Source organism: Rhodococcus sp. NPDC080181, from assembly GCF_040702225.1.
GTDB lineage: Bacteria > Actinomycetota > Actinomycetes > Mycobacteriales > Mycobacteriaceae > Rhodococcoides > Rhodococcoides fascians.
In genome coordinates this window covers 1-109,351 of the sequence record NZ_JBFBKN010000015.1, presented here as the reverse complement: position 1 = coordinate 109,351, position 109,351 = coordinate 1, and the positions used below count along the sequence as shown (strand labels likewise).

The following is a 109,351-nucleotide window of genomic DNA, read 5'->3' as shown; positions in this document are numbered from 1 at the left end:
CGCTCCTGAACCGGCTCCGGTCTCTGCTGCTCCTGTACCTGCTGCTGTGCCCGAACCGGCTGCCGCTCCTGAACCGGCTCCGGTCTCTGCTGCTCCTGTACCTGCTGCTGTGCCCGAACCGGCTGCCGCTCCTGAACCGGCTCCGGTCTCTGCTGCTCCTGCACCTGCCGCTGTGCCCGAACCGACCGTCGCTCCTGAACCGGCTTCGGCTGCCGCTCCTGAACTGGCCCCCGCAGCAGCGCCTGAACCGTCCTCCGCTGCACCTCTCCTGGGTGGCACCGACGTTCCGGAGCAAGCAGAGATGGTTCCGGGCGGTGACGAACAGGCTCAGGCAGAAGCGCAGGCCGCTGCCGCCGCCGCTGCGAAGATTTTCGGAATCGAACTCAACAGCGCTTCGTCACAGCTACCTGCTCCGACAGCGGCGGTTCCTGAGCCATCGCCTGCTCCGGTGGCGGCAGAGGCCCCCGCCCCGGCAGAGGCCCCCGCCCCGGCGGCGGTTCCTGAGCCAGCGCCTGCTCCGGTGGCCGCCCCTGAGCCAGCAGAGGCTCCCGCCCCGGTGGCAGCTTCCGATCCTGCTGCTGAGTCCGCGGGCGCAGATGTTGTGGCACCCGGGCCGGCACCCGCTCAAATGCCTGCCCCGGCGCAAGCGTCGTCACCCAGTCCTGCTGCAGCTCCCGCCCCGACTCAGCCAGCCACCCAGATCCCACTGAATACACCGACGACAGACCCGGTACATATCGCCGCCACTGCGCAGCCAAGTGATGTCTCCGAGAATCAGAACAGCACATTGTGGCTCGGTATCTCAGCCCTAGCGGCCATCGGACTGGCTGGGGCCTTCGGGCTGCGCCGGCACCGTCAACAGCACGATCGCCGCAGAGGCGAGACCCTCCCTGAAACCTGGGGCGCTGCAGCAGTTGTGGAAGAACAGATTCATTCTGCAGCGGACAACAACGTCCTCACGCGGCTCGACGAAGCACTGAGGACTATCGCCGAACATGCTCGGACACAGGGCAACGCACTGCCGGCATTGCTCGGCGCATTCATCGGTCCCGATGCGGTGGAGCTAGTAATCCTTGATGACTCCGTACTGCCGGACCCGTGGCTCAGATCAGAGACCGGCGCCTGGACCCTCCCCGCCGACGTCCGGATCGCCCCAGCACCCACCACAATCAGCCCGTACCCCACGCTCGTGACACTCGGTTCCACAGACGACCGAACCCAAGTTCTTCTCAACCTGGAAGAACTCGGCTACCTCGGCATCTCAGCTTCACCAGACCACGCCCGCGGCACTCTCCAGGCCCTGGCCCTCGAACTCGTCGAATCCCCGCTCGCAGACAACCTGCACCTGACGCTGATCGGTTTCGGACAGGAGCTCCCCGAACTGTTCGGCAACGGTCGAATCGAGCACACCGACCAACCAGACGAAGTGCTGGCCAGACTCGCCCGACAAGCCGAACGTGACCAAGACACTCTCGTCGAACAACACATCGACAGCATTGCAGCGGCCCGTTCGATCTACGACACAAGCGAAATGACCGCTCCCGAAGTAGTTCTCATCGCGAGTCAGTTGACGGCCGACCAACAACAATCACTCGATCAGATCCTGGCCGCCACACCGCGCGTAGCGTTCGCTGCCGCCAGCACCGCCAGCGAGAACACCCAGGCCGCGTGGACACTCGACATCGTCGACCGCAACACCGCAAGCCTTGTCAAACGAGACACCGACGGCGGCTTCACATTCCAGCCAGCATTCCTCGAGCCGGACCAATATGAAGGCATTACCGCCTACCTCGCGACCGCCACACAGCCAGCGATCCCCACAGAGTCATCCATTCACGACTCCTGGGCTGCAGCCGAAATCGACGCACACCTCACCGACGCCGAAAGCGCTGAGACCTTCCTCGACGCCATCACCGCGGTCGACCCCACCGACCAGCTGCTGCTGAACGGAACTACCGCATCGGAGACCGCCGCCGACGTCACAGATGTTCCCGCCTACAGCCCGGACGTCGCGCAGTGGACATCCCCAGAAGCGATCGGTTTCGATGACCCGGCCCCAGCCATTGCTCCCGTCGTTGGTGACGTACCTGCCTCGGGACATCTCTGGCTCCATCTTCTCGGGAAACCATCCGTCACCACCCCGACCGCGGAGCCACCCAAGGATGGCCGTGAAGTACTCCTGACCGAGATCGCAGCCCTTCTTTCGATCCACCCGGGAATCAAACACGACTCCATCGACAAAAAGATCTGGCCTGCAGACAATTTCGACAAACTCCCTCTGGAGGATCAGCCGAAGAAGAAGGCCACACGCCGCCAGAACTACCTCTCAAGACTGCGAAATTGGTTGGGAGAAACGGAGAACGGCGAGCAAGCATTCCCGAAGCACGGCGACCGCACCGGCCGCACCGGCTACCGACTACACCCCGATGTCCGATCAGACTGGGACTACTGGCAACAACTGATCGACACCACCCCGGCCGCCGCCACCGATGCGGAATTGCGGACGGCCGCAGAACTGGTAAACGATCAACCGTTCGCCGGGACACGGGCAGACCGTTACGGGTGGGCACGAAACCTGCAGCAGCACATGATCTCGACCCTCGCGGACGCCCTCGAAGAGCTCGCCACCCGACAAATCAAGACCGGAGATCTCGCCGCAGCGCTCACCACAGCAAACCGCGGCGTCACCGTCGAACCGTTCCGAGAAGGCCTCTGGCGACTGGCGATCATTGCCACCCACGGAAGCGACGAGATCAGCAAGACCCAGGAGCTGATCGATCAATTGCTCGCGAACCTCGGCGACATCGACGTCGATCCAGAACCCGAAACCGACGAACTCTTGCGTGCCCTCGCGCAATTCCACAATGGCGGCAACGCCCTATACCGGATCGGAGCAATAGCCAGTTGATAGCAAGCGCGTCAATCGAGGTGTCTGAAGTGTCCGGTGAGCACGTTACGGTCGGCACAGCCGCACCATTATCGTTACCGCAGTACAACGCACAGAACAACGTAGGGGGTCCACGATGATCAGCACACGACGCCGCACCGGTGCGGCAATTCTCGCGGTAGTCGCCGCTGCGAGCATCAGCGTCGCATGCGGGACCGGAGACACCGAAGCGACTCCCGTGACGACCACCACCCAGCCGGTCCTCACTGGCCCCGAGGGTGTCGAAAAGTCACCGGAACAGCAGGCGACCGATAGCGCAATCGCGAAGATCGACGAGTTCTATGCCTCGCGTGGAGCGGTCGAAGCCGATCCCGCGAAGGCGGTCCAGGAATTGGATCGAGTCGCGGGTGGCCCGGTTCTTCCCAAGGTGAGTGACGATATCTCGCTCCGGCGTTCTCAAGGAATTACCAGCACGGGGGCCATTGTGGTTGTCAATTCCTCCGTGACCGACCTGTCGGCACCGAAGGACGCCGACGGCAATCCAATCCCTTCGCCGGACGGAGCATGGGTCAAAACCGAGACTTGCACCGATATCTCCGGGTGGATCACGAAGTTTCCTGATGGCAGTCCAGCAACACTTCCGGATCGAGGGCAGTTTGAGACAGCTCAGATCACCGTTCGAAACGCTGTATGGCCTGATTCTGCAGGTTGGAGGGTGACCAGTTTGAACACCTTGAAGACCGACAGCTGCACCAGCTAGTAGCCCAATTCATCCGTCTGCTTTGCCATTCGAGGGAACCATGCCTAACCGTTTAGAACACCGCGCGGTGATTAGGACACTGATCTACGGAACTGCCGTTGCGGCTGCCATGACGTTTACCGCGCCGTCCGCGGGTGCCCAGCCGGGTGTTGGTGGGGCGGGAGCAGATGTCATTGGGGACGTCGGTGGCGGGCAGGCCGTTGTCGTGCAAGGCAGTTTCACGACCGCGCCTTCACCCCCCGCTGGAGTTGGTCCGAGTTCCGGTGCCGGTACTTCCATCCCTGGAGGACAGTCAGCATCGCTCGGAAGCGGAGGAGGTGGGGGAGGGGCACCCGCACCCAGCGGACCTCAACCTACGGTCTTTCCTCAATCGGACGGCACGCTCGGGGTCGCTACACAGGGGCAGCTCGACGCTTGCGCTGGGCTGGGCCTAGCCAACTGCGTACAGCTCCCGGATACCGGCATTCCCGGCACTCCGCCTGCCGTCGTCGACGTAGCGAATCTTGTGAATGCGGCCGTAACCGCACTTCAGGTTGAGCCGATCGATATCGGGATCGTCCCCGAACCCGCCGACAGCCCAGGAGGCCGCACTGGACTCGTCGGAATGAATTCCTGGATCTGGGTCGCTAATCCGCGAGAAGCTACCGTCGGCCCCATCAACAGGACCGTCACCACCGGCGGTATCACCATCAACATGAACGCCGTCAATACGGGCCTTGTCGTCAACTACGGCGACGGTCTCCCCACGCTCCCGCCCCTGTGCCCGGTGACCTCCGTCCCCTATACCGACGCGGCAATGGCACTGCCGTCACCGACTTGCAACCACTTCCTGCAGAAGGCCTCCACACTAGAGCCCGGCGGTACCTTCAAGGTCTCTGTGACGTCGATGTGGGTCGTCACTTGGACTGCTGTTCTCCCCGGTCAAGTCGTCGGCGGCACAATACCCACTACCGCAACCGCGACCACCGAAGTACGGGTTGGCGAGCTACAGGTTCTAGTCACAGGATGAGTCGGTGGTCTTACGGAGTGCTGCGACTACTCGGATGGCGACTAAGCCGGGATCCTCGGAATCAGTGCAGGGAATTAAAGTCCCCGGTATAAGAGGTAGTGGTTCACAATTTGGCTTTGACTCCCGAATTCGGACGACATTCCACCCCGCTTCTTCGAGTGCTAGTGTCTTTCTTTTGTCCGTGTCAGATTTTGTGAAGTGCCAGTACCAACCGTCGTACTCCACGACGGTAGAATGATCGTGAATTATTAGATCAACAGCCCCCGGCCAGGATGGCAAACGTTGCGGTCCAGTATAAGCAATGCCCAGGATCTTTGTTATGGCCTCGCATACGGCGGCTTCTCGCTTCGAGGACCCATGATCTTTGCATCGAGAGCAGCCCCTGCCTGCAGCGCGACTGCTGATAGTGGCCTGCCATTCGTGAGATTCCGTGCAGCTCCACCAGGCCTTTCGATTGGAACCTGAGGTGACCTGTGAGGGCTCAGTTTTGTTCCTCGTCGCATGCCATTCATTAGCTAGCTCTGGATAAGTCGTGGCTAGATCGTTGAAGCCCACTTTTACGCGTCGCCCCGAACATATCGGGCAGCCATTCCCGGCGGATCGGGCTGATACCTCTGCCTGATATTCATGGCCGTAAGGATTGCAACTCCACCAAAATAACTTTCTGCTGCCCCCAGTAACCCCCGACGGTTGTATTACATTCCTGGTCGCATGCCATTCTTTAGCTAGATCGGGCCTTCGTGTCGACAGGTCATTGAAGCCTGGAAGGGTTTGTTTGCCGACGCAGTAAGGGCATCCCCGTCCTCTGACTCTAGCGGCTACTGTTGCAGGGTATTGATGGTTTTTCGCGCAAATCCAGTTCGCAGTGTAGTTGGATCCGGGCCGAACAAGTTGAGGCTCAAGAGCGTTTTTGCTGTAATCCCACTGGCTAGCGATTTCTGGATAGAGGGTGGAGAGATCGTTGAAACCAGCCAAGGCGCGCTTGCCTGAACAGATGGGGCATCCATATCCACGCGACCTCGTGCTGATGGTGTCTTCCCATTCATGCCTCCCTGTCGTGCAAAGCCACCACACCGAACGAGCGCTTCCCGTCGATAGCAATCCGGGCGTCAGTTGGTTGCGGGTAGGGTGCCATTCGGCGGCGAGGTCTGGTCGAAGCGTAGCGAGGTCGTTTACACCGGACTCGACTCGACGGTTGGAGCAAACTGGGCAGCCAGTTCTTTTCCCTGAGCTGCGGCTCGCGATCTGCGCGCGCCATTCGTGACCGTGCCTGCATTTCCACCAAACCGGCTTGTTAGATCCGATCAGTACCTCGTCAGGGCCTATGCTGTTCTTGTCTGGATGCCAGTCGACGGCAATTTCGGGCACGAGGGTTCCGAGGTCGTTTTCGCCTGCTATAGGTAGACGGCCACCGCAGTACGGACATGCGCATTTTGCAGAAACCCACCGGTCAATTCGTAATTGATATGAATGGCCACGTGGGCGGCATTTCCACCAAGCTTTGTATTCGGAGCCGGGTTTTACAGATTCCGGAGATCGGTCGTTCCGGTCGTGATCCCATTCTTGAGCGGCCTCCGGTAGCAGGGTCAACAGGTCGTTTACTCCGCAGATTGTACGTCGACCTGAGCAGTATGGGCAGCCGTAACCATGTAGGGCGCGTTTGGCGATGCGCATTTGATATTCATGGTTCTTGGTGCATTTCCACCAGATATCGACTGCGGTCGAGCCGGCCGTGAATTGGGATGGATGAAGATCGCCGTTGAAGGTGGGGTGCCATTCGTTCGCGAGGTCCGGCCTGAGGGTGGCTAGGTCCGCTTTGTCTGGGACAGCTCGCGTTGGCATGGATGCAACTGTAGATGTCTGGTCGGACATATTCAGTTATGTTGTGCCCCTCGTTGAGCCTCGCCTTCGGCGTCGACGTGCACTGCTCCTGTTGCAAGGAGGCAAGATCGGCGGAGGCAGGCCCGCGACCAATGGCCACTTGATCGGTGTAACCAAGGCTTACAGTCCCTGGGAAGTCAGGTGGCGGCTCTCGTGGCGGTGTCGACGATTTGGAGTGTGGCACACCCGAGATAGTCGGATAGGCGAATTGCAGGTTGTGGTCACCAACTAGAGCCGTGCACCCCGCTCAGCGTGGGGGACGAAATTCGAGGCAGATATCAGGCTTCATGGTTTGTAGGCTGGTGGAATGCCTGAACGGTTGACCGTCAACGTCACGATTCCACCAGAGTTGGCCGGAGGGCAAGTGCAGGCCTACCTGGAAGAGCTGGGGTTCGAGGTAGGCCACACGTCCGCACCGGACGTGTGGGCGTTGACGGAGCCGGCTAGCGGCATGGACCGGGTGGATTTCATGACAGTCTGCACCCTGTCGAGCTCGGAAGCGGACGTCGATGACGAGCTCGTCGACCTCCCGCAGGACCCTTACGCCTCTCGTTTGGACCATGAGCGAATCGCCGAGGAACGCCTTCGCGCGATCACGCAGATGAGCGCGGGCGCGGTGGGATCGTTCCTGTATGCGTTGCAGTTACCTGTCATCACAGCCCGCGACGGGTCGTTGTCTGCAGCAGTCTGCAGTGCACGTAGCGATTTGGCCGGAATTGTGGACGACGATGACGAGCACCCGTTCGGCCAGCACGCTGTCCACGTTGTTCGCTATGGCAACGCCACGCACCGTCGGATGAGGTTTCCTGGGTTCGTGTTGCGTCTGAATCAGGACCCTGAACTTCTCGAGGACATACGACGCGGGCCGATCGACGTCGACGAGGTCGTTTTCGCGTCGGGCTCGTCGATATTGAGCAGTGTGCTGGTTCCCGCAAGCCATCTCGGTCCGTTGTTGGCTGCACGGTCTCCATGGGTGTGGGCGTTTCAGGCGAACAGGGTGTCGGGTGCGGTGATTTTTACTCTCGGCACAGATATTATCGGGCGGTCTCCTGTTCCGTACGAAGCGCATCAGGTGCTTCCCCGATCTCCAGTGGGTCGTCTTCCTCAGCGGCAGGAGCCGCCGGCACCGGCGGCGTGGGGTGCTGCCGTCGCTTGGTGGGTTGCTCAGATGAACTCGGTTCTCGGGCACCTCCTGAACCCATGTCTGTTCGCGGATGCTGACGGTGACTACCTCCCCTATGCGCAGCAGAACCGGCTGATGGAATTTGCTGATCTCCTGCAACGAGTTACCTCGACGCTGCTATCGCTGCACGACGACTACGCAGCCGGAGTTTTGATGTGGTCGGCAATGGACCTGATCGAGTCGTCCTGGCTTTCATGGGATCTCACGGCACTGTGCAAGCCCTCGGTTGCTGCAAAAGCGCTGCAGCAAGTTCGAGATCGTATGCCTGCTGATGTTCAGTCCGTCCTCCTTCCGTACGCCGCTTACGGTGTGGAGGCGTTGACGGAGGTGGGAGAAGGGTTCTTCATCAAGAACTATCGTGGATCGGAGAAGGTGATTCTGAGGCTCCCCGGTGGAGCGGAGAAAGCCCTGTCGCTCGACGTCGCTGTGAGTCAGCTGATGCGTGCGCGCAGGAACACTACGCACGGGTTCGACAAAGCTGATCCCGTCCGCGACCGACTGTTCGCGCAGCATGACGGCCGGCGGCCAGAGACTCTGATGTACCTGCCGCTGCTGTATTTGATGTACATCATGTCCGATCCTGATGACCTGAGGCGTCGTCTGCTCCGCCGATCCGCTCGAAGGGACAGGACGCAGTGAGAGGTGTTCACGCACGTTGCCGGTGGTGTGCTGAGAGAACGTGCGGTGAGCGGCATGGTGCGCCGGGTGATGGGTGCAGTGTGGCCGGGGAGGTTCGGCGCATGCACCGCAGTCTCGGCCGAACACCGGATGTTCTGGAGTATCTCTGGGACGGTGAGGTATGACATCGAAACGTACCTCCGCCGGTGACAAGCGCGCTCGCAAGGTCCAGCAGCGTCGAAAGCGGCTCGCGCAGCAAGGAGTGTCGCGTGAGCAGCACGCTGCGCTTGTTCTCGAACGCAGCGGCGATCCCTCGTTCGTGCAACGGCGCACTAACGCCGACGGTGGGCGAACCCTGTCGTGGAGTAAAGACACGATTGGGGGTGCGGAACTGAACGACGCTCTCAAGCAGCAACGACAGGCGTTTCAGGTCAAGTTCGGTCGAGACCTCGGGCCCAACGATCCGTTGTTCTTCGACCCAGATGCCGACACTCCGCAGGAGATCAGTGAGGAGACCCTGTTGGCGGACGTGGACTCGCTCATCGACAGGGCCCGCGAGGCAGGAGAGAACCCCGCCTATGTCCAAGCATGGCGCGACACCGGGTTCTTACTCACCGAACACAACATGCACCTGTTCTCTGCCTCGGACATCGACGAATGGAACGCCGCGCTCGAACAGCATTGGGACGAAGCGGCATTCGGGCCGTTCGACGACGCACCTTAGGGCCGACGGCACGATCTGGCGGCTGCAGCAAGTCCGAGATCGGTGGTGTAATTCCCACGCCGCTGACCTCGCGCACTGAAGTCCGAAGATGCGAACTTCAGGTTTTGGTCACCAACTAATAGGTGCTGTGTCGCGCTGAACGGGCAATTGCACCTTCGCGCTATTTGCGCTCTAATTATGTACATGACTACTTTGCCGGTCGCAGATGCACGTGCGCGTCTGTCCAAGATCGTGGACGATGCGGAACAGACCCACGCCCGGTATGAGATCACCCGCAATGGGCACCGGGCTGCGGTGTTGCTCGCTGCCGACGATTTCGATGCGCTGCAGGAGACCATCGCAGTGCTGTCGGATCAGGAACTGCTGACATCTCATCTTCGTGGCGTGGCGGAGCTGCCCGAGGGTGACAGTCTCGATGCGGGGGAGTTGGCCGAGGTCATGCGGGTCGCTGGCCGGTCTGCCCGCGCGTGAGCGAGCCTGAAGCGCCGTATCGGCTTGTGATTGCTCGATCAGCCTCTCGCGCTATCAGTCACACTCTTCCCGAGAAGGTCGCCGCTGCGGTGTACGAGTTCATCACCGGAGCGTTGCTGGAGAATCCGCAGCGGGTCGGGAAGCCCCCGGCCCCGCCGCTTTCGCCTGCCTACAGCGCCCGCAGAGGCACCTACCGGGTTCTCTATCTGATCGACACCGGGCGGCGAACGGTGCAGGTCACCGCGATTTCACACCGGTCGGACGCCTACCGCTGAGAAGATTGCACAGCTACCGGATTATGTTGCGGAGATCAAACCTCGCAGGCGTAAAGCTTCCACCAATGGTGGGTGGGTCGCGGTCGCCATCCAACCCGCTTTCCGGTCTGCCTTGCTGCCGAGTGAGTCGGCTACTGCACTCCGCAGAATTCGGAGAGCATCCTCGATCGCCTCGCGATCGGCGTGATCGCGATCGAACCAACTCATGTCCGCACCGATGACCCGTTGGTACTGCACCAGCGCACCGTCCTTGTTCACTCCCGCTGTCTCCAGCAGCTCGAGTGAACCGATCTTGAAGACCAGAGCCCGAGTGATCGTGGTCGGCATCCCGCGCCGGTTTGCTTGATAGACGGTCGGATCGACAATCCGGCCCATTGCCGGAATCCACAACACCAGGTGCCCGGTCCACTGTGTGTCCGATTCCCATTTCGGTGTGCGGCTCCCAAGCTCCACCCACTGCTCGTCCGACCACGCCACCTGCCCGTACACGACCAGCGGCTCGGCCTCGATCCCGTAGTCACGCAATGCCGGAATCAAGCAGCGCACCGCAGCAATGCAGGTGCCGGAAAAGCCGCCCTCGGTGTAGGCCTGCCAGATTTGGCAATGTCGGTCGATGATCTGCACTTCTGCCGGTGTGCTCACGCCAGGATTCGCAGGGGGGCGGATCCCTGCTACTGGTGGTGTGACGTACCCCGCCCGCTGCGCCCATTCCGGCACTGCAGCGGCTCCCGGACCGCCACGCGATCGCCCTGACCCCTTGCCTGCGCCTTTGCGTTTCTTGCTCACCGGTGACATCTCGACGCTCCCAACTCGACTCGACTCTCTGCCCCGACGCAGGAGTTCCGCTTCGGATCGTATCGGCGAGGTACGACACTTTTCGCACGCAATCCAAGACCCATCATTACTCCCGGTTGACATGGTTGACATGACGGGAACAGCCGGGGATGATCAGGGTATGTCCACTGTGGAGAAGGATTTTGAGGTCATGGCGCATCGATTGGTCGAGGCCAGCGGTGCGCCGGATGAGCGTGATCTGGCATACGCGATAGCGGGCCTGAGTGGCATCGTCAACGGTCTGAAAGCCCGTCGCGCATGGAGCGAGCATGTGGGGGAGATCTTGACCCCGAGTCAGGCCCTCGATGTTGCGGGCTGGACGCGTGCGGCTCTGAGCAAGGCTGTGAAGGAGAACCGCGTTCTACGGTTGACGGGCGGCAACGGAAAATACGGTTACGCCGCAGCCGGGTTCACCGATGCCCAGCCGGCGAAGCCGATTCTCGGTATTCAAGACGTGCTGCGTGTGTGGGCGGGGCAGGATCCGCGTGGATGGTCGACGGTCGCGTGGCTGACTACCGAACAGCCTGAGTTGGATGGCCGTACGCCCCGGCAAGCTCTTCTCGACGGTGATGTGCCTACTGTTGCTCGCGCCGCCCGGGCTGCTGTCAGCCGGCTTGCAGCGTGAGTGCTGATCGCGCCGTCGTTCATCTGTCCGAGCCCAAGCCCGTCAGTGAACTGGCGGAGCGATTTCCGTCGTACGTCTACCCGGCCGGGACCGAGTTCTTTCGGTCGCACCAGGCCAGTCTTGGAACGTGGTGGTACTCGTCGAGCGGAGGTGGACGGTTCGACCTCGAGGAGCCTGACGGGACGTGCTACCTGGCGGAAGACGAGGTGGTCACGCTCCTGGAGATCTTCGGTGGCCAACTCGTCGTGCCGAGGTACGAGGTGGATGCGCGTGCGGCGTCGACGATCACGTTGGGCACCGATGTCAGGCTCGCTGACTTGACTGCGAACGCGGGTGTTGCGTTCGGGGTGACGGCGGAGATCTTCTCGACTGCCGACTATCCGCTGACTCAGCGGTGGGCGGCGGCGCTGAGGGCGGCAGGCTACGAGGGTGTGCGGTACTGGGCGCGCCACGACCTCGAGCATGCTCGTCGATGTGTCGCGTTGTTCGGTGCAGGAGGGGTGGTCGGCGAGGGTCATCGTCATGTCGTGATGGCCACGGCCGCGCTTTCCGAGCGAGCGGATCTGTTGGAACGGTGGCGCGAAGAAACGGGCGTCACGATCTTGGACGTTCCGGACCTGCTGTAGCGCTCGCCGTCGAATCGACCAGCTGGAACGTTGCTAACGAAACTTACAGTAAGTACTGTAAGTCTTATGAAGATCAGCGCGCGCCCTCTGCTCGACAATTCCGTCGACGCCGAATTGTTCGTCGGCCGGCGACGGGAACTGGCCGCGATCTGGGAGGCGTTGAACGCTGAGCTCAACGTTCTGGTGACGGGGGAACGTGGGATAGGCAAAACGTCGCTTCTCCGTCAGCTGCAGCTTGACTGTCGGGAGCAGTTCACAGGTGCCCGGCGCGAAGGCGACTTTCCGATGAGTTTCGTGCGAGTCGAGGGGATCGCGGACGGTCGCGACATGCTCGCCCGCATCGTGGAAGTAGTCACCGGTGAACCAACTGCCGAAGGTGAGGGGCCCGACGTCCTGCTGCGGCGATTGAGCGATTTTCGGCTGCAGTTCGTCGACGACACGCTTCGGCGATGGGCAGCGGAAAGCGACGACGGCACAGCTCCGCTCGGGCCGCGCCTGTATCCGGTGATCATCGTCGACGACGTCACCGCCTCGGCCGGGCATGCGCTGTTCGGGCGGTACCGCGACGAGGTGTGGGCGACGGGATACCTGTGGGCGGTGTCGGTGCGCGAGAGTGACCGTCAAGGTCTCTTGACTCCGCCTGCAGACGCATTCTTCGAGAAGGTCGTTGACGTGGCCCCGCTCTCGACGTCGGAAAGCATCGAGTTCATCAATCGCCGCGGCGGGATCGACATGGAATCGATAGCAGACACGCTTACTGGCGCAGTCGGTGGAAACCCTCGGGATCTGGTGGGTGCTCTGCGTGGTCTCATGCAGGACCCTGGGTCGTTCGAGAACAACGCTCGGGCCATTGGAGCTAGAGACGATGCCATCTTTGTTTTGGGTCGCCCGGCGTCGATGCTGGCGGCCGAAATGAAGGCGCGTGGCCCGGTGAGTGCATCGGACGATGACCTGCTTGCAGCGTTGGGGTGGACACGTCCGCGTGCTGTGCAGGTCTTCAAGCAGCTCTACGAGAAGGGGCTGGTGCGGAGCAGTGAAGTGGCCTCGGGCACTGGGCGGCCGCGGCGTGTGTACGAGTTGACCCCGCCGGCGGAATGGCTGCGGATGGAACAAGCTGATCCGGAGGACCAGAAATGAGTGGCGACCTACTGCGTCAGTTGCGGGAGTCGAAGGCCTTCGACCCGTCGCCGGATCCGGATCGTATGTCGCAGGTCCATGTGCCGTTCGACGTACTCACCGGTCCCGTGGGTGGGGATTACGAGCAGCGTTTCATGGACGCTGTTCGGCGTCGTGAGCGTGTGGCTCTGATCGGTGCCAGTGGTTCGGGAAAGTCCTCGATCACCGAATACGTGATGGGCGTGCTTCAATCTGAATCTGTTGCGGCACTGAGGATCAGGATGGGGATTCAGACCGACTCCCTCGTCTCCGATCCGGCTGAGTTTCCGCGGCTGTTGGTCAACACCATCGCTAGACAGCTCGACGAGAACCGGGCGGTCCAGAAGATTGCTCGGGAAATGCGCGGAGGTTCCGCACGTCGGCCGGTCAAATTCTCGGTTGGCCTCCCGTGGCTGTCCGGCAATCTTGCGATCGAGCTCGGCAGCGTGGTGAACGAGCCATCGCAGGGAGAGGACGTCGTAGATCAAGCCATCAGGGTCCTGGAACTGATTTCGCGCAGCGGCTTGATTCCGACGCTCGTGCTCGATGACACGGACCAGTGGATACGTCGTCCAGGTATCGGCGTCGATCCGGAGCCGCGGATCGCGATGTTCTTCGGCTCGACCTTGAGGATGATCGCCGAGCGCCTCCCGGCAGCATGTGTCGTCGCCGTCCATGACGACTACATCAACAGCCCCCACTACGAGCGAGCCCGCGAGTACCTGAACACTCGAATCACGTTGCCAGCCTTGGCTGGCCCTGACGCACTGGGATCGATCATCGGCATGCGGGCTCGCCGGGCCGTCGAAAATCCGAATCTTCGCGCGATCGACGTCATCGACGATGACGCCCTCCAGCATCTCTTCGACCACTACGTGGCCGGCCGCAGTGTCCGCCGGGAGCTGGTCGTGTTGCAGGATGCGTTGGGACGAGCATGTTCCGTGACAAGCGAGACCATCGAGGCCGCTCACGTCGTCGCGGCGATTGCTGCAGGTTAAGAACACGAACAGCGGCGGAGGCGTCGGCGGTGTGATCGCCCGAGCGTTGTATTCCAGTTCACGATCGGCGGCGGTTTTCAGGGTCAAGTCCCAGGTAGTGGTGTATCGCCTGTGATCCTTCGTAGGGGTTAGGCGCTGAGTTCGAGGACGGGGTCGGTGCTCACCTCCGTCGTCGTGTCGGTCACTGGAGCGAGTCGGCAGCGGGCGAGGACTTCGAGGCCGAGGTAGCGGCGGCCTTCGGCCCATTCGTCGGTCTGTTCGGCCAGCACGGCCCCGACGAGGCGAACGATGGCCTGCCGGTTGGGGAAGATGCCCACGGCGTCGGTGCGGCGCCGGATCTCCTTGTTCAGCCGCTCGGAGGGGTTGTTGGACCAGATCTGGGTCCAGACGTCCTTGGGGAAGGCGGTGAAGGCCAGGATGTCGGCGCGGGCGGCGTCGAGGTGCTCGGCCACCGCCGGCAGCTTGGCGGCCACGTAGTCCAGCAGCCGGTCGAACTGGGCGTGCACCGCGGCGGCGTCGGGCTGGTCGTAGACCGAGTGCAGCATCGCCTTGACCGCCGGCCACATCGACTTCGGGGTCACGCTCATGAGGTTGGCGGCGTAGTGGGTGCGGCAGCGCTGCCAGGTGGCGCCGGGAAGGTTGGCCGCGATGGCCTCGACGAGGCCGGCGTGCGCGTCTGAGGTCACGAGCCGGACCCCAGCCAGGCCGCGGGCCACGAGGTCGGCGAAGAACTCGTTCCACGCCGCCCCGGTCTCGGCCGTGGCCACCCGCATGCCCAGGACCTCGCGGTGCCCGTCACCGTTGACACCGGTCGCGATCAGGACCACGGCGTTGATGACCCGCCCGCCCTCGCGCACCTTCATGGTCAGGGCGTCGGCGGCGACGAACGTGAAGGGTCCGGCCTCGTCGAGGGGCCGGTGGCGGAAGGCCTCGACCTGGGCGTCGAGGTCGGCGGCCATCCGGGACACCTGCGACTTCGACAGGCTGTTGATGCCCAGCTGCTTGACGAGCTTGTCCATCCGGCGGGTGCTCACCCCGGCCAGATAACAGTCCGCCACCACCGTGATCAGCGCCGACTCGGCCCGCTTGCGCCGCTCGAGCAGCCACTCGGGGAAGTACGTCCCGGTGCGCAGCTTGGGGATCGCGACGTCGATCGTGCCGACCCGGGTGTCCAGGTCGCGGTGCCGGTAGCCGTTGCGCTGCGCGGTCCGGTCCGGGCTGCGTTGGCCCCACTCGGCACCGACCACCGCGTCGGCGTCGGCGGACAGCAGCGCGTTGATCACCGTCTGCAGCAGGTTGCGCATGAGGTCCGGGGAGGCTTCCGCCAGGGCCTCGCCAAGCAGGCCGGCAGGGTCGACAATGTGAGGTGCGGTCACCGTGATGCTCCGTTCGAGAGTGCTGTGAAGGGTTCACTCGAAGATCACGCGGTGGCCGCTCCACGTCTACTACGACGAGGCCGGCAACCGCGTTACACCATCATCGGGGACTCAACTCGTTTCCGCCCTGAAGGAGCGCTGCGTGGGCGGGAGACGATGTGATCTACTGCGTTCCTCGCCAACCCAGGCGAAGCCCTCATGCAGTCGGCGCGTGGTTCCGGCGCCTTCATTTACCGTACTCATCGAGATCGGTCAGGCCAGTCACTATGGAAACCGTGGCCCTCGCGGGGAAGTGGGCATCGCTCTAGCGTTACCCGCCAGTCCTCATGAGTTCGCCGTCGCGGAACGGTGCGGACTTGGTCGCCAACGCGCCTGTCGGCGCCATGCAGACGTCGACAGGCGCGGAAAGTCATCTGCCGTGCTCGCGCTGGTCGTACGAGCTTCCCGCGGCTACCGAGTGTCCATCGGTCGTCGAGCCCGGAGCGCACGGTCGCCCGGAGTTCAGGTCAGAACCTTGGCGGGTACCGAAATCGACCTGGGCGCGCCTAGTTTCGCCACGGCCCGGGCGGAGCATGCGCAGGCCGTTGAGGATGATCAGCGCCGCGCTGCCCCCGTTGAGGAGCAGGCCGGTGGTCAGGGACATCCAGCCGGCGAGGGCGGCGACGATCAGGATGGCGACGACGGTCAGGCTCAGGGCGATGTTGATCTTGATGTTGTTCCGAGCGCGGCGCGATAGTCGGATGGCGGCCGGGAGCCGGTCGAGCTCGTCGGCCATGAGGGCGACATCGGCGGTCTCTAGGGCGACGTCGGTGCTGGCGGCACCCATGGCGATGGCGAGGTCGGCGTTGGCCAGGGCGGGGGCGTCGTTGACGCCGTCGCCGACCATCGCGATCACGCCGTGTTTCTCGCGCAGCTCACGGATTGCGGCGGATTTGTCCTCGGGGAGCAACTCGGCGCGGTAGTCGTCTAGCCCCAGGGCCTGCGCGGTGGATCTGGCGACGGTGGCGTTGTCGCCGGTGAGCATCAGGACCCGCTCGACTCCGAGGTCGCGCAGCTCGGTAAGGGTGCTTTCGGCGTCGGGGCGCAGCTGGTCGGCCACCGCCACGACGGCCAAGGGTCGGGTGTCGTCGCGAAGAACCACGGCCGTGCATCCTTCCGCCTCGGCGTGCGCCAGCGCCGGGCCTGCGGTGCCGTCAGTCCGGTCCTCGTCGGTGGGCCGGCCGATGTGCAGGGTGCGACCGTCGAGGGTGGCTTCCATGCCGGCTCCTGGCAGGGCGCGTGCATCCTGGACGGCCGGGATGGTCAACCCGCGGTCGCGGGCACCGGCCACGATCGCGGTCGCGATGGGGTGCTCGCTACCGGTCTCGACCGCCGCCGCAAGGGTCAGAGCCTCGTCCTCGCTGATCCCGTCGAGGGGCGTCACTTGAGCGAGAGTGGGCCGGCCGCGGGTGAGGGTGCCGGTCTTGTCGAAGGCGACGGCCTTGATGTCGGCCAGGCGCTCAAGGTAGATGCCGCCCTTGATGAGGATGCCGTCGCGGGCGCCCCGGGCGATAGCGGTGACCACGCTGACAGGCACCGAGATGATCAGGGCGCAGGAGCAGGAGACGACCAGGACCACGAGGGCTCGGTAGATCGCCTCGCGCCACTCGAAGCCGAGCAGCGGCAGTACTAGTGCCACGGCTATGGCCAGGGCGAACATCGCCGGGGTGTAGACAGCACCGAACTTGTCCGCGAACCGCTCGGCGCCGCTGCGGTTGGCCTGGGCCTCCTCGACCTGCTCGATCACGCGGGCCAGGACCGTGTCGTAGTACTCCTTGGTGACCTCGATCCGCAGCACGCCATTGCCGTTGAGGCTGCCGCCGAAGACCTCGGTGCCCGCGGTGGCCTCGACCGGCACGGACTCCCCGGTCACCGGGCTGGCGTCCACCCACGAGGCGCCATCGATCACAGCGCCGTCGGTGGGTAGGCGCTCACCGGGACGCACCAGGACGACGTCACCGGGGTGGAGTTCCTCCACCGCCACGGTCTTGGTCGCCCCGTCATCGTTGAGTCGGTTGGCGGTGGGGGGTGCGAGCTCCATCAGGGCGCTAATAGACCCGCGGGCCTTGTCGGTGGCGTAGGCCTCCATCGCCTCACCGAGGCTGAAGATGACGACGAGCATCGCCGCCTCCTCGATCACCCCAAGCGCGATGGCTCCGATGGCGGCCACGACCAGCAGCACGGTGATGGTCAGCCGTTTGTGGCGCACCGCCCGGATCGCGCTGCGCAATGGGTAGACGCCGCCGATGAGGATCGCGCCCCAGAATAGGGCCAGGGCCACCGGCTCGGAGTGGATGGTCCACTCCACCACCAGCCCGGCCACCAGCAGCACCGCGGCGACGGCCAGCGTGACCATCTCGGGCTTCTGCCACCAGCGGCGGGCGCGAGGCCGAACCGCGACAGCGGACGTGACGTGTGGTGACGTGCTCGCATTAGCACTCATCGACTATTTCCCTTCCTCCACCGGTGACTTCATGCCCGGACCGGGCGCGCCGGGCCGGCGGCGACCAGGGGCAGCCCGGACTTCTTCGCGGCCGCGACGACGGCGTCATCGCTCACGGTGCCGTCGTGAGTGACCAGCACCAGACCGGAAGCAAGCGCGTCGACCTCCTTGACCCCGGGCAGGGACTCCACGACGGCGAGGTCACCCGCGCAGGTCACGCAGCCGCCTTCGATGGCGCGGTACTTGGAGCGGAGGAACTGGGTAGGGGTGGTCACGGTTGATCTCCTTCTAGCTCGTGGAACATCGGACTTCGATGGACGTCAAAGTCTACGTTCCCGAGTTTGCCGTAGAGTTCGATACATGTCAATATGTACCCATGTCGATGTCTGGTCTGTCCGCCCGTGACGCCGCGTTGGGATACTGCACGCCCCTCGCCCGCGAGCCGATCACCCCGGCGCAGGCCGAAGGTGTCTCCCGCATGCTTAAGGCTCTGGCCGATCCGGTGCGGCTGCGATTGATGTCGATGATCCTGTCCCACGAGGGCGCCCAGGCGTGCGCCATGTGCGACCTGACAGAAGGCTTCGACCTGTCGCAGTCGACCCTCAGCCACCACCTGAAAGTTATGCACGACGCCGGCTTGGTCGACCGCCACAAGCGCGGCGCTTGGGTCTACTACAAGGCCCGCACGGAGGCGATGGACGCCCTGCGCACCCTGTTCAGCGGCGACCTCGCTGCTCCTCAGTTGGCGTGACCGAAACTCTTGTCCTGTCTTCTCGGTACGGCCGCGAACTTGGGTTATCTTCTGGGATGCGAGCACATCTCGGCGGCGCATGCGCCGCCTCAGTAATAGGTGTGGAACTTCTTGGCCCTGTCCATTGCCGAGACCACCGCCTCGTCGAGGCCGTGCGCATCACGTTCGATTTCGTTTGTTCGTCGCTTCATGCATGCTCTGGCGAGCCATGGTGACCACATCAGCCGACTGAGCTGTGCTGCTGACAAGCGCACGCATCGACCCAGCGCGGTGCTGATTCCCCCGGCTTCTTCCTGCCCGTCTTTTTCCTCGACGTCAGCAAGAGAGGCGTCGGTGGGTGTGATGCGCAGAATTCTCATTGTGGTCCGTTCCGGCAGGTGCGCGCTTGTAGTCACGTCCGATCGTAAAGTCACCGTCTCTGTTCAAATGGATCGAGGCAAATCGGGGTGTTCGTCGTGTCCGGGGGGGCGGCGATAGGTTCGGACGATCCGCCTCCGACCGTCTTCGATTGGCCGGCGGATGGTGTGTGTCAAGGGGAAGGGTGAGACGTTATGGGTTCGTCGATCGAAGGTCCGTCGTCTGGTGACGGTTATGGCAGGTCAAAGGTGCAGGTCGAGCGCTCGTTGGATGGCGCGTTTGCGTTCGGTGGCTTTTGGAACCACCGGGCGCACCCGCGCGAAGGGGGCGCAGAAGCAGGCGGGATATTCATGAAAAGCACGAAGATCGAGCTGTTCGCGGTGTCCGGGGCTGACGCTAATGTGCATCGACAGTGACAGCCAACAAGGGGCATCTGCCCTCGTCGGAGGTGAGTGGTCATGCGAGACCAGAGCGGTGGAAATGTGAACGTTGACAGCAGCGGTGACGCCGTGGGACACGTCCTGAACAGGTTCTCTGCGGTGATGACCGAATTCGACATCGAGGATGCAGGCGAGGGTGTGCCGCGGATCGATTCGGTCTGGCAAGGGGAGTTACGAGGATGAAAGGCCGGCAGCTTGTCGTTGTCGACGTCCACACCACGGGGCCGTCTTACGAGGCTCACGAAGTCTTCGAACTCGCCGCGATCGATGTCGCCTCCGGGAGGGTATGGGATCTCGTGCTCCCACTAACCGCGCGCGAGCTAGAGCGTGCGGACCCGACGTTCCTGCAGCTCAGCGGATATCACCGGCGCCAGCTGGCTCGAAAAGCGCATCAGGATCTACCCGCCATCGACACTGAGCTCGCAGCGCTGGGCGATGCATTGGCAGGAAACACTCTCGGCGGTGCGGATCCGGAGATCCATGCGGCATTTTTGAGCAAGGTATTCCACCGGCGCGGCATTCGCGCACGGTGGCACCACCTGCCTGCGGATATAGCAGCGTTGACCGCGGGGGCCCACGGAATTTCGGCAACCAACATTCCTCGCCTGGAAGTGTGTTGCGAACTATGGAACGTGCAGCTCGCGGAATTCCCCTCGGCGATAGAGCGCGCGCAGGCTGTGGCCGACTGTTTCGCTGCGTTCGACCGCAGCAGTGGCCGAGAGTCGATGATGGCAACTCTGGGACGTGACCGGTGACTAGATCGGTGTGAGTCAGGAGTTGGTAGCCCTGAGGGTCGCGGCAGCGTGTGCGTGGACAGCGACGATGATTGCCGCGCATACCAGGTCTAACAGCACCACGTACCCGCCGATGACGCTCACCCGGTCCATCGCATCGAACATGGCGGTGACGTCCCCGAACCACCCTGGGTTCGGCGTGAGATGTACCAATCCCGTCGCCAGCAGAGCCGTCCAGGCCAGGACACCCAGCATCGCTACCGTCGTGACGATGGCAGCGACTGCCTGCGCAGCTGAGGTGATCAATGACGGGCCGACAGGTAAGGGGATGTCGGTACCGATGACATGTCGGGTCGATGCCCACCGCATGACGCGGCTGCGGCCGTTCACGATTGCGCCACCTGTGCTGCGGCGAGGGTCGCGAAGACCTGTGCGCTGCGTAGCAGCGTCTCGCGCTCGGTGGGGCTGTAGGCGAACCGGTCACCGCGCCGCGTTGCTGGGGTCAGTGCCAACCCGGTGACCCGTACTGCGACAGCAGCGGCATTGTCGGCGGTGAAGTGGCGTGGGTCGGTGTCTCGCAGCGCTGCTGCGAGGCTGTCTCGCTGCCGACGACGAGAGCTACCGGCGTTGATGTGGATCATGCTGCTACTCATTTCTGTTGAATGTGTGTCGATAGGTTGTGTGCGAACGTGTTTCAGATGGTTGCGAATGCGGCTGCGACGCCGAGGAAGTGCATGCCTTCGAGTGGGTGTGCTGGCCCGTTCATCGCTTGCCTACGCGCCGACGCCGGCACGTCGACGGGTCGTTGTCGTCGAGGTCTTTCCAGGGGTCTTCGGGAGCGTCTGGTGCCGTCAGATCGGTGATGGCCGCGAGGTAGACGTTGGCTAGGGGTCCGCGGTGAGCGATGGCGGACAGTAGTTGAAGGCTCCGTCTGCAGGTGCGGCGGAGGGTGGTCACCACGTCGTCGAGCGAGTCGATGACGAGGTACGCGGGAGTGAAGTCGCGGGTTGTGGCTTGACCGTTGTCGATCAGAGTTTTGCGTTGAGTGGTGAACCGCCAGACGGAGTCCATGACGTCGACGGGATTGCGGTCGGTATCCGCGGCCCTCGCGAACGCGAGGTCCGTCCGGGGCTTTGCCGTGACCATCCAGACGTGCGGAGTGTGGCCACTGAGGGTGTCTGCGAGTGTGTGCGCGAGGTTCGTCGACGCCGGGGGTGCGGCGTCCAGGAGGAGATGGCCGTCGCGCTGGGGGTGCCAGGTTTTGGTACCCCCAGCGTCGTGTGGCTCGATGCGGACAGCGATGTCGGGGTCGGTGTCGGGGTCGTCCAGCTCTGTCAGCATCGTGGTGGTTCCTTGTGTTCGCGTAGTGAGGTGGGTCGGCTACGAAGCGATCTGTGCAGTGGGGTTGGTGATGCGTGTGCGGAAGAGGTTGGTGAGCTCGTCTGCTCCGGTTCGACCGTTGTCGGCCAGCGGCTTGCTCGCGTAGGAGTTGTGCGAGTCGGTGGCGAGAGAGGTGGCGTAGTTGAGCACCTCGTCGAGGACGCGGCCTGGGGTGAGATCGTCGGCCAGCCGGTTCAAGAGGGGGAACTCGTAGAGGGGGAGGGCGCGGAGGGTTTTGCGGACGGCGTTGTTGACTTGGCCGACGAGTTTGCCGAGATCGGCCGGTAGTGCCACATAGTTCTGAGCGGCTGCGTTGGTGGAGATTCGCGCTGCGGTGGTGCCGATCGCGATGTACTCGTTGATGGGCAGTTTGGAAACCACGGTGCCGATCATCGAACTGAATTGGCTGGCGAAGGTGATGACTTGGGGTGTGAGGGTCGCCAGCAGGCCCGGGACGGCGAACATGTCACCGCGGTGGATCGCATCGGTGAGCTGCGAGACGGTGGTGGCCATCGGGGCGATGTCTGCTCCAGGGATGGTCATTTCTGCCACTTTCGCGCTCAGCGTGGAGACGTTGCCGGCGAGGTCGAGTGCGAGCTGCGGCACGGTGAGCATGTTGCCTGTGGTCACTGCGGTGTTGAGTTTGCCGAGCGTGTCGGTCAGGGGTTGGCCGTCGAGGCCGAGCAGTGTGGTGACGACTCCTGCTACTGAGGAAGCGGGGTCGGAGGCGTCGATTTTCGATCCGAGCTGTCCGACGAACTGTGTGGCGATGGCGTCGTCGGGGGTGTTGCAGTAGGTGTCGTCGGGATCGCACACGCTGGCGGTGACGTTGTTGAGAGTTCCGAATCCTTCGGCGCGCGCACCGACGAATCCGTTTCCGGTTGTCTTGGTTCCGAGTTGAATGCCGGCTGTCGGGCTCTGGCCGGGGTCGGCCATCAGGCCCACGGCGAAGATGCGATCCGCGCTCACTGGGCCCTCGCCGTTCCCGATCTTGCTGGCTAGATCTCCCGCTGCGTCGGCACCTTGGGAGAAGCCTGTTAGCCCGAATTTGGTGCCTGGGCATTCGGCTGCCTTCTCAGAGATATGTTGCGATGCGCGGTCGATCGCTTCTTTCTTGCTGGTTCCGTAGGTCTGGGCTTTGTCGTTCACGATCGTCGCGACGTAGGGAACTGTGTATGTCTGCAGTTCCTGAGATGAGAACTCGGAGTCGAGTGGGTCCACGACGTTGCGGAGCATCCCGACCGGCACATTCGGGTCGGCTTGTTCGTTGGTTTCCGTGGTGCCGGGGATGGCCACCAAGATGTTGTCCGGGCATGCCGGGGCACCGGCTTGTGGGTCGGCAATGGCGGAGGGAATGACGACGATGCTGGCAGCGACGGCGATTCCGATTGCGCAGACAACAATCCTTTTGCGTGTACGAGATGCGGTCATGATGAGCGTCCTTCGTAGGTGAGGTGGTGATGTTGTGGTGGTGGTGAACTTCAGCTCGCCAAGGCGGACTCATGGTGGGATCGGGTGTAGAAAAACGTCCGCTTCCCGGTTGTTGGAGCGCTGCCGGTGCGTGCTGCCACTCCGTCGCGGACGCGCGCGACAGCGCGGCTCAAACGCTGTCGAAGAGCTGCCGGTGAGCAGTCCTCCTCGGCGGCAAGCGCTGCGAGATCGGCACCTTCGGCGACGAGATATGCGCGAATCAGAAGTGAGTGCTCGTCGGCAGTGATGGTCTTGGACTGCACTGCCCATGCGAGAACCGAATGCAATTCCCGTGCTGATATCTCACCCGGATTGTTGGTTGTGCGGCTAGTGGATCCGTCGGCCACTCGCTGTAGCTGGTCGGGTTCGGCGGGGGTTTCCACCGCGGATTCGCAGGTTTTGGTGATCAGACCCAGCGTTCGGAGTGAGAGCGCCCCGGCAATTCCAGTGCCGCCGGGACGGTGCAGGGTGATCACCTCGTAGAAGGCGGCGATGGTGCGTGAGGCGCGTTCTTCGCGGCTGTGATCGGTGCCGTCGAGCCGCGCGTAACGGTGGATTCGGATCAACTTGGGGAGCATCAGCCGGACGAGCACTGTGCCGGCGAGGGCGCTACCGGCACTGTGTTCGGCGAGCAGCAGGGACAGGGTGGCGTCACTGTCCTGACCGGCAAGCTCGGCGATGTCGGCCACGGTGCGAGCGGCAGACCATGTGGGGTGTCGGTCTGCCCACGCGCGGACTTCGCGGCATGCGAGAGCGTCGACACAGAGGGTTGTCCATTCGGCGTTGATCGTCGTAAACAGCGATGTGCTGTATCCGAGTGGTGTGGAGGAAGGCGAGGAAGGCTGCGGCGAGGTCACTGGGGCGCTCCTGAAAGAGGCAACTGAAGTTCGATCGCCTCTGACACAAACAGCGCCTTATATCCGCTGAGCTGCGGATTCTCCCTCGAAACGGCTGTGCTGTTATACCCGTCGGGCCCGGCGGGATCAGAAAAGGGCCGCGTCACTCATTCGACATGTACCTCTGTGACCTGCCGTTTCGCGTCAGCGGTGATAACAGCCCGACGAGTCGAAGCGGGGCGGCGAAAAAAGTTCGAGAAATTTTCGGCCGGCTGTGTCACAGACCTTCACTCGAAGGGATCTACCTGTTCTCAGAAGCCCGCACACGGCGGGCTACCGACAGGAGGACCCCGGATGGACGACCACGATCCGTCGGCCGCACTGCTCTCGGACACCGCTTGCGTGCACTCGGTGTCCGAAGAGATCCGCGGCCTCGCGGCGCAGCTCGGTGACAACCCGCTCAGTGCAGAGATCGCCGGCCGGGTCCGCGAGGTCGTGCTCGGTGCACCGGCCGAGCAGGCGCGAGCAGCGCTCGAACGGATGATGGCGACCCGGGGGCGAGTGTCCCTGCGACTGGTGGACGAATGCTTCACGCCCACCTCGGTCGAGCCCTCTCGGCACGAGGAGATCTCATGAAGATCGGTCTCCGCAAGAAGAGCTCGGATGAGCCGAAAGAATCGGCACCGGCCACGGAGCTTCATCAGTGGGCCGGCAAGCAAGCGACCGCGACCAAGGCAATGAAGTTGGGGCTGTTCGCGGCGATCGGCTCCGGAGTGGTGGCATTGGTTCTCGTGTTGGCCGGCGTCGGGTCCACGGCTCCGATTCAGAGCAAGGCAAGCACTCAGCCCGTCATCGACACAGCCCGTGAGGCAGCAGCGACCGACCTCGCGCAGGACTTCGTGTTGACGTGGTTGCAATCGAAGCGGGGAGACGAGAAGGCCCTCGCGCGCTTCGTCCGCACGGACGGAATGTCGCTTCCGGCTCAGGCGAGCTATACCGCGTCTGAGCCTCGAATCGCGAGCGTGAAAGCAATCGATCCACCGACGCGAAATCAGAGTCCTACGGGATCGACGTCGCAAGGTGGACCGCTACAAGCTGCCGGCCAAAACTACGCGATCGTGGTGTCGGTCTCGGTGGTTCCGGTCGGTGCAGACCCGGCTGCGACGCCGGAACGCCGATACTTCTCGGTCCCTGTCGTGTTCGTGGGAGACGATGCCCGGGCTGCAGCGGTACCCGCTGCTGTGGCAGCCCCGGCGACCGGTGGTGACCTCACGCTCGGCTACCGATTCCGAGTCGGCCTCGACCACTCGCTCAACCAGTCGATCGGCCAGTTTCTCTCGGCGATGGTTGCCGGTGCCGGTGAAATCTCGCGCTACACCTCACCCGGCTCACCGATCCGGGCCGTCACCCCTGCGCCGTACACCAGTGTCCAGATCACCGACCTTGTCTCGGACACCGACTTCTCGGCGGGCGCGTCCGGAGCGCCGGCAGACGGCGCGACGGTACGGGTGCTCGCCACCGCGACCGTCACAGCGACGGATCGAGCGCAGACCTCGACCGTGCAATATCCGCTGACCGCGATCGCACGGGGCGGCCGGTGGGAGGTGTTCGCGCTCGACCCGATGCCGTTGCTCGCGAACTCGACCGGTGCCAGCGCAGCAACCTCAACCATTGCGGGGCCAACCTCGACTGGCACCAGCGCTACCGCCACCGTTCCCGCAGCGCCGGCTCAACCGAACTGACGCTCTGCTTTCTCTATCCGAAAGGTACGAACAATGACCATTACCTCGATCCTGGCCGATCCGTCGTCGACCGTCGTCGCCGTAGGAATCATCGAATGGGCAAACCAGAAAACCACGGAAGTGCAGGACCTCGTACGCGCCGTCGTAGCTGTCGGAGTCGTCGGGTTTGTCGCCGCCATTGCTTTCAAAAGTCAATTCGCCATTGCCAAAACGCTGGTGGCGATCGTGGTCGGCGGGGCATTGATCTGGGTGACGTGGAACATGACCGCCGTCAAAGACAGTGTCGGCGACGAGCTTCCTGGCTCCGCCTCGTCACAGAGCAGCGAGGTCGTCGTGGTGCCCGATCCGATCTCGGCGTTCATCTGACACTGCTCGGCCACCCACGAACACCTCGACTCAACGGACCCGCAGGAGTGTGACCGACCATGACCGAACAGCAGGCCTCCTCGCGAAGCGTGGTCAAGATGTTCACCAAGGCGCGCAATTTTCCGCAGCTGATCGGCAAAGCGCCAGACGGCCGAAAGATCCCCGGCGGCCCCTACACCCTGACCCAATTCGTGGGCGCGGGTATCGCAGGCGGCCTGCTGTGGCTGACCCAATCGCTGTGGGCGCAGGGCAGTGTCATCACCAACGGTGCCATCTTCCTCGGCATCACCGGCGGCACCCTGTGGGTGTTGGGGAGGCTGCCGCAGGGGGCACGGAATCCGATCTCAGTAGTCCGGGGCGTCGGACGCGCGGCTACCGGGGCCATGTCGCCCTCGAAGATTAATGGCGAGCCGATCCGGATCAAACACCCTCACGCGGTACTGGGGTCGGTGATTATCCTCGACACCCCGCCAATCCACGGCGGTGCTATCGGCGAACCAACAGCCGCCAGGGCACCCCGCGAGCGAGCAGAGAATGCCGCGGCACCGGTGGAGCTCGGCAACAACGCAGTACCGGACGCGCCAGCATTCAGACCTCTGACCCAGCCGCGACCGGAGCGAAAGACCGTACCTGCGCCGGCCCGGCCGCGAGCGGACGACGAACGCCAGCGCACGCAGAGTCCAGCCCTGGCGGAAGCGTTCGACCTCGCCAACCTGGCACCGGCGAGCAGCGTTCAGCAGCTGCTTGCCATGGCTGCAGCGGCCCCCACCCCGACCCGAGAGAAGGCGTAATGCAACAACCGAACAGGCTAGTCACCTCGAACTTGCGTTGGACCCGCTCGGGGGTCGTCTGGGCGGACTATGTCCTGACCGGAATCCCATACGGGTACCGACCGATCGAGGACCGACAGACCGCGCGGGCGATGCACAAGATGCTTCTGCGCGCCCTTCCCGGTGAATCCCTCCTGCTCAGTGTCGCGGTCAGTCTGGACCCGATGACCATCGTCGAGCGCATGGAACGAGGTGTCGATCTCGATCTTCATCCCGCGTGGGCGGATGAATGCGACGCCACGATTGACCGCCTGGAAGAGATCCGACCCGGCCAGCGGATCTACTGGCTCTCCATCCCCCTGGCCAACCACGGCTTCGGCGACACCATCAAGTCGGCAACGTCCGCCGCATGGTCCTCGGTGGCCGATCTGATGGGGATGCCGCCCTCGTCGATTCCCGTCGAGGAGAGAGAACGCCGCGCAGCTCAGGCCGCGCAGATCGCGGCGGCCATCCCAGCTTTCTACGACGCGACACCAGCGACCCCCTCCCAGATGGTGTGGCTGCACCAACATGCTCTGCAGCGTGGCCTCGGCCTCGATACCGACATGCCCACCGCCATGGAGCATCCGGCGGGTACTGCCCGAGGATCCTTCACTGCCGCGCGGCTCGACGAAGGGGCTCAAAGCGATCGCCCCGAATCGGGCTGGCGGGCAAAAGCGCCGACCTTGTCGCGCGTTCTCAAAGTCGACCAGCCCTGGGAGGTAACGCCACCGCCGGCCAGCTATCAGTGCTTCCTGGTGCTCGCCGCCACTCCTTCGGGCGGCACGTTGTTTCCAGGCTCGGAGTATCTGACACTCGCGGACAACCTCGGCGGCGTCGATGTCGACTGGGCGATCCGGTTCAAGAATTCCGCTGCCTCGGAGGTACTGAAGAAGAACCGTCGAGCTCTGGTGCAGATGAACGACCAATACACCCAGCGAGAAGACGAATTGAGTACCGGCAGTGTCCTCGACGATGCTGCCGTCGCCCTCGCGGAGTACAACGCGCTCCTGGAGGCGGACGCGATGGAGATGGAAGTGCAATCGACCACCATCTTCTGTGTCGCGGCCGCGGACGAAGAGACGGCCATCGCATATCAGCGGGAGCTGGCGAAGGAGTTCGAGGGTTCGACATACAGGTTGCAGGCACCGATCGGATTTCAGGAGGAGCTGTTCTGGGCGATGACCCCCGGCGTGCCGACGCCGGCGATCTGCAACGAGTTCGCGCAGATCACCACGTCCGAACACTTTGCCGCGTACGTACCGGTCACCCGCAACGATCTCGGCGACGGGGACGGCCCGCTGATCGCACTCAACATCTCCTCTGCCCGCACCGGCGTCGTACACCACGACATCGCCAAAAAAGCGTCACGTGACGTTTCCGGTTCGGTGGGAGTGTGCGGCAACTTGGGATCGGGCAAGTCCGGCTACTTGAAGACAACCGGCAACCAGGTCGTCGACCGCGGCGGCCAGGTCATCGTGGTCGACCGGACCCCACTGGGGGAGTACGCACTGTGGGCCGAAGCGATCACCGACGCGGTAGTCGTCGATACCGCAGCACCGGACGTCACGATGGACCCCCTTCGGCTGTTCTCGCCTGCGCGAGGAGGGGAGGTGGCGGTGTCAATCCTGTTGCCGCTGTTGCAACTTCAGCCAGACGACCGCTTAGGGGTACTGCTGTCTCAAGTGCTCGAGCCGGAATACCGCGCTCGCTTCGGCAATTTCACTACCCCAGGTCTGGTTTCCCACCTCGAAAGCGAATGCACACTCGACGGAGCTCGAGAGCTTGCCGGAAAGCTGAAAGTCTACGCGACCAAATCCTATGCCGCAGCGCTGTTTCGAGCGGATCTGCAACCGTTCAATCCACGTGCCGGAGCCATCGTCTTTCGCACCCACACACTGGAATTGCCCTCGGAGCGAGAAGTGGAGAACGAGCACCTGTTCAAGCAGATGTCGCTCCAGAAGCGGGTAGGGCGAATGATGTACACCCTCATCGCGCAGATCGCGCGCGGTATTTGCTTCGCGGACCCCAACACCCTCGCGGTTTTCCTGCTCGACGAATGCCACCATCTGACGCGGTCGAGCGAAGGCGTCGAGATCATCATCGACTTCATTCGGGACGGCCGCAAACACGACGCCGCGGTGATGCTCGGATCGCACGATCCGGAAGCAGACTTCGGCTCCGAGACGCTGCGAGGGCTCATCCCCACCCGGCTCGTGTTTCGGCAAACGGATCGACGGCTAGCGCAAAAGTCGTTGAAGTGGCTCGGCGTCGGGGAGAACGATCTCGACCTGCTCAAAGAGCTGATGGAGAACACCTCGCCCGTCGAAGGCAAAGACGGCTTCGTCGCGCCGCATCGCCGCGGAGAAGGCTACATGCGCGATCCTGCGGGCAACGTCGGCCGCATCAAGGTTTTGCTTCCGGCATCGGAAGCGAGATACCAAGCGGCGAGTACGACTCCGAAGGAATCGACTACGGAGCGCGCTGCGGAGTTGGCGACATGGTGATGTCGAAACGAGTTGCGCACCGGTCCGGTTCGATTGGCGGCGGCGTCAGGATGGTGCTCGAACTGGTGCTGTGGTCGTGGATCCCGCGGTCATGGTGCGCTGTTCTCGTTCGTTTCCTCGGCCCCGTCTTCAGGTGGGTAGTGGCATCTCGAATCCGCCGCGCGGTCGTCACAGGTGTCGCGGTCTGGCACATGATCGGCTTGCTGGCGATCGCCATGGCGTCTCCCGCTCATGCCGATCCGGGTGAAACCCTGCCCAGCAACAGCACATTCAGCTGGATGGAAGTCCGTGACTCTCACGGAATTCTGGTCTGGGACTACTTCATGTCCATCGACGAAGGCTCGGTCGGGCACCCGATGTACACCGTGTTCTCCACCTTCATCATGCTCGAGTACGAGGTGTACCGCGGTGTGACCGGCTTCGCGATTTGGTTCGTCACCTACGCTCTGCGGTTCGAGTGGCTCGAGCTGTTGACTGCGCCGTTCCGTTCGATCGGCGATGCGATGCAAACGGTCACCGACCAATTCCAGCTCACGGGGCTACTTCTCACTGCTGCCGCCGGCATCGGAGCATGGTGGGTCATTCGCGGACGGTGGTCGACGGGAGTCTACGAGCTCCTGATGGCAGCAGCGATCGCTGCTGCGGCAGTCGGGATCCTCTCCAATCCAGTCGAACGGGTCGCAGGACAAGACGGCCTGATCATGCAGGCCCGCGACGCCGGAGTGCAGCTCGCGGCGGGACTGGCCAACGAAGGAGACACGACGGCGAGTTCTGACGAACTCATCGACCAGATCTCGGAGCAGATGGCCGACACGTTCATCAGGCAGCCCACCCAACTGCTCAACTTCGGCCGCGTCATCGATGGCTCGCCCGACGGAGAACGTTGCACCCAAGCCTGGGACGCCGGCCACGAAAAAGCAGACGGCAACACCCGAGACACCCTCAAAGACAACATCAAAGGCTGCGGCGGTGAGGGCGCAAAACAGATGAAGGACTTCGCCGATCACCCCGGACCGGGACAGGTCGGGTCTGGAATCGCGATGCTGCTGGCCGGTGTCATCCTGCTCGGTTTCGCCACGGTTCTGGCGTTCACCCTCATCCTCGCGGTCCTCACCGCGCTCGCATCGGCGGTCAAGGGAATCGTGGTGACCGTCATCGGAATCCTGCCCGGAGCCGGCCGCGGAGCATTGTGGAAGACCCTCGCCGCGGTGCTGATGTCGATGGTCATCGTCATCTTCGCGGTGGTGTTTCTCGTCGGGTACATGATCGTGATCGGACAGTTGTTCAGAGGAGACGGTGACTCTCCGCTGATGATGAAGTTCATCCTGACCGACATCGTTCTGATCGCGGGCATCATTCTCTACCGCCGCGCAGTGAAAGGCCTACGGAAAGCCTCCGACGCCCTCGCGCGCAAGCTCGGAAGTAGACCAGGAGCGGCACCGACCGCGATATCGACCAAGACCCCCACAAGTCCACTCGCACAAGCTGCCTATGCCGGGCAGGTTGCCCGCCAGGCTTATCAGGGCGGAAAGGGACTGGCCAAGACAGCCAGCCACGCGACGGCTCGAACCGCCAAAGCCAGTAAAGCTCTCGTCGACGGGACAGCAGCCGCTAGCAGTGCAGCGACGCTGGGGACTGCTGCCGTGGTCTACTCGGCCGGAAAAATCGCAACGGCCGGTGTCAAGAAAGTCGTCGGTCGACGGAGCGACGCCAAAGCCGCCGAGGCCGCCAGCGCCAGCACGCCCAAGGCCGCCGAAACCCATCCCCGGCTTCAAAAGCCGGTCAACATCGACCTTCCCCCGACGCAGTCGGTCGTCGGGGCCGGTCAATCCCACACTCCGGCTCCCAGCTCCGCCGCGGACCGATCGGCCCGCAGCTCTGCCGACAGGGCAACGAACGCGCCCGGTATCAAGCGTCCGGTGGCCACCGCGCCCGCGCTGTCGACTCCTGGAAGCCGAGAAGTTCGGGTCAGCCGTGCCACTGTGACCGGACCCGGAGGCGGACGGTTCCGTGAGTACTCCACCGATGAGGGGTCACCGCTACTGCTTCCCGCCCGGTCCTCGCGGCCGGCGAGTGCTCCGCGTCGTGCACGACCGACCGTCGAACCAGGTGCCACTACGAATCCGACGGAGATCCTCCATCGAGCTGCGTCAGGTGCGCGGCGATGACTTTGGTGGCCCCACCTGAGACGGTGGTGTCGCCGGACTCGAAAACGCCACGTCGATGGTGGAAGCTCGCTCTGGCGGCCGGGATCGCCGCTCTCGGTGTAGTTGTTCTCGTTCCGTTGGTGGTCATCGTGATCGTCACGTCGTCGGGTTCGAGCGGCTGCGCTCCCACGGTCTCGTCCGGTGTCGGTGGAGATGACTCGTCGCCGCTGACGCCGTCCGGTCCGATCGGTAAGCCGACCCGCGATGGCACGACCACGATGACGTCCCCCTTCGGGCAGCGGTGGGGGACGATGCACCGAGGTGTCGACTTCGCAGGCCCGATCGGTACCCCGATCTACGCGGCCCTCGACGGCACTGTCGTCAAAGCTGAGCCCGCTCAAGGCTTCGGAATGTGGATCGTTCTCGACTCGATCGTCGACGGAAAACCGGTCTCCACCGTGTACGGGCATATGTACCCCAACGGCGTCCTCGTCAAGGAGGGACAACAGGTCAAGGTCGGCGACCATATCGCCGACATCGGCAATGCCGGCGGTTCCACCGGCCCACATCTGCACTTCGAGTACTGGGAAGGTGGCCGTCTGCAGGGCGGTACGGCTATCGACCCGATGATCAAACTCGGTCAGGCAGGGAGCCCGCAATCGGCCGGTGCCGGCTCGCCGACCGGCGTCGGCACTGCTGTCGATTGTGGCTTCGGGACGGCCGGCGGAGATCTCCGAACCGGGTCCGTGCCGCCGGAGTTCGAGCCGTGGATTCGCAAAGCAGGGGCTGTGTGCCCGGGCGTGAGTGCTCCTCTGATCGCTTCTCAGCTCTCTGCAGAGAACGGGTTCCGCTACGGTCCCAACGCTCCGGTATCGAGCACCGGCGCGATGGGACCGGCACAATTCATGCCCGGTACATGGGCGACGTGGGGCAAAGATTACGACGGAGACGGCCGGGCCGACCCGAACTCAATCGGCGATGCTGTTATCTCGCAAGCCCACTTCATGTGCGCCATCAACGGCGATATCACCGCCGCCATCGCAGCAGGAAAAGTCAAGGGTGACCCGACGGCACTGACCATTGCCGCCTACAACGCGGGCCCTGGCGCAGTGCTCGCCGCCGGCGGAATGCCGTCCGGCGGTGACTACACCACGCAAACACAGCCCTATGTGGCGAAGATTCTGGCCGGACAAGCGCAGTACACATCCGAAGGTTCCATAGGCCGCTTCGTACCGACCGGCGCCGACGGAGACAATGTCGTCGAGGCCGCACGCCAGTACCTCGGAACCCCCTACGTTTGGGGCGGCGGAGATATCAACGGTCCCTCCCGAGGGGGATTCGACTGCTCGGGCCTGACGAGTTTTGCCTACTTTTCGGGCAAGAACATCACGTTGCCGCGCACTTCCGAGGCCCAGTGGGGAGTGGGTTCGGAGATCCCGATCGATCAAGCGATGCCCGGTGATCTCGTGTTCGGATCGTTCGAGGCGAACGGCCCAGGGCACGTCGGCATCTATATCGGTGGCGGTCAGATGATCCATGCCCCCACGACAGGAGACGTCGTCAAGCAGGCTCCGCTGATGGCTGGAATGAAAGCTCGGAGGATCTGATGTCCATTGTCGGCCGACGCCTTATAGCCGCACTCGTCGCCGTTGTAGCCGTGGTGGCCATCGCCTGGTCCTGCAGCTCACCCGACCCCGATGAGCCTGCTTCGATACCGGAGACAACGAGCGGGCCGATCGCGCCTGCGCTACCCGAAATCACCCCACAGCCGTTCGAGACAACTGAGACCCCCGCTCCGATCAGTAGCGATGCCGCCGCCGCGGAGACCGTAATCCGACAAGCATTGACGACCTCGTTCACCTGGTACCCCAGCACCGACACGAGCTCGACCGATGCTTTTCTGCGCGCCCGCCGATGGTTCACCGAAAACCTCGCGGCTCAACTTTCCACCCCTGCAACGACCGAACGCGGCCCAGGTGCCCAGTGGGAACAGTGGAAGGAAGAAGACGCCGAAATCACCGCGACTGTCTCGATCGGCTGCTCCGGATGCCCGGCAGATACCGCCGAGCGAATCTATCGAGTCGCGGAGATAACGCAATCGGCCGTCACCTCGGACGCCACGGTCCCCGTCGACTCCACCACGACCGTGTGGGTCTCGGCAGTGCCGACCGCAGCCGGGTGGAGTGTGGACACGCTCGACTTCTGACGTCTCGCTGGTCCCGACACTACGAATGGCCGCCGGCCGCTGAACCGACTGCCCTGGGCGGGGACCACGCCTCACGATCGATGTGTCCGTGCCCGCTCATGACCCTCTCGCGCTACCTGGCAACGGAATGCGTCGACGCTTTGACTCGCAGATCCTCGATGCAAAGACCAGACCCCTCAGGCAGCTTGTGCATATCGAATCTCGTGGCGGTCATGCCGGCGCGGCAGTTGGTGGAAGAACTCTGCTCAAGGGTGCGTGAGAGGGGAATCGAACGACATCCAATGAGCCGTTGATGAGGCACCGATGCTGAAGCGAATCGGCGGTTATATGCCCCGGATGTGGGAAGGTCGCTGCAAGCCTTGCTCGCTTCGCTCCGCCGTTTGCAGCGTACCCCCCATGTCAAGGGGGTGTCGAGCGCACATAGCTGCTCCTGGGACGGTCGGTCGCAACACGGGACTCGACGCGCCGGCCTCCGGCCGCACCATCACCGATAGACCACCGGTGACCGATCGGTGCGCCACTGATGAGGCGATGAACGCATGCGCTGCTGCGCGAGATGAAGGGTTGTCGAAAAAAGATTCCCCGCAGCTGTCACAGAAGTCGGCGCATCTGGATCTACCTGTTCTCGAGAAGGCACGACGAGACAGGGAGTCCCATGAGCGCACCGACACGACTACACGTAGCGAGGGCACGGTCGAGAAGCAGCCGATCCGCGTCCGGCCCCCTCAGCCCTGTCATCGATCGGGGAGCGCTACCCAACTTCGCTCGCATCGAGACGTTCAAGCTCAACGATCCCGCGGACCGGATCGTGACCATCGCAACCACCGACGAGGTCTGGTCACTCGTCGTCGAGTGGGATTCGAGCAACCTGCTCGTCGATTCCGAGGACGAGCGATTGATCAGGCTCGTCGATGCGGCGGTCCGCGCAGTGCGTTGCCGGCCCAATGCCGCGTGCGGTTTCACCCTCGACTACAACCCGTCCCATCTCAACAACGAAGTCGGCCGCCGCAGCGTTGCACTGACCGCGACGATGCGCCGGACGTCCGGTGAGGAATTCCTGATCACGATTACCCGGGATGCGTGATGTGCGCGCTACCTAGTCCGACTCAGGCTCCCCTCGACGGATACCGGTCGCTGCGTGATGCACCCTCGCTTGAGCCCCGAAACAATCCGTGGATCCGCAACTGCGTGCTCTGCGTGACCGGTGGAGTCGTGTCGGCAGCACTGGGCCCGATACTCGACCTCGACACCGCGATCGCATGGGGCGGGGCAGCCCTCGGCGTCGGGGCGGGCGCGGCCGTCAGCTACAACGGCTATCGAGCCACGATCCGAGCCGAGGAGACCGATCGGGCTATCGAGCAGCTCTGCAGGCTGACCGCTGCACCGCCGACCCGCGAAGTAATGACGGCGACTCGGTGGAGCGGACAATGGCCCGGCCGCCCGGGCCGGATCACCGTCCGATACCAGTCGGCCGCGCTCCTTCTCGACGAACAGTGGGAGCCCCGCGTCGTCGAACTGCTCTCCCAGCAGAACTGGGGCCGATACCGGATCCAGAAGCACAACACACGCAAACGCCGGCTCGTTCTCGTCCCAGACACTCGGTCCATCTCCGAGACGCACCTATCGCCCGAACTCGTCAAAGCCACGCGCACAATTCTCGCGCTGCTCGGCCCCACCGGAAAGATCACCAAGCACGAGACGGACCCGAGCACCGGGGATCTACTCGCTGTCGAGGCCACTCACGAAGTAGGACATCGACTCGAGTCCGAGGGCTATCGGGCCCGAGTGCAGCGCGTGGTGAGCGTCAATCTGCCCGGGCGGTGGCGTGCTCGCTGGAACCTCGAAACGGACTGGGTGCGTTTCGAGGTGCGTCCGACCTTTCCGAAGAAGCTCTACAACCCGGCCGGTCTCGTCGACGAAAAGTCCGCTGTCGACCTCAGCGACCTGGCGCACTCCGACTACGACTCGGTCGCGATTTCGTACGGCGAAGACGAGGACGGCAACCCCATGGTGTGGCGGCCGGCGATCGACCCGCACTTCATGCTCGTCGGCGCATCCGGAACCGGAAAGACCGTCACCGCTCACACCCTGCTGACACAGCTCACCGCGCACGGCTGGCCTGTGTGGGTCGTCGACGGAAAAGGGGTCGAGTTCTTGGGGTTCCAGGACTGGCCGAATGTGCAGATCGTCGCCAGTCACATGGAGCACCAGATCGCAGTAATTCATCGGTTCTGGAAGCTGATGGAAACCCGGTACTCGCTGATCGTCAACGGAGAAGCTACCGAGGCCGACTTCGAGCCTGTCGTTCTGTTCATCGACGAGTACGCCGATTTTCGTGGCAACCTGCTCAACTGGTACTCGAGCATCAAAGGTAAGGGCGACCCCACCAAGCCGAAGACCCTTCAGGAAGTGGCGTCGATCGGGCGAAAAGGTCGCACAGCGAAGTGCCACATGGTGTTGGGAACGCAGCGTCCCGATGCCGAGTACTTCGGCGGAGACATGCGAGACAACTTTCGCCAGCGCGTATCGATGGGTCGGTTGAGTCCGCAGGGCGCGATGATGATGTGGGAATCGGCAACCACCGGAGTCGGTATCCCACGCGGATGTCGTGGGCGTGCGACCAGTGTCAACGACCACAACCAAGCCGTCGAAATTCAGACCTACTTCACTCCCGACCCCCGCAAAACCGCGCCAGACACTGAGGACGCCGCAGTGCTGGACCGCCTGCGTCCTCTCGAAGTGCGGCACGAGCGGTTGGTGATTCTCGACCCGGATCCCGGCGGCACCGAGGACGGTGAAGAAGAGATCCGCTTCCATCACGTCACCGGTGCGCCGTGGGCGCGCGCGGCGGACCATCCCAACCTCGATCCCGTCGCCAGGCGAAAGACTCGCGCGGACAGTGAGACCGCTCGTCGCGCTTCGTCGCCGATGGCAATGCTCAACCTCGACACCCCCGCCGTTCGCGAGCCCGCGCACGACTCTCAGACGTCGAAAGAGGAGCATGCCGTCCTCGTGCCGGCCTCGCCGGTGCGCTTCGACCGCCCGCACCTGCAGGTGGTGCCCGACTCCGACTCGGACGTCGACGACTGGGAGGGCTACGGCGAATCCGAAGACACCGCCCCGGTCGACCTCGTGGCCGGCGACCTGATTCTCCTCGACGAGGACGCCGGGATCTGGGTGGTCGTCGACAACGAGCCCGCCATCTACGGCGACGACTCCGGCGACGACATGGTCGGGCTGACCTGGCGCGGCGACGGCGATGCCGAGGGGGTGCTCGACATTCCTCTCGATGTGACCGTTCAAGTTCGTCGCCCTCTTGCCCTCGCCACCTGAATCACCCTGCGAGACACTCGATCAGAAGAGGAACAACCACATGCCCCAGCACGGCAACAACAGCAAAGCACTCTCGGACGACGATCAGATGGCGCTGATCTGGATCGCCCCCCTCGCGGCCACCATGGCTCTCGGATCCGCAGGCCTGTGGTGGTCGACAGCCATCGCCTGGATGGTCGACCATTCCATCCTGATCGCCAGCGAGGCATCCCCGATGGTGGCGATCCCGGCATCGGACGGTGCCGGTCTCGACGGTCGACGACTGATCGTCGCTCTCGCTGTCGTCATCGCACTCGGAGCCGTCGCGATCAGCGCCGGCCGCACCGCCTATTCAGCCCGACAGGCTCGTCTGCACGGAGGTGACCGGGGATGAGAACGAAAGCCACCAGTGGTCGCCGCGCAGAACTACGCGCGATCGCGAGCAGAGAATCGTTCACGATGCCACTCGGACAGTGTGTCCGAGACAGCAACTGGGCCTCGCGTGAAGTGACCGTCGCAGAGATGCTGCAGTCACGGCTCCCACGCCTCGAACGCCGCCGGCAAGCAACCCTCGCTGCAGCGGATCTCCTCGAATCATGCGAGATCTGCCCGCTCGCAGCCTTCGTCGCATGCCGAACAAGAGCCGAGGCAGATCGTTATACCGGCGTTGCGGCCGGCGGACTGTACGACCGCGGCGCTCTCATCACCGAAGAAAAACGACCCGACGGTCTGGACGCGATGCACTCCCGCGAGGTAGTGTCCCCAACATCTGATGTGCGGTCTGACCAACCGCATCAACTGAAAAGGGATGCACTATGACTGACGTCGACGTGGTTTCGCGTACGCAAAAGAAACTTCCCCCCGCACTGTGTGATGCAGTGCCCAATAGCAATACAATGAATCGCGACCGGAATACCGGTTCATGGAGTTGCTCGACGACGCCGAGGGGTGGTTCCTTCGGTCCGACGAGCGACGGCAGTGGTGCTGCGCGTGCGCAGCCTCGCTCCGCTCCCGCGGCGGGATCTAACAGAACATCTCGCCGTGGGAGTACCTCATCGGTGCCCTCCGGCCCGGCCCGCCGCCATCTGCTGTCCTTACGGCTCGGCGGCATGCCCGACCAGATGATCCTCGACCTGACGAAGCTCAACCTCAGCGATGTGGAAACGGTCGCCAACCTCAGATGTACCGAGATCACCGCGAGCATCTCGAAAGCGATTCTCGGCGTCACCTTCCACCCCAGCCGGGGTCGGGCGATGACACTCGGTGTCGGAGCTCAGCGACGAATCCGGGCACTCGTCGCGATGGGCTACTCGGTGCAAGCGCTGTCCGAACTGACCGGACTGTCGGTCCCCAAGCTCTCGACGTTGCCGTCTGATCAAGTCGTCCCCAGTGAGGTCTGGTCCGTCATCAACGATGTCTACGACCAGATCTCCATGACACCAGGTCCGGACGAACAGGTACGGAACGCAGCCCGCGAGCAGGGATGGGCGACGCCGCTTGCTTGGGACGACGACGAAATCGACGACCCTCGAGCGCGTCCACATTCGCCCCGAGGCATCCGCGGCATCGACGAGGCGGCCGTCTACCGTCGGTTGTGCGGCGAATGGCGACTGCCGCTCACACTTGCAGAGCAGGCAGAGATCGTCTCGATCGCGCTTCGGAGGCAGTGGTCCACGGAGCATCTCGCGGACGTGCTCGGAATCGATCTCGGCTCAGCGCTGAAGAAGAAGATTCGCTACCGTGCCCGGATGGCCGTGTACGCCGCTCGTTCTGATGGTGAACGAGAAGCTGATGTTGCGTAGCGACTACGTCAGAAGTGTCGTTGTCGCCCTGGCGGCAGGCCTCCTCTGGGTCTTGATCGTGGCCTCGTCGGCATCCTGGGCCGGCACCCAGGCAGGAGCCGGGATTGCGGCTGTCAGCCGCATCTCGATCGTTGCGATGGCTGGGATCGTCGGCGCACTCCTGGCGGCCGCGCTGCGGCCCACGGTCATCGCGGTGTGTGAACGGGTCGAGATCTCTGTCGACGAGGCGGCGCTGGGGACGAAAGTTCCCGTCATCGTCTCCGGCGTCGTGTGGGGCGTCGTCTCTGTGCCCGCCAGCACTCCGGCGAGTTCACCGCATGCGGCTTTGGTGTTCTTGGCTCTCGTATTGCCCTGGATTGCGTGGATCGATCAACGCGTGCAACGGATTCCGTCCGCTCTTGCGTATCTGGCCGCCGGTGGAACTGCAGCAATGATTCTGCTCACTGGAGTCGTTCACGGCACCTGGGGCGCGGTCGGCCGCGCCCTCCTCGCCGGCCCTGCAGCAGGTGTGGTGTTCTTCGCGCTTGCCGTTCTTCTGCGCGGCGGAATCGGTATCGGTGATGCGCGCCTGACGGTCTCGCTCGCGATGGTCCTCGGCTACGTCGGATGGGCAGCTCTCCCTGCGGCGCTGGTGTTCTCGATTCTGACGGCATTCGTCGGAGTGATCGTCGCCCGAGTTCTTCGAGCGATCCGATCCGAGCCTGCGCGGTCGCATATCGCGCTGGGCCCGTATCTCGTACTCGGCACGGCGCTCGCCCTCGTCGCGTCCTGACCCTTCTCCTCCCTGCACGTCGTCCCGCCACAGATTTCTTTTCTTCCCCGAACTCGACAGCTCCCGAAGAGGTGATCGCCACGATGGCGAAGACACATCAGATCGCATGGACAGCCGGTGCGGCCGCCGCGATGGTCGCCGTGGCGGCCGCGGCCGTCGTGGTTATAACCACGGACCACCACCGTGAGGTTGACTCGTCACCGCCACCGCCCCAGGTCTTCCACGACGTCATCACCGTTGCGGGCCTTCTCGACGCGTTGCCCGTCGTCGCCGATCTCGACAGCGCGGCGAGGTGGCCCGATGATCGGCGATCGGTGGAACTCGAGGTGCGGCCGCCGGAGAGCGATCACGGATGCGACACCATGAACATCGCGTTGGCAGCGGAGCTCGACGACGTCACATTCGTTGCCGGGACGGACAATTGCGTTGTGGCACAGGGCGTGTTGAACGATCCATACACCGGTGCCACCGCCGAATACGATGTGGCAACTGAAAAAGAGGTTGCGGCAACGGATTACGTCTACCCATTGGATGCTGCGTGGACGTTGGGCGCGGCTGCGTGGACACCTGAACAGCAGCAACGATTCGTCAGCGACGTCCACAACAACATCATCGTCGCCAGCGCGCCGGCAGTCGAAGACAGAGCTCAGCGCGGTCTTTCTCGATGGCATCCGGACAACAGCGACTTCGCGTGTGCCTTTGCAGCGAAATACCTTCGCGTGGCTCAGATATACGCCCTGCCCATCACCCGCGGCGATGCCGCCGCGGCCAGGCAACTCTGCGGTCTCGACGACACCGCTGCGACCCCTGCAGGTGAGTCGGAACCAATGAACTGACCACCAGATCGACCGCAAACCTCCTTCCATGATGAATGAAAGTCCCTTGCACACAACACGAAAGAAGGAAATCATGCCCAAGACCGCCGACCAGGCCGATGCAACCACCCGCGAGATCCTCGGCCCGCAGTTCACTGCGATGCGCAACCTCGTCGAAGCAGCCGAGAACAGCCGACAGAAGGCCGATGCAGTCGCCAAAGCCCAGGCTGAACACGTCGAGTCGACCGCCGAGTTCATCGCGGCCTACGACGCCGCCAAAGCTGCAGGCTTCACCACCGCCCAACTGAAGAAGGGCGGCTACGTCCGCCCATCACTGAAGGGAGCCGCAAAACCTGCCACCACCAAGAAAGAGCCCGCGCCGAGCCCGTCGGCAGATACAGACAGCACCGGCGGCGAACCCCATGGGCACGAGAGCGGACAGCAGAACCACGACGGGCCGGCATCCGAGCACCACCAGAACGACCACCACAACGAGCACAGCGAACACGACGCCATGGCGAGCTGACGTGGAATCCCGTAGACAACCAGAGGGGGCCGTGCGATGAGCACCGAACGAACCGACGCCATCACCCATATCGAGCTTGCATGCGACGTCTGCTCGCTGGAACCCCGTTCTCGGGACGGACGATCCGCGCCACGGGGTGCACGGTGGGCCGTGGCGATGAAGGATTGCTGCGCCGGCGGGCAGCTCATGGCCCACCTCGCGTGCGACGAGCATTTCTTCGCTCTCGTCTCGCAGAAACTGCCCGGCGAATGCACCAGTTGTGGCCACCTGAGTCGGACCCTGTCCGACGTCGTCGATGTCGCATGGACGATTGGAACCCCAACCGATCTGCCCGGTCGGCCGGGATGACCCTCACCCCGGCAGTCGCGTCGCCGGGTGGCGGCACCCGACAATCGTGCACCTGCAGCGCCGTCGAACACCTCGGCGTCGCTGCAGGTCGCGTCAGCCAAGCCGCTCGGCGCGGGATGGCAGTACTCCCTATGCGCCCAGAACCGCGAGATCCCGTCAGTGCAGAGTTCGATGTCGTCCGCGCGCCGTAGTCGCAATCGCGTCACCCCAGACGGGGGCGCGTTCGACCCCGACCGTGGATCCAGCGGAGACCTGGAGAAGAAGCAGGGGGTAGTTCTACCCCACGCAAGCTTCGCCGACCGAGCCGCGAACCGGGAGCACGCCCGCGGTCTCGATACCGACATCGAAGGACTCCCCGGTCTCACACGCGCGCGCCGCGACCTCGAACGAGCCTTTCCTCGAAACACCACCGCGCCGATCACGAACGAACGAAAAAGACGGACGCTGCCGGCTGCAATCGAACTCCGCCGAAGTCTCAGCGCACGCCAGCGCAATGCACGATCGGCTACCAAGAGAACTGTCGAGCAAAACGTTCCACATGCCCAGTACCGCGCGATGAGCTCGCTGATCGGTGATCCAGACAATTGGAAGCGCACCAACGACGCGTTGTCCGATGTCAACGGCGATGCAGTGCGGCTCGATGACGACCAGCGCCGCCACATCCAGCGGGTCGACCGCGCCATCCAGCGGTACGAGCGCGAGTCCGGACGTGGACACCTGGTCTACACCGTCGTGAGCTTGCCCAACGCCGTCATCCATCCATCCGAACTACCGGAGACCCTCTCACCCGGCTCGGTCGTAGCCTTCGACCGCTTCACCGGCGCCCGCCACTCGATCCACGAGCTCGACGCGCACAGCCATCCGACGGACGCAGTCTTCGAGATCCAGACAACGCGAGGCCTGTACCTCGGAGCATCGGACAAGGGAGACGACACGAGCCATCTCCTTCCGCGTGGCACCCGCTATCGCGTTGTCAACTCGCACTTCGTCCCCTACGAGCGACCGGGTCAGCCCGTCGGGGAAAGGCTCGTCGTACAACTCGAAGACATCGACACAGACTGATCGACGAAAGGAAAGAACCATGGCAACCGAGAACCCCTCACCGCCACCGCACAGACGAGAACGCCGCGCTCCATGGCGATTCCATCCAGACATCATGCCGCGCGCAGACTTCCGCGCAGTTCGACCCGAGGACGACCCCGCAACGGGGCCTACCGACGGAGCAATCGGCACCGACGAGCAGGCGGAATAGGTTGCAGATGACGATCTCAATTTTGATGGTCGGTGTTGGGGCACTTGTGGTCTCGGCTGCTGCTGCAGTCCTGATTGGGAAAGCAATCACACAAGCCGATCGAATCGAATGCGCGCAGCGGTGGGATGTTTGGTGCACCGGATGCGGTCTACCAGCTTTCGACAGGCGCGCCGCCGTCGCCGCGATCGTGACTCCACCCGGGTGGAGTCACGACGACGAAAACTACTGCCCGGCATGTACAGAAACAAGGTTCCATACCTGGGGCTACAGCTCATGAACAGCTTCCGTCCTACACGCCGCTCTGGAAGTCGATCGAGTTCGGATGTCGCAATCAAGCAAGGAGAGCCTCCCATCGTCACCACTCCCGCTCCACGCACCCTCGCCCTCCTGACATCGTTCCTCTACCGCGCGGCCGGAGATCTCGGAGCCGCCGCCATCAACGCCAGGAGTACGACCGAAGCCGACCACGCCAGTAAAGGTCGAGCACTCTGCGTCGAGATGTTCATCAGGCTGGCCCCAGCCGCTACCGCCGATGCCAGGGCGGACGACGATCAAGTACCGCCGAGATCGGTTGTGTAGTGCGCGGAGCGCAGTGGTCCTGGGACTGGTGACAGGCGCAACTTCCGGGCCACATGGGTGCGTCCTCGCCGGCAGCGTAGCCCGGTATTTGAATGGGATCGGTTTCGCAATCTGATTGAGGGATACTTGGCCGATGACCGATGACCGCAGCTTCGATCCGGACCCTGATCACGGGCAGTCGGGGTGGGTGACCCTGCCGAGTGGGCAGCGGGCCTACCGCTACGAAGGGGCCGACGATCTGATCTACGACGCCGGAACCGCACCAGAAGCCGCCGCGTCCAAGTAGGTATGGACCCGATCGAGAACGCGCCGCCATCGTCGATGAGGGCTACGACCCCGACGACCCCACCGTGCGCGCAGGCCTTGAGCATGTCCGCCGGGTGCTCGCCGAACATCGCCACCTGACGGCCGACCCCGAACTCCGTCTCGAATACCTCGTGAACGCCGCCAGGGTTCAGGAATCAGTGCGGGGATCGGACGTACGCAGGTAGTTCGACATCGAACGTATGTTCCCATAGATTGAGGGGACTGATCCGTTCGGCGAAAGGTCGCAGCTCATGGCCGGTACCGTCGACTCGATCCCCGACCTCACCACCTTGGACCAGGCCGCACAGCTCGCCGCTCTGCGCCGCAGCATGGCTGCGATCCCTGGACGCCGAGACCACGCTCCCACCGATTCAGACGACTCGCCCGTATTCGCCCCGCCGCAGCCGCACGCGCAGGCCGCCGCGACCGAAGGCGATGAACGAGCCCTGAGTGTCCCTGTGCGCTCGCGAACCCTGAAAACCCTGCCGGTGCCCATGCCGCTGTCGGAACTGCTCCCACGCGGCGCACTGGCCCGCGGAACGGCCCTGTCGATCACCGGTGCCGGATCGATTCTCGTCGGACTTGTCGCCTCCGCCACTGCGGCCGGCCACCACGTCGCCCTGATCGGTCAACCCAAGTTCGGGCTCCTTGCCGTCCACGAACACGGCGGGGACTTGTCGAAGATCGCGTTGATCGATCCCGGTCAAGCCGACCCTCTCGACGCCGCCAGTATTTGTCTCGATGGCCTCGATCTTGTGGTGACCACTGTCCATGGTCGCGACGTACCGCCGACCCGGGCGCGTGCCCTGTTGGCCCGAAACCGTACTCTTATCCGGACTAAGCGGGGTTAGCAAGTCGAGGTGTCTGAGCTAGCCAGTCACACGCTCTCGACGGACCGTACCCTGCCTGAGGCTCCCATGCCGATCAGATCCACCGCGATTGTGCGGTAGCCGTGTGCTGCGACGGCGGGCGTGATGTTGCGCCACAGGTAGGACGAGGTGGGATTGCCGTGCAGGAACAGTACGAGTGGACCGGTACCCGCATCGGTGAAGCTGATCGTGCTGCCGAGAACGGGCAGAGTTCGTGGCTGCACCAAAGCGTTCCCTCGACCTGAACCGGCGGAGTGTCGCGGACCGCTAGTGGGCGTGGGCCTGGAGTGCTTGGCGGGCTTTGCGTTCGACGAACAACGGGACGAAATCGCGGATGGAGTTGCCCTCGAAACGGGCATGCTCGGCGGCGATGGTGTCGTCGATGACCGGGCGCGGCACATCGGGAAACTGGGCACCGAGGCGATCGCGGACGGCGTCGATGTGCTCGTGTTCGGTGGTAGTCATCTTTTGAACGATCCGCTCTGTTCGGGGTGTGGTCAATTGGGTGTCCGGCGTGGTTCCGGAGTCGGGCAGTCGGTGCCTACCCCGAGACATCGGTAAACCGTGTGTGGAGGGCGTCGAGTTGGCGGTGCAGCGCGTACAGCAATTTTCGCTGCGACCGGGCTTCTTCGTTGTGCCAGAGCCGGGCGGTGCCTTGGCCGATTCGCCCGGCTTTGTGGGCGAGTTGTTCGGCTTCGTCGACGAGCGCCGAAACAGCGTTGATCTCGACAGTCAGCATTGCCGCGAAGATCTGCGCCTGCGCACGATCGGAGCTGTCGGGCCCTCGCCGGGATGTGGTCGACGACGGTTTCGTGCTGGGTGCGTTCATCTTCTGGCCACCGGAACGTGGCGAGTGTTCCGCCCCAGGTGAATGTGTGATGAACTGCGCCGATTCCCTGGCGGTGGCCGCTTCGCGTGTGCTGGTCATTGCCCTACCTGTGGGCGGCCGGCGGATGCCGCGCTGTGTTCGAGGCGACGACGGCATACGTGCAGCAAAGCGTCCGTGGTCCGGGAATCGAGGTCGACGGGCCGCGCGGGGTCGGCCAGCAGGTGTCGCAGCCTGCGGAAATACGTCTCCGGCGGAATCCCGAAGGCAACCATGATGTCCTCGGCGTCGCCGCCCCCGTACGGCATCCACTGCACGGCGAACGCGAGCATCCGATCTCGCTCGTGCGGGGTGTCAGGTGTCAGCGGCATTACTGCAGTATCACCCGGCCCGTCGACCGTCGCAGCCGCCGCGAGCAACCATAGGGCGACGGACAGGTGAACAGTGAACAAACGCCCTGAATGTGACTCCACTCTGTCAGGAACGCAGACCAGTGAGCACTACGACACCGACCCGTCCGCGCGGCTGGCCCCGGCCCAGTCCTGAGGACGAGCGGGTCGCCGATGATCGATATCGACGGGGCGACTCGATCGGTGCCATGCCGACCCATGGATTATCGTCGCCTGTGGGCCCGCAAACTACACCGGCGTCCTCGACAACCTCGAACGCTTCGACGGTACCGCCACCCACCTGCTCTACATCTGACCAGCAAGCTCTAGGGGTGTGGTGCGCTTACGATGCGACCATGTCTAGAAGACGCAGCGTGGCTATCGGTGGAGTCGCGCTGCTCATTGTTGTCGCCGGGGCTACGTTCTGGTTTCAATCCCGCGGCGAATCGGTAGCCTTACCGGCAGGTCAGGTCGTCCCGCAGGCATCTTGCCTTGCCCCGAACGTCGTCGTGAGTGCGATGCCTGGTGCCGCGACCAGTAATCCCGGTATCCCTAATGCCCCAGTCGCAGGCGCACTTCCGGCCACCTTCGATGCAGTGGGCTTTGTGGTGTGTGAATTTTACGGTGACCGACCGGAGAACGGCACGCAGATAATGCGCCAGACCGAACGCGCAGGCGGGGACGTGGTCGGTGCGCTAGCGGTTGTGAACACACCGACCGACCCACCCCGCGATCCAGAGGATTGCGATGCTGTCGGCTCAGCGCCGATCCCGGTGGTGTGGGCTGTAGATCCACAATCTCGCGCAGTGCGCCTCGAGCTGCCGAAAGACAGCTGTGGTCAACTCAAGGGCGACCCGCTCACGGCCATCGAAAGAGTACCTGCGGTCACCACACAGGAGTATGAACTCCCGGCGTAAGGCAGTGGGAGGTGCGCCACGGACGGCGCACCTCCCACTGCGTTACCGAATGCCTGACTATTCGGTGTACGGATCCACTGGTTCTCGATCGACTCACGCATCTCGACTACTGGAGCAGGTTCCTCGACTACCGCACCCCTAGAGGAGAGATAGAAGCCCTCAAGCTTGGCTGTGTCAACCCGATCTGGGACCACGATGACGGCCTGACTGGGACCCACCTGGCACCGGCTAATCACGCCCTTGGTCTCGGTGGTCACTGCCGAGTGGCGAGGGCTATAGGTATCTGCAGACCTGATCGGGGCTACAGGTTTCGGGCTCTGGGAGGGCTGCATCGTCGCGGAGCGCAGCCACGTTGTCGCGAAGTGTTGTGAGGTCGGCGATCTGCGCGTCGATGTCGGCAAGGCGCGCGTCCAGCAGGTCACGTACGTGGCCGCAGGGAGCTTGGCCGTGGTCGCGGATGTCGAGGATCTGCTTGATCTGGGCGAGGGTGAGCCCGGCCGCTTGGCCGCGGTGGACGAAGTCGATCCGGCTGACCGCGTCGGGGGTGTAGTCGCGGTAGCCGGCCGGTGTGCGTTCGGCCGGGGGCAGCAGCCCTTGCTCTTCGTAGAACCGCAGAGTCTTGGTGGTCGTGCCTGCCGCCTCGGCGAGTTCTCCGATCCGCATCCCGGCCTCCATCGTGTCGCAGGTCTCGCTTGACCTTCCCCTTTACTGGAAGGTCCAGTATCGCTGCATCAGGAGCGTTTCCCAACAGTTCTGGGAGGAATCGGGATGCAGACCAGGTACGACCTCGCGATCATCGGATCCGGCGGCGGTGCGTTCGCGGCGGCCATTCGTGCGACCTCTCTGGGCAAGTCGGTGGTGATGGTCGAGCGTGGCACGTTCGGCGGCACGTGTGTGAACACCGGCTGCGTGCCGTCGAAGGCACTGATCGCAGCCGCGGAGGCCCGGCACGTGGCCGCGGACGCGCCGACCCGGTTCCCGGGCATCGCCAGCGTCGCGGGCGCGGTGGACATGCCGGCCCTGATCGGCGGAAAGCAGGATCTCGTCGAGGCCCTGCGGGGTGAGAAGTACGTCGACGTCGCCGACTCCTACGGTTGGCAGGTCCGCCGCGGCAACGCCGCGTTCGCCGGCACTCCGGATTCGCCCCTGCTCGAGGTCGCCGCGGCGGATGGCAGCGTCGAGACCATCGAGGCAGCGCAGTACCTGGTGGCCACCGGGTCCCGTCCCTGGGCCCCGCCGATCCAAGGGTTGGAGGAGGCCGGGTACCTGACCTCGACTACGGCGATGGAGTTGACCGAGGTCCCCGACTCGCTGCTGGTGCTCGGTGGTGGCTACGTGGCCCTGGAGCAGGCGCAGCTGTTCGCCCGGCTCGGGTCGACGGTGACCCTGCTGGTTCGGTCCCGGCTCGCGTCGAAGGAGGAGTCGGAGGTCTCCAAGGCGCTGCAGGAGGTCTTCGCCGATGAGGGCATCCGGGTGGTCCGCCGAGCGGTCCCGACCCGCGTGACCCGCGACGCCGCCACCGGCCAGGTGGTGGTGACCGCGGACGTCTCCGGTGGCGCGCAGGAGTTCCGCGCCGACGAGGTTCTGGTCGCTCTCGGCCGCCGACCGGTGACCGACGGGCTCAACCTCGACGCGGTCGAGGTGAAGACTGGCGAGGTCGGCGAGATCGTGGTCACCGACCAGCTGCAGTCCTCCAACCCGCGGATCTGGGCGGCCGGTGACGTGACCGGGCACCCCGAGTTCGTCTATGTCGCCGCCCACCACGGCACCGTGGTCGCCGAGAACGCCTTCACCGACGCCGAGCGGTCGGTGGACTACATGCGGCTGCCCCGGGTCACGTTCACCAGTCCCGCGATCGGCGCAGTCGGGATGACTGAGGCCCAAGTCCTCGCGGCCGGGATCCGCTGCGACTGCCGGGTGCTCCCGCTGGAATACGTGCCGCGAACGCTGGTCAACCGGGACACCCGCGGCTTCATCAAGATGGTCGCCAACGCCGACACCGGCGAGATCCTCGGCCTGACCGCGGTCGCCAAGGACGCCGGCGAACTGGCCGCCGCGGGCGTCCACATCATCGGCAAGACCATCGCCGAGGTCGCCGACGCCTGGGCGCCTTACCTGACCATGACCGAGGGCATCCGGATCGTCGCGAAGGCCTTCACCACCGACGTCTCCAAGCTCTCCTGCTGCGCCTGACCCGCACCCACCCCACTCAACGAAGGAGGCATCCGCGATGTCGGACCTCAGCACCCAACTGCCCCAACGACTCACCCGACCCGAGGAGACCGGCCTTGACGCCGGCCTGCTGATCCCGCTGCTGCGGCTGCTCGTCGACGGCGACCCCGTCACCGTCGAGCAACTCGCCGCGGCTGCGAGCCGCACCCTCGATGACGTACGGCGCGGTCTCGCGGCGGTGCCGGACACCGAGTACGACGATCAGGGCCGGATCATCGGCCAGGGCCTCACCCTGCGCCCCACCCCGCACCGGTTCACCGTGGCCGGTGAGGAGCTCTACACCTGGTGTGCGCTGGACACGCTGATCTTCCCCGCCCTGCTGGACCGCCCGGCAAAGGTGGAGTCGGCCTCCCCGGTCAGCGGCGAGCCGGTTCGGGTCAACGTCGACCCCACAGAAGGTGCAACCAGCGTCGATCCGCCCACCGCGGTGGTGTCGCTGGTGAACCCGGAGCAGATCACCTCGATCCGTTCCTCCTTCTGCAACCAGGTGCACTACTTCACCTCCCCCGAGGACGCCGCGGGCTGGCTGGCCGAGCACCCCGGCGCGGAGGTGGTCCCGGTGGCCGAGGCGTGCCGGATCGGGGCCGCCCTCGCCACCGGCCTGCTCAACCGCCTCCAGGCGCCCGCCGCGGCCGACGACAGCCACAGCTGCTGCTGACCCATACCCACTGAAGGGAATGAGAACACCGATGATGTCCAACCACGACGATCGCCCGGGAGGCAGCGGCCTGCTCCTCGGAGCCGGCGCCGCGCTGCTCATGGTCGCCTGTTGCGCCTTGCTCCCCATCCTCATCGCCGGTGGCGCGATCGCCGGTATCGGCGCGTTCCTCCGCAACCCGTGGGTCATCGGCGCCGGGATCGCCCTGGCGATCCTCGCGCTGATTGCCATCTCCCGCCGCGGCGGCGGCACCGCCGGCCACGGCTGCTGCCCGCCCATGCCCACCAACGAAAACGTCGACCCGAAGGACGAGCAGAACCGATGAGAATCACCCGCCGCCACCACGCCGCGCTCTCGATCGCCGCCGTACTCGCCGCCGGATCGCTGACCCTGACCGCCTGCGGCAACAGTGCCGACCCCGCGACCGCCGGTTCCGGTTCACCCGCCACCGTGACCAGCGTCGATGGCCAGCAGATCAGCCTGCCCGCCAACGGGAAGCCCACCGCGGTGTTCTTCTTCTCCGTCGGGTGCGGCGAATGCGTCAACGGCGTCCGGTCCCTCGGCGAGGCCGCCACCACCGCTGAGAACGCCGGCACCGTGGCAAGCTTCCTCGCCGTCGACATGGACCCCGGCGAATCCAAGGCCCTGATCGGCGACTTCATGGAGTCCGTCGACGCCGAACACGTACCGGCCGCAATCGACGATGGCGCGGCACTCTCCCGGCGATTCGAGGTGGCCGCTCTGTCCACCCTGATCGTCGTCGACGCCGACGGCACGGTGACCTTCCGCGCCACCGACCCCGACGCCGCGACGATCACCGCCGAACTGGCAAAGGCCGGAGCCTGACCCATGGGCGGACTGCTCACCCTCGCCTTCGCGGCCGGCATGGTCGCGCCCGTGAACCCGTGCGGGTTCGCGCTACTCCCGGCCTGGATCACCCACACCCTCGGCGACACCGATGCCTCAACGGTCCCGGTGCGGCTGCTGCGGGCGCTGCGGGCCGGTCTCGTGTTGGCGGTGGGGTTCGCCGGCACCCTCGCGGCAGCTGGCCTGGTAGTCAGCGCCGGCGCCCGAGGGCTGATTCGCGCCGCGCCGTCGCTTGGCCTGGCCGTCGGCATCCTGCTGGTGGTTCTCGGCCTGTGGATGCTAGCCGGACGCTCGGTCTCGGTGCGGGTGCCTCGGATCCCCGGCCGGGCAGCCGCGGGACTCCCACCCACTGCCCGGATGGCTGCGTTTGGGGTCGGCTACGCGCTGGCTTCGCTGTCGTGCACGTTCGGGGTGATCCTCGCGGTCATCGCGCAGGCGCAGGCCACCTACAGCTATGCCGGGCTCCTGCTCGTCTTCGGTGTCTACGCTGCTGGCTCGGCGACCGTCCTGCTGCTGCTCGCCCTGGCCACCGCCGCGGCAGGCAGCGGACTCACCCGCCACGTTCCGCTGGGAGCGAGAGATCCGGCGCCGGGTGTCCGGCGGGAAGCTGGTCATCGATCCGGACGCCAAAAGCCTGCTCCACGAACTGAAGACGACCCTCTCGGGCTGCGAGAGCATCTGCAATGCAGCCGATCTCGATCCGACCGGTGAAGGCTCACTGCTGGGCTGGGAGATCGTGGAGTACCTGGGCCTCGAGAACAAGAAGCTCGAACGCATGGAGTTCCTGGACGAGACACCGGCATCGCTGCGTAAGGCATTCACAGCCCGTCGGTCGGTCACGGCGATCGCTGCCGAGGGCGACTACCGCAAGGCCGATTTCCGGTCGAAGTGGGACATGCTCTCGATGCAGTTCACCAGAGTTGCGACCAAGACGACCGGGGCGAGCACGGTACTGCGTAACGGGCGGCTCAAGTCCGCGATGGTCGTGATCGTCGGTGACGGGCTCGACGCGCACCACGGATACGTCAAGAAGGCGTTCTACGAGAACCGGTTTAGGGACGAGAACGGCGTGACGTACACCGACCCCGACATCGATCGATTCGACACACAGGTCGATGTTCCCGGCGGCCTGCAGTCGTCACCGGTCGTCCACGACGGGACCACACGCAAGAAAACGGGACCGCCGAGACTGATGGACCTGGCCGGACTGTCGTCTCTGCTGGCGAAGAAGGGCTTCGGGGCGAAGAACGTTCTCGACACCTATCAGAAGATGTACGAGGCGCAGGTGGTGTCGTACCCGCGCACCGAGGACAAGTTCATCTCGATCGAGCAGTTCAACGAGCTGCTTCCATCGGTCGACGCGATCGCCGGTGTGGTGGGCGTGGATCCGGCGGCGCTGAGCCATCGCGGCCCGCGCACGAGCCACGTCAAGTCCGGTGGCGCGCACGGTGCCAACCGTCCGGGGCCCAACGTCCCGCCGAGCCTCGCGGCAGTGGAGAAGGCCTACGGCGAGTTGGGTCGGGAGATCTACGAGCTCCTCGCGAAGAATTACCTGACGATGCTCGCCCCCGATTACGAATACGACCAGCATCGCGGGCACGTCGAGAAATACCCGAATTTCGTCGGCTCGCTGAACGTGCCCGCAGTACTCGGATGGAAAGGTGTGTTCGTCGTCGACGAGGAGGACCAGCAGACCGGCGACCAGCCGGAAGGAGTCACCGCGCTCGGTACCGTCGCGGACCCCTTCGTCCACGAAGGCTTCCCGCCGCGGCCGCCGCATCCGACGATGGGCTGGTTGATGAAACAGCTCGAGAAGAGAAGCGTAGGTACCGGCGCGACCCGGACGAGCACGTACGCCGAGGTCACGAACAACTTGGGCGGTAAGGCCCTGATGGTCGAGAAGCGCGGCAAGATCACCCTCAGCGCGATCGGTGAACTCAACCATCGGATCCTGCCGGGCACGCACATCGGGGATCTGACGATCACCGAGCAGGTCTTCGAGCAGATGGCGCAGATCGAGGCCGGAACCGGCGAGGCAGCCGACTATCTGTCCCTCGTGGCGGATCTGGTGCGCCGCGACCTCGCGACGATGAAGGCGAATGCGAGGACGTTGTCCGGCGAGCTCACCGCACGGATGGCCAAGGCCGGAGTGACCCGAGAAGCGGTGGAGATGATCGAGCTGCCGCCGCACCTGCATTTCACCCACGCAGGCACGGTCGTGACCCGCGCGAAGCGGGTCTTCGGTGGCCACCGGTTCACCGACACCGAAGTAGCGGCGCTGCTCGCCGGACGGGTCATCGAGATCGTCGCGACGAGCGCGAAGTCGGGAAAGACGTTCACCTGCACGGGGAAACTCGAACCAGGTGTGAGGGACAAGGACAGCAAGCTCTATCCACACGTGAGCTTCAACCCGCAGTTCGCAGAGCGTGCACCTCGGACCGATCTGGTCAGCGGAGTGTGGAAAGGCAAGCCGGTCACGTTCAAAGGCCGCGGATGGGGTGCTAACGACCACTGGCCCGGCAAGGACTTCACCGAGCAGGAACTTGAGAAGCTGCTGGCCGGGGACACCATCGAATTCGACGCCACAAGCAAGACAGGTAAGACGTACCGAGCCAAGGGCGCACTGGCCGCAGGTACCTACCAGGGCAGCAAGACATTTGGATTCAAGCTGAAGTTCGAGGACCGCAAATCCACCGCAGGCACCAAGAAACGCACCGTGCGTCGGTAAACGGATGCCGCAGGACAGCAGCGGGGTCGCGCCGCCTGCACCCATCGGGAAACGAGTTCGAGCGGCGGGTTCAGAAGAAGGTCAGCTGTGCCTCGTCGACGCGGACACGTCCGGGCTTCGTCCGACGGGGTCGAACCGGGGAAGAGTGCCGACTCTGCATAGCCGGTGCAGCGTTGCCAGCTATGTCGAGTCCGGCAAACGCGCGGCGGGCCAATTCTTCTCGTACACGGGAGCGTTCGGCCACGCGCGTACGTCCGATCGGAGTGTCTCGGATGCTCCACTCCAACTCCCACGCCGCCGACCCCGGCGTCGGTGCTGCCACAGCGCGGTCGGTCACCCGATCGAGTAGTTGATCGATCTTGTCGATCAACACGTGCGCACACTCGTCGAGCACACGCTCAGGCACCGTGGCCGCGGACTCGTTGTCGCTCACACTCGCCACTGTAGAGCCGGGCACTGACGAACAGTCCGCACCTGACACTCGTGGCGACGGACCGACCGACGGAGAAGCGCTTCGCCGCCTCATCGTCGGAATCCCCGACGGGGATCGCGAACGGATACCACCACGGGTCCGGATCGACCGGACGTCGCCACGCTCCTCGGATGTCGTCGTAGGCCGATTCGAGTAGCGCGTTTCGATCTACCGTGTGTCCCATACATCGAACAGGAATTCGCTGATGGCCACAGCTGAGTTCAGGGCGAGCCGGGCGTGTCGTCGATCGGCGGTGCTCGGAGATCCTCGGCCGTGACCGGTTCCGATTTTGTTCCGCAGCTCGCCGAGGCTTTGTACCGAGCTGGCGAGTCCTCGTAAGAGCCCGTTGACGGCCGAGCTCGCGGCGGCGTCACCTTCGACTGATTTGCCGGCGATGTCCAACGCTTTGCTGGTCGCTTTGTAGAGGGTTGGGAGGTCGTCGCTGCGCTTGTAGGTCCCTCCAAGGTCATCGAGGATTTGGATGAACACAGACTCGATCAGCTCTTTGCACGCGCCGATTGCAGCTTCGGGATCCGTTGCGATGCTTGCTTCGATACGTCTCAGATGTCGATCGAGAGTTGTACGGTCGTCGAGTGTTGCTCGGTCGAGGACCAGGCCGGCGGGGCGGTCGCCATGGAAGCTACTGATTCGTCGCCAGTTGTAAAGTGTTCGCCCACTGATGGTTCCGTCTGCGACCAGCTCGTAGTTGTCGGGGGCGAGCAGTTCGTTGAGGCGAATGACCATGGATTCTGCGATATCGGGGTCTCGTACGAGAGGGTGCACGGTGCGGGTGAGAAACCGAAGGAAAGCATCATCTGGACCGGTGCGGATGCTGAACCTGGTGTCCCCGAAGACCCAGCCCTCTCCCCAGTCAGTGTTGTTGATGCAGTGCTGGTGTATGTCGCCGGCGGCGTCCGTGTACCGACGGTCGGTGCTGGGAAGGTCGTGCAGGTCGTATAGGGCGCTCAGGAAAGTGACTTCGTCGAGTTTGCCTACCCAGAAATAGTCGCGATCGAGTGTCAGTGTGTCTATCACTGCCTGGCGAGTGATGTCTGTGATCTCGCGAGCCGTGTGGGGTCGGCGCGCAGGGTCCGCGGGGTTCATCGGACAAGTTTCGCTTAGGTCGTGTGCAGGCCTGCGGCTTGGTACAAAGGTGGCTTCTCGGCCCAGCCGATCATGCCTCCCGGACGCCGGGCCCGCGCGTTCAACGGTTACGGTTTGCCAACAAATGGAGGTAGTCAGATGACGTTTGCGGACCTTATCGCCCAGTTCGGCACCACTGCCAAAGACAAGCTCGACGGGCCGGGAGAGCGTGAAGCGCTGCTTTCCGGCCCTGTCGCCAGGTTGATCGAAGACCTGGGAGCCGAATCTGGCATGAAAACCGTTGCGCACGATGAGGTTCGAGAGCAGGACGGATCGGTTCGCCCCGATTTCGGTGTTCGTGTCAACGACGTCTTGGTGGGGCACATCGAGCTCAAAGCGCCAGGGGTAAGTCTCGACCCAGAGAGTTACGGAAAGACGACCCACAACTACCGGCAGTGGCAGCGCCTGAAAGAACTTCCCAACCTACTTCACACCAACGGCGTGGAGTGGCGTCTGTGGCGATACGGCGAACTGGTGGACGAGCCGGTCAGCCTTCACACACCCAGTCTGACGCGAACACGAGGCAAGCTCACAGCGCCGAGTCGCATGGAGATGCTGCTCAACGGCTTCTTGCGGTGGGAGCCTGCCCCGATCTCATCGGTCTCTAAACTGGTCGACACATTGGCACCGCTGGCTCGGATGCTTCGCGAGGAAGTTCGGTTGGCCCTCAAGGCAGAGCGACGTGCAATCAAAGCTGGCGCAGATCCTGACCTACAACCGTTCCTCGGCATCGCTCGAGACTGGCGCACACTGTTGTTCCCGCACTCCCGAGACGAGGAGTTCGCAGACGGCTTCTCACAGACGGTGGTCTTCGCTCTGGTGCTCGCTGTCAGTGACGGGATCGACATCAGTGCTGGAACGTTGCACGATGTCGCCCGCAAGCTCGAAGGCAACTACAGCCTGATGGGTAAGGCTTTGGACCTGTTGACCGCCCACGTCACCAAGACCCCCACATGGACCGCCATCGAAATAATTGCGCGGACTCTCTCCGCCGCACGGTGGCCCGCGATCGCTGCTGGCGGCGACGACGTCTATCTACACCTCTACGAGCACTTTCTCGGAACGTACGACCCCGAGAAGCGCAAAAAATCCGGTTCGTATTACACCCCGGTCGAAGTGGTGGATGCGATGGTCCGACTCACAGACGACGCTCTGAAAAGTCACCTCGGTAAGCCCGAGGGGTTGCGCAATCCCCACGTCAGCATCATCGACCCCGCGATGGGTACAGGAACATATCCACTGTCTGTGCTCAGGCACGTCGGTGCCGCTGCTGCCCAGCAGTACGGCCCGGGGGCTGCGCCGGAAGCGGTTGCCAGCACCGTTGCACGCTTGTACGGAATCGAACTGCAGTCCGGGCCGTTTTCCGTTGCCGAGTTGCGAGTGTCCGCCGCGCTGCGCGATTCAGGGGCGCAGATGCCTGCCTCGGGACTGAATCTCTACGTCGCTGACACCCTCGAAGACCCCTACAGTGCGAGCAAGACGCAACTTTCTTACACACTCCAGCTGATTGCCAAGCAACGACAGCAAGCGAACGCAGTCAAACGCGAGCGCAATATCCAGGTCTGCATCGGCAATCCGCCCTACAAAGACCATGCCGGCGGCATGGGCGGATGGATCGAGGCCGGCAGCGATCCAGCGACGAACCTGCCCCCGCTGAATGCGTTCAAACTGGAGGGAAACGGGCGGCACGAGCGGCACCTGAGCAACCTCTATGCCTACTTCTGGCGATGGGCCACATGGAAGGTCTTCGAATCGACGAATCATCCTGATGTTCGCGACGGCGGCAGCGGCGTAGTCTGCTTCATCACTGCTACCGGGTACCTTTCAGGTCCTGGGTTTCGCGGAATGCGACAGTACTTGCGGTCGACTTGTTCACATGGGTGGATCATCAACGTCACGCCGGAGGGCAAGCAGCCCCCGAGTAAGAACGCCGTGTTCAACATCGAAACCCCTGTGGCCATTGCGATGTTCCTGCGTCGCCCGGACACCGACGCAGACGTACCCGCTGATATCCGATACATCGACGTCAACGGAACTCGAGGCGAAAAGTTCGAGCGCCTCGCGCACCTCCAGCTTTCCGATCCGGGTTGGCAACAAGCTCGCACTGGCTGGACCGACTCGTTCGTCCCGGCAGGCTCCGACACCTGGGACCAATACCCTGCTGTCGATGATCTGATGCCATGGCGGGCCAACGGCGTCCTCGCAGGACGGGGCTGGGTGTACGGACCCAGTAAAGACATTCTTGAAGAACGCCTTCGAGATCTAGTCAACGAATCCGATCCGTCCGTGAAGTCGACCAAATTCGGCGAGGGCCGCGACGCGTCACTGACCAAAACGAAAACACCACTGTTCGGTGACGATGTCGAGACCGACACCCTGACACCTTTCAACTCCACAGTCATCATCACGGACCCCAAAATCGTGCGTGTCGGCTATCGGTCCTTCGATCGACAATGGCTGATCGCGGATAAACGGCTGATCATTCAGCCCTCACCGGACTTATGGCACGCACGCATACCGGGCCAGGTTTTTACGATCGAGCTCCATTCAGAGTTTCCGAAGTCAGGGCCAGGGCTTGTTTTCACGTCGCTCATTCCTGACGTCCACCATTTCCGCGGCAGTGGTGGAGGCCGGGCGCTTCCTATGCTGCATCCTGACGGAACGCCTAACCTGGCCGCAGGTTTGGTCGAGGCATTGCGAGCCCAATTCGATCTGGGCGTCGCCCCCGCCGATGTTGTGTACTACCTCGCTGCAGTCTGCTCGCACCCCGGGTTCGTCGAGCGTTTTTCCGCCGATCTCAAGACCCCGGGCGTGCGAGTCCCCATTACAACGAACCCAGAACTATGGACCCGAGCCGTTCAACTCGGAAGGCACATCGTCTGGCTTCACACGTACGGGGATCAGGGCGAACACCCCTCAGGAAAGATCTCGGTTCAGGAGGGAGTCCAGCCAGGAGCCGCACACCCGGTCTACGCGACATCTGTCGGCAACTCGATGCCGTCGTCCGTTGATTACGACCCCGAGTCAGAAATCCTACGACTAGGCGAAGGCCGATGGACTGGAGTGACCCAGGAGGTCCGCGACTACACCGTCGGCGGCGCGAACATCATCGATTCGTGGACCGGTTACCGGCTCGCAAGGCCCAAGGGAAAAAGAAGATCGCCCCTCGATAGCGTCAATGTCACAACGTGGCCCGCCGAATGGTCGATCGAGTTCTCCGACCTATTGAGTGTCTTGACACAACTGATCGACCTCGAACCGGCCCAGCAGTCTCTGCTCGAGGACATTCTCGACGGCGAGGTACTTACGGCCGACGAGTTGGCAACGATGGGGGTGCGATGGCCTGCGCAAACAGGAGACAAGGATCGCCAGCCCCGCAAGGCTGCTCGTGGTGGTCTACTCGATGAGTCGTAAGTCCGCGAGGACCAACGACCGTGCTACGAGCCGCTCGTGGGAACTCATCGCCTGAACCCCCGGCGAGAATCGCGGGGTTGTTCGCCAAGGCGGGGTGCGAACCACGTATCGCAAGGGAAAATCTGTAGCCACTGCACGGCAGTGGCGGGGTGATAGAACGCTTCGGCGTCACGATCGTCCATCAGGCCGTCCGAGACGGCATCCCAGTCGCCGTCGTGAGGATGAGCGTCGAGGGCGGCGACGTCTTCGCCGTATTCGGCGTCGGACAGAGCGGCCGAGGCCTGCAAGATAACGATCATGAGCGCCAGTTGCTCGGCCATCGTGCGGGGACGGGGAAGGCGGCCGGCGTCGAGGTCTTCGGCCAGGTCGTCGAACGATCGGGCCATCTGGCGTCGCCACAGGGTTGATTCGTTGTAGGTGCACTCCGGCAGTCGGTCGAACAGATCCCACCAGTCGGTCGGGTCGACAGGATCGTCTCCGCGTTCTTCGATGTCGTCGTACGCGCCGTCGGCGCATACCCCCGCGTGAATCCGCATCAGCCTCCGCTGCCGATCGGTGAGAAAGAACCGCGGGACGAACTCGATGACATCACCCATAACTGTCATGCTGCCGGTCCGTCGCCGAGTCACGCACGACTTCGATGCCTTTTCGCTGCAGAGACCCAGGTTGAGCGGGTACACGGGGTGATCACAGGACGTGACTAAGCGTCTGGCCGAGAGGATGCGAGAGCATCCGGCGATGAGTTATGCTTGTTCAGGTTCGACCGTCGATGAGGGTCACGGTCGAGCGTCCATCCAGCAACAGCGCTTCACCACACCGCTTTTCGTGTGCGTGCATAGTCGTTGTGGGCTGGCCGACGCTCCCAGTGAAGGCCCTCCATGTCGATTCCTCACTCGCTCTCCCCCAGCACTGACCACATCTCGTTCACCATCGACGGTGGTGAACGTCGATGACAACTCGCTCTGTCTCGACGGCCGAGCTGCAGCGTCGTTCACAGATCGCTGCAGCCGCCTATGAACGCGGTCGCCGCGCTGCGCTGGCTGCCGCACGCCGCCGCAGTCTGCCCGACCGGGCGCACACCCGGCGCGAAGAAATTCGCGCACGCTCGCACTCCTACGAGCCGCGTAGTGACAGTCGCGCATTCGGTCTGATCGATTCCGACCTCTCGCTGGCGCGGGCTGCGGCATTTCTCGCCGCGACCGGTGTCGCACACGAGCTGATCGCAGCGCAGACCTTCACCGACCCGGTGCAGCAGGAGTGGGCGAACGCCACGTTCGACCGTACTGCTGTGCACGAGGATGCATGGCGGGAACGGTTGATCGACAACGGCATCGACGAGGTTGTGCTGCGTCCAGGGCTGTCTCTGGATGCTCTGGAGCTACCGGCCGAGCTCGACGGTCTCGACTTCGACGACATAGCCGAACGCACCCTCGATGTGTCCTCCACCGCTGCGGACGTCGAACCGATCCGTCTGGCCGATCTGATGCTCGAGACACCACGCCAGAACCGCCCGTCGGAGTCGGTCGTCGACATCACCGACCGAGTCGCGAACGTCATCGAGATCGACCGCGGCGTCGACACGGCCACCGGGGCTGGTGTGGACGCATGGTGACCAAGAAGCCGACCTCCAAAGGAGCCGGGACATCGTCGTCGACGTTCCCGCTGATCGCCGTCTCGGTGGTAATCGTGTTGATAGCGCTCGGCTACGGCTCACTGTGGCTCGGGCACGTATTCGTCGACACCGGTGAAGATATCCCCGTCAACCCGTTCGGGGCCCTGTTCTCGGTCGCCGCCGGAAAGCTGACGTGGCCGAACATGTCGACATGGATCTTCGTGATCGCGGTGATCATCGTCTCCGGTCTCACCGGCGTCGCCGCCGCAGCCCGCGCAACGGGAAGCGGCAAGAACGACGTCGACGCCAAGGCCCGCCTGATGGGACCGACATCGAAGCTGACCGGGGTGACCGGCAAGCAGGCACGCGAACGCGCGAAGTCGCTGCGATCCGATCTTGCCGAGTTGGACACCCTCGACGACTCCGACATCGGAGTCGTCGTCGGACGCACCGTCCAGGGCAATCAGAAGGTGTTCATGTCGTGGGAGGACATGCTCTTCGCCCTCGCCGGACCTCGTATGGGCAAGACTGCGGCGTTGGCGATCGACGCACTGTGCACCGCGCCCGGCGCGGCGCTGTTCACCTCCAACAAGCGCGACGGACACGACTTCACTCGCGGTGTCCGCGAGGAGGTCGGCACGGTGTGGCGCTACGACCTACAGGGAATCGCCGAAGGTCCGCTCACCACGAGCGACGGGTTCTGGTGGAATCCGCTGCGCGGAATCGACACCATCGTCGCCGCCCGCAAGCTCGCCTCGTACTTCGCTGCCGCATCGCGCGATGATTCGGCCAAAATCGAGGCGTACTTCGACGGCGGCGCACAGGAACTACTTGCGCAGATGATGTTCGCGTCCGCGTCCGCGTCCGCGTCCGCGTCCGCGTCCGCGTCCGCGTCCGCGTGCGGCGGCGGAGATCTCCTGCACGTCTACGGCTGGCTGTCCGACGAGGCAAAATCGGTTCTGGATGCTGATGTCGACGAAGCCATCCGCCTGATCGATGAACACGTCGACACCGTAGCCAAGGACGCTACAACCGCACGTCAGCAGTCAGACGCCATCAAATCAACGCTGACCGGTATTGCCTCGGCGACGGTGGTTGCGATGAGCGGACCGGTACTGGCGGCAGCGATAGAGCAGGTACTCACCGCTACCAGCAACGAACCAGGCGTCACCGTACTGGGTGGTGTGCGTTTCGAAGCGCAAACCGGCACTGTGGCCGTGACAGCAACCGATCGCTATCGACTGTCCACTCGAACCCTGACAACCACGAACCCGACCGCCATAGCGTGGGCTGCAACGGTGAACGGCGATGATCTGCGCAGTTGCCTGGCTGATCTACGACGGACTGCGCAGGCACGGATCGAAGCCACCGCCTACGGCCTGTGGATGCGGCTGCCAAACTGCGATGACCGGTATTGCCGACTACTGACCGAGCCGTTCCCTGACTACCGGTTGATGCTCGATGACATGCCAGCGATAACTACCCGTGTCCAAGTGTCGACAGCAATGCTCCGACAGGCTCTTGAGGACAGTTCAGCCGCCCTGATCGGGCTTCGCGTCACTGAAATTGGCGTCGACATCGGAAATAGTGAGTCGGACAACCGTATTGAAATACCCGCCAGCGTAAGCGGAAGTCCGATCGAAGTCTGGTTCGAGTTCACCACGCTCTATCCCGCAATCAGCAGCGCAATCGGAGCGGACCTGCTGATCGACTTCCGAGGCCACACACAGCCGGCCACCATTCGCTCCGCCGACCACGGCGACCTCACGACAGTCGCTATGCCCACCATGCCCCCACCTCCAGACGAATCCACGCCACCGAAGGAGCACCACTTATGACAGACGCAAACACGGACCCGACGATGGACCTCATTGCTCAGGCCGTCACCGACGGACGCAGCGGAAACGCAGACACAGCACGCACCCAACTCCAAGACCTGTGGAAGCTCATCGGAGTCAGCGGAGATCCGTTCCACCGCTGCACTCTTGCGCACTACATGGCCGATCTCCATACCGATCCTGCACAAGCCCTCGCGTGGGACGTGCGCGCACTCGACGCCGCCGACGCCGTCAGCGAACAACGCGTCCAACAACATCACACCAACCTGCACATCGAGGGCTTCTATCCCTCACTCCATCTCAACCTCGCCGACAACTATCGTCGCCTCGGCTCGTTCGACACCGCCCGTGAACACCTCACCGCAGCCCGCGAACGCCTATCGGCTCTACCTGACGATTCCTACGGTGAACTCATCCGTACCGCGCTCGACGGTGTGGCTACGGCCGTCGAAAATCAGGACACTACGGTCCGCGCTTCGGCCCCGGCGCGACCGACGGAACACATGACCGCACTCACCAACGATGACGTTGGGCAAGGACGGTTATAGCCATCGACCGCGGTAGTACTCGCTGGCCGAATTAGGTCTGAGTCCGAACAACGCGCTACGAACACTGGCAATTGGGGCGAAGAGCATGCTGAGCACATCTTTAGTCTGAGCGCCGGGGCGCAGGGCTGCGCACCGACACATCATCGCCGCCATATGCAGCAACCACACCGCCACCACATTCACTGGGGATGCAGTCACTCTCCAGCCACAGTGACGGGCAGGTGGGATCCGAAGGTCTCTAGCTGTTGCTGGCCATGACGGTATTGACGGCGTCGCTCCGACTACGGACCCTTCGGATCCAGGGCCTTGGAGGCGGCGTCGCCTACGAACGCTCGCCGAAGGGTGCCGGTGTCTCCGCGGAGTTCACCTGCATCGAGCGCTTGGTCGACGGTGAGGGTACCGGCGACGAGGCCGACGACGGTATCGGCCTCGGCCGCCAGAACGGTCTCCGGTCGATGGTCGTCACCGATGCGCGCGCTCGTTCCATCCTCGTCGATACGGAGAACGATGAGCAGGCCCTCCACCTCGAAGCCAACCTCTACAGGCGGTGCTGCCGTTCTCCCATTGAGGATGGCAGGCAGGGCAAGAGTCAGCCATCGTGGCCGGAACTCGTCATCGCCCCGCCCGGTAGCTAGCAGAGGGACGCCCCACCGCCCCAGAGCCTCCATCGGCTCCTTGAGCTCCGCGCCCCATCGCGTCAGTCCATAGAGGACGCCTGCGTCTCCCAGTGCTCGCTCCACGACGCCGGTCTCCTCCATCGTCCGCAGCCGTTCGGCCAGGAGGTTGCTCGCCACGCCCGGCAGGGAGGCTTTCAAGTCGCTGTATCGCAGGGGGCCTGGCAGCAGCTCGCGCACGATCAGGAGGTTCCAACGGTCTCCGACGATGTCGAGCGCGCGTGCCAGCCCGCAGAACTGGCCGTAAGATCGACGTGACGCCCGATTGACATTTTCAACCATGATTGATTATATCAAGTGAACATCATCGTCGCTAGGGGCTGGCCGTGCCCTGGCCATCGGGGAGGTACAGGCATGGAGATCAGCTGGATTGGTGTGCTCCTCGCGTTCGTCGCGGGGATGGTTGTCGCGATGGCCTGGTACTTAAAGGGTGCCATCGCGGACGCCTGGGAGGGGCTCACAGGCATCACGCCGGAGAAGAACAAACCTGTCCGAACGCGGAACCTGATCCTGCTCGCAGTGTCTAACGCCGCGACCACGGTCGGTCTCGCGTTCGCCGTCGGGCTCACATCGGCTGCGACCGGTAACGACTCCGTGTGGATGGCCGTGGTGGTTGGGGTCGTCGCCTGGCTGACACTGTCCGCATCGACCCTTCTTCAGCACAACTCGTTCGAGCAGAAGCCACTGAAGCTGACGACCATCAACACCGGCTATCAGCTGGCACTGTTCCTGGCGATCACGCTGGTGCTGGGACTGTTCTAGGCGTATCGATCCATGACGGGATTGTCACGTCCTAGCGCTGGGCCGCAGAGCATGACTTCGAGCCCAAGTTCGTCGATCGGCGACAAACCACGCAGGCGCAGCCACAAGAATGCGCCGCTCGCTCCCGAAGGCCGCAATCGACTGATTGAACGCTGCCGTACCCACCAAATCGCACACGCCGTGGCAGAGATGGGCATCTCCCGCGCAACTGCATCGAAGTGGGTGAACCGGTACCGTCAGTTCGGCGAGCTCGGCCTGCTTGTCCGCTCGTCTGCGTCAGCCCAGCAGCCGAGAGCGACAGCTGGCGAGACAGTAGCTCGGATCGAGGAGGCTACGGCGCGGGCATAAGTGGTCGGCGTCCCGCATCGCCCTCGAACTGCATGCAGACGGTGTTGCGGTCAGTCGGCGCACAATCACCCGGCACCTGGCCCAGCTCGGCCTGAACCGCCGCCGATTCATCGACCCGAACGGTGAGACGGAGACGAACCGGGAAATCCAGACGATCACCGCGAAGCATCCCGGGTACATGGTGCACCTGGACGTGAAGAAAGTCGGACTGGCTACGGGGGTCTCATCCGACACCGCTTGTCGCCCAGAGCCAGCACCACCCGGCTATGGCTTGGGAGGGTGTCGGCCAGAGTTGACACCGCTTGATCTCGAGCTGTGGACCGGCTCCAGATCGTCTGTCTTGGACGTCGGTGAATCGGTGGTGAGGACAGGCCGGAGCCAGGCAGTGCGGCTGGCCTTACCGTGTCAGTTTTTCGCGCGAGCTCGTAGGTGTTCGGCCGTGTAGGTCCCGCCGTCCGTGATCATCTGGTCTGGTGTGCCCTCGAAGACGACTTGTCCGCCCTCGTGTCCGGCTTCGGGGCCGATGTCGATGATCCAGTCGGCGGCGGCGATGATGTCGAGGTTGTGCTCAATCACGATGAGCGTCGATCCGGCGTCGATGAGCCGGTCAAGCAGCCCGAGGAGCCGAGAGATATCGGCGATGTGCAGTCCTGTGGTCGGCTCGTCCAGGATGATCGTGCGGCCCGAGGTTCCGAGTTCGGTAGCGAGTTTGAGTCGCTGACGTTCGCCGCCGGAGAGGCTGGTGAGGGTCTGTCCGAGGGTGAGGTAGTCGAGCCCGACGTCATGAAGCCGGGACAGGATGCGCCCGATCGCGGGCTGGGTGAAGTAGCCGAGTGCGTCGGTAACGCTCATCTCGAACACGTCGGCGATGCTCTTGCCATCGACCTGATGCTCTTGGGCCTCGGGGGTGAACCGTCGTCCTTCGCAAACTTCGCATCGGGTGATCACGCCTTCCATGAAGGCGAGGTCGGTGTAGATGATGCCGTTGCCCTCACAGGCCGGGCATCCTCCGGTGGAGTTGGGGGTGAACAGCCCGACAGGTGCTCCGGTGGTCTTGGCAAACACATCACGGATCAGGTTGAGCAGGCCGGTGAAGGTGGCCGGATTGGAGCGACGCGATCCACGGATGGGGCGTTGGTCGATGACGATCGCGTCGGGTTCGACGGCGGGGAGGTTGCCGAGAATCAGGCTGGACTTGCCCGATCCGGCGACTCCGGTCACGGCTGTCATCACGCCGCGCGGGACGCGGGTGGAGACGTCCTGGAGGTTGTTGGTGGTGGCATCGTCGATGCTGATCCAGCCGTCGGGTTCACGCCGCGTCCGGGTCGCGCGCCGGTGCTCGCGGAGTCCGTGCCCGGTAGGGGTGTCGGCCTGGGTGAGGCCGTCGTAGTCGCCTTGGTAGACGATCTGGCCGCCGGAGGTTCCGGCTCCGGGGCCGAGGTCGATGATGTGATCGGCGATTGACATGATGTCCGGATCGTGTTCGACCACGAGCACGGTATTGCCGCGGTCACGCAGAGCCTCGAGCATCTGTCCGAGGGTGGCGACGTCGCGGGGGTGCAGGCCCACGGTGGGTTCGTCGAACACGTAGAGCATGTCGGCCAGGGCGCTGCCGAGATGGCGGACCATCTTGATCCGTTGGGCCTCACCTCCCGAGAGGGTGGACGTGGCCCGGTCGAGGCTGAGGTAGCCGAGCCCGAGGGTAATCATCCGTTTCAGGTGGACGGAGAGGTTCGCGACGAGCGGTGCCACGCCGATACCGTCAATCTTGGCGACGCGCTCGGCGAGGTCACTGATCTGCATAGCGTTGAGGTCGGCGATCGACTTGCCGTCGATCAGGCTGGCGCGGGCAGGCGCGGCGAGTCGGGAGCCGTGGCATTCGGGGCAGGGGCCACGCGACACGATCCGCTCGAAGGCCTCTCGCTGCTTGCCTTTGAACGAGTCGGGTTCGCGCTGGAGGTAGATCCGGTTGAACCGGGTGACGAGGCCTTCGTAGGCGGTGCCGACCGCATCCATCCCGGCGGGCGGGGTGTGCTTGGCGGCGGGTGCGTTCAGGAGCAGCTCGCGTTGTTCGGGGGTGTAGTCGCGGATCGCCAAGTCGGGGTCGAAGAACCCGGACTTGGCGTAGGCCTTCCACAGCCAGGTGCCCGGGTTGAACTTGGGGAAAGTAATCGCGCCCTCGTTGAGGGAGCGGTCGTCGTCGACGAGTTCGGATTCCACGACCGAGGCCGCGACGCCGAGCCCCTGACAGTTCGGGCACATGCCGGCGGGGTCGTTGAAGCTGTAGGCGTTGGAATAGCCGGCGGCCGGCTCACCGATGCGGGAGAACAGCAGCCGTAGACGTGCGCCGATGTCGCTGATGGTCCCGACCGTGGAGCGAGGTCCGCCGGAGAGGCGCTGCTGATCCACCACAATAACGGCCGAGAGGTTCTCCAGCAGGTCGACGTCGGGGTGGGCGTAGCTGGGGAGCCTGCCTTGGGCGAAAGCCGAGAATGTCTCGTTGAGCTGGCGCGCTGATTCGGCCGCGATCGTGTCGAACACCAGCGAGGACTTGCCTGATCCGGATACGCCGGTGACGACCACGAGCTGATGCTTGGGGACGTCGACGTCGATGTCTTGGAGTGAGTTCTGACGGGCTCCGCGTACGCGGATCACGTCGTGGGTCGTGGTCGTCATGACAGTCTCCGGTAGGCACGAATGGCGAGGGGGATGAACGCCGCGGTCAGCGCGAGCGGCCAGCCGATGGCGAAGAGCACGGAGTGGTCGGCGACGAAGGTAACCCCGGTGAGGTCGGTGCCCGAGAACAGTTCACGCGCCGCGGATGCGGTCGCCGACAGGGGGTTCCATTCGGCGACGACTCCGAGCCAGGCCGGCATCGTGCGCGGATCGACGAACACAGTCGAGAGGAACGCCACCGGCCAGATCGCAAGCTGGGCGGTCGTGGCCGCCTCTGGCGTGCCGGCCTTCAACCCGATCCAGACGCCGACCCACAGCAGTCCGAACCTCAGCCACAGCAGCAGGACGTAGGCGAGCACAACATCGGCGACGCCCCCTTCGGGACGCCAGCCGAGCAGCAGTCCTGCGGCGGTGACGACCGCGAGTTCCACGGCGGCAGTGAGCATGTCAGCGAAGACCCGTCCCAGCAGCACCGAACCGCGGGAGATGGGCAGGGTGCGAAACCGGTCGGTGACGGTCTTGGCGGCGTCTCCGGTGACAGCGGTGATCGTCGTCTCGATTCCCGATAGCACGGTGAAGGCGAGAATGCCCGGCACGACGAAGACGATGTAGTCGCCTGTGGTGCCGGCGATCGCCCCGCCGAGCAGGCCGCCCATGAGCAGCATGACCAAGACGGGGAACAGCAGTTGGATGCTGAACGTGACCGGCCGCGCCCGCCAGTGCCGCATCGCGCGGCCGGTCAGGATGACGGCCTCGCGCAGAATGCTGCCCGTGGCCGGACCGTGGTGCTCGATCGTCGTGGCGCTCATGCTGCGTCGCCCCCTTGATGCAGATGCAGGTAGACGTCTTCGAGGGAGGGGTCGCGCAGTTCCATCCGCGGCTCTCCCACGAGCGCCTTTAAGTCCGATGGGGTGCCGGTGGCGACCACGGAACCCTCGCGCAGGATCACGACGTCATCGGCCAATTCGTCGGCCTCCTCCAGGTACTGCGTGGTCAACAGGACGGTAGTACCCTCGTCCACCAACGAGCGCACCGTGTTCCAGATCGTGCGACGGGCGATCGGATCGAGGCCCGTAGTCGGCTCATCGATGAGGAGCACGGCGGGACGGGTGATCATCGAGGTCACGAGGTCCAGGCGACGTCGCATGCCACCGGAGAACCCGGATACCTTCTGCCCGCCGTGCTCGCTCAGGCCCGCCTGCTCCAGGAGCGTGGCTGCCCGCGACCGGGCCGCGGTACGTGAGAGCCCGATCAGCCGGGCAAACAGTTCCAGGTTTTCCCTGGCTGAGAGCACCTCGTCGAGGGCGGCATACTGCCCCACGACGCCGATCGATGCCCGTACCCGTGCAGGATCGCGGTCCACGTCCCAGCCATTGACGCTCACAGTGCCGGAGTCCTTTCCCGTCAGCGTCGTCAGAATCCGCACCAGGGTCGTTTTGCCAGCACCGTTGGCTCCCAGCAGTGCGCACACCCGGCCGGAGTCGACGCGCAGATCGACCCGGGTCAACGCGGGTTTGTCCCGCTTCGGGAAGGTCTTGCGCACCGCCTCGACCCGGATCGAGCCAGGTGGGCTCATCTCGACATCCATGCTGCTCCTCTCGTCGCGTTCTACGGTGTAGTATACAACGTAGAGTTCGAGGAGGACAGAGATGGCCAAGCGCACAGGCGTGGACGAGTTCAAGCTGATCGGACTGCTCTGGCGTGACTCGCCGGTGAGCCCACGCAGCGGGATCAGCACCCAAAGCGTCACCACACTGGCAGTCGACCTCGCCGACAGAGAAGGCCTGGACGCCGTGACAATCCGGCGACTGGCCGAGGAGGCAGGGGTCACCGCGATGGCGCTGTATCCACACATCGGTGGCCGTGCCGAACTCGTCGAGCTCATGCTCGATCAAGTCGCCGGCGTGACCTACGAGGCCGTCACGATCCCCGAGGGCGCGGACTGGCGGGAACGCGTCACCGCGCTCGCCGAAGCGAACTGGGCGAGTTGCCAAGCCCATCCCTGGATCACCGACCTCGCTACCGGACGCCCAGTCCCGGGACCAGGGGCCTCAACGAAGTACGAGACCGAGTTGCGCGCCCTGGACGGAATCGGGCTCACCGACATCGAGATGGAGCACACCCTCACCGCCCTGCTCTCGTTGGTGCAGGGAACCGCCCGCGCCACACGCGCCGCCCAAGACTCCAGGCTGCCGGGCGAAGACCACGACACCGACTGGTGGTCGAACATCGAACCGGCCCTGACCAACGCGATCGGCGACCAGACCCGGTTCCCGACCGCCTCGCGCGTCTCCCGCACCCTCGGAGAACAGACCGGCAAAGCCAACGACCCCGAAGGTGCCTACCGGCGTGGTGTCGGCCTGATTCTCGACGGCATCGCAAAATGCCTCGGCACACCAACCTCCGGCAATGGCCGATGACCTCCGGCCCGACCCAAGACGGGCGTGTCCGTGCCGGCGGGTAGGTCCAGGGTCGACCTGTACTCCGCAATCCGGCGCGATGTCCGCGCCGGGATGTCCAACCGCGCCCTGCAGCGCAAGCACGGCGTGGGGTACCGGACAGTGGCTGCCGCGCAGGCCTCGGCGTGGCCGGAGCCACGCAAGCCACAGCCGAAGCGTGGATCGAGGATCGATCCACACCGCGGGGTGATCGATTCCTGGCTGCGAGACGATCTGGATGCTCCGCGCAAGCAGCGTCACACCGCCAAGCGAATCTTCGATCGGCTTCTGGACGAGCACGACGCCCACGAGGTCTCATACGGGATGGTGCGGGACTACGTCGCGACCCGACGCCGGGAGATCCGGATCGAGGCCGGTCGAGAGCCCGCAGCCACGTTCATCCCACAAGAACATCTCCCGGGCAGGGAGGCAGAGGTCGACTTCGGTGATGTGGCCATCCAGCTGCGGGGCGAGCTTGTCACTTGCGCGCTGTTCAGCCTCCGACTCTCCTACTCCGGCAAGGCCGTGCACCGCATCAGTGCCTCTGCGGGACAGGAAGCCTTCTTCGAAGGCCACGCCCACGCCTTCCGCGTCCTCGGCGGGGTGCCGGTCGGGAAGATCCGTTACGACAACCTCAAGGCCGCGGTCGCGAGCGTGATTGGGTTCAGCCGTCAGCGGGTCGAGGCCGACCGCTGGACGGCGTTCCGATCGCACTACGGCATCGAGGCGTTCTACTGCCAACCCGGCATCCAGGGGCCCACGAGAAGGGCGGCGTCGAGGGCCAGATCGGTTGGTTCCGCCGCAACCACCTCGTCCCCATCCCCGAGGTCGACTCCCTCTCCGAGCTCAACAGCTTGGTCGACGAGTGGGACCTGGCAGACGAGACTCGTCGGATCGGGTCCCGGGCCCGCACGGTCGGGGAGCACTTCGTCACCGAGCAGCCACTGCTCGCGCCACTACCTGTCGAGGTGTTCGAGACCGGCCGGTGGTTTACCCCGCGCGTGGATCGGTACGCCCAGGTCACGGTCAGGATGAACAAGTACTCCGTCCCCGCGCGTCTGGTCGGCCGCCAAGCCCGGGTGCTTCTCAATGCCAGCGACCTGATCATCTACGACGGCAAGGCCGAGATCGCCCGCCACGAGCGACTGATGACCAAGGGCGCGACTCGGGTCGACCTGGACCACTACCTCGAGGTCCTCCTCCGCAAACCCGGCGCGCTCCCCGGAGCAACAGCGTTGGAGCAGGCACGGGCATCGGGACGGTTCACCCAGGTGCACGACGCCTGGTGGGCAGCGGCATGCAAGGCCCACGGGGACGCCGATGGCACCCGGGCCCTGATCGAGGTGCTGATGCTGCATCGCCACCTTCCCCACGAGCAGGTCGTCGCCGGGCTCGCAACCGCGCTACGTGCCGGTGCGCTGACCGCGGACGCGGTCGCGTTGGAGGCACGCAAGCACGAGGACACGGCAGATGACGCGGCCCTGGACCACCCAACCGCCCATGTCGGCTCAGAGGCGTACGGCGAAGGCGAGGCCCCTGCCGTGCGATCGCTGACCGAGCGCCGGCTGCGCGCACACCTCCCAGCCGACACTCGCCCACTGCCGAGCGTGGACAAGTACGACCAGCTGCTGCCCAACCGTCGCGAGAACCCGAACGAAGGAGCTGCACCGTGACCACCAAGCGCCGTGGAATGACCGAGGAAGCCGCTGACGCCGCGATCGACCAGGCCTGCCGGATGCTGAGGATGCCCACCATCCGCGGCTCCTTCACCGAGTTCGCCGACCGGGCCGGGCGTGAGCAGATGTCCTACCGCGGGTTCCTCGCCGAATTGCTCCTCGCCGAGTGCGACGACCGCGCCCGCCGCCGGTCCGAGCGGCGGATCAGGGCGGCCAAGTTCCCACGGGAGAAGTCCCTGCCGGCATTCGACTTCGACGCCAACCCGAACATCGACCCCGCCGTGGTGCACACCCTTGCCAAGGGCGAATGGGTCCACAAGGGCCAGCCGCTGTGTCTGATCGGGGACTCCGGCACCGGGAAGTCGCACCTGCTGATCGCCCTTGGCACCGAGGCCGCCATGGCCGGCTACCGCGTCAAATACACCCTGGCGACCCAGCTCGCCAACGAGCTCGTCGAAGCAGCCGACCAGATGACCCTCGCCAAGACCATCGCCCGTTACGGCCGAGTCGACCTGCTGTGCATCGACGAGCTCGGCTACATGCAGCTCGACCGCCGCGGTGCGGAACTCCTCTTCCAGGTCCTCACCGAGCGTGAGGAGAAGGCCTCGGTCGCGATCGCGTCCAACGAGTCCTTCGGCGGCTGGACCAAGACATTCACCGACCCCCGGTTGTGCGCGGCCATCGTCGACCGGCTTACCTTCGGTGGCACCATCCTGGAGACCGGCACCGACTCTTATCGTCTGGCCCAGGCCACCAAGAAGCAGACGAGCTGACCGGAGGTCGTACGCCCGAGCAGTGGTGTCGACGCAGACCTACATCCCCGGCGTGGATCCGGCCCGAGTGGTGTCAGAACTCACCGACAAGCGGTGTCGGACGAAACCGGCGAAGCCATCGGACGCATCTCCGACGGCGGCGGCTAGCGGGCGCACGGCAAAGCCAGCCCCGATGAGATTCACCTGACCGAATGGATGCACACACACTTACAACTGAGCTGGTGCCAACACTCATCACCGGACGCGGTCGAAGCCACTGTCATCGCGCAGTGGACGCCGCCGCTCAATATCGCCCACACCACCGGACCCGCCCGTGCCGCAATCGACACCGCGCGGGCTTTCTACAACGCCAGCACGACACCTGCAGACCAACAACCCAATTGACCGTTTTGAAATGGATTAACGACACGTCCCCAAGTGATACGGATGCACGTTGTCTACCGCGGCAGGGGTCATTGAATCAGCGTTGATACCAACGGGACACCGGTGCAGCCGGCAGCTCCGCGCTCTCGAACCACCGGGTCGGACGACGTGACAGCTCGACCACTGTCTCGGCGCGGGGAACGACCGGCCACGGAGGCACTGTGATGGTGCTCGCGATGTCGTCGTCGGGATGCTCGAAGATCTTTTCGTAGGCGGCAGCGACGATCTCCTGATTGATCTCGTAGGTCTCGACCGCGTCGAGAACGAAGGGGAGCTGCGGCGAGATGCCCGGGCGAAAGAACGCGAGAAGCCGATGACGGTCGATGGGGTAGATCCACACGGCCGCACTGGCGTTACCGGGCTTCACACGGCGATCAGTGGACGGACCTCCGATAACAACGACCGGGTCGTCACTGGTCAACAGAGGCGTTTGAGTGCAGTAGACGGCCCAATTCCGCGTGATCAAGGGAACGATCAGCTTCGTAAAATTTTGCATCATCAGCTGGATTGCCTGAGGCTTGTGGTCTTGGCTGATCAACGATCGGCGGTCCTTCTCGCGCATCTGTGCTGCGGCAACCTCAATCGTCTCGTCATCCAAGCTTTGGCCGGTCGACAAGAGCCATATACGAGCTGCGACCTTCGAGTGTTCGATCGGATCCTGCCGGGATGCATACTCGAGGAGATCGAGCTGTTCCTGGCGAAACGATTGGCCACGGCTCATCTGCGCGGCAACCACCATCGCAAGATCGCGCTTCATCTCGACGTCGGTGACAGGTCCAGGCTCGGCTGCGAGGAGTTCGTCGATCCGAACCTTGGCGAGCTTGTCGAACACCTCCAGTAGGACCTCGACGACCAGCGGGGGTGTCGAGGTCTGGTCGATGTCGTCGGCTTCGAGTCGATAGAATTGCTCTACCCCGCCAACCTTCCTGGGCCCCACGAGCTTCCCGCGACCATCGTCGATCCGAACGGACCGTACCGCGCCTTTTCCGCCGGGGGTCCAACGTCTGATGTAGGACTGAGGGACCACGTGGTGATACTTCGGAGCATTCGGATCATTGGTCAGGTTGGTTGCAATCTCAGCAACTCTTTCGATCCTCGCCCTTAAGCTGTCGTACGACATGACGGCGAGCATAGTTTCGGCGGATCAACAGCACCGAACCCGACATCCCCACGCCTCCGCGGCAACGGCCAGGATGAGTACTCGGTTTGGAGGTAGGTGCGGTCCCCGTAGGTCAAGCTCAGGACCATTTCGATTGCCCGTCGTGCGCTCGATCGGAGATCGGTCGGTTGGACGACGACTTCATCCTGAACGGTCACGCTCCAGCAACAGTGACGGACAGGCGAGAGGTCCGAAGGCCTCTCGATGGACGTAAAATCGCCCGGTCTTCTTCATGCGTGGGCGAAAACAGCACGCGGACAGTGGATTTGCTGTCTGAGCTTCCAGATACCGATCGGAAACGGCAAAGGGTTTCTTCGGCTAGATCGCCAGTGGTGTCCCGCCGACGCGGCGCAACCTAGCCGATGATTCCGGCTCTGGTGCGATCGGCCTGGGGCGTACGACCCCCCGGCTGACGGCGGGGGCTTCGGGTTTCCGGACCACGACGTCCGCGTACTTCGTTTCGTGCTCTGACCAAGGGGAACCGCACTTTGTGGCCTAGGGCGTGTCTCCTAAAGGGTGATGTGGCGCGACCACAGGAAAATCGCATGTAGGAGCGCGCCCGCCCGGTACGTCAGCGCCAATTTGTCGTACCGGGTGGCAAGCCCCCGCCACTGTTTGACGGCATTGAAGGAACGCTCGACTACATTGCGGCCTTTGTATTTCTGCGCATCGAACTTCGGAGGCCGACCACCACCGCTGCCCCGATTACGCCGATGGCCCTGCTGATCGCGAGGTTCGGAGATCACTGCCTCGATCCGCCGCGACCGCAGCAACGCTCGGATTGCACGCGAGGAATACGCCTTGTCACCGAGCACCGCATCCGGGCGAGTACGCGCCGGTACCGACCCCGCCCGCTCGATCCGCAAGTGCGAGAGCAAGATCGGAAACATCGGACTGTCACCCGCCTGCCCGGCACCGATGAGAACGACCAACGGCAGACCGTTCCCATCGGTGAGGTGATGAATCTTCGTGCTCAACCCACCACGAGAGCGACCGATACCGTGATCATCGGGCTCGGCAAGCAGATTCATGTAATTCGACAGATCCCCCTGTGGAACGAGCGAGATTCGTGCCGTGCTGATGTGCTCGGTTGATTGTCGAATCCACCGACACCTGCCCATCCACCCCGCCGCGGGCATCGGCGGCGCTCAACAACGCCGCGAGCACTCGATCCCACGTTCCGTCACCGGCATAGCGGCGGTGTCGTTTCCACACCGTCTGCCACGGACCGAAGTCTGCGGGCAGATCACGCCATGCCACCCCCGCCCGATATCGGTAAGCAATCCCCTCGACCACCAGCCGATTGTTCCGGAACGCCCGACCTCGAAGACCATCGGACGAGGGCAACAACGGTTCGATCAGGCCCCACTGCTCATCGGTGAACATCTGCAATCTCGACACGAGAAACATTCTCGAGCACAACCACACTCACATCTAGGAGACACGCCCACATCGGACCCTCTTAGAATTGGGGTCTACTGAAATGAGTCCGACCAGCATGAGCAGATCTCGGCGGTCCTTCTCACCCGAGTTCAAGGACGAACTGTGTCGGGGGGGGTGTCCCTATGGTTTCTGTCAAGCTGCGTGAACTGCGGGCGGTTGGTAAAGGGTCTTGTTCTTGAGCATGGCGAACAGGACGTCACATCGGCGTCGAGCGAGACAAATGAGGGCCGCGTTGTGCTTCTTACCTTCCGCTCGTTTGCGGTCGTAGTAGGTACGACTGGTGGGGTCGTGCAGCGCGGCGAAGGCCGAAAGGAACAACGCTCGTTCGAGCTTGCGGTTACCCGACCTCGCTGGATGCTCACCTCGGATCGAGGTTCCGGATCGGTGGGTCACGGGTGCGATGCCGGCGTACGCGGCTAGGTGTCCTGCTGATTTGAATGCCGAACCGTCACCGACCTCGAGCAGGATTCGTGCTGCTGCCGGTGATTCCGACGCGTGGCATCGAGATCAGGACCGAGGAAAGAGGGTGGGCATCAAGCATCCTCTCTACGTCCATGCCGATTGCTTTCCGTTGCTGCAGTGTCTCTTTGAGCGAGTCTGCCAGCTTGGGAAGCACAGTCTCGGCGGCCGCAGACCCGGGGACCACTACGGTCTGAGACTCCAGTGCGGCGGAGATTTCTACAACTGGTCGTGCGCCCATGAGTGGCGCGTTCTTCGCGGGGGTCGGGGAGCAGATTCTCGAAATCCGGCGCTAAGGATTTACGGCAGATAGTAGCGTACTATCTGCCGTAACTCGTGAGTCGTCCTGCCGCGATGGTCGTTCCGGAGATGGGCGACTCCGGAAACTATCTGCCGTAGTGCTGAAGGGCGGTCGGGGTGGGATCGGTGAGCTCGCTACCGGCGCGGGCCGCCGGGATCCGGCTGGCGGACGCGACGCGGACCTTTCTGGGCACGATCGCGGCGGTGAACACCCGCCGCGCCTACGCCTCGGCGTTGGATCGGATGGTGCGCGACTTCGGCGCGGACGGCGATGTCGGGTTGTTGAACCCGGATCGGGTGTCGGGGTGGTTCGACTACGTGTGGGGCGACAAGGCCCCCAAGACCTACAACCTCCGGCTGACCGCGGTGTCGGCGGCGTGCGCCTACTGACGCGATCAACAGTGGCTGACCGGCGATCCGGTGTCGCGCCTGCGGGCGCGGCCGAGTGCGCCGGACAACAGCAAGGCGATGACCGCCGCCGAGGTTGCGGAGCTGCTGGGCATGGACGCGGCCCTGCGCGAGCGGGTGTTCTGGTCGATGCTGTATGAGTCCGCCGCGCGGGCGGAGGAGATCCTGAATCTCGACATCGAGGACCTGGACACCGTGAACCGATGCGCCACGGTCACCCGCAAGGGCGGCGCCCGCGAGGTGATCTATTGGCAGACCGGCACCGCACGGCCGCTGCCCCGGCTGATCGCCGGACGGAAGTCCGGGCCGCTGTTCCTGACCGACCGCAAAGCCAAGCCGTCGGTCGCCAAGACCGACACCGACAACTCGACCGGCCGCGCCCGACTTTCCTACCGCCGCGCCGCGACGCTCCTCGAGGAGCACACCGAAGGGATGCGACGCGGACCGTTCACGCTGCACCAGCTGCGGCACTCGCGACTGACCCACGCCGCAGAGAAGGGCGCTTCCACGCCGATGCTGATGGCGTTGAGCGGACACACCTCGGTGCGCAGCCTGGTCAAATACGCGAAGGTCTCCGCCGAGGCGCTGGGGCGCTGGCAGGCCGAGACCGATCCCGCTGCGCGGCGGCGCTCCCGCTGAATCTCTCAGTAGCTGACGGTGACGAGTTCCGGCGCGTGTCTGCGTATCTTGTTCAGCACCTTGACTGTTCGGCCCGAGCGCATCTGCTCGAGGGGGGCCGAAAGAGACCAATCAAGTGCGGCACCGTCGATGGGTGTGGTCTTCCGCGTCCGGGAACTCATAGCCGCTGCCGGGCGTGCGTGGTCGTGGTGTTTGTCGGATCCGGCGGGGGCACGGCCGAGAGTAGGGCCGTGAGGTCGCGCGAGACCTCGCCGGGGTTGGAACAGCCGTGGGAGATGAGCGCGCGGGAGCGCGGCTTCGGTCAGGCCGTATCGGATATGGACGGCGTCGTGGTTCCCGGGAACTCGAATGTGCCGGAGTCGTCCGTCGGTCTACGTGCGTTGCGCGGAGTCGTCCCGAATCTCACTGCGGAGAACGTGTTTGAGGATCTTGCCGGAAGGGTTGCGCGGGATGTCACGGACGATCAGATCGCGCGGCAGTTTGTAGTCCGCGACGTATTCGGCGGCGTACGTCCGCAGCTCCTCGAGGGTCACCTCGCGACCGGGAACCGGGGTCACGATCGCGACGATGGTCTCCCCGAATGTGGCGTGGTCCAGGCCGACGACGGCAACGTCCTGGACGTCGGGGTGCCCCGCGAGGGCGTTCTCGACCTCGATCGAGTAGACGTTGCGGCCGCCGGTGATGATCATGTCCTTGAGCCGGTCGACGATCGTGATGAAACCGTCGGCGTCGCGGACGGCGAGGTCCCCGGTGTGCAGCCACCCGTCTCGGATGGTCTCGGCGGTGGCCTCGGGCTTGTTCCAGTAGCCCTTCATGATGGTCTCGCCGCGCAGGATGATCTCGCCGGTCATCCCCGTCGGGACATCGTTGCCATCCGGATCGACCAGCCGGAACTCGGCATTCGTGATCGGCCAGCGTCCCGTCGCATCGGGACGGACGGCGACCTCGTCAGGCGTGGAGTAGATGCCGGTGGGGCCACCCTCGGTCGGCCCGCACAGCTGGAAGAAGCCGACGTCCGGGAAGGTCGTCACGAGTTTCGCGACCGCAGTCGGCGGCATCGGTGCCGCCCCGAAGAAGCCGAGCCGCCAGTGCGAGAGGTCGCGCCGCTCGAGGTCGGGGACCGTCAACATCATCTGATACATGGTGGGAACACCGAGGAAGACGGTGATCCGGTATCGCTCGAGGGCGTCGAGGACGGCGGCGGGCTCGAATGCCGGCAACACGACGTGGGTGGTGCCCATCGAGAAGCCGCTGAGCACGAACAGCACCAGTTCGGCGCAGTGGTACATCGGTGCCACGTGCAGGTTCCGGTCGAAGGAGTTGACGCCGAGCGAGGACACCGCGTGGCCGACCCACAGCAGCCGGTGGTGATCGAACAGCGCACCCTTCGGTTTCCCGGTGGTGCCGGAGGTGTAGATGATCATGCAGTCGTCGTCCTCGCGCACCTCGACCTGTGGGTCGCTGTCCGGCATGGAGGACGCCAGCTGGACGAAATCGTCGAAGCCGTCCGCGCCGTCCAGCGAAAGCGCCGGGGCAGCGGGCGCCTGCTCCAGCTTGGCCAGGTCCCGCACCGCCGCGACGGTGTCCCCACCGAACAGCAGCACCGACGCGCCGGAGTCCTCGAGCAGATACGCCAGCTCCCGGGCCGTGGACCGCGGGTTGAACGGGGAGACGATCGCGCCGACCTTGAACGCGCCGTACAGCGCGAGGAGGAAGCGGTCGGAGTTCGGCGACAGCACCGCCACGCGGTCGCCCTTCTGCACGCCGAGGGACAGCAGCGCGTTGGCGTACTGGTTGATTTCCCGGTCGAGCTGCCCGTAGCTGCGCTCGACGCCCTCGAAGATCAGCGCGGGCCGGTCCGGGTGGCGGCGTGCGTTCAATGTCAGTTGTCCACCAAGGGTTGCCATGATTCTCCTATGATCGGCGGGTGGTCTGCTAAGCAAATGTGGGGGGACGTTTGGTGAGGACGGCGTCGGCGCCCTCGGCGAAATCCGGTGTGCCGATGAGTTCGATCTGTCCGGCTCGTTCACGCTCGAGGGCGTGGTCGAGGTGGCCCAGGGTGGACGCGGCGAGCGCCCGTCTGGTCAGTTCGAGGGCGCGCCGCGGCCCGGCTCCCAGCGTGCCGGCGACGGCCTCGACATGGGCCGCGAGCTGGTCATCCGGCAGGATCCGGGCCACCAAGCCGGTCTGGGCGGCGTCGGTGGCGGAAAGCCGCTGCCCGAGCAGCGCTAATTCTGTAGCCCGCGCCCGGCCGATCGCCGCGGCGACGAGCGCGGTCGCGCCGCCGTCGGGCATCAGCCCGATGCTGGTGAACGACAACAGGAAATACGCGCTTTCGGCGGCGTAGGTGAGGTCTGCGGCGCAGGCGAGCGCCACTCCGTACCCGACCGCGGGGCCGTTGACGGCGGCGATGACGGGGACCGGCGCGGAGACGATGCCGCGGATCACCCGGTTCGCGGCGTCCATCACCACCTCGGGTTCCTCGCCCGTCACCGCGGTCAGATCCGCTCCCGTGCAGAAGGCTCTTCCCGCGCCGGTGAGCACGATCGCGCGGGCACCGGTCGCTTCCGCCCCGCTGATCGCGGTGTCGAGTGCGACCAGGTCGTCGACGCCGAGGGCGTTCATGCGGCCGGGCCGGTCGATCGTGATGTGAAGCAGGCGGCCGGTGCGGACGGTCCGGATAGCGGTCGGGGTCATCGGATCAGCCGAGCCGCTCGATGATGGTGACGTTGGCTTGTCCGCCGCCCTCGCACATGGTCTGCAACCCGTAGCGTCCGCCGGAGCGTTCGAGTTCGTGCAGCATGGTGGTCATCAGCCGGGTGCCGGTGGCGCCGATCGGGTGGCCGAGAGCGATGGCGCCGCCGTTGGGGTTCACCCGCTCCGGGTCGGCGCCGGTCTCCTGCAACCACGCCATCACGACCGGGGCGAACGCCTCGTTGACCTCGAACACGTCGAAGTCGTCGATGCGCATGCCGGTCCGCTCGAGTGCCCGTTCGGTGGCGGGGATCGGTGCGGCGAGCATCATGACCGGATCGGCGCCGAGCACGGTCAGGTGATGGATCCGGGCCCGCGGAGCCAGGTCGTGGCGGCGTACCGCCTCGGCGGAGGCGATGAGCATGCCCGAGGCGCCGTCGGAGATCTGGCTGGCGACCGCGGCGCTCAAGCGCCCCCCCGGCGTGAGGCTCGGCAGGGCGGCCATCTTCTCCGGTGTGGTGTCGGCGCGCGGTCCTTCGTCGGTCGTCATCTGCTGGTAGGGGAGGATCTCGGCGGCGAAGCGTCCGCCGGCGATCGCCTGCAGCGCCCGGCGGTGGCTTTCCAGGGCGTACTGCTCCATCGCCTCCCGGTCGATTCCCCACTTTTCGGCGATCATCTCGGCGCCGCGGAACTGCGAGATCGTCTCGTCCCCGTAGCGGGCCCGCCACCTCGTCGAGCCCGAGTAGGGGTCGCGCACGCCGAACGCCTCGCCCGCGGTGACCGACGACATCAGTGGGATCTGGCTCATGTTCTGCACCCCGCCCGCGACGATGAGGTCGGCGGTGCCGCTCATCACGGCCTGCGCGGCGAAATGTACAGCCTGTTGCGAGGATCCGCACTGGCGGTCGATGGTCACGCCGGGCACTGTCTCGGGCAGGCCCGCAGCGAGGGCCGCGGTGCGGGCGATATCGCCCGCCTGCGGACCGATGTTGTCCAGGCAGCCGAGGATCACGTCGTCGACCGACGCGGGGTCGACACCGTTGCGTTCGACGAGTGCGCCGATCACATGGGCCGCGAGGTCGACCGGGTGTGCGGCGGCCAGTGCGCCGCGGCGGCGGCCTACCGGGGTGCGTGCCGCGTCGATGATGTATGCCTCTGGCATTGATGTCTCCGAATCGTCGTCTCAGGTGGTCGATGGTTGACGTGTGCGCGAGTGCAGGTAGGCGTCGAGCAGGACGGTCAGCACGACGCGGCCTTCGCTGTCGACCACGGTGCTCTCGGTGGTGACGAGGGCGCGTGCCCGGTCGTCGAACTGGATGTCGTCGATGACGACGGTGCCGGTCAGCACGTCTCCTGGACGCACGGGACGGCGGAACCGCAGATCTCGGATGCCGCGCCCGGCAATGGCCGCCCAGCTGTGCCCCACTGCGTCGAATGTCAGCCGTTGCAGGATCGCCAACGTGTGGATTCCACTGGCGATCAGGCCACCGAACTGGCCGTCCTGCGCCGCCGCCCGGTCGATGTGAAACCACTGGGGATCCCAGTGGGTGGCGAAGTCGACGAGTTCGGCCTCGGTCACCGTGTGTGAGCCCAAGTCGAAACGCTGGCCGATGCCCAGGTCCTCGGCGTATACAAGGCGTGTGTGCTCATGGTGCGATCCCACCTGCACGCCGACGGGTTTCACCGCGGCGCCATGCGGATCGCGCCGTCGAGGCGGATGGTTTCGCCGTTGAGCATCGGGTTGGTCACGATCGCCTCGACCAGCTGCGCGTACTCGGCGGGGTCGCCGAGCCGGTTCGGGTGCGGCACCTGCTGTCCCAGCGAAATCTGAGCCGCCTCGGGCAGCGTGCCCAGCAGCGGGGTCTTGAACAGGCCGGGCGCGATGGTGTTCACCCGGATCAGCAGCGACGCCAGGTCGCGGGCGATCGGCAGGGTGGCGCCGACGATCCCGCCCTTCGATGCCGAGTACGCGGCCTGTCCGATCTGCCCGTCGAAGGCCGCGACCGAGGCGGTGTTGACGATCACGCCGCGCTCGCCGTCGACGGGCTCGTTCTGCGACATCGCGTGCGCGGCGAGGCGGATGACGTTGAAGGTTCCGGTCAGGTTGACCTTGACGATCTTCTCGAATTCGGCCAGCGGGAACGGTCCGTTCTTACCGACGGTCTTGACGGCGTTGCCGATGCCGGCGCAGTTCACGGTGATTCGCAGTGAGGACTCCGCGTTGGCGCGCTCGACCGCCTCGGTGACCGCGGCCTCGTCGGTGACATCCGCCGGAGCGAATTCCACGGTGTCGCCGAGAGCAGCCAGCGCATCCGTGTTCGCGGTGGGCAGGTCGACGGCGATTACCCGGGCGCCCGACTTGGCGAGGGCGGTGACGGTGGCCAGTCCGAGGCCCGAGGCTCCGCCGGTGACGAGTGCGTTGGTTCCGGTGATATGCATGAATACTCCTGACGAAATAGGTTGAGAACATCGGGTTTTTGACAAAGTGAGGTGTGACTGACGCAGTGGTGTCACTGCGCGAAGGTCAACCTCATAAGGCGCGGCCGATGAGTTCCTTCATGATCTCGTTGGTGCCGCCGTAGATCTTCTGCACGCGGGAAGCGGCGTACATCTGCGCGATCGGGTACTCCATCATGTAGCCGTAGCCACCGAAGACCTGCAGGCAGCGGTCGACGATCTCGCACTGCTTGTCGCTGCCCCACAGCTTGGCCATCGACGCGGTCGCCGCGTCGAGGGTGCCGTCGAGGTGACGCTGGATGCAGTGGTCCATCAGGGTCTTGCCGGCCAGCACGTCGGTCTTGCACTCGGCGAGTACGAACTTCGTGTTCTGGAAGTTCAGGATCGGCTTGCCGAAGGCGTGACGTTCCTTGGCGTACCTGATGCTCTCCGCCACCGCGGCCTCGGCCACCGCGACACCGCCGACACCGAGGATCAGCCGCTCACGCTGCAGCTGACCCATCAGCTGGTAGAAGCCCTGCCCCTCGACGCCGCCGAGCAGATTCGCTGCCGGCACCCGCATGTCGGTGAACGACAACTCGCGGGTGTCCTGGCCGTGCTGGCCGATCTTGTCCAGCACCCGCCCACGCTCGAACCCCGGAAGATTCTCCGTCTCCGCGACGAGCAGCGAGATACCCTTGGAACCTTGGCTCGGGTCCGTTTTGGCGACGATGACGAGCAGGTCGCAGTGCGACGCGTTCGAGATGAACGTCTTCGAGCCGTTGATCACGTAGTGGCCGCCGTCGCGAACCGCGGTGGTCCGTACGGCCTGCAGGTCCGAGCCGGTGCCGGGTTCGGTCATCGCAATGGCGAGGACGCTCTCACCGCTCGCACATTTCGATAGCCAGCGCTTCTTCTGGTCCTCGGTGGCATAGGCGGCGATGTAGTGCGCGACGATCGTCGAGTGCACGGCGAAGCCGAACGCGGTGTCGTGGGCGTAGGCGATCTCCTGCTGCACGATCGCCTCGTGGCCGAAGTTGCCGCCCCCGCCGCCGTATTCTTCGGCGATGTCGAGGCACAGCAGTCCCGCGGCGCCGGCCTTGGTCCAGAACTCGCGGTCGACCTGGTGCTGCGCGGCCCAACGGTCCTGGTTCGGGGTGGCTTCCTTGCGGAAGAACTCGGCGGCGTGCTTACGCAGCAGCGCCTGATCGTCGGTCTCCCACGGGGAGCGGTAATCGGGGAACAGCTCGCTCATGATCGGTCCTACTTTCCGGTGAATTCGGGGGCGCGCTTGGCGAGGAACGCGGCCTGGCCCTCGCGGCTGTCGGCGGAATGGATGGCAACGTGAAAGTTGCGCTTCTCGTGCTCGAGTCCTTGCGCCAGAGAGGTTTCCAGGGCCTGGAGGGCGGCATCCTTGGCCAGCGCCACCGCGAGCGGTGAGTTGGCGGCGATCCGCTGCGCCATGGCGACCGCCGCTTCGAGGGCGGTGCCGTCCGGGACGGTCTCGGCGACGATGCCGGCCGCGCACGCCCGCTGTGCGGACAGGAAGTCGCCGGTGAGCAGTAGGGCCATCGCCTTGGACTTGCCGACGGCCTGAATCAGGCGCTGGGTTCCGCCGCCGCCCGGGATCACGCCGAGCTTCACCTCCGGGACACCGAACTTGGCGGATTCGCCGGCGATGACGATGTCGCAGGCAAGCGCCAACTCGCAGCCGCCGCCGAGTGCGAGGCCCTCGACCGCAGCGAGGACCGGCTTCGGGAATCGGCCCAGGTCGGCCCAGATGGTGCCGCCCAGCGCGGCTCGATCGCCGAGCAGCGACTGGTCGCGAATGGCGTCGAAATTGGTGATGTCGGCTCCGGCGCAGAAGATCCCGCCGGCGCCGGTGAGCACGATGGCACGGATCTCGTCGTCGTGCCGAGCCGCGACGAGCTCGGTGTTCAAGGCGGTGAGCACCGCCTCGTTCAGACTGTTGCGAGCCTTGGGCCGGTTGATCTCCAGGATCAGGAGGTGGCTGTCGCGGGCCGTGCGTAGCGGGGCGTTGTCGGGGTTCATCGGACGTCCTCGTAGACGTTGGTGTGCGCGGCGCGCATGGCCTTCTTGTCGAGCTTGCCGACGCTGGTGCGGGGCAGCTGGTCCAGATACAGGACGGTCTCGGGCAATTGCCATTTGGCGAATGCATCGGCGAGCAATTCGTGGATCTCCGACAGTGGAAGTTCCTGCCCGTCGGTCGTCACGACGAGTGCTACTGGACGCTCCTGCCACTTCGGGTGCGGGACGCCGATGACGGCCGCCTCGGCGATCTTCGGATGGGCAACGAGTGCGTTCTCCATGTCGATGGAGGAAATCCATTCGCCACCCGACTTGACCACGTCCTTGATCCGGTCGGTGATCTTCAAGTAACCATTCGGGTCGATGGTCCCGACATCGCCGCTACGCCAATACCCGTCGAGGAACTTGTCGGCGTCGTCGTCGAGCTTGTGATAGCGCTCGATGATCCACGGTCCGCGCAGCAGCACTTCACCCTGACTCGTGCCGTCGTGCGGGAGATCGTTGCCTTCCGCGTCGACGATCCGGATGTCGATGCCGTTGACCGGCAAACCCTGCTTACGCTTGAGATCCCACTTCTCCTCGTCCGAGATCACACCGCGCAGCGAGGGCTTCAGTCCCCGGTTCACCGCGACCAGAGGGGTGGTCTCGGTGGCGCCGTAGGCGTGGATGACGTCGGCTCCAGTGATGTCGTGGAAGTCGCGCATCAGCGACAGCGGCGGCTCGGTGGCACCGGACAGCAGCCGCGCGCGGGAGAAGTCCGGTGCGACCGCAAGCGTCTTGATGTAGTTCATCATGGGCTGGAAGATCGCCGGCGCACCGTTTGCGACGGTGACTTGCTCCGCGATCATCGCGTCCACGAGGACGGATGTGTCCTCGGCGATGTAGCGACCGGGCAGCACGATTTTTGCGGCACTGTAGGCGGCCGCCTGGGGTAGGCCCCAGCCCTGGCCGTGGAACATCGGCGTGATGAGCATGACGGCATCGTCGCTGCTCATCCCGAGTCCGGCGACCTCGGCGAGGGTGTGCAGGTAGATGCCGCGATGCGAGTAGTAGATGCCCTTGGGCCTGCCGGTGGTGCCGGTGGTGTAACACGCGCTGTAGGAGGAGGTTTCGTCGATGACCGGCCAGTCGATCTCCGGGCCGGCGTCCGCGAGCAGGTCCTCCCAGTGCACCGCGTGCGGGAGCGTGGTGGTGATGTCGGCCAGCGGCTTATCGGTCATCACCACCCACGTCTTCACGTTCGGCGTATGCGGTGCCAGCGCCTCGGCAACCGGAAGCAGCGACTCGTCGATGAGGACCACCGATGCATCACTGTGTCCGGTGACGTAAGCGAGATCCTCTGGCGCCAAACGCAGGTTCATCTGCAACATCACGGCAGCGAGGCCGGGAATCGCCCAGTACAGCTCGTAGTGCCGCTTGCTGTTCCAGTCGAGGATCCCGACCACATCGCCCGGCCCGACGCCGATCGAGCGAAGTGCATTGGCACTTCGTTGGATTCGCGCGTAGGCATCGGCGTAGGTGTACCGGTCCCAGCCGCCGTCCGCGGTGCGGTACACGATCTCCTGCTCGGGATAGGTGCGCGCGGCGTGCCGGATGATGGTGGTGGTGTTGAGTTGATAGTGGTCGCCGTGGGTGGAGGGCAGGCCCCTCACGATCTCGTGGCTCATGACGTCCTCAGATGCGTTCGATGATGGTGGCGTTCGCGGTGCCGGTGGCCTCGCAGACGGTCTGCAAGCCGAACCTCTTGCCGGAGCGTTCGAGTTCGCAGAGCAGGTCGGTGAGCATCCGGGCTCCGGTCGAGCCCAGCGGGTGGCCGAGGGCGACGGAGCCGCCGTTGACGTTCAGCTTGTCGTCCGGGACGCCGAATTCCCGTTGGAAGATCAGCGGCACACCGGCGAAGGCCTCGTTGACCTCGAACAGGTCGATCTCCTCGACGGCCAACCCGCTTCGGCCGAGCGCCTTGTGGGCGGCGTCGAGGATCGCGGTGAACTGGATGATCGGGTCGGCGGCGGCGACCGACAGCGCGCGGAACCGGGCGCGTGGGATGAGGCCGTTGCGCTCGGCGTACTCGCGGTCGGCGATCAGCAGCGCGGCCGCGCCGTCGCTGATCTGCGAGGAGTTGGCCGCCGTGGTCCGCCCGTCGGCGCCGAACACGGCTTTCAGGCTCGCCATCTTGGCGGGGTCGATGTGCTCGCGGATGCCCTCGTCCGAGTCGATGACCGGACCGGTCGGGTCGTCGGGGTCGGCGGTGATCGGCACCATCTGGTCGCGGAACTTCCCGGCCCGCGTCGCGGCGTGCGCCCGCTCGTGGCTGCGAGCGCTGAACGCGTCCAACGCCGCTCGGCTCAGGTCGAACCTCTCGTTCATCAGCTCCGACGACGGGCCCTGCGCCATCAGCCCACCGTCGTAGCGGTCGAGTTCGCGCGGGCTGTACTGCGGGCCGAGCGGCGCGCCGGGCAGGAACGCCGGAGGCATCGGCACCCGTGACATCGACTCGACGCCGCAGGCGATCACCAGGTCGTGGGAACCCGCCATCACCGCCTGGGCGGCGAAGCTGACCGCCTGCTGCCCTGAACCGCACTGGCGGTCGATCGTCACCGCGGGGACCGACTCGGGCAGCCCGGCGGCGAGCACCGCGTGGCGGCCGAGATTGCCCGACTGGACATCGTGCTGGATGACGCAGCCGGTGATGACGTCCTCGATCGCGGCGGGGTCGACGCCGGCGCGGGCCACAAGCTCCCGCAGCGTCTGCCCGAGCAGGTCCACCGGATGCCATGCGCTGAGGATCCCTCCGCGACGGCCGACCGGGGTCCGGACCGCGCCGACGATAACGGCCTCGCGAACACTCATGACAAAGCTCCTTGTGCTGAATTACGGGGTGCCGAATCGCGGATTCCGATCAGGGGAATGTCGAGGCGCTTCGCGACCTCCTCCCATTCGCGCGTCGGCTTGGAAAGAAACGTCTGCTCGAGCTCCTCCTGGGTGCCCTCGACACCGAGACCGGCGCGGGCGCGCTCCCAGAAGTGCGGCTCGAGCGCGGCCAGCGCGACGTGGCCGTCGGAGCTGGAGTAGATCCGGTAACCGGGATGCGCCCCGCCGAGCGGCGCGCCCGCTCCCATCAGACCGTGCCGAACTGCGGCGCCGGCGTCGGCGGCCGCCTGTTCGAGGACGACCCGCTCGCGGTGTCCCACGCCGGACTCCGCGGCCACGCGCAGGGCGAGCAGGGCCGCGGACACGGCGCGCTCGGCGCCGAGCAGGTCGGCCACCGGGACGGTCGGCATCGTCGGCGGCTGGAGAGTGCCGTGCAGGGCCTGGTACGTCAGGTCATGGCCGGGCTGCTCCGCCGCGATCCCGTCGTGCCCGACGATCTCGATATGCGACAGGTGCGGATTCGCCGCGGTCAACTCGTCCAGGCCGAGCTTGACCAGCGCCGAGGGGCGCATGGCGGTGAGCATCAGGTCGGCACGCGACAGCTCGCGCGCCGCCACCGCCCGATCAGCGGGGTCCTTGAGGTCGAGGGTCACGACCCGCTGGCCCACAGTGAGCTCGTCGTACCACGTCGGCGCCACGGCCCGCAGCGGGTCGCCGGCCGGCGGTTCGATCTTGGTGACGGTGGCGCCCAGCGCCCGTAGCCGCGCGGCGGCGAGCGGGCCCGGCAGATTGATCGCGAGCGACACCACCTGCACGCCCTGCAGCGAACTCGACTGCGACATCATCAACCCCTTTTTGACTATACTGATGTATAGCCATTAATGCGCATGTACTGTCTAATGTCAAGGGTGTATGCTTTTTTCTCTGATAGGAGGCAATTTCTGTGACCGACCCCCGCGCCAGTGACGAGGACCTCACCGCGAAGGCCCGCATTCGCAACGCCGCGCTCGACCTCTACGCCGAGCGCGGCGAGGATCGCGTCTCGATGCGCGCCGTCGCCGCCGCCGCCGGGGTCGCCGTGGGATTGGTGCAGCACCACTTCAAGACCAAGGACGGGCTACGCGTCGCCGTCGAGCAACTGGTCGTCGACTATTACGCTCTGGCGATCGCCTCTGTGCCGGACGAGGGCGCCCCAGCGCAGGTCGCCGCCGCTCGAGACGAGGCGGTGCGGCACATGCTCGCGACGCATCCGACGGTGGTGAACTACATCCGGCGCGCTGTGCTCGATCCGCAGGGAAAGAGCGAGTTACTCGAGCGGCTGACCGACCTGAGTCGCAGAGAGATCTCCAAACTCCGCTATTCGGGCAAGACCTCGACACGGCGATCCGAGTCCTCACAGGTCATCGGGCTGATGGTTCGTCAGCTGGGGCAGCTGCTCATGCAGCCGATGATCGATGACATGTGTGACTTCCTCGACCGGACGGGCGTGCCGCACAGCGACAAACTGACGCTCTCCGTGACCGTAATCTAGCGGTAGTTTGTTGGGTCAGGTCGGAGGTAGAGGTGCAGGCCGTGGCCTGTTTCGCGGCTCAGGAGAGACTTCCGCCGACATGCGTCGTCAGGTCCTGAGCGGTCATCCGCCACCCTTCGACTCGCGCTACTCGTCGTCGTCGGCGTCCGGGTCGCGCAGCGGTCGGTGAACTCCGCTGGGGTCGGGCAGGTGGAAGCTGTAGTGCCCGTCGATGCCGATGTGGGCGCGCACGAACGCCGACAATCGCTCGACATCGGTGTCGAGCACCGGGTATCCGCCGGCTCGCAGCGCGGCGAGGGCGCGGTTCTCGTAGACGGTGTTCCACACGACGACGCAATTGAGCACCAATCCCAGCGCCGAGAGCTGGTCTTCCATGCCCTCGTAGTAGGCGCGGGTCATCTCGCCCTTGCGGCCGTGATAGATCGTGCGCGCCAGGTCGTGACGACCCTCGACGAGATTGGACTGGGCCTTGCCCTCGCGCCGGTAAGGTTCGTCGTCGGCCAGGCGCAGGATGTGCAGGGTCTTGAAGATCCGCCCGAAATGGGCGATGGCCTGGCCCAACGCGGTCGGCTGCCCGTCGCGGGAGATCATCCTGGTGACCTCGTGCGCCGACACCTCACCGGAGTGGATCGACACCGCGATCCGGCACATGTCCTCCCAGTGCGCGGCGATCTTGGCGGTGTCGATCACCCCGCGCGCCGCCTTGTCCAGCGGCCCGTAGTCGGCTCGGGCGTCGATGCGCCACAACCGCTGATCGGGCAGGTTCGCCAGCTGCGGCCGGTACTGGCGGCCGATCAGATGCAGCAGTCCGAACACGATGTCGGAATACGACCCGGTGTCGGTGATGATGACCTCCGGAATCCGCCCGCCGTGCTGGGACACGATCACGTCGATGGTGTGCAGCGAATCGCGAGGTGTTCCGCGCAGCACCTTGCCTGCCAGCCCGGCGGACTGGTCGTTGAGCATGTTCAACCAGGTGATGCCCAGTTTCCGGCCGAAGTACTTCGGGTTCGGGCGGGCGTTATGGGTGCGCACGGGCACCACGAACCGCATCCCGTCCACCGAGGCGACCAGCCCGCCGCCCCACGCTTGGGCCAGGGGGATGTCGGCCTGGGCGTCGACCAGCACGGCGTTGGCCGCCTCGATGGTCTCGGCCCGCACGTAGCACTGGTCGACGTGCAGCAGCCGATCCCTGGTCAGGGCGTCGACACCAGGCGTTGTCACCGGTTTGAACCCGACGTTCATCGCATAGGAACAGAGCACGGCCGCCACCGACAAGCCGAGGTCGGCGACGCGGGCCTCGTTGCCCGAGGTGTGGGTGAACGCCTCGGTGAAACCGGGATGCCAGCTCATCACCTCCGTGACCAGTTCCGGCAGGTCCACACGCGGGATCATCGCCTCCACCCGGCGGCGCAGGTCGACCAGCGACGCGGGCTCGGCCTTGGCGTCCAGCGCGGCGACGTGCAGTTTGCCGTCGGCGTCGATGCTGGCTGGGGTGTCCTCGCCCAGCCGTGCGGCCAACTCCCGATAAGCGGTCTCCAACGCCGTCGCGTGATCGGTCAGCAGCTGCGTCGGCGCGGCGGGCAGGCCCAGCGCGTTCATGCCGGCGTCACGCGCAGCCTCCCAGGCTTCGCCTGCCAGCAGGTGCGCCCGCGGGTCGCGCCACCGCGACGAACGCACCGCGAAGATGCTGCGGTGCTTGAGGTGTCGGTGGAACTGTTCCAACACGCAGATCGTGTAGGAGTTCCGGTCGACGGTGCCCTCCGGTCGGCCCGGCGTGTAGATCAAGCGCTTCCACGCGCCGACGATCAAGTCGTGGTCGACCTTGCGGGCGTCCAGCAGGTTTGCCGGGATCTTGCCCGACGACCTGGATGTCAGCAGCTCGGCGAGGGTCTTCATTGCCGCCAGGACGGCGGCGCCGTCACTGGTCGCGCCGAACTCGATCGTGTCCATCAGCATCGACAGGAACGGGCGGACCGTGGCGAACTTGCCGGCCAACTCGATCAACCGCTGCCCATCCAGCTCCGCGTCGTCGGCGGGCACCAGCTCGTCGACCGCCTGGACCGCGTGCCGCAACTCGGCCCGGGTGACGGTCTTCTCGATCATGTCCAACACCACGCCCAGCCCGACGTCCTGGTTGACCTCGACCATCTCCAGCAGCACCTTCACCGCTGCCGCGAGCTTGCCTGCGTTGCGTGACACCCTCGGATAGCGACGCAGCTTCTCCTCGCGAGACTCCCGCTCGGCCTTGGACAGAAGCTTCGTCGTCATCAACATGTCGAAGGTCTCCAACACGTCGTCGACCGCCCGCGCGCTCAACACAACGACCGTCGCGGCCAGCACCGCCAAGCGCTGCTCACGCGTGGGCAGCCGCCGCAGCGCGGCGGCCTTGCTCGCCAACCCGTAGGTCGCCAACCCCGTCAACCGACGCGGCGGGATCGCCCTCACGTCGATGCTGTCCACCCCGACCGCTTGCAGGTCGACAACCCTGCGCAGCGCCGCGAGCATCCCCTTCGACGACGCCTTGAACACGCCCTTGCGCAGCCGCTCCAGCTCGCTGACCTTCTGCCCGCCCTCCGCAGGAACCTCCAGCAGCCGCAACAAGGCAGACGCGGACTCCGAGGTCAGCTGCTCGCCGAGCTGGCGCCACAACCGGGCGTCCGCCGCGTTGCGGCCGTCGCCGATCAGCCGCTCCAACGTGGTGATCCCCGGCAGCAGCGCCTGACGCTTCCGCAGCCATGTCACTGCGTCGCCGAAGATCGCCTTCGGTCCGTCGCCGGTCATCCACGCCTGGTCGACGATCCACGACGTGAGCTCCGACTCCATCTCGCCGAACGGCTTGAGTCCGTACACCTGCTGGATTTCCCAGGCGTGTTCGAGCTTGGTCTTCTCCCGATCGGTGTACCGCTTCACCATCGACGGATCGGAGATCTCCAACTGCTCGGCCAGATACTCGATCAACGCGGGCGGGACATCCAGCGGATCAGCCAGGAACATTCCCAGGTGACGCACCGTCACCACCTGCACCGCGAACCCCAGACGGTTGTAGTCGCGCCGCCGCGCAGCGATCAGCCGCCGGTCCTCGTCATCCAAGTAGCAGTAACGCTCCAGCTCCTGCCGAGACAACGCACCGAACCGGCCATAGCCGCCCTCATCAGTCACGACGACATGAAATCACCTACAGCGCAAGGTCGCTCGGCGATTGCCCCTTAGCGCCGGATTTCGTCAATCTGCTCCCCGACCCCCTCGCAGCATCGAACCGACCGCGGGCACAGGCGGCCGCGCGATCGTCCCGAGCGCCGGACTCTGTGCAGACGGTTGCGGCGGGAATGCACTCCTGGCAATGACGGCGCTCATCGAAAGTGCTCACCTTCGCTCAGCGAAAGTGCTCACCCGGTAGCGATGATCACTGTAGCGGTTGACGGGTCCCGGTGACGGCTTTGCGGAGTTTCTCCGAGCGTGCGTTGTGGTCGCGGAGCCGGTAGGAATCACCGGACATGTCGAGGACTACCGATCGATGCAGGAGGCGGTCGAGCATTGCTGCTGCGACGGTGTCGTCACCGAGAACCGTTCCCCACGAACCGACACCTCGATTGCTCGTGATCACGATCGATGTCTTCATATACCGCCCAAGAGACAACCTGAAACAGCGCCGAGGCGGCTTCGCCGGGTAGCGGAAGATACCCGAGTTCGTCGATCACCAACAGTGTCGGACCGGCGTAGAACCGCATCGTCGTCGCCCATCTACCTTCGATCGCCGCCCGATGGCATCGAGCCGCAAGATCGGCGGCGGTAGTGAAATACGTCCGATACCCGGCATGCGCCGCGGCCCGTGCCAGCCCAACCGACAGATGCGTCTTCCCGACCCCAGGCGGTCCGATGAGCAGCACATTCGTCGCTGTCTCCAAATATCGGCAGGTCGCGAGCTCATCGATCAGCTTCTTGTCGACGCCGGCTGCGTTGTCGAAATCGAAGTCCTCGAGCGATGCCGGTGTTGGTAGACACGCGAACCGCAACCTCCCGGTCAACCGCCGCGCTTCGGTGGCAGCAACCTCGATCGAGAGCAACCGCTCCAACGCCGCCGTCATCGACAGCTCCTCCGCCGCGGCCTGGTCGAGGACCGCCGGCAACGCTTCGGCCGCATCGGCAAGTTTGAGGACCCCGAGATGCCCACGCAAACGTTGGTAGAGACTCGCGGCTTCCGCGGTGTTCGGTGCGGGGAGTCGATCGGCGGCGGGACGGGGGTCGTGTTTTTCACTCATGCGAGAGTGTTCCTTCCTCGCGCGGCCCGCTCGTAGGCCGAGAGGTCGACGACATCGGATGATGCTGCCGCGGAATCGGTTTCAGCTGCTCCTTCTGGATTGTTCGTGCCATGAACACGGCTGCCACGCAATACTTCTGCCGCTCTGAGGGCATCAGGCCCGGGTGGTATCCGTTCCTTGCGGCGGTGCGGTTTGCCGGTGTTCGCGGTCGCCATCGCGGCCCGTTCGAGTGCGACGACATGGCCGCTGTCGCGGACGATCATGCCGAGCCCGTCGGCGGCAACCGCATGCCGGGCGACGGTGATGCCGGAGGTGGTGACGATGTCGAGATGACTACCACCGACCGGGCGGGTGACGGTGACCTGCGCGGACGCCAGCTCCGGCGGGACGGAGTACTGATTTCCGCGGTAGGACACCAACGCTTGCCGCGACGCCGTGCGGGTGTCGCCGAGGATGACCGGATACGCCGTGGCCGGCGGTGCCTGCAAGGGTTCGGTGGCAGCGAGCTCGGCGACGGTGCTGGTTCCGTCGGGGGTGTGGCGGGTGCGGATGTCGGAGACGGCGGCACAGAAGTTGTCGAGATGCGCTTGTGCTTGCTCGACGCTCATGTCCGGTAGCGATCGCCACCATCGCTGCGCGGCAGTGTGATTGGCTTTCTCGACGACACCTTTGCGGTTCCCTCGTCGGGGTGGGCAGATCGCGACCGAGACCCCGTAGTATTTCGCGACGCCGGCGAAGCTGGCGGTCACCGCACCGGACTCGGGGTAGCAGACTGTGGCCATCCGGTCGAAACGCCAGACCCGGGTGATGCCGCCGAGAGCGCGAACGACACGGTCGAGGTTGTCGACGAGATGTGGTTGATCCATCGACGGGGTCAGCACCGCCCGCCATTTGCCCGAATGTGCGAGGGAGCCGACCCACAGGTGTGCTGTTCTGCCCCAACCCCATTCGGTCGGCGGGTTCGGTAGATCGACGTAGTCCCATTGGGTTTCCTCGCCCGGCGGGTGATCGATGATGGCGTTGGCCCGATCGGTTGCGGTCCTGCACGACAGGCAGATCGGGCGTAGTTTCTGCTGCCGGATCTTGCGGGTCATCGTTGGATAGGACAGTGCGAACCCCAAGGCCAACAGTTCATCGAACAGAGCGACCGCCCACAGATGCGGGTCCTCGCTGAAGCGATAGCGGATGTAGTCGATGAAGTCCTCGAACGGGTCCGGCGTCGACTTTTTTCGAACCCCGGGGGTCGCATCGCCTTCGGCGTCGTCCATCCCGAAGCGCTCATCTCCTTGGCGATGCTCAATCTCGGAGGGCACCGACCGTCGCTACCAGGTCGCCAATGACCCCCACACATTAGTCACAAGGGCCAGACATCTTGACGGTGCGGTAACTGTCGTTACAGACATTGCCCTTTGAGGCTGTTGCGAGAGTGCAGCGTAGCCTCACTCCACCGAATGACTTGTCGGTCGTCGGTCGGTGGATCGAGCTCAGGTCGGGCGCGGCGCGATCATGGGCGCGGAGGAATTCGAGATAATCCAGCATCTCCACGCGGGTCACAAAACCGGCCCCTGTAGTTAATGCTGCCCGGTGACTGATTCCTCGTTACTTAACACAGGCCACTTCATGTCTACCTATCGAATCAGATCGGGGTGCTTGGAGTGCCTCTTCTTGGCGGAAAACAGCTTCCGGTCGCCGGGTTCGATTCGTGGGCGGATCAGTTTGTTCGTATCGCATCGTGAACCGGATGCGGTCACCCCGGAGTCTGCGCCGAAGGTACATGGTGGGGGCGAGGGCGTCGTCGATGTTGACGCCGTCGCGAAGCATCACCGGGCTGCCCGCGGGCAGGTCGAGTAACGCGGCGTCCTCGGTGTCGGCCAGTGTGGCGGCCAGCGATCGCCAGGAGTGCCTGAGCCGGAGGCCGTACCGTTCCTGTAAGACCTCGAACAGCGCGACCCGCTCGGTGATCAGAGCGGTGAAGTTCGGAAACCGACGGGCCTCGAGCCAATATCGGCACACCATGAACGGCTGGCCGCCCGTCCGTACCAGGGTGACGACCTGGATGAAGGGCCCGGGTACACCCAGTGCCTCCGCGGCGTCTCGATCGGTGTCGAAATCGGTGATCTTGACCAAGGTCTCGGTCTGGTCGTGCCGGCCGTGTTCGGCGAAATGAGGTGGTGCTGCCCGCGTCGGCGTCGGTGGACGGCATTGCCGGAAGCACCAACTCGATGACCACTGGAGGCTCGGCAATGTAAGTTCCAGCACCCTGCCGGACGATGACGTGTCCGGCGCGCGCCAATTCACCGATGGCCTGCCTGATGGTGAGTCGATTGACCCCCCATTCTGCTGCGAGTTCAGGTTCGGTCGGCAGGCGCTGCCCAGGAGCGAGTTCGCCGACGCGGATCCGGCTCAGCAGATCGCGTTCCACTTGACGGTAGACGGGGACTCGGCCCCGCCTACCGTTAAGTGGGCCGGTCATCGCAGCCCTGAACGGACAAAGGCGTTGACGACCTGGCGTTGCAGAACCAAATAAACGGCTAGGATGGGCAGACACAGCGCCCCGGCGGCGGCCATCATCGCACCATAGTCGGTACCTGCCTCGGTGATCAGGCTCCGCAGCCCGATCTGTGCGACCGATGCCGGATCGGACAGGACGAGCAGCGGCCAGAAGTATTCGTTCCAGGCAGTGACGAACAGCAGAATAGCCAGGGCGGCGAGCGGCCCGCGCATTGACGGCACCACCACGGTCCACAGCGTGTTCCAGTGCGACCGGCCGTCCATGCGGGCAGCGTCGAGCAGTTCGCGTGGGAACGAGCGCATGTGTTGGCGCAGCAGTAGCACCGCGAACGGTGCGGTGATCTGCGGGACGATCACACCGGTGAGGGTGTTCAACCAACCCAGGTCGGACAACAGCACGTAGTTGGGCAGCATCGTGATCTGGAACGGAACCAGCCAGGTGGCCACGAAGATCAGGAACAATACCCGGTCGCCGCGGAAACGCCAGCACCCGAACGCATACGCGGCGAGCAGCGCGCTGAACAGCTGAAAGAGTGCCACCGCCGCCGCCATGACCGTGGTATTGCCGATCAAGCCACCGAGCGGTAGCAGGTCGGATGCGGCCCGCAGATTGTCCAGACTAATCCCGGTGGGCAACACCGACTGAGCGAGTGCATCGTCGCGGGGGCGTAGGGCGGTGACGTACATCCAGATAATCGGCACGAGGCTGAACACCGTGATCGCGCCGAGAACGAGATGGCCGGCGACGGACCTGAATGGTTTCGTGCGGCGGGCAGTTCCGGTCTCGGCGATGTCGAGCCGGGTGGTCGTGTCAGTCGTCATGGAAACTCCAGCGGTCCATCAGCCACACCGCACCCCAGGCCAGGATTCCGAAGCCGAGGAAGAACAGCACACCGGCGGCGGAAGCGAGACCGACGTCGAACGAGCCGAATGCGGTGTCGTAGAGGAGGTAGTAGAGGTTGGTGGTGGAGTCGCCAGGACCGCCCTGGGTGAGGGTCTGGATCATCGGGAACACCAACTGAGCGGCGGACAGTATGGTCAGGGTGGCCATGAACAGCAGCGTCGGCGACAACAGCGGCAGCGTGATCCGCCGGGTGATCTGGCTTTCGGTGGCACCGTCGGTTCGGGCTGCGGCTGCGTAGTCGTCGGAGATTCCGGAAAAGCCTGCAGAGACGACGAGTACGGCAAAGCCGAGTAGTTGCCAGCCCACGATTACCACGATCGACCACATGGCCCAACGCGGGTCTCGTAGGAAGGAGATCGGTGCCACGCCGAACAGTCCGAGAATCTGGTTGACCAACCCCCCTCCGGGATCGAGCAGCCAGCGCCACACGATCGCGGTGACCACCGGAGCGATGAGATAGGGCGCGAAGATCGCAGTCCGATAGAAGGCGCGGGCGCGACCGTGCACACGTTGTGAGAGGAGCACCACCAGCACCGGAATCACGATGGTGAAGGGCAGCAGCGCAACAAGATATAGCAAAGTGTTCCACGTCGCCGTGCCCAGCTGGGGCAGAGCGAACGCCTCGGAGTAGTTCGACCAGCCCGCCGGGCGGGCCGGTGAGGTGGGCACCAAATTCCAATCGTAGAACGAGAGCTGGATGGTCTGGATCAATGGCGAGTACACCCACACCACGAGCCCGGTGAGGGCCGGTGCCAAATACAGGTAGGGCGCCGCGTTCCCCACGGTTCGCCGTAGCAGTGGTCGGCGGGCCACTGGCCTCGACGTGCTGCGCGGTGCCGGCGGTGTCGGCTCCACGAAGCGCCCCCGTGCCGGCACGTGCCGATCGAGGAGCTCACTCATCCGGCATGAGGGCTTGGGCGCTGTCCTGCGCGGCGGACAACGTCGTTTCAGGGTCGGCGCCCCGGAACACGATTTCCTCGGTGGCCTTACTCAGCAGAGTGCGAATCTGTTGGTAGTTCGGGCCCGGGTATGAGACCCACGGTTCGAGACGGTCGAGTTGAGCGACATTGGGGCGGACGAAATCGGGGTGCGCGTCGGCGAAGGGCTCGAGATACGCGGGATCATCGATCAAGGAGGCACGCAGTGGCACGTACCCGATTCCGGAAGTAATCGTCGTCTGAACTTCGGCGCTGGTCAGGAACTTGATCAGTTCCCAGGCCGCACGCTGCTTGGCGGGGTCGTCGGTCAGGATGAACAGCGCGGAGCCAGAGTTGGTGGGTACTGACGGGGTGGTGCCGAATCCCGGCATCGGTGCGGCAGTCGCCTGCCACTTGCCCTCGGAAGCAGTGAGAATCGCGTTCTGCAAGCCGGCCGAGCTCAACAACATTCCCAGGTTTCCGCGCATGAACGCATCCTGCGCATCTGCGCCGCTGAGGTCCGGAAGGGCGTTCGGGCCGGCCTGAACGATCTTTTGGATGCCGCGGAAGGCATCGACTGTCGCCGGGTCCGTCCAGCCGAGCGACTTCCCGTCCTCGGACAACAACCGACCGCCCGCGGAACGGACCATTCCGGTCAGGCACCAGTCACCGCCCATCACGGCGTCGAGACAACTGAGGTAGGCACCGCCACTGGCGCCGGGCACCGTGGCGATGGCCGCGGCGGCGGTGGCGACTTCTTCCCAATTCTTCGGAGGGCGGCTGGGATCGAGCCCCGCTTGCCGGAACAAATCGGCGTTGATGAACAACATTGGAGTGGAGAATACGTAGGGAATTCCGTAGGTCGTGCCGTCGAGGTCGCCGAGGGATGCGGCCCGTGGGGCGTACGGGTGGGGTCCGTCGTTAAGGAGCTTGTTCACCTCGTCGCGGCCGACGAGCTTGTCGAGGGGGCCGGCACCGAGATCACTGGCGGTGTATCGAAGGTCGGCGAAGGTCAGCTGAGCGAGGTCCGGCGGGTTGCCGGCGACGACCTGTCGCTGCACGCTCTGGGCGATCTCGTTCGCCGAGCCTTGCGGCGGGACGGCGTCGACGTCGATGTTCGGGTGCTGGCGCTCGAACTCGGCGACCAAGTTTCTCGTCGTCTCGCCGAAGATACCGGCGCTGGCGAGGTTGTAGCTTTCCCAGCGTATGGACACCTGCTGGTCGGGTGCCAGTTCAGGGATGATCGCCGTAGGCGCGGCCGACTCCTGTTCGGCTGTGGTGGGGACGGTAGCGCAGCCGGAAAGGGTAACGGCTAGCGCGGCTGCCAGGATGGGCAGGAGGCGAGGAATCTTCATAGGGGGGCTCTTTTCAGGAAGCAAGGGCGGGAACCAGTTCGGGGTCCCAGACGAGGCGTCGGCCACTGGACCGTGCGAAGAGGTGGATGTGCTCAGGGCGCACACTCAGGGAGGCGATGTCACCGGGTATTAGGTGGATCGGTCTGGCACCCCGAACGCTGACGCGCTGATCCCCGATCTCGACTGCGGCAATCTCTTCATTGCCGAGGTTCTCTACCACCTCGACCCGGCCCCGAAGGGTGGGCCCGACATGGTCGGCAGTCACAAGCAAGAGATGCTCGGGGCGCACGCCCAGCAGGACGTCGCGGACGCCCGGACCGGTACCGGCCTGGTCGGGCAGGGGGACTTCCAGGCCCGGGGCCCGCAGCACCAGAGAGTCGTCGACACCGGTGCCAAGTTCTGCGGGCAACAGGTTCATCGGCGGTGCGCCCATGAACCCGGCGACGAACGCCGACGCGGGCTTATCGTAGATCTCTACCGGAGTCCCGAACTGCTCGACCCGGCCCTTGTTCAACACAGCGACCTTCGTGGCCATGGTCATTGCGTCGACTTGGTCGTGGGTGACGTAGACGAAGGTGGTGTCCAACCTGCGGTGCAGGGCGGTCAGTCGGGTCCGGGTACTCGAGCGCAGTTGAGCGTCGAGATTGGACAGCGGCTCGTCCATGAGGAAGGCCATCGGTTCACGGACCATGGCGCGGCCTAGCGCAACCCGCTGTCTCTGTCCGCCGGAGAGCTCCTTCGGTCGACGTTTGAGGAGGCCATCGAGGTCGAGAAACTCCGAGACCTCGTCGACCCTGCGCCGGATCTCCTCCTTGCCGATCTTCCGTACGCTCAGCCCGAAACCGAGGTTCCGCTCGACGGTGAGGTGCGGATAGAGCGCATAGTTCTGGAAAACCATCGCCAGGTCGCGTTCCCGCGGCGGCAGGACGGTGACATCCCGCCCGTCGACCAGAATGCGGCCCTCGCTCGGCGGCAGCAGCCCGGCAATCATACGAAGGAGCGTGGTTTTGCCGCAGCCGCTGGGGCCGAGTAGCACAAGGAATTCGTTGCGTGCGGTGGACAACGAGATGTTGTCGACGGCAGTGGTGTCGCCGAAGCGCCGCCCGATCCCGTCGAGTTCGAGAGTAGCCATCAGAGTGCCGCCGTCATCGTTTCGATCGCTTTGGCGATTTCGGGGACGTCATCGACCGTGAGCTGCGGCATACCAGGCACTAGACGGAATTTGGCGCTCACTGCGTCACCGGCAACGGTGTACTCGACGTAGCCCAATTCCTGGCGACTGTCGGGAAGTTCCCCGTCCACCGAGGCGAGGAAAGCGGTGGCCGGAGCCCACACCTCGATGGTGCGGCCCCGCTGCACCTGCCGGTAGCGGTGCAGGTGTCCGCAGCCGACGGCCCGAAGGTCGACCCCATCGACGAGGCCGAGGAGCCGATCACGAGCAACTGGTTCGACGTCGACCTGGTGGATCGTCTCGTGGATCCCCGAGGCCGCCCGCAGATCGACAGGCTCGTCGGTGACCGACCACAGTGGCTTGTGCAGAAACAGCAGTACAGGGCGGCCCTCCGGCAGGTCGCCGAAAGTCTGCTCGAGCCAACGCCACTGGTCGGCCTCGAGTTGCAGACCCGACCCCAGCAACTCGCTGTTGATCCCGAGGAGCACCGCCTCGTCGGCGTCGTGGCGCCAGTGGTCCGGGCCGAACGCAGCCACATGAGCACCTACTCGTTGGTCGGTCACAGAGATCCCGGCCCATGCATTCATACCTGGCATTCCGACGTCATGATTCCCGGGAATCACCAGCAGCGGGGCGTCGATGAGTTCGAGTAGCTCGCGGCTGTGTGCTCGGTCGGCAGCGTCGTCCGGGTCGAGAACTTGGATGTCGCCGGAGTGCACGACCAAATCGGGACGGACCTCATCGTTCAGGTGACGAGAGAGGAGTCGGAAGGCGTCCTCAGTGGGACCGCCAGCAGCGGTCAGGTGGGTATCGGAAATCTGCACAATCTTCATGGGTTCCTCCTTGGGGCAGCGGGTCAGCGGGTCAGGGCAGTGCGGAGATGATCGAGCGCCTCCTCCGAGACGCCGTGGCCGGCAAGGTAGGCGCGGGCACCGCCGTGCTCGGCGGACAGGACACGCAGCATCGCAAGCATGGATTCAGTTCGGGCTCCGTGCATCCCGGTGTTGCCGACGCCCGCAGAGTCGGACTCCGCCGGTAGTGCCGCGAAGAACTCGGCGGTGAGGTAGTCCGCGGTAAGGGCGTAGTCAGCGGCGACGGCCTCATCGGGCACTCCGATCGCGGACAGCACTAGGGCGATCACCACGCCGGTGCGGTCCTTACCCGCCGCGCAGTGGACAAGCGCGGGCAGCGCACCCGGCTGGGCCAACTGGGCGATGATCGACGCGAGTTCCGGTCCTCGCTCGCGCACGAGGGCCACATAGAGCTCGCCGAGCGGATCCGGGGAGTTCCGCACGTCGGTCAGTAGGGGGCGCGGGTTCAGGGGTCGATGGACAACGTTGGGGACGAGCACATCCAGACCAGTAGGAAGAGCAGCCAACTCGGGCTCGTCACGCAGGTCGACAACGGTCCGCAGCCCCAGCGCGATGATGTCGGCGGCATCGGTGAACCGGGCAGCGTCGGAACGGAAGAGGCAACCCCAAACGGTGTGGGCACCGTCCGCGGTCTGATAATCGCCGATGTCGCGCAGGTTGTAGGTGGCGCCGACAGAAAGTCGGCGAAGTGGGGAGGATGTGGTCACATCCCACATTCATCTAGATGAAAATTACAGACGAAAGCTCAGAAGGTGAATGGCCACTAACGACGAGATGTCGAATGAGGCGGGATCAGCGTTCCTTCCGGTCATACTGGCCGGAAAGCTTCACCTTCCGAGGCGGATGCACGCGGGCGTCACCTCAATCCCCTGACTATGCCGGCCTGACTTGGACCGCGTGTTCGGCGGCATCGTCGCGGTGCGAAAACTATCCTCGGCAGCTCGACCGAAGTGGTTGCGCGACTTGTTGGCAGACTCCGACGGACAGCCCGTCGTCAGAGGCGGTGCTGAACCACCGGCGATCCAGTGCGTCGTCGTGGACCGCTGCGATGTCGGTGCCGACGCGCCGATTCACAGGTTCCCCGTTGTGCTCGACGAGCCAATCACGCGATCGAATGACCGCTGAGCTGGGCCACCACTGTACTGACCTGAAGTGAACGCTTTGCTATGACCGGATTTCGTCAATGCGGCTGTCACGCCTTGAATGTGTCCCCGCCGAGAGCGTTTTCTCGGCGGCTCAATTGTCGAATCAGTGACAGGTTTGGTGCCTCCTGACTTGGTCTTCAGTGGATTCCGAGGTTGGTGACCGCGTGCCCTGGCGTGGTGCGCTCGGGAAAGCTCGCGGCGAGTGGGGAGCTCTCCCGAGCGCTGTTACAAGTTCGTTTCCATTACGGGCTGTTCCGCCACGGCCGCGTTTCGTCCTGCATGGATAAGGACCTCCTGCGGCCTGATTTCTAGACCGTTTGCGCTCGGGCGTAGTTCTCGACGGCCGTGTCCTGGGATCCGAGTCGGTCGATGGACAGGGCCATTCGGTCACCGGCGTCGAGATAGGGGAATTTTCCCGAGAGGCCGACTCCCGCGGGGGTGCCGGTGTTAATGATGTCGCCGGGTTCGAGGGTCAGGTAATGCGAGAGATGCCATACCAAATGTGCGACAGAGAAAACCATGTCCGAGGTGTTCGAGTCCTGCCGCAGTTGTCCGTTGATCGCCGAGGTGAGCCGCAGTCGTTGAGGATCGGGAATCTGGCGTGCTGGAACCAGTGCTGGACCAAGAGGGTTGAAGGTCGGGCAGCATTTTCCTTTGGACCACTGGCCTCCGGATTGCTGCATTTGATAGTCGCGCTCGGAGACGTCGTTGCTGATCGTGTACCCAGCTACGTGGGCGAGTGCTGTGTCGATGCTGTCGAGATACGCCGCGCGGGTGCCGATCACCACGGCGAGCTCGACTTCCCAGTCGACCTTCCGTGCGCCGGGAGGGATCAGGACCATATCGTGGGGGCCAACGATCGTGTTGGGGTGCTTGAAGAACAAGACGGGCGTCTCGGGGGGAGGGTTCCCTGATTCGGCGGCGTGGGCTGCGTAGTTCTGTCCGATGCACAGCACTGCGCCTGGCCGCGCGATCGGCGGTCCGATGCGCATGCTGTCCGCGTCTGCGATGATGGGCAGGTCGCCGCGCGCCAGTAGATTCTCTGCACGATCGATTCCGCCACCGGCGAGAAAAGGACCGTCGATGTCGTCGGTGAGTGAGCGCAGGTCGTAGAAACGACCGTCTGTCCGTACTACCGGGATTTCGGTGCCAGGGTTTCCGAGGCGCATCAGGTGCATGGGTGAGTCCCTTCGGTCGTGCACCGCCCTCGGACCCGCTGTCGCATCAGCCACGGCCGGGCATCGGGGGTGCGTTGAGCGTGCTGTTCGAGCGGGCGGCCGCGTCCAGAAGCAGATTCACAGTCCTGTCCCGCGCTTCGGGGGAAGCCCGGAACGACGGTATGGACACGCTGACCGCGTCCACCGTCGGACGGCTCCACGGCAACGCGACGGCAAAACAAACCAGACCATCTGCGACTTCGCCCTCTTCGGCGGCGTACCCGCGACTACGTGTGAGGGCTAGATCCTCGTAGAGATCGTCGCGAGTGATGCGTGTGTGAGCCGTCATAGCCTTGAGCGGAAACGACAGTAGCCGATCCAGTTCCTCTGTGGTGCGAGTACTCAACAGTGCCTTCCCGAGCGCTGTCGCGTGCGCCGGTAGCCGGCCCCCGATGGTGGAGACAAGTGAAACAGCGTGCGTTGATTGACGTTTGGCGAGATAAACGACCTCAGTGCCCTCCAGGCGGGCCAGCTGAGCGGTTTCACCGGTGTGATCGACCAACCATTCGAGCGAGCCGGCAGTGGCGGCGACGACTTCGTCCTGCTGCAGGAACGAATTTCCCACCAGAACCGCACCGAGTCCTAGCCGGAACTGTTGGCTGTCCCGGTTCTCCTCGACCCATCCACGGGATTCGAGTGTGCGCATCACCCCATGCAAGCTGCTCTTCGGGATAGCGAGCGCATCGGCGAGGTCTCCGAGTCCGAGCGGCTGCCGACGAGCCAGGAGTTCGAGCACGTCCACCGTCCTGTCGGTGGACTTCACGCGCCGAACGCTGGGGGTCGAATTATCCATTCTCTGTGGCTCCTTCGCTACAGCAGGCACGGGATGCATTGACGTGATCGGGGTCATGAGTTAGCGTTGACGAATCAAATAGGTGAACGACTTTCACGTAGGTGAACGATACCGCCAAGATGCTCCTCGGGGCAATGGTTTGCGAAAACAAGCCAAGGCAGCGCAGGTGCCACCCGACATCGTTGCGTCGCCCACACGATCATCGTTTTCTTCCTCCGCCCACAGTCTGACAGCTACAAGGAGTCGCCCAGATGAGCAACATCACCAAGTTGGAGATTATCGACCTGCGCTTCCCGACCTCTCGTGAGAAGGACGGTTCGGATGCGATGAACCCGGATCCTGACTACTCGGCCGCATACGTAGTGGTACATACCGACGCCGCCGATAGCTTGGAGGGACACGGCTTCACCTTCACTATCGGTAAGGGCAACGAGGTCGTGTGCGCGGCGATCAAGGCGCTCGAACCGCTGGTGATCGGCAAGGACACTGTCGAAGTGTTCGCGAACATGGGCACGTTTTGGCGTTCACTGTCGAATGCGAACCAAATTCGGTGGATCGGCCCGGAAAAGGGTGTCATCCATCTGGCAACCGCCGCCGTCGTCAACGCGGTGTGGGATCTCTACGCCAAGGTCGAGGGCAAGCCGTTGTGGAAATTGCTCTCGGACATGAGTCCTGAAGAACTGGTCTCGATCTGCGACTTCCGCTATGTCACCGACGTGCTGACTCCCGACGAGGCGATCGAGCGTTTGCACACCAAGAAGGCCGGTAAGGCCGCGCGCGAGCAGGAAATGATCGACGGCGGCCTGCCCGCCTACACGACGTCGGCCGGATGGCTCGGATACGACGACGACAAGATCATCCGCCTCACACGCGAGGCGATCGCCGACGGATGGGACCACATCAAGATCAAGGTAGGAAATGGCGTCGACGACGACATCCGTAGGTTGCGGATCATCCGCAACGAAATCGGCCCCGACCGCAAGCTGATGGTCGATGCCAACCAGGTCTGGGACGTCGACGAGGCCATCGAATACGTGCAGAAGCTAAGCGAATTCGACCTGTGGTGGGTCGAGGAGCCGACCAGCCCCGATGACGTTCTCGGGCACGCATCGATCGCCAAGCAGATTGCGCCTATCAGGGTCGCCACCGGCGAGCAGATTCAGAATCGAGTCGTGTGGAAGCAGCTGTTCCAGTCAGAAGCCATCGGTTTCGCTCAGATCGACTCGTGCCGCCTCGGCGGTGTCAACGAGGTCGTTACCGTCCTGCTCCTGGCCGAGAAGTTCGGAATCCCCGTGTGTCCCCACGCCGGTGGCGTGGGCCTGTGCGAGCTCGTTCAGCACCTGTCGCTATTCAATTACGTCGCCGTGACCGGAGACTTGACCGACGTCGTCGTCGAGTACGTCGACCACCTGCACGAGCACTTCCTCGACCCCGTCGTCATGCACGACGGCAAGTACGTTCCGCCGAAGAAGCCCGGCTACAGCGCGGAAATCCATCGCGACACCCTCGAACGCTTCGAGTTTCCTCAGGGTGCGGAGTGGGCTCAATCCTGATCGACACTGTCCGCCGACACGATCGAGATACGACATCCGGGAGAACAGCGATGACCACTGAATCCAATCACGAAGTACCGGTCGGGATCTCGGCTTTCAGCTTGGAGGGGCTGGTCGCCGCGGTCACCGGAACCACTCGCGGGATCGGTCGCGCGCTCGCGGTCGGGCTCAGCGATGCCGGCGCGAAAATCGTGCATTTGAACCGGTCCTCGTCGCGGTCGGTGATCGACGAAATTGCCGAACGCGGCGGAGACAGTGCCCATGTCGAGCTCGACCTCGCCTCGAAGGACGAGGCGATCCGTCAGGCGGCCGACGCAGCAATCGCCAACTACGGCCGGGTCGACATCCTGGTCAACTGCGCCGGTTTGGTGGTGCGCAAACCGATCGTGGACCAGAGCTCCGACGAGATCGAGAACCTGCTCCACATCGATCTGACCGCACCGTTGCTGCTTGCCCGGGCGTTCGCCCCGCACATGATCGCCCGAGGCTCGGGGCGAGTGCTCAACATCGCATCCTTGATGAGCTTCCAAGGCGGGGTCAACGTGGCGGGCTACGCAGCCGCCAAGTCCGGGCTCGCCGGCGTCACAAAGGCGTTGACCAACGAATGGGCGGGACAGGGGATCACGGTCAACGCCATCGCTCCCGGCTATATCGCGACGGAGATCAATGTCGATCTCCGGAACGACGAGAGCCGCCGCTCCGAATTCCTCCAGCGCATTCCAGCCGGCCGATGGGGAGATCCCCAGGACCTCGTGGGTGCCGCGGTGTTCTTGTCCTCCGCCGCATCTCGATACGTCAGCGGCCAGATCTTGGCCGTCGACGGGGGATGGCTCGCTCGCTAGTTAGCCTGACCACGCTTTCTCGGAAAGGACCACAATGACCACCATCCAGAGCATCGATCCTCGCCAAGGCGTTGCGGTCGAAGACGTCACCGAAGCCACCAGCACCGAGGCGGTCACAGCGATCGCCGACCTGGCCGCAGGGGCCGCACCAGAACTCGCCCGCCTCGGACGCGGATTCCGCGCGAAGCTCCTGCGCGCGATCAGCGACGGCCTCGAATCGGCACGAGAGACAATCGTCAAGATCGCAGACCGGGAAACCGCGATTGGCCCGGCCCGCCTGAACGGCGAGCTCACCCGCACCGCCTACCAGGCCCGCCTGTTTGCCGACGTGCTCGACGAGGGCAGCTACCTGGAAGCAACTATCGATCACGCCGGGGATACCCCGATGGGTCCGGGACCGGACCTGCGCAGGCTGCTCGTGCCGATCGGGCCGGTAGCGGTCTTCGGCTCGAGCAACTTCCCGCTGGCCTTCTCCGTTCCCGGCGGTGACACGGTATCCGCAATCGCCGCGGGATGCCCAGTGATCGTTAAAGCCCACACCTCGCACCCGGCCACCTCCCGGCTCGCATTCGAGGTCCTCGCCGACGCAGCGAAGGCCGTCGGCGCCCCCGAAGGCACTTTTGGAATCGTGTTCGGCCAACCCTCCGGATCCGCGCTCGTAGCCGACCCGCGGATCAAAGCAGTCGGCTTCACCGGCTCGCTCGGCGGCGGCCGCGCACTGCTCGACATCATCGACAAGCGTCGCGAACCGATCCCCTTCTACGGCGAGCTGGCCAGCCTGAACCCGGTCGTGATCACCGACGCCGCAGCCGCAGCCCGCGGAGCGGACATCGCCGACGGTCTCGTCACGTCCGTGACCGTCAGCGCCGGGCAGCTGTGCACCAAACCCGGGCTGGTGTTCATCCCCGAAGGCCCGGCAGGCGACGGCCTCACCGACACCATTGTCAAGAAGTTCTCCGACGAGGGTGCCCGAGTGTTGCTCAACGAGAGAATCTTCGAAAGCTACGAAGCAACCACCCCGGACGTGCAGGGGATCAGCAAGCTCGAGCAGCAGGCATTCGGACTCGACGACACCGCAGCCTCCGGGTTTAGCGTCCGCCCGCGTCTGTTCATCACCACCACCGGCGATCTGCGCCCCGGCGACGCCGAAGAGTGCTTCGGGCCCACCACGATCGTGGTGCGCTATGGGCAGCTCGACGACCTCGAGCAGACACTGGCCGCGTTACCGTCGTCGCTGACCTTCACCTTGCACTCGGAGCCCGACGAGACCGACCTGGCAACTGCCCTGTCGGAGAAGATGACCGCGAACGCCGGTCGAATCCTCTTCAACGCGTACCCCACCGGGGTGCTGGTCTCGTGGGCACAGACCCACGGTGGTCCGTGGCCCGCCACCAACTCGCTACACACATCGGTGGGCACGACCGCGATCCGCCGGTTCCTGCGTCCAGTCACCTGGCAAAGCGCCCCCGAACATGCGCTGCCGGTGGAGCTGCGCGACGCCGACCCCGGAATCCCTCGACGCATCGACGGCGTGCTGACGGTCCCTAACCGATGACCATCCACCTCCGAACGGGAGCCGATCGAACCCAATGATCCACGCGCCGCCACCGATTCGACCCGAGCTGACCGACTGGTGCCCTGCTCTTCGAACAGTTGCCGGTAACGAACAACAAATGCAACTGCACACCCCTTCTACCGACGCGTCAATTCCTTGCTCGACGAGCTTCCGAGTCCACGCCTGTCGGAGAAAAAGCACAGTGAACTACGTGACTACGTCGACAGCAAGCTGCGTAGATATGGGGTTCCTGCCGTCCGGCGCAGCGAGCGTTGACCGACCTTCGCCGCAAAGGCTTGCACGTGAACACACACAGACCCACCATCGATAATCGAGTACGAAGGAGTCGGATTCCGATGACTGCCACCCCCGAAATCAATACAGACCGCGCCGCCCAGTTGGTCGACCTGATCACCAGCGCCACGATCGTGGACCTGTCGGTCACGACCGGTGAGCGTTGGCCGTGTCACCCCTACGAGGGCCAGAAGTTCGGCCAATTCCAAATGAACTGGTTCACCTGGCCTCGTGGCGCTTTCGTCGAGTACGTTCAGGTCCACGACGACCATACCGGCACACACTTCGACGCACCGTGCCATCAGATCCCACCGGCCGACAGTGGCCTGCCTGCCGCGAACGAATTCGGCTCGATCACAGTCGAGCAGGTCCCGCTGGGTCAGATGATCGGCCCCGCTGCCGTTATCGACGTCACCGCCCTGGTGGAGAACGCGCCCAAGGGCGAGGAGACCCGACTGAAGGAGAGTCCGGAGATCCTCCCCGAGCACATCCTGGCCTGGGAAGAACAACACGGCGCCCTCACCGGCGAAGAGATCGTGCTCTTCCGCTCAGACTGGTCCGACCGCTACTACGTGCCACTGCCGGAGGGGTGGGGTTACGACCGCAGCCACCCGGCTCCGCGCGCGGAAACGATCGAGCTGCTCCACGAACGCGGGATCCGCGCGATCGGAACCGACGGCCGCGGAATCGGTTTGATGCAGGACGACTACAGCCCGCACTGGGCGTGCCTGGGCCGCAACATCGTCTGTATCGAAAACCTCACCAACCTCGGCTCCCTCCCGCCGCGAGGTGCACTGTTCGTCTTCGCATCTCACAAATTCGAAGGCGCCTCCGGAGGAATGGGTCGCGCGTTCGGGTTCCTCACCACCTGACCCAGACCGAGAAGCGAATATCGGGTGGGGCCACCGCCAATACGCGGTGGCCCCACCGTACTTAACCCACCCCCATCCACGCATCGGATGAGCGACACAGACGGCGAGAAACACCATGAACCAAGCAATCTGGCGACTCGATCTCGCCGGCACCACCCAACTGGCCCGCGGGGACATCGCATCCGGCCCCACCGAACTGCTGCCACCGGAACTGACCATCGACCAACTCCTCACCAGACCCGACGGTCTCCACAAAGCACTCACCACCGAAACCAGCGGCCCCGTCCCCGACAGCGCCACCATCGCCGCCCCGGTCGAAAACCAGCGAATCTGGGCCAGCGGCGTCACCTTCGAACGCAGCCGAACCGCCCGCAAAGAAGAATCCACCAACTCCGATGTCTACGACGCCGTTTACGACGCCGAACGTCCAGAACTGTTCTTCAAAGCCCTCGGTACCGAGGTCCGCGGACCCAACGACCGCATCTGCGTACGCCCCGACTCCACCTGGAACGTCCCCGAACCCGAACTCGGCCTCGTCATCGCCTCCACCGGCGACATCGTCGGGTACACCATAGGTAACGACGTTTCCTCCCGCAGCATCGAGGGCGAAAATCCGCTCTACCTACCTCAAGCCAAAGTCTACGAAGGCAGCTGCGCCATTGGACCGGCGTTGATCCCCATCACTGAGGCACCCGACTGGAATTCGATCACCATCTCGCTCACCATCACCCGCGATGGCCGCGACATCTTCACCGACAGCGTCCCCCTCAGCCGGATGCGCCGCACGCCCGGAGAGCTGCGAAACTGGCTCCTCCGCAGCGTCAAACTTCCGCACGGCGCAGTCCTGCTCACCGGCACCTCCATCGTCCCACCCGACGAGATCACCCTGCTTCCAGGCGACCAGAGCACCATCGCTATCACCGGACTGGGCCACCTCACCAATACCGTCGAAATACTCGACCTCCCCAACGCCTTTGACACAAAGCGACGTGTCGCCGGTCAACTCGATGCCGATCTCGGAACTGGCCACACAAACGGCTCGAGATGAGCATCACGAACAATTCTGCCCCCCACGTTTCGTGAACACGGGCGAGGCCAGGGCGATGCGACGCGTTGGACGCATATGACGACAGGTCGTCGAGCACGGCGCGGTAGTGCGCCCAGTCTGTCGAACACACCGGCCCACCGGGCGGGGTATGCCGTCCGTGTAGCAACCAAGCCTCAGACCGTGTAGCAACCACGCCCCAGACCGTGAGTGGTACGACAGCATCGACGGACCTGTCTTCCGCATCGCCCCATCGACACGCAACGCCCCCGGATACACAGGAGTATCAACGGCCCAAGGATTTCGGACATCGGAGGGAGTGTCAGATTAACGGTGGATCCGACCTTGGCGTCGGTTAGTTTCCGTTCGGGGTGATGCGTCCTTCGAAGGTGATCGCGAACGCGTTGAGC

The 109,351-nt window shown here is 64.4% G+C and carries 103 protein-coding genes and 7 pseudogenes; 61 read left to right on the top strand and 49 right to left on the bottom strand.

Going from position 1 to position 109,351, the window contains the following annotated elements:
- The 3 genes from AB0O58_RS18025 to AB0O58_RS18015 form a co-directional block, all read left to right on the top strand.
- Nucleotides 1-2,908: bacterial transcriptional activator domain-containing protein (locus AB0O58_RS18025; protein ID WP_366238569.1), on the top strand; the 2,908-nt coding region annotated here is incomplete at its 5' end.
- 217 nt (nt 2,909-3,125) lie between these two features.
- Nucleotides 3,126-3,647, top strand: a complete 522-nt coding sequence (locus tag AB0O58_RS18020) for a hypothetical protein (protein ID WP_366238568.1) — start codon at nt 3,126-3,128, stop codon at nt 3,645-3,647.
- Nucleotides 3,648-4,251: 604 nt separating this feature from the next.
- Nucleotides 4,252-4,656 carry a hypothetical protein gene (locus AB0O58_RS18015; RefSeq protein ID WP_366238567.1) on the top strand — a complete coding sequence of 135 codons (405 nt, stop codon included), beginning with the start codon at nt 4,252-4,254 and terminating at the stop codon, nt 4,654-4,656.
- On the opposite strand, the gene AB0O58_RS18010 is transcribed toward AB0O58_RS18015, so the two are convergent.
- The gene (locus AB0O58_RS18010) at nt 4,642-6,498 is read right to left on the bottom strand and encodes a zinc-ribbon domain-containing protein (protein WP_366238566.1); all 1,857 of its coding nucleotides are present in this window, start codon (nt 6,496-6,498) and stop codon (nt 4,642-4,644) included. The two genes, AB0O58_RS18015 and AB0O58_RS18010, sit on opposite strands and share 15 nt — an antisense overlap.
- A gap of 346 nt (nt 6,499-6,844) precedes the next feature.
- On the opposite strand from AB0O58_RS18010, the gene AB0O58_RS18005 reads away from it, so the two are divergent.
- The 4 genes from AB0O58_RS18005 (at nt 6,845) to AB0O58_RS17990 (ending at nt 9,808) form a co-directional block, all read left to right on the top strand.
- Nucleotides 6,845-8,359: a hypothetical protein gene (locus AB0O58_RS18005; RefSeq protein WP_300402921.1), complete on the top strand. Its 1,515-nt coding sequence runs from the start codon at nt 6,845-6,847 to the stop codon at nt 8,357-8,359.
- 160 nt (nt 8,360-8,519) lie between these two features.
- The gene (locus AB0O58_RS18000; RefSeq protein ID WP_366238565.1) at nt 8,520-9,062 is read left to right on the top strand and encodes a hypothetical protein; all 543 of its coding nucleotides are present in this window, start codon (nt 8,520-8,522) and stop codon (nt 9,060-9,062) included.
- 183 nt (nt 9,063-9,245) lie between these two features.
- The gene (locus AB0O58_RS17995; protein ID WP_366238564.1) at nt 9,246-9,533 is read left to right on the top strand and encodes a type II toxin-antitoxin system Phd/YefM family antitoxin; all 288 of its coding nucleotides are present in this window, start codon (nt 9,246-9,248) and stop codon (nt 9,531-9,533) included.
- A gap of 29 nt (nt 9,534-9,562) precedes the next feature.
- Nucleotides 9,563-9,808 (top strand): type II toxin-antitoxin system RelE/ParE family toxin, encoded by a 246-nt coding sequence (locus AB0O58_RS17990; protein WP_366238577.1) that lies wholly within the window; start codon nt 9,563-9,565, stop codon nt 9,806-9,808.
- 21 nt (nt 9,809-9,829) lie between these two features.
- Here the strand turns inward: AB0O58_RS17990 and AB0O58_RS17985 are convergent, their stop codons facing one another.
- Nucleotides 9,830-10,450, bottom strand: coding sequence for a hypothetical protein (locus tag AB0O58_RS17985; protein WP_366238563.1), 621 nt, complete (start codon nt 10,448-10,450; stop codon nt 9,830-9,832).
- A gap of 313 nt (nt 10,451-10,763) precedes the next feature.
- Between AB0O58_RS17985 and AB0O58_RS17980 the strand changes: the two genes are divergently transcribed.
- The 4 genes from AB0O58_RS17980 to AB0O58_RS17965 all read left to right on the top strand — a co-directional run bounded on the left by AB0O58_RS17980 (nt 10,764) and on the right by AB0O58_RS17965 (nt 14,046).
- A complete protein-coding gene (locus AB0O58_RS17980; RefSeq protein ID WP_300402726.1) occupies nt 10,764-11,267 on the top strand; it encodes a hypothetical protein in 504 nt (167 codons plus the stop codon).
- Nucleotides 11,264-11,893 (top strand): RES family NAD+ phosphorylase, encoded by a 630-nt coding sequence (locus AB0O58_RS17975; RefSeq protein WP_300402729.1) that lies wholly within the window; start codon nt 11,264-11,266, stop codon nt 11,891-11,893. The genes AB0O58_RS17980 and AB0O58_RS17975 overlap by 4 nt, the downstream gene beginning before the upstream one ends.
- Before the next feature lie 66 nt (nt 11,894-11,959).
- Nucleotides 11,960-13,030 (top strand): AAA family ATPase, encoded by a 1,071-nt coding sequence (locus AB0O58_RS17970; RefSeq protein WP_366238562.1) that lies wholly within the window; start codon nt 11,960-11,962, stop codon nt 13,028-13,030.
- Nucleotides 13,027-14,046: a hypothetical protein gene (locus AB0O58_RS17965; protein WP_300402735.1), complete on the top strand. Its 1,020-nt coding sequence runs from the start codon at nt 13,027-13,029 to the stop codon at nt 14,044-14,046. Before AB0O58_RS17970 ends, AB0O58_RS17965 begins: the two co-directional genes overlap by 4 nt.
- A gap of 128 nt (nt 14,047-14,174) precedes the next feature.
- Here the strand turns inward: AB0O58_RS17965 and AB0O58_RS17960 are convergent, their stop codons facing one another.
- The 3 genes from AB0O58_RS17960 to AB0O58_RS17950 all read right to left on the bottom strand — a co-directional run bounded on the left by AB0O58_RS17960 (nt 14,175) and on the right by AB0O58_RS17950 (nt 18,179).
- Entirely contained in the window at nt 14,175-15,422 is a 1,248-nt protein-coding gene (locus AB0O58_RS17960; protein WP_106386906.1) for an IS256 family transposase, read from the bottom strand.
- Nucleotides 15,423-15,831: 409 nt separating this feature from the next.
- The gene (locus AB0O58_RS17955) at nt 15,832-17,904 is read right to left on the bottom strand and encodes a cation-translocating P-type ATPase (protein ID WP_366238561.1); all 2,073 of its coding nucleotides are present in this window, start codon (nt 17,902-17,904) and stop codon (nt 15,832-15,834) included.
- 29 nt (nt 17,905-17,933) lie between these two features.
- Entirely contained in the window at nt 17,934-18,179 is a 246-nt protein-coding gene (locus AB0O58_RS17950) for a hypothetical protein (protein WP_036317959.1), read from the bottom strand.
- A 38-nt stretch (nt 18,180-18,217) separates the two neighbouring features.
- Between AB0O58_RS17950 and AB0O58_RS17945 the strand changes: the two genes are divergently transcribed.
- The gene (locus AB0O58_RS17945) at nt 18,218-18,655 is read left to right on the top strand and encodes a metalloregulator ArsR/SmtB family transcription factor (RefSeq protein WP_366238560.1); all 438 of its coding nucleotides are present in this window, start codon (nt 18,218-18,220) and stop codon (nt 18,653-18,655) included.
- A gap of 89 nt (nt 18,656-18,744) precedes the next feature.
- Here the strand turns inward: AB0O58_RS17945 and AB0O58_RS17940 are convergent, their stop codons facing one another.
- Nucleotides 18,745-19,014, bottom strand: a complete 270-nt coding sequence (locus tag AB0O58_RS17940; RefSeq protein WP_300402738.1) for a hypothetical protein — start codon at nt 19,012-19,014, stop codon at nt 18,745-18,747.
- A 192-nt stretch (nt 19,015-19,206) separates the two neighbouring features.
- On the opposite strand from AB0O58_RS17940, the gene AB0O58_RS17935 reads away from it, so the two are divergent.
- The 3 genes from AB0O58_RS17935 to AB0O58_RS17925 all read left to right on the top strand — a co-directional run bounded on the left by AB0O58_RS17935 (nt 19,207) and on the right by AB0O58_RS17925 (nt 20,207).
- On the top strand, nt 19,207-19,428 hold the full coding sequence (locus AB0O58_RS17935) for a hypothetical protein (RefSeq protein ID WP_300402741.1): 222 nt from the start codon (nt 19,207-19,209) through the stop codon (nt 19,426-19,428).
- A 66-nt stretch (nt 19,429-19,494) separates the two neighbouring features.
- A complete protein-coding gene (locus AB0O58_RS17930) occupies nt 19,495-19,635 on the top strand; it encodes a hypothetical protein (RefSeq protein ID WP_300402744.1) in 141 nt (46 codons plus the stop codon).
- Nucleotides 19,636-19,748: 113 nt separating this feature from the next.
- Nucleotides 19,749-20,207: a hypothetical protein gene (locus tag AB0O58_RS17925; protein WP_366238559.1), complete on the top strand. Its 459-nt coding sequence runs from the start codon at nt 19,749-19,751 to the stop codon at nt 20,205-20,207.
- A 15-nt stretch (nt 20,208-20,222) separates the two neighbouring features.
- Here the strand turns inward: AB0O58_RS17925 and AB0O58_RS17920 are convergent, their stop codons facing one another.
- From AB0O58_RS17920 to AB0O58_RS17900, 5 genes are all read right to left on the bottom strand, one after another.
- Nucleotides 20,223-20,576, bottom strand: a complete 354-nt coding sequence (locus AB0O58_RS17920; RefSeq protein ID WP_300402750.1) for a hypothetical protein — start codon at nt 20,574-20,576, stop codon at nt 20,223-20,225.
- Complete coding sequence (locus AB0O58_RS17915; protein ID WP_300402752.1) at nt 20,573-20,839, bottom strand: hypothetical protein; 267 nt, start codon at nt 20,837-20,839, stop codon at nt 20,573-20,575. The genes AB0O58_RS17920 and AB0O58_RS17915 overlap by 4 nt, the downstream gene beginning before the upstream one ends.
- A gap of 109 nt (nt 20,840-20,948) precedes the next feature.
- Nucleotides 20,949-21,527, bottom strand: a complete 579-nt coding sequence (locus AB0O58_RS17910; protein ID WP_366238558.1) for a hypothetical protein — start codon at nt 21,525-21,527, stop codon at nt 20,949-20,951.
- A gap of 39 nt (nt 21,528-21,566) precedes the next feature.
- Entirely contained in the window at nt 21,567-22,997 is a 1,431-nt protein-coding gene (locus AB0O58_RS17905) for a cutinase family protein (protein ID WP_366238557.1), read from the bottom strand.
- A gap of 50 nt (nt 22,998-23,047) precedes the next feature.
- Complete coding sequence (locus AB0O58_RS17900; protein ID WP_300402761.1) at nt 23,048-23,893, bottom strand: sigma-70 family RNA polymerase sigma factor; 846 nt, start codon at nt 23,891-23,893, stop codon at nt 23,048-23,050.
- A gap of 333 nt (nt 23,894-24,226) precedes the next feature.
- On the opposite strand from AB0O58_RS17900, the gene AB0O58_RS17895 reads away from it, so the two are divergent.
- The 21 genes from AB0O58_RS17895 (at nt 24,227) to AB0O58_RS17795 (ending at nt 44,212) form a co-directional block, all read left to right on the top strand.
- Nucleotides 24,227-24,508, top strand: coding sequence for a hypothetical protein (locus AB0O58_RS17895; protein ID WP_094677543.1), 282 nt, complete (start codon nt 24,227-24,229; stop codon nt 24,506-24,508).
- Entirely contained in the window at nt 24,505-25,614 is a 1,110-nt protein-coding gene (locus AB0O58_RS17890) for a conjugal transfer protein (protein ID WP_366238556.1), read from the top strand. The genes AB0O58_RS17895 and AB0O58_RS17890 overlap by 4 nt, the downstream gene beginning before the upstream one ends.
- Nucleotides 25,615-25,647: 33 nt before the next feature.
- Entirely contained in the window at nt 25,648-25,980 is a 333-nt protein-coding gene (locus tag AB0O58_RS17885) for a hypothetical protein (RefSeq protein ID WP_300402769.1), read from the top strand.
- Nucleotides 25,981-26,039: 59 nt separating this feature from the next.
- A complete protein-coding gene (locus tag AB0O58_RS17880; RefSeq protein ID WP_366238555.1) occupies nt 26,040-26,771 on the top strand; it encodes a hypothetical protein in 732 nt (243 codons plus the stop codon).
- A 32-nt stretch (nt 26,772-26,803) separates the two neighbouring features.
- The gene (locus AB0O58_RS17875; protein WP_300402775.1) at nt 26,804-29,296 is read left to right on the top strand and encodes an ATP-binding protein; all 2,493 of its coding nucleotides are present in this window, start codon (nt 26,804-26,806) and stop codon (nt 29,294-29,296) included.
- A 140-nt stretch (nt 29,297-29,436) separates the two neighbouring features.
- The gene (locus tag AB0O58_RS17870) at nt 29,437-31,464 is read left to right on the top strand and encodes a hypothetical protein (RefSeq protein ID WP_366238554.1); all 2,028 of its coding nucleotides are present in this window, start codon (nt 29,437-29,439) and stop codon (nt 31,462-31,464) included.
- Entirely contained in the window at nt 31,461-33,050 is a 1,590-nt protein-coding gene (locus tag AB0O58_RS17865; protein ID WP_300402781.1) for a peptidoglycan DD-metalloendopeptidase family protein, read from the top strand. Before AB0O58_RS17870 ends, AB0O58_RS17865 begins: the two co-directional genes overlap by 4 nt.
- A complete protein-coding gene (locus AB0O58_RS17860) occupies nt 33,050-33,649 on the top strand; it encodes a hypothetical protein (protein ID WP_300402783.1) in 600 nt (199 codons plus the stop codon). Before AB0O58_RS17865 ends, AB0O58_RS17860 begins: the two co-directional genes overlap by 1 nt.
- 655 nt (nt 33,650-34,304) lie before the next feature.
- On the top strand, nt 34,305-34,733 hold the full coding sequence (locus tag AB0O58_RS17855; RefSeq protein ID WP_300402786.1) for a hypothetical protein: 429 nt from the start codon (nt 34,305-34,307) through the stop codon (nt 34,731-34,733).
- Between the two features lie 113 nt (nt 34,734-34,846).
- The gene (locus tag AB0O58_RS17850) at nt 34,847-36,982 is read left to right on the top strand and encodes an FtsK/SpoIIIE domain-containing protein (protein WP_300402789.1); all 2,136 of its coding nucleotides are present in this window, start codon (nt 34,847-34,849) and stop codon (nt 36,980-36,982) included.
- Between the two features lie 40 nt (nt 36,983-37,022).
- Nucleotides 37,023-37,355 (top strand): hypothetical protein, encoded by a 333-nt coding sequence (locus AB0O58_RS17845; protein WP_008720656.1) that lies wholly within the window; start codon nt 37,023-37,025, stop codon nt 37,353-37,355.
- Entirely contained in the window at nt 37,352-37,780 is a 429-nt protein-coding gene (locus AB0O58_RS17840) for a hypothetical protein (protein WP_008720655.1), read from the top strand. Before AB0O58_RS17845 ends, AB0O58_RS17840 begins: the two co-directional genes overlap by 4 nt.
- Before the next feature lie 239 nt (nt 37,781-38,019).
- Nucleotides 38,020-38,763 carry a hypothetical protein gene (locus tag AB0O58_RS17835; RefSeq protein WP_008720654.1) on the top strand — a complete coding sequence of 248 codons (744 nt, stop codon included), beginning with the start codon at nt 38,020-38,022 and terminating at the stop codon, nt 38,761-38,763.
- Nucleotides 38,735-39,535 (top strand): A24 family peptidase, encoded by an 801-nt coding sequence (locus AB0O58_RS17830; protein ID WP_051048279.1) that lies wholly within the window; start codon nt 38,735-38,737, stop codon nt 39,533-39,535. The genes AB0O58_RS17835 and AB0O58_RS17830 overlap by 29 nt, the downstream gene beginning before the upstream one ends.
- An 83-nt stretch (nt 39,536-39,618) precedes the next feature.
- Nucleotides 39,619-40,371 carry a hypothetical protein gene (locus tag AB0O58_RS17825; protein ID WP_008720652.1) on the top strand — a complete coding sequence of 251 codons (753 nt, stop codon included), beginning with the start codon at nt 39,619-39,621 and terminating at the stop codon, nt 40,369-40,371.
- 73 nt (nt 40,372-40,444) lie between these two features.
- Nucleotides 40,445-40,876: a hypothetical protein gene (locus AB0O58_RS17820; RefSeq protein ID WP_008720651.1), complete on the top strand. Its 432-nt coding sequence runs from the start codon at nt 40,445-40,447 to the stop codon at nt 40,874-40,876.
- Nucleotides 40,877-40,912: 36 nt separating this feature from the next.
- Entirely contained in the window at nt 40,913-41,224 is a 312-nt protein-coding gene (locus AB0O58_RS17815; RefSeq protein ID WP_008720650.1) for a hypothetical protein, read from the top strand.
- Between the two features lie 27 nt (nt 41,225-41,251).
- Nucleotides 41,252-42,286, top strand: a complete 1,035-nt coding sequence (locus AB0O58_RS17810; protein ID WP_008720649.1) for a hypothetical protein — start codon at nt 41,252-41,254, stop codon at nt 42,284-42,286.
- Nucleotides 42,287-42,305: 19 nt separating this feature from the next.
- Nucleotides 42,306-42,476, top strand: a complete 171-nt coding sequence (locus tag AB0O58_RS17805) for a hypothetical protein (protein ID WP_157226226.1) — start codon at nt 42,306-42,308, stop codon at nt 42,474-42,476.
- A gap of 712 nt (nt 42,477-43,188) precedes the next feature.
- Nucleotides 43,189-43,341 (top strand): hypothetical protein, encoded by a 153-nt coding sequence (locus AB0O58_RS17800; protein WP_198289538.1) that lies wholly within the window; start codon nt 43,189-43,191, stop codon nt 43,339-43,341.
- A gap of 271 nt (nt 43,342-43,612) precedes the next feature.
- Nucleotides 43,613-44,212, top strand: a complete 600-nt coding sequence (locus AB0O58_RS17795) for a hypothetical protein (RefSeq protein WP_008720648.1) — start codon at nt 43,613-43,615, stop codon at nt 44,210-44,212.
- 26 nt (nt 44,213-44,238) lie between these two features.
- Here AB0O58_RS17795 and AB0O58_RS17790 read toward each other — a convergent pair whose 3' ends face one another.
- The 5 genes from AB0O58_RS17790 to AB0O58_RS17770 all read right to left on the bottom strand — a co-directional run bounded on the left by AB0O58_RS17790 (nt 44,239) and on the right by AB0O58_RS17770 (nt 47,025).
- Nucleotides 44,239-44,454 (bottom strand): alpha/beta fold hydrolase, encoded by a 216-nt coding sequence (locus AB0O58_RS17790; RefSeq protein ID WP_042940341.1) that lies wholly within the window; start codon nt 44,452-44,454, stop codon nt 44,239-44,241.
- Between the two features lie 43 nt (nt 44,455-44,497).
- The gene (locus tag AB0O58_RS17785) at nt 44,498-44,695 is read right to left on the bottom strand and encodes a three-helix bundle dimerization domain-containing protein (protein ID WP_008720647.1); all 198 of its coding nucleotides are present in this window, start codon (nt 44,693-44,695) and stop codon (nt 44,498-44,500) included.
- A gap of 76 nt (nt 44,696-44,771) precedes the next feature.
- Complete coding sequence (locus tag AB0O58_RS17780; protein WP_008720645.1) at nt 44,772-45,158, bottom strand: hypothetical protein; 387 nt, start codon at nt 45,156-45,158, stop codon at nt 44,772-44,774.
- On the bottom strand, nt 45,155-45,427 hold the full coding sequence (locus tag AB0O58_RS17775) for a DUF3263 domain-containing protein (protein WP_042940340.1): 273 nt from the start codon (nt 45,425-45,427) through the stop codon (nt 45,155-45,157). Before AB0O58_RS17775 ends, AB0O58_RS17780 begins: the two co-directional genes overlap by 4 nt.
- Before the next feature lie 1,208 nt (nt 45,428-46,635).
- A complete protein-coding gene (locus AB0O58_RS17770; protein ID WP_006246584.1) occupies nt 46,636-47,025 on the bottom strand; it encodes a heavy metal-responsive transcriptional regulator in 390 nt (129 codons plus the stop codon).
- Nucleotides 47,026-47,130: 105 nt separating this feature from the next.
- Here AB0O58_RS17770 and merA point away from each other — a divergent pair, with 105 nt between their 5' ends.
- The 6 genes from merA to AB0O58_RS17740 are packed head-to-tail and all read left to right on the top strand — an operon-like array spanning nt 47,131 to nt 52,847.
- Complete coding sequence (gene merA / locus AB0O58_RS17765; protein ID WP_006246583.1) at nt 47,131-48,555, top strand: mercury(II) reductase; 1,425 nt, start codon at nt 47,131-47,133, stop codon at nt 48,553-48,555.
- A 37-nt stretch (nt 48,556-48,592) separates the two neighbouring features.
- Entirely contained in the window at nt 48,593-49,252 is a 660-nt protein-coding gene (gene merB, locus AB0O58_RS17760; protein ID WP_006246582.1) for an organomercurial lyase MerB, read from the top strand.
- A 31-nt stretch (nt 49,253-49,283) separates the two neighbouring features.
- A complete protein-coding gene (locus AB0O58_RS17755; protein WP_006246581.1) occupies nt 49,284-49,577 on the top strand; it encodes a hypothetical protein in 294 nt (97 codons plus the stop codon).
- The gene (locus AB0O58_RS17750; protein WP_006246580.1) at nt 49,574-50,098 is read left to right on the top strand and encodes a redoxin family protein; all 525 of its coding nucleotides are present in this window, start codon (nt 49,574-49,576) and stop codon (nt 50,096-50,098) included. Before AB0O58_RS17755 ends, AB0O58_RS17750 begins: the two co-directional genes overlap by 4 nt.
- Before the next feature lie 3 nt (nt 50,099-50,101).
- Nucleotides 50,102-50,830, top strand: coding sequence for a cytochrome c biogenesis protein CcdA (locus AB0O58_RS17745; protein ID WP_366238553.1), 729 nt, complete (start codon nt 50,102-50,104; stop codon nt 50,828-50,830).
- Complete coding sequence (locus AB0O58_RS17740; RefSeq protein ID WP_366238552.1) at nt 50,712-52,847, top strand: DNA topoisomerase; 2,136 nt, start codon at nt 50,712-50,714, stop codon at nt 52,845-52,847. Before AB0O58_RS17745 ends, AB0O58_RS17740 begins: the two co-directional genes overlap by 119 nt.
- A gap of 70 nt (nt 52,848-52,917) precedes the next feature.
- Here the strand turns inward: AB0O58_RS17740 and AB0O58_RS17735 are convergent, their stop codons facing one another.
- Both AB0O58_RS17735 and AB0O58_RS17730 read right to left on the bottom strand, forming a co-directional pair.
- Nucleotides 52,918-53,280 carry a hypothetical protein gene (locus tag AB0O58_RS17735; RefSeq protein WP_366238551.1) on the bottom strand — a complete coding sequence of 121 codons (363 nt, stop codon included), beginning with the start codon at nt 53,278-53,280 and terminating at the stop codon, nt 52,918-52,920.
- A 207-nt stretch (nt 53,281-53,487) separates the two neighbouring features.
- Nucleotides 53,488-54,846 (bottom strand): abortive infection family protein, encoded by a 1,359-nt coding sequence (locus AB0O58_RS17730; RefSeq protein WP_366238550.1) that lies wholly within the window; start codon nt 54,844-54,846, stop codon nt 53,488-53,490.
- 162 nt (nt 54,847-55,008) lie between these two features.
- Here AB0O58_RS17730 and AB0O58_RS17725 point away from each other — a divergent pair, with 162 nt between their 5' ends.
- Nucleotides 55,009-57,876 carry a type ISP restriction/modification enzyme gene (locus AB0O58_RS17725; RefSeq protein ID WP_366238576.1) on the top strand — a complete coding sequence of 956 codons (2,868 nt, stop codon included), beginning with the start codon at nt 55,009-55,011 and terminating at the stop codon, nt 57,874-57,876.
- A gap of 44 nt (nt 57,877-57,920) precedes the next feature.
- On the opposite strand, the gene AB0O58_RS17720 is transcribed toward AB0O58_RS17725, so the two are convergent.
- Nucleotides 57,921-58,472: a hypothetical protein gene (locus tag AB0O58_RS17720; RefSeq protein WP_008720585.1), complete on the bottom strand. Its 552-nt coding sequence runs from the start codon at nt 58,470-58,472 to the stop codon at nt 57,921-57,923.
- Nucleotides 58,473-58,825: 353 nt separating this feature from the next.
- Here AB0O58_RS17720 and AB0O58_RS17715 point away from each other — a divergent pair, with 353 nt between their 5' ends.
- From AB0O58_RS17715 to AB0O58_RS17705, 3 genes are read left to right on the top strand one after another with little or no spacing between them, the layout of a single operon-like run.
- Nucleotides 58,826-59,488, top strand: a complete 663-nt coding sequence (locus AB0O58_RS17715; protein WP_366238549.1) for a TraI DNA relaxase — start codon at nt 58,826-58,828, stop codon at nt 59,486-59,488.
- Nucleotides 59,482-61,326, top strand: a complete 1,845-nt coding sequence (locus AB0O58_RS17710) for a hypothetical protein (protein ID WP_366238548.1) — start codon at nt 59,482-59,484, stop codon at nt 61,324-61,326. The genes AB0O58_RS17715 and AB0O58_RS17710 overlap by 7 nt, the downstream gene beginning before the upstream one ends.
- Nucleotides 61,323-61,874, top strand: a complete 552-nt coding sequence (locus AB0O58_RS17705; RefSeq protein WP_008720579.1) for a hypothetical protein — start codon at nt 61,323-61,325, stop codon at nt 61,872-61,874. The genes AB0O58_RS17710 and AB0O58_RS17705 overlap by 4 nt, the downstream gene beginning before the upstream one ends.
- A 281-nt stretch (nt 61,875-62,155) precedes the next feature.
- On the opposite strand, the gene AB0O58_RS17700 is transcribed toward AB0O58_RS17705, so the two are convergent.
- The gene (locus AB0O58_RS17700; RefSeq protein WP_008720577.1) at nt 62,156-62,830 is read right to left on the bottom strand and encodes a helix-turn-helix domain-containing protein; all 675 of its coding nucleotides are present in this window, start codon (nt 62,828-62,830) and stop codon (nt 62,156-62,158) included.
- 72 nt (nt 62,831-62,902) lie between these two features.
- Between AB0O58_RS17700 and AB0O58_RS17695 the strand changes: the two genes are divergently transcribed.
- Nucleotides 62,903-63,310, top strand: a complete 408-nt coding sequence (locus tag AB0O58_RS17695; RefSeq protein WP_008720575.1) for a DUF1761 domain-containing protein — start codon at nt 62,903-62,905, stop codon at nt 63,308-63,310.
- Between the two features lie 51 nt (nt 63,311-63,361).
- A pseudogene (locus AB0O58_RS17690) lies at nt 63,362-63,866 on the top strand (leucine zipper domain-containing protein); the annotation flags it as partial.
- A 197-nt stretch (nt 63,867-64,063) separates the two neighbouring features.
- On the opposite strand, the gene AB0O58_RS17685 reads toward AB0O58_RS17690, so the two are convergent.
- The 3 genes from AB0O58_RS17685 to AB0O58_RS17675 are packed head-to-tail and all read right to left on the bottom strand — an operon-like array spanning nt 64,064 to nt 67,991.
- Nucleotides 64,064-66,334 (bottom strand): excinuclease ABC subunit UvrA, encoded by a 2,271-nt coding sequence (locus tag AB0O58_RS17685; protein ID WP_008720573.1) that lies wholly within the window; start codon nt 66,332-66,334, stop codon nt 64,064-64,066.
- Nucleotides 66,331-67,143 carry an ABC transporter permease gene (locus AB0O58_RS17680; protein WP_008720571.1) on the bottom strand — a complete coding sequence of 271 codons (813 nt, stop codon included), beginning with the start codon at nt 67,141-67,143 and terminating at the stop codon, nt 66,331-66,333. The genes AB0O58_RS17685 and AB0O58_RS17680 overlap by 4 nt, the downstream gene beginning before the upstream one ends.
- On the bottom strand, nt 67,140-67,991 hold the full coding sequence (locus AB0O58_RS17675) for an ATP-binding cassette domain-containing protein (RefSeq protein ID WP_366238547.1): 852 nt from the start codon (nt 67,989-67,991) through the stop codon (nt 67,140-67,142). The genes AB0O58_RS17680 and AB0O58_RS17675 overlap by 4 nt, the downstream gene beginning before the upstream one ends.
- Here AB0O58_RS17675 and AB0O58_RS17670 point away from each other — a divergent pair.
- The 4 genes and pseudogenes from AB0O58_RS17670 (at nt 67,984) to AB0O58_RS17655 (ending at nt 71,605) form a co-directional block, all read left to right on the top strand.
- Nucleotides 67,984-68,754: a TetR/AcrR family transcriptional regulator gene (locus AB0O58_RS17670; protein WP_008720567.1), complete on the top strand. Its 771-nt coding sequence runs from the start codon at nt 67,984-67,986 to the stop codon at nt 68,752-68,754. The genes AB0O58_RS17675 and AB0O58_RS17670 overlap by 8 nt on opposite strands.
- A 93-nt stretch (nt 68,755-68,847) precedes the next feature.
- Nucleotides 68,848-70,445, top strand: a pseudogene (istA, locus tag AB0O58_RS17665) (IS21 family transposase).
- A gap of 17 nt (nt 70,446-70,462) precedes the next feature.
- Nucleotides 70,463-71,221, top strand: coding sequence for an IS21-like element helper ATPase IstB (istB, locus tag AB0O58_RS17660; RefSeq protein ID WP_366238575.1), 759 nt, complete (start codon nt 70,463-70,465; stop codon nt 71,219-71,221).
- Between the two features lie 177 nt (nt 71,222-71,398).
- Nucleotides 71,399-71,605 (top strand): GIY-YIG nuclease family protein, encoded by a 207-nt coding sequence (locus AB0O58_RS17655; protein WP_332307791.1) that lies wholly within the window; start codon nt 71,399-71,401, stop codon nt 71,603-71,605.
- A 76-nt stretch (nt 71,606-71,681) separates the two neighbouring features.
- Here the strand turns inward: AB0O58_RS17655 and AB0O58_RS17650 are convergent, their stop codons facing one another.
- The 3 genes and pseudogenes from AB0O58_RS17650 to AB0O58_RS17640 all read right to left on the bottom strand — a co-directional run.
- Complete coding sequence (locus AB0O58_RS17650) at nt 71,682-72,671, bottom strand: DUF4238 domain-containing protein (protein ID WP_157226220.1); 990 nt, start codon at nt 72,669-72,671, stop codon at nt 71,682-71,684.
- Between the two features lie 641 nt (nt 72,672-73,312).
- Nucleotides 73,313-74,204 (bottom strand): annotated as a pseudogene (locus tag AB0O58_RS17645) (IS5 family transposase).
- 174 nt (nt 74,205-74,378) lie between these two features.
- Nucleotides 74,379-74,961, bottom strand: a pseudogene (locus AB0O58_RS17640) (transposase); the annotation flags it as partial.
- 170 nt (nt 74,962-75,131) lie between these two features.
- Here AB0O58_RS17640 and AB0O58_RS17635 point away from each other — a divergent pair.
- Nucleotides 75,132-75,395, top strand: coding sequence for a hypothetical protein (locus AB0O58_RS17635; protein WP_225330463.1), 264 nt, complete (start codon nt 75,132-75,134; stop codon nt 75,393-75,395).
- 78 nt (nt 75,396-75,473) lie between these two features.
- The gene (locus AB0O58_RS17630) at nt 75,474-76,052 is read left to right on the top strand and encodes a site-specific integrase (protein WP_202916944.1); all 579 of its coding nucleotides are present in this window, start codon (nt 75,474-75,476) and stop codon (nt 76,050-76,052) included.
- A gap of 371 nt (nt 76,053-76,423) precedes the next feature.
- Here the strand turns inward: AB0O58_RS17630 and AB0O58_RS17625 are convergent, their stop codons facing one another.
- The 10 genes from AB0O58_RS17625 to AB0O58_RS17580 form a co-directional block, all read right to left on the bottom strand.
- Nucleotides 76,424-77,959, bottom strand: coding sequence for a class I adenylate-forming enzyme family protein (locus AB0O58_RS17625; RefSeq protein ID WP_011331209.1), 1,536 nt, complete (start codon nt 77,957-77,959; stop codon nt 76,424-76,426).
- 28 nt (nt 77,960-77,987) lie between these two features.
- Complete coding sequence (locus tag AB0O58_RS17620; protein ID WP_011331210.1) at nt 77,988-78,749, bottom strand: enoyl-CoA hydratase; 762 nt, start codon at nt 78,747-78,749, stop codon at nt 77,988-77,990.
- Between the two features lie 4 nt (nt 78,750-78,753).
- Complete coding sequence (locus AB0O58_RS17615) at nt 78,754-79,908, bottom strand: acetyl-CoA C-acetyltransferase (RefSeq protein WP_011331211.1); 1,155 nt, start codon at nt 79,906-79,908, stop codon at nt 78,754-78,756.
- Nucleotides 79,909-79,929: 21 nt separating this feature from the next.
- Nucleotides 79,930-80,430 (bottom strand): MaoC family dehydratase, encoded by a 501-nt coding sequence (locus tag AB0O58_RS17610; RefSeq protein WP_011331212.1) that lies wholly within the window; start codon nt 80,428-80,430, stop codon nt 79,930-79,932.
- The gene (locus AB0O58_RS17605) at nt 80,427-81,185 is read right to left on the bottom strand and encodes a 3-hydroxyacyl-CoA dehydrogenase (RefSeq protein WP_011331213.1); all 759 of its coding nucleotides are present in this window, start codon (nt 81,183-81,185) and stop codon (nt 80,427-80,429) included. Before AB0O58_RS17605 ends, AB0O58_RS17610 begins: the two co-directional genes overlap by 4 nt.
- 91 nt (nt 81,186-81,276) lie before the next feature.
- Nucleotides 81,277-82,437 (bottom strand): acyl-CoA dehydrogenase family protein, encoded by a 1,161-nt coding sequence (locus tag AB0O58_RS17600; protein ID WP_011331214.1) that lies wholly within the window; start codon nt 82,435-82,437, stop codon nt 81,277-81,279.
- 8 nt (nt 82,438-82,445) lie between these two features.
- Entirely contained in the window at nt 82,446-83,234 is a 789-nt protein-coding gene (locus AB0O58_RS17595) for an enoyl-CoA hydratase-related protein (protein ID WP_011331215.1), read from the bottom strand.
- On the bottom strand, nt 83,231-84,898 hold the full coding sequence (locus AB0O58_RS17590) for a long-chain-fatty-acid--CoA ligase (protein ID WP_011331216.1): 1,668 nt from the start codon (nt 84,896-84,898) through the stop codon (nt 83,231-83,233). The genes AB0O58_RS17595 and AB0O58_RS17590 overlap by 4 nt, the downstream gene beginning before the upstream one ends.
- A 7-nt stretch (nt 84,899-84,905) precedes the next feature.
- Nucleotides 84,906-86,081, bottom strand: a complete 1,176-nt coding sequence (locus tag AB0O58_RS17585; RefSeq protein ID WP_011331217.1) for a thiolase family protein — start codon at nt 86,079-86,081, stop codon at nt 84,906-84,908.
- Entirely contained in the window at nt 86,078-86,944 is an 867-nt protein-coding gene (locus tag AB0O58_RS17580) for a CoA transferase (protein WP_011331218.1), read from the bottom strand. Before AB0O58_RS17580 ends, AB0O58_RS17585 begins: the two co-directional genes overlap by 4 nt.
- A 95-nt stretch (nt 86,945-87,039) precedes the next feature.
- Here AB0O58_RS17580 and AB0O58_RS17575 point away from each other — a divergent pair, with 95 nt between their 5' ends.
- Nucleotides 87,040-87,633 carry a TetR/AcrR family transcriptional regulator gene (locus AB0O58_RS17575; protein WP_025997155.1) on the top strand — a complete coding sequence of 198 codons (594 nt, stop codon included), beginning with the start codon at nt 87,040-87,042 and terminating at the stop codon, nt 87,631-87,633.
- A 126-nt stretch (nt 87,634-87,759) separates the two neighbouring features.
- On the opposite strand, the gene AB0O58_RS17570 is transcribed toward AB0O58_RS17575, so the two are convergent.
- The 3 genes and pseudogenes from AB0O58_RS17570 to AB0O58_RS17560 all read right to left on the bottom strand — a co-directional run bounded on the left by AB0O58_RS17570 (nt 87,760) and on the right by AB0O58_RS17560 (nt 93,163).
- Nucleotides 87,760-90,795 carry a Tn3 family transposase gene (locus tag AB0O58_RS17570; protein ID WP_011331220.1) on the bottom strand — a complete coding sequence of 1,012 codons (3,036 nt, stop codon included), beginning with the start codon at nt 90,793-90,795 and terminating at the stop codon, nt 87,760-87,762.
- A 244-nt stretch (nt 90,796-91,039) separates the two neighbouring features.
- Nucleotides 91,040-91,895, bottom strand: a pseudogene (gene istB, locus AB0O58_RS17565) (IS21-like element helper ATPase IstB).
- Complete coding sequence (locus AB0O58_RS17560; RefSeq protein WP_366238546.1) at nt 91,892-93,163, bottom strand: IS21 family transposase; 1,272 nt, start codon at nt 93,161-93,163, stop codon at nt 91,892-91,894. The pseudogene istB (AB0O58_RS17565) and the gene AB0O58_RS17560 overlap by 4 nt, the downstream one beginning before the upstream one ends.
- Between AB0O58_RS17560 and AB0O58_RS17555 the strand changes: the two are divergent.
- Nucleotides 93,140-93,235: pseudogene (locus AB0O58_RS17555) on the top strand (hypothetical protein); the annotation flags it as partial. The gene AB0O58_RS17560 and the pseudogene AB0O58_RS17555 sit on opposite strands and share 24 nt — an antisense overlap.
- A 259-nt stretch (nt 93,236-93,494) precedes the next feature.
- Here AB0O58_RS17555 and AB0O58_RS17550 read toward each other — a convergent pair.
- From AB0O58_RS17550 to AB0O58_RS17505, 10 genes and pseudogenes are all read right to left on the bottom strand, one after another.
- The gene (locus AB0O58_RS17550; protein WP_366238545.1) at nt 93,495-94,022 is read right to left on the bottom strand and encodes a UTRA domain-containing protein; all 528 of its coding nucleotides are present in this window, start codon (nt 94,020-94,022) and stop codon (nt 93,495-93,497) included.
- A 127-nt stretch (nt 94,023-94,149) separates the two neighbouring features.
- Nucleotides 94,150-94,368 (bottom strand): annotated as a pseudogene (locus tag AB0O58_RS17545) (GntR family transcriptional regulator); the annotation flags it as partial.
- Nucleotides 94,365-95,228 carry a carbohydrate ABC transporter permease gene (locus tag AB0O58_RS17540; protein WP_366238544.1) on the bottom strand — a complete coding sequence of 288 codons (864 nt, stop codon included), beginning with the start codon at nt 95,226-95,228 and terminating at the stop codon, nt 94,365-94,367. The pseudogene AB0O58_RS17545 and the gene AB0O58_RS17540, both read right to left, overlap by 4 nt.
- Nucleotides 95,218-96,093 carry a sugar ABC transporter permease gene (locus AB0O58_RS17535; RefSeq protein WP_366238543.1) on the bottom strand — a complete coding sequence of 292 codons (876 nt, stop codon included), beginning with the start codon at nt 96,091-96,093 and terminating at the stop codon, nt 95,218-95,220. The genes AB0O58_RS17540 and AB0O58_RS17535 overlap by 11 nt, the downstream gene beginning before the upstream one ends.
- Before the next feature lie 109 nt (nt 96,094-96,202).
- On the bottom strand, nt 96,203-97,582 hold the full coding sequence (locus tag AB0O58_RS17530; protein ID WP_366238542.1) for an ABC transporter substrate-binding protein: 1,380 nt from the start codon (nt 97,580-97,582) through the stop codon (nt 96,203-96,205).
- Nucleotides 97,583-97,595: 13 nt separating this feature from the next.
- Nucleotides 97,596-98,714: an ABC transporter ATP-binding protein gene (locus tag AB0O58_RS17525; RefSeq protein WP_366238541.1), complete on the bottom strand. Its 1,119-nt coding sequence runs from the start codon at nt 98,712-98,714 to the stop codon at nt 97,596-97,598.
- Nucleotides 98,714-99,586: a metallophosphoesterase gene (locus tag AB0O58_RS17520; protein WP_366238540.1), complete on the bottom strand. Its 873-nt coding sequence runs from the start codon at nt 99,584-99,586 to the stop codon at nt 98,714-98,716. The genes AB0O58_RS17525 and AB0O58_RS17520 overlap by 1 nt, the downstream gene beginning before the upstream one ends.
- A 23-nt stretch (nt 99,587-99,609) precedes the next feature.
- On the bottom strand, nt 99,610-100,332 hold the full coding sequence (locus AB0O58_RS17515) for a tyrosine-protein phosphatase (protein ID WP_196813413.1): 723 nt from the start codon (nt 100,330-100,332) through the stop codon (nt 99,610-99,612).
- Between the two features lie 746 nt (nt 100,333-101,078).
- Nucleotides 101,079-101,948 (bottom strand): fumarylacetoacetate hydrolase family protein, encoded by an 870-nt coding sequence (locus AB0O58_RS17510; RefSeq protein ID WP_366238539.1) that lies wholly within the window; start codon nt 101,946-101,948, stop codon nt 101,079-101,081.
- A 46-nt stretch (nt 101,949-101,994) separates the two neighbouring features.
- Nucleotides 101,995-102,780, bottom strand: coding sequence for an IclR family transcriptional regulator (locus tag AB0O58_RS17505; protein WP_366238538.1), 786 nt, complete (start codon nt 102,778-102,780; stop codon nt 101,995-101,997).
- A gap of 251 nt (nt 102,781-103,031) precedes the next feature.
- Here AB0O58_RS17505 and AB0O58_RS17500 point away from each other — a divergent pair, with 251 nt between their 5' ends.
- From AB0O58_RS17500 to AB0O58_RS17480, 5 genes are all read left to right on the top strand, one after another.
- Nucleotides 103,032-104,333, top strand: a complete 1,302-nt coding sequence (locus tag AB0O58_RS17500) for an L-fuconate dehydratase (RefSeq protein ID WP_366238537.1) — start codon at nt 103,032-103,034, stop codon at nt 104,331-104,333.
- Between the two features lie 50 nt (nt 104,334-104,383).
- On the top strand, nt 104,384-105,175 hold the full coding sequence (locus tag AB0O58_RS17495; RefSeq protein WP_366238536.1) for an SDR family oxidoreductase: 792 nt from the start codon (nt 104,384-104,386) through the stop codon (nt 105,173-105,175).
- A 34-nt stretch (nt 105,176-105,209) separates the two neighbouring features.
- Nucleotides 105,210-106,730, top strand: a complete 1,521-nt coding sequence (locus AB0O58_RS17490) for an aldehyde dehydrogenase (NADP(+)) (protein WP_366238535.1) — start codon at nt 105,210-105,212, stop codon at nt 106,728-106,730.
- 356 nt (nt 106,731-107,086) lie between these two features.
- Nucleotides 107,087-107,896: a cyclase family protein gene (locus tag AB0O58_RS17485; RefSeq protein ID WP_366238534.1), complete on the top strand. Its 810-nt coding sequence runs from the start codon at nt 107,087-107,089 to the stop codon at nt 107,894-107,896.
- Nucleotides 107,897-108,011: 115 nt separating this feature from the next.
- A complete protein-coding gene (locus AB0O58_RS17480) occupies nt 108,012-108,944 on the top strand; it encodes a fumarylacetoacetate hydrolase family protein (protein ID WP_366238533.1) in 933 nt (310 codons plus the stop codon).
- The last annotated feature ends 407 nt before the right edge of the window (nt 108,945-109,351 follow it).

Bases quoted from the DNA above. Each gene is read 5' to 3' on its own strand.
- AB0O58_RS17965 (WP_300402735.1), top strand. From the start codon at position 13,027: ATGAGTGGCGACCTACTGCGTCAGTTGCGGGAGTCGAAGGCCTTCGAC.
- AB0O58_RS17530 (WP_366238542.1), bottom strand. From the start codon at position 97,582: ATGAAGATTCCTCGCCTCCTGCCCATCCTGGCAGCCGCGCTAGCCGTT.
- AB0O58_RS17775 (WP_042940340.1), bottom strand. From the start codon at position 45,427: ATGCCGCTGACACCTGACACCCCGCACGAGCGAGATCGGATGCTCGCG.
- AB0O58_RS17820 (WP_008720651.1), top strand. From the start codon at position 40,445: ATGCCCAAGACCGCCGACCAGGCCGATGCAACCACCCGCGAGATCCTC.
- AB0O58_RS17695 (WP_008720575.1), top strand. From the start codon at position 62,903: ATGGAGATCAGCTGGATTGGTGTGCTCCTCGCGTTCGTCGCGGGGATG.
- AB0O58_RS18005 (WP_300402921.1), top strand. From the start codon at position 6,845: ATGCCTGAACGGTTGACCGTCAACGTCACGATTCCACCAGAGTTGGCC.
- AB0O58_RS17600 (WP_011331214.1), bottom strand. From the start codon at position 82,437: ATGAGCGAGCTGTTCCCCGATTACCGCTCCCCGTGGGAGACCGACGAT.
- AB0O58_RS17780 (WP_008720645.1), bottom strand. From the start codon at position 45,158: ATGACCAGCACACGCGAAGCGGCCACCGCCAGGGAATCGGCGCAGTTC.
- AB0O58_RS17865 (WP_300402781.1), top strand. From the start codon at position 31,461: ATGACTTTGGTGGCCCCACCTGAGACGGTGGTGTCGCCGGACTCGAAA.
- AB0O58_RS17755 (WP_006246581.1), top strand. From the start codon at position 49,284: ATGATGTCCAACCACGACGATCGCCCGGGAGGCAGCGGCCTGCTCCTC.
- merB (WP_006246582.1), top strand. From the start codon at position 48,593: ATGTCGGACCTCAGCACCCAACTGCCCCAACGACTCACCCGACCCGAG.
- AB0O58_RS17945 (WP_366238560.1), top strand. From the start codon at position 18,218: ATGGACGTCAAAGTCTACGTTCCCGAGTTTGCCGTAGAGTTCGATACA.
- AB0O58_RS17885 (WP_300402769.1), top strand. From the start codon at position 25,648: ATGACCATTACCTCGATCCTGGCCGATCCGTCGTCGACCGTCGTCGCC.
- AB0O58_RS17710 (WP_366238548.1), top strand. From the start codon at position 59,482: ATGGTGACCAAGAAGCCGACCTCCAAAGGAGCCGGGACATCGTCGTCG.
- AB0O58_RS17785 (WP_008720647.1), bottom strand. From the start codon at position 44,695: ATGACTACCACCGAACACGAGCACATCGACGCCGTCCGCGATCGCCTC.
- AB0O58_RS17620 (WP_011331210.1), bottom strand. From the start codon at position 78,749: ATGACCCCGACCGCTATCCGGACCGTCCGCACCGGCCGCCTGCTTCAC.
- merA (WP_006246583.1), top strand. From the start codon at position 47,131: ATGCAGACCAGGTACGACCTCGCGATCATCGGATCCGGCGGCGGTGCG.
- AB0O58_RS18015 (WP_366238567.1), top strand. From the start codon at position 4,252: ATGAATTCCTGGATCTGGGTCGCTAATCCGCGAGAAGCTACCGTCGGC.
- AB0O58_RS17615 (WP_011331211.1), bottom strand. From the start codon at position 79,908: ATGCCAGAGGCATACATCATCGACGCGGCACGCACCCCGGTAGGCCGC.
- istB (WP_366238575.1), top strand. From the start codon at position 70,463: ATGACCGAGGAAGCCGCTGACGCCGCGATCGACCAGGCCTGCCGGATG.
- AB0O58_RS17955 (WP_366238561.1), bottom strand. From the start codon at position 17,904: ATGAGTGCTAATGCGAGCACGTCACCACACGTCACGTCCGCTGTCGCG.
- AB0O58_RS17585 (WP_011331217.1), bottom strand. From the start codon at position 86,081: ATGAGTGTTCGCGAGGCCGTTATCGTCGGCGCGGTCCGGACCCCGGTC.
- AB0O58_RS17805 (WP_157226226.1), top strand. From the start codon at position 42,306: ATGGCAACCGAGAACCCCTCACCGCCACCGCACAGACGAGAACGCCGC.
- AB0O58_RS17845 (WP_008720656.1), top strand. From the start codon at position 37,023: ATGCCCCAGCACGGCAACAACAGCAAAGCACTCTCGGACGACGATCAG.
- AB0O58_RS17580 (WP_011331218.1), bottom strand. From the start codon at position 86,944: ATGTCGCAGTCGAGTTCGCTGCAGGGCGTGCAGGTGGTGTCGCTCGCG.
- AB0O58_RS18000 (WP_366238565.1), top strand. From the start codon at position 8,520: ATGACATCGAAACGTACCTCCGCCGGTGACAAGCGCGCTCGCAAGGTC.
- AB0O58_RS17500 (WP_366238537.1), top strand. From the start codon at position 103,032: ATGAGCAACATCACCAAGTTGGAGATTATCGACCTGCGCTTCCCGACC.
- AB0O58_RS17745 (WP_366238553.1), top strand. From the start codon at position 50,102: ATGGGCGGACTGCTCACCCTCGCCTTCGCGGCCGGCATGGTCGCGCCC.
- AB0O58_RS17525 (WP_366238541.1), bottom strand. From the start codon at position 98,714: ATGGCTACTCTCGAACTCGACGGGATCGGGCGGCGCTTCGGCGACACC.
- AB0O58_RS17480 (WP_366238533.1), top strand. From the start codon at position 108,012: ATGAACCAAGCAATCTGGCGACTCGATCTCGCCGGCACCACCCAACTG.
- AB0O58_RS17670 (WP_008720567.1), top strand. From the start codon at position 67,984: ATGGCCAAGCGCACAGGCGTGGACGAGTTCAAGCTGATCGGACTGCTC.
- AB0O58_RS17505 (WP_366238538.1), bottom strand. From the start codon at position 102,780: ATGGATAATTCGACCCCCAGCGTTCGGCGCGTGAAGTCCACCGACAGG.
- AB0O58_RS17590 (WP_011331216.1), bottom strand. From the start codon at position 84,898: ATGAGCCACGAGATCGTGAGGGGCCTGCCCTCCACCCACGGCGACCAC.
- AB0O58_RS17815 (WP_008720650.1), top strand. From the start codon at position 40,913: ATGAGCACCGAACGAACCGACGCCATCACCCATATCGAGCTTGCATGC.
- AB0O58_RS17630 (WP_202916944.1), top strand. From the start codon at position 75,474: ATGACCGCCGCCGAGGTTGCGGAGCTGCTGGGCATGGACGCGGCCCTG.
- AB0O58_RS17895 (WP_094677543.1), top strand. From the start codon at position 24,227: ATGGACGACCACGATCCGTCGGCCGCACTGCTCTCGGACACCGCTTGC.
- AB0O58_RS17680 (WP_008720571.1), bottom strand. From the start codon at position 67,143: ATGAGCGCCACGACGATCGAGCACCACGGTCCGGCCACGGGCAGCATT.
- AB0O58_RS17540 (WP_366238544.1), bottom strand. From the start codon at position 95,228: ATGACGACTGACACGACCACCCGGCTCGACATCGCCGAGACCGGAACT.
- AB0O58_RS17890 (WP_366238556.1), top strand. From the start codon at position 24,505: ATGAAGATCGGTCTCCGCAAGAAGAGCTCGGATGAGCCGAAAGAATCG.
- AB0O58_RS17795 (WP_008720648.1), top strand. From the start codon at position 43,613: ATGGCCGGTACCGTCGACTCGATCCCCGACCTCACCACCTTGGACCAG.
- AB0O58_RS17830 (WP_051048279.1), top strand. From the start codon at position 38,735: ATGGTGAACGAGAAGCTGATGTTGCGTAGCGACTACGTCAGAAGTGTC.
- AB0O58_RS17605 (WP_011331213.1), bottom strand. From the start codon at position 81,185: ATGCATATCACCGGAACCAACGCACTCGTCACCGGCGGAGCCTCGGGC.
- AB0O58_RS17840 (WP_008720655.1), top strand. From the start codon at position 37,352: ATGAGAACGAAAGCCACCAGTGGTCGCCGCGCAGAACTACGCGCGATC.
- AB0O58_RS18010 (WP_366238566.1), bottom strand. From the start codon at position 6,498: ATGCCAACGCGAGCTGTCCCAGACAAAGCGGACCTAGCCACCCTCAGG.
- AB0O58_RS17715 (WP_366238549.1), top strand. From the start codon at position 58,826: ATGACAACTCGCTCTGTCTCGACGGCCGAGCTGCAGCGTCGTTCACAG.
- AB0O58_RS17625 (WP_011331209.1), bottom strand. From the start codon at position 77,959: ATGGCAACCCTTGGTGGACAACTGACATTGAACGCACGCCGCCACCCG.
- AB0O58_RS17490 (WP_366238535.1), top strand. From the start codon at position 105,210: ATGACCACCATCCAGAGCATCGATCCTCGCCAAGGCGTTGCGGTCGAA.
- AB0O58_RS17510 (WP_366238539.1), bottom strand. From the start codon at position 101,948: ATGCACCTGATGCGCCTCGGAAACCCTGGCACCGAAATCCCGGTAGTA.
- AB0O58_RS17685 (WP_008720573.1), bottom strand. From the start codon at position 66,334: ATGACGACCACGACCCACGACGTGATCCGCGTACGCGGAGCCCGTCAG.
- AB0O58_RS17725 (WP_366238576.1), top strand. From the start codon at position 55,009: ATGGAGATGCTGCTCAACGGCTTCTTGCGGTGGGAGCCTGCCCCGATC.
- AB0O58_RS17560 (WP_366238546.1), bottom strand. From the start codon at position 93,163: ATGGACGACGCCGAAGGCGATGCGACCCCCGGGGTTCGAAAAAAGTCG.
- AB0O58_RS17700 (WP_008720577.1), bottom strand. From the start codon at position 62,830: ATGGTTGAAAATGTCAATCGGGCGTCACGTCGATCTTACGGCCAGTTC.
- AB0O58_RS17980 (WP_300402726.1), top strand. From the start codon at position 10,764: ATGTCCACTGTGGAGAAGGATTTTGAGGTCATGGCGCATCGATTGGTC.
- AB0O58_RS17705 (WP_008720579.1), top strand. From the start codon at position 61,323: ATGACAGACGCAAACACGGACCCGACGATGGACCTCATTGCTCAGGCC.
- AB0O58_RS17770 (WP_006246584.1), bottom strand. From the start codon at position 47,025: ATGCGGATCGGAGAACTCGCCGAGGCGGCAGGCACGACCACCAAGACT.
- AB0O58_RS17910 (WP_366238558.1), bottom strand. From the start codon at position 21,527: ATGCTGACAGAGCTGGACGACCCCGACACCGACCCCGACATCGCTGTC.
- AB0O58_RS17935 (WP_300402741.1), top strand. From the start codon at position 19,207: ATGGGTTCGTCGATCGAAGGTCCGTCGTCTGGTGACGGTTATGGCAGG.
- AB0O58_RS17825 (WP_008720652.1), top strand. From the start codon at position 39,619: ATGGCGAAGACACATCAGATCGCATGGACAGCCGGTGCGGCCGCCGCG.
- AB0O58_RS17595 (WP_011331215.1), bottom strand. From the start codon at position 83,234: ATGAACCCCGACAACGCCCCGCTACGCACGGCCCGCGACAGCCACCTC.
- AB0O58_RS17995 (WP_366238564.1), top strand. From the start codon at position 9,246: ATGACTACTTTGCCGGTCGCAGATGCACGTGCGCGTCTGTCCAAGATC.
- AB0O58_RS17940 (WP_300402738.1), bottom strand. From the start codon at position 19,014: ATGAGAATTCTGCGCATCACACCCACCGACGCCTCTCTTGCTGACGTC.
- AB0O58_RS17495 (WP_366238536.1), top strand. From the start codon at position 104,384: ATGACCACTGAATCCAATCACGAAGTACCGGTCGGGATCTCGGCTTTC.
- AB0O58_RS17800 (WP_198289538.1), top strand. From the start codon at position 43,189: ATGACCGATGACCGCAGCTTCGATCCGGACCCTGATCACGGGCAGTCG.
- AB0O58_RS17905 (WP_366238557.1), bottom strand. From the start codon at position 22,997: ATGACCGCATCTCGTACACGCAAAAGGATTGTTGTCTGCGCAATCGGA.
- AB0O58_RS17880 (WP_366238555.1), top strand. From the start codon at position 26,040: ATGACCGAACAGCAGGCCTCCTCGCGAAGCGTGGTCAAGATGTTCACC.
- AB0O58_RS17485 (WP_366238534.1), top strand. From the start codon at position 107,087: ATGACTGCCACCCCCGAAATCAATACAGACCGCGCCGCCCAGTTGGTC.
- AB0O58_RS17720 (WP_008720585.1), bottom strand. From the start codon at position 58,472: ATGGGTGATGTCATCGAGTTCGTCCCGCGGTTCTTTCTCACCGATCGG.
- AB0O58_RS17750 (WP_006246580.1), top strand. From the start codon at position 49,574: ATGAGAATCACCCGCCGCCACCACGCCGCGCTCTCGATCGCCGCCGTA.
- AB0O58_RS17970 (WP_366238562.1), top strand. From the start codon at position 11,960: ATGAAGATCAGCGCGCGCCCTCTGCTCGACAATTCCGTCGACGCCGAA.
- AB0O58_RS17855 (WP_300402786.1), top strand. From the start codon at position 34,305: ATGAGCGCACCGACACGACTACACGTAGCGAGGGCACGGTCGAGAAGC.
- AB0O58_RS17860 (WP_300402783.1), top strand. From the start codon at position 33,050: ATGTCCATTGTCGGCCGACGCCTTATAGCCGCACTCGTCGCCGTTGTA.
- AB0O58_RS17915 (WP_300402752.1), bottom strand. From the start codon at position 20,839: ATGAGTAGCAGCATGATCCACATCAACGCCGGTAGCTCTCGTCGTCGG.
- AB0O58_RS17520 (WP_366238540.1), bottom strand. From the start codon at position 99,586: ATGAAGATTGTGCAGATTTCCGATACCCACCTGACCGCTGCTGGCGGT.